81 protein-coding genes, 1 tRNA gene and 5 pseudogenes (2 of these 87 cut by a window edge) are annotated in these 115,343 nt (G+C 70.9%); 48 read left to right on the forward strand and 39 right to left on the reverse strand.

The window, feature by feature from the left end; all coding sequences use genetic code 11:
• Positions 1-48, forward strand: the final stretch of a protein-coding gene (locus O7611_RS17605; RefSeq protein WP_194802728.1) for a MarR family winged helix-turn-helix transcriptional regulator. 429 nt of this gene lie to the left of the window's left edge; the window shows 48 of its 477 coding nt (coding positions 430-477); the start codon falls outside the window, past its left edge; its stop codon occupies positions 46-48.
• On the opposite strand, the gene O7611_RS17610 is transcribed toward O7611_RS17605, so the two are convergent.
• The 8 genes from O7611_RS17610 to O7611_RS17645 form a co-directional block, all read right to left on the reverse strand.
• Entirely contained in the window at positions 35-772 is a 738-nt protein-coding gene (locus O7611_RS17610) for an urease accessory protein UreD (RefSeq protein WP_269697252.1), read from the reverse strand. The two genes, O7611_RS17605 and O7611_RS17610, sit on opposite strands and share 14 nt — an antisense overlap.
• Positions 772-1,530 (reverse strand): urease accessory protein UreG, encoded by a 759-nt coding sequence (ureG, locus tag O7611_RS17615; protein WP_332367422.1) that lies wholly within the window; start codon positions 1,528-1,530, stop codon positions 772-774. Before ureG ends, O7611_RS17610 begins: the two co-directional genes overlap by 1 nt.
• The gene (locus tag O7611_RS17620; protein ID WP_269697253.1) at positions 1,520-2,212 is read right to left on the reverse strand and encodes an urease accessory protein UreF; all 693 of its coding nucleotides are present in this window, start codon (positions 2,210-2,212) and stop codon (positions 1,520-1,522) included. Before O7611_RS17620 ends, ureG begins: the two co-directional genes overlap by 11 nt.
• Positions 2,212-3,915 (reverse strand): urease subunit alpha, encoded by a 1,704-nt coding sequence (locus O7611_RS17625; RefSeq protein ID WP_194802724.1) that lies wholly within the window; start codon positions 3,913-3,915, stop codon positions 2,212-2,214. Before O7611_RS17625 ends, O7611_RS17620 begins: the two co-directional genes overlap by 1 nt.
• The gene (locus O7611_RS17630) at positions 3,912-4,307 is read right to left on the reverse strand and encodes an urease subunit beta (RefSeq protein WP_194802723.1); all 396 of its coding nucleotides are present in this window, start codon (positions 4,305-4,307) and stop codon (positions 3,912-3,914) included. Before O7611_RS17630 ends, O7611_RS17625 begins: the two co-directional genes overlap by 4 nt.
• A complete protein-coding gene (locus O7611_RS17635) occupies positions 4,304-4,606 on the reverse strand; it encodes an urease subunit gamma (protein ID WP_073827834.1) in 303 nt (100 codons plus the stop codon). Before O7611_RS17635 ends, O7611_RS17630 begins: the two co-directional genes overlap by 4 nt.
• A gap of 939 nt (positions 4,607-5,545) precedes the next feature.
• Complete coding sequence (locus O7611_RS17640; RefSeq protein ID WP_194802716.1) at positions 5,546-6,109, reverse strand: dihydrofolate reductase family protein; 564 nt, start codon at positions 6,107-6,109, stop codon at positions 5,546-5,548.
• Between the two features lie 512 nt (positions 6,110-6,621).
• Positions 6,622-7,656: a DUF808 domain-containing protein gene (locus O7611_RS17645; RefSeq protein ID WP_194802714.1), complete on the reverse strand. Its 1,035-nt coding sequence runs from the start codon at positions 7,654-7,656 to the stop codon at positions 6,622-6,624.
• 317 nt (positions 7,657-7,973) lie between these two features.
• On the opposite strand from O7611_RS17645, the gene O7611_RS17650 reads away from it, so the two are divergent.
• Positions 7,974-8,501, forward strand: a complete 528-nt coding sequence (locus O7611_RS17650) for a DUF421 domain-containing protein (RefSeq protein WP_194802712.1) — start codon at positions 7,974-7,976, stop codon at positions 8,499-8,501.
• A gap of 92 nt (positions 8,502-8,593) precedes the next feature.
• Positions 8,594-8,776: pseudogene (locus O7611_RS17655) on the forward strand (NAD(P)/FAD-dependent oxidoreductase); the annotation flags it as partial.
• Between the two features lie 49 nt (positions 8,777-8,825).
• Here the strand turns inward: O7611_RS17655 and O7611_RS17660 are convergent.
• Positions 8,826-9,839, reverse strand: a complete 1,014-nt coding sequence (locus O7611_RS17660) for an SDR family oxidoreductase (RefSeq protein ID WP_269697254.1) — start codon at positions 9,837-9,839, stop codon at positions 8,826-8,828.
• A 150-nt stretch (positions 9,840-9,989) separates the two neighbouring features.
• Between O7611_RS17660 and O7611_RS17665 the strand changes: the two are divergent.
• The 3 pseudogenes from O7611_RS17665 to O7611_RS17675 form a co-directional block, all read left to right on the forward strand.
• A pseudogene (locus O7611_RS17665) lies at positions 9,990-10,997 on the forward strand (trehalase-like domain-containing protein); the annotation flags it as partial.
• Positions 10,993-12,027: pseudogene (locus O7611_RS17670) on the forward strand (IS256 family transposase); the annotation flags it as partial. The pseudogenes O7611_RS17665 and O7611_RS17670, both read left to right, overlap by 5 nt.
• 638 nt (positions 12,028-12,665) lie before the next feature.
• Positions 12,666-12,941: pseudogene (locus O7611_RS17675) on the forward strand (transposase); the annotation flags it as partial.
• 32 nt (positions 12,942-12,973) lie between these two features.
• Here O7611_RS17675 and O7611_RS17680 read toward each other — a convergent pair.
• The 7 genes from O7611_RS17680 to uraD all read right to left on the reverse strand — a co-directional run bounded on the left by O7611_RS17680 (position 12,974) and on the right by uraD (position 19,014).
• The gene (locus O7611_RS17680) at positions 12,974-13,564 is read right to left on the reverse strand and encodes a nucleotidyltransferase family protein (RefSeq protein ID WP_194803562.1); all 591 of its coding nucleotides are present in this window, start codon (positions 13,562-13,564) and stop codon (positions 12,974-12,976) included.
• A gap of 74 nt (positions 13,565-13,638) precedes the next feature.
• A complete protein-coding gene (locus tag O7611_RS17685; protein WP_194803568.1) occupies positions 13,639-14,271 on the reverse strand; it encodes an AMP-binding protein in 633 nt (210 codons plus the stop codon).
• Between the two features lie 302 nt (positions 14,272-14,573).
• Positions 14,574-15,920, reverse strand: a complete 1,347-nt coding sequence (gene allB / locus O7611_RS17690) for an allantoinase AllB (protein ID WP_269697256.1) — start codon at positions 15,918-15,920, stop codon at positions 14,574-14,576.
• Entirely contained in the window at positions 15,893-17,257 is a 1,365-nt protein-coding gene (locus O7611_RS17695; protein ID WP_269697257.1) for an 8-oxoguanine deaminase, read from the reverse strand. The genes allB and O7611_RS17695 overlap by 28 nt, the downstream gene beginning before the upstream one ends.
• Positions 17,254-18,156 (reverse strand): factor-independent urate hydroxylase, encoded by a 903-nt coding sequence (gene pucL, locus O7611_RS17700; protein ID WP_194803232.1) that lies wholly within the window; start codon positions 18,154-18,156, stop codon positions 17,254-17,256. Before pucL ends, O7611_RS17695 begins: the two co-directional genes overlap by 4 nt.
• A gap of 1 nt (position 18,157) precedes the next feature.
• Positions 18,158-18,523: a hydroxyisourate hydrolase gene (gene uraH / locus O7611_RS17705; protein WP_194803231.1), complete on the reverse strand. Its 366-nt coding sequence runs from the start codon at positions 18,521-18,523 to the stop codon at positions 18,158-18,160.
• A complete protein-coding gene (uraD, locus tag O7611_RS17710) occupies positions 18,523-19,014 on the reverse strand; it encodes a 2-oxo-4-hydroxy-4-carboxy-5-ureidoimidazoline decarboxylase (RefSeq protein ID WP_194803230.1) in 492 nt (163 codons plus the stop codon). Before uraD ends, uraH begins: the two co-directional genes overlap by 1 nt.
• A gap of 333 nt (positions 19,015-19,347) precedes the next feature.
• On the opposite strand from uraD, the gene O7611_RS17715 reads away from it, so the two are divergent.
• From O7611_RS17715 to O7611_RS17805, 19 genes are all read left to right on the forward strand, one after another.
• A complete protein-coding gene (locus O7611_RS17715; RefSeq protein ID WP_194803229.1) occupies positions 19,348-20,907 on the forward strand; it encodes an argininosuccinate lyase in 1,560 nt (519 codons plus the stop codon).
• Entirely contained in the window at positions 20,894-21,874 is a 981-nt protein-coding gene (locus tag O7611_RS17720) for a GHMP family kinase ATP-binding protein (protein ID WP_228532988.1), read from the forward strand. The genes O7611_RS17715 and O7611_RS17720 overlap by 14 nt, the downstream gene beginning before the upstream one ends.
• A complete protein-coding gene (locus O7611_RS17725) occupies positions 21,856-22,884 on the forward strand; it encodes a PLP-dependent cysteine synthase family protein (protein WP_269697258.1) in 1,029 nt (342 codons plus the stop codon). Before O7611_RS17720 ends, O7611_RS17725 begins: the two co-directional genes overlap by 19 nt.
• Positions 22,881-24,107, forward strand: coding sequence for an ATP-grasp domain-containing protein (locus O7611_RS17730; RefSeq protein WP_269697259.1), 1,227 nt, complete (start codon positions 22,881-22,883; stop codon positions 24,105-24,107). Before O7611_RS17725 ends, O7611_RS17730 begins: the two co-directional genes overlap by 4 nt.
• Positions 24,104-25,180: a GntG family PLP-dependent aldolase gene (locus O7611_RS17735; protein WP_194803228.1), complete on the forward strand. Its 1,077-nt coding sequence runs from the start codon at positions 24,104-24,106 to the stop codon at positions 25,178-25,180. The genes O7611_RS17730 and O7611_RS17735 overlap by 4 nt, the downstream gene beginning before the upstream one ends.
• A complete protein-coding gene (locus O7611_RS17740) occupies positions 25,181-25,840 on the forward strand; it encodes a TIGR00730 family Rossman fold protein (RefSeq protein ID WP_194803227.1) in 660 nt (219 codons plus the stop codon).
• Positions 25,841-25,859: 19 nt separating this feature from the next.
• Positions 25,860-27,128 carry a Zn-dependent hydrolase gene (locus tag O7611_RS17745; RefSeq protein ID WP_194803226.1) on the forward strand — a complete coding sequence of 423 codons (1,269 nt, stop codon included), beginning with the start codon at positions 25,860-25,862 and terminating at the stop codon, positions 27,126-27,128.
• Entirely contained in the window at positions 27,125-27,883 is a 759-nt protein-coding gene (locus tag O7611_RS17750; RefSeq protein WP_194803225.1) for a thioesterase II family protein, read from the forward strand. The genes O7611_RS17745 and O7611_RS17750 overlap by 4 nt, the downstream gene beginning before the upstream one ends.
• A gap of 104 nt (positions 27,884-27,987) precedes the next feature.
• Entirely contained in the window at positions 27,988-29,313 is a 1,326-nt protein-coding gene (locus O7611_RS17755; protein ID WP_194803224.1) for an MFS transporter, read from the forward strand.
• A 305-nt stretch (positions 29,314-29,618) separates the two neighbouring features.
• Positions 29,619-29,831, forward strand: a complete 213-nt coding sequence (locus O7611_RS17760; protein WP_194803211.1) for an MbtH family protein — start codon at positions 29,619-29,621, stop codon at positions 29,829-29,831.
• Between the two features lie 21 nt (positions 29,832-29,852).
• Complete coding sequence (locus O7611_RS17765) at positions 29,853-38,762, forward strand: non-ribosomal peptide synthetase (protein ID WP_269697260.1); 8,910 nt, start codon at positions 29,853-29,855, stop codon at positions 38,760-38,762.
• 77 nt (positions 38,763-38,839) lie between these two features.
• Positions 38,840-40,123, forward strand: a complete 1,284-nt coding sequence (locus O7611_RS17770) for an acyltransferase domain-containing protein (RefSeq protein WP_269697261.1) — start codon at positions 38,840-38,842, stop codon at positions 40,121-40,123.
• Positions 40,124-40,147: 24 nt separating this feature from the next.
• Positions 40,148-41,305, forward strand: a complete 1,158-nt coding sequence (locus O7611_RS17775; RefSeq protein ID WP_194803221.1) for an acyl-CoA dehydrogenase family protein — start codon at positions 40,148-40,150, stop codon at positions 41,303-41,305.
• 22 nt (positions 41,306-41,327) lie between these two features.
• Positions 41,328-42,521, forward strand: a complete 1,194-nt coding sequence (locus tag O7611_RS17780; RefSeq protein WP_269697262.1) for a hypothetical protein — start codon at positions 41,328-41,330, stop codon at positions 42,519-42,521.
• A 532-nt stretch (positions 42,522-43,053) separates the two neighbouring features.
• Positions 43,054-46,104 carry an AfsR/SARP family transcriptional regulator gene (locus O7611_RS17785; protein WP_194803219.1) on the forward strand — a complete coding sequence of 1,017 codons (3,051 nt, stop codon included), beginning with the start codon at positions 43,054-43,056 and terminating at the stop codon, positions 46,102-46,104.
• A gap of 505 nt (positions 46,105-46,609) precedes the next feature.
• Entirely contained in the window at positions 46,610-47,821 is a 1,212-nt protein-coding gene (locus tag O7611_RS17790) for an XdhC family protein (RefSeq protein WP_194803218.1), read from the forward strand.
• 13 nt (positions 47,822-47,834) lie between these two features.
• Complete coding sequence (locus O7611_RS17795) at positions 47,835-49,598, forward strand: non-ribosomal peptide synthetase (protein WP_194803217.1); 1,764 nt, start codon at positions 47,835-47,837, stop codon at positions 49,596-49,598.
• A gap of 337 nt (positions 49,599-49,935) precedes the next feature.
• Positions 49,936-53,061 carry a non-ribosomal peptide synthetase gene (locus O7611_RS17800; RefSeq protein ID WP_194803216.1) on the forward strand — a complete coding sequence of 1,042 codons (3,126 nt, stop codon included), beginning with the start codon at positions 49,936-49,938 and terminating at the stop codon, positions 53,059-53,061.
• Positions 53,054-54,463, forward strand: a complete 1,410-nt coding sequence (locus O7611_RS17805; RefSeq protein ID WP_194803215.1) for a condensation domain-containing protein — start codon at positions 53,054-53,056, stop codon at positions 54,461-54,463. The genes O7611_RS17800 and O7611_RS17805 overlap by 8 nt, the downstream gene beginning before the upstream one ends.
• A 42-nt stretch (positions 54,464-54,505) precedes the next feature.
• On the opposite strand, the gene O7611_RS17810 is transcribed toward O7611_RS17805, so the two are convergent.
• The 5 genes from O7611_RS17810 to O7611_RS17830 all read right to left on the reverse strand — a co-directional run bounded on the left by O7611_RS17810 (position 54,506) and on the right by O7611_RS17830 (position 63,828).
• The gene (locus tag O7611_RS17810) at positions 54,506-54,664 is read right to left on the reverse strand and encodes a hypothetical protein (protein WP_269697263.1); all 159 of its coding nucleotides are present in this window, start codon (positions 54,662-54,664) and stop codon (positions 54,506-54,508) included.
• A gap of 330 nt (positions 54,665-54,994) precedes the next feature.
• Positions 54,995-60,115, reverse strand: a complete 5,121-nt coding sequence (locus O7611_RS17815) for a non-ribosomal peptide synthetase (RefSeq protein ID WP_194803214.1) — start codon at positions 60,113-60,115, stop codon at positions 54,995-54,997.
• Positions 60,116-60,119: 4 nt separating this feature from the next.
• Positions 60,120-62,456, reverse strand: coding sequence for a molybdopterin cofactor-binding domain-containing protein (locus O7611_RS17820; RefSeq protein WP_194803213.1), 2,337 nt, complete (start codon positions 62,454-62,456; stop codon positions 60,120-60,122).
• Positions 62,453-62,926: a (2Fe-2S)-binding protein gene (locus O7611_RS17825; protein WP_194803212.1), complete on the reverse strand. Its 474-nt coding sequence runs from the start codon at positions 62,924-62,926 to the stop codon at positions 62,453-62,455. Before O7611_RS17825 ends, O7611_RS17820 begins: the two co-directional genes overlap by 4 nt.
• Positions 62,917-63,828 carry an FAD binding domain-containing protein gene (locus tag O7611_RS17830; RefSeq protein ID WP_269697264.1) on the reverse strand — a complete coding sequence of 304 codons (912 nt, stop codon included), beginning with the start codon at positions 63,826-63,828 and terminating at the stop codon, positions 62,917-62,919. Before O7611_RS17830 ends, O7611_RS17825 begins: the two co-directional genes overlap by 10 nt.
• A 266-nt stretch (positions 63,829-64,094) precedes the next feature.
• Between O7611_RS17830 and O7611_RS17835 the strand changes: the two genes are divergently transcribed.
• The 10 genes from O7611_RS17835 to O7611_RS17880 all read left to right on the forward strand — a co-directional run bounded on the left by O7611_RS17835 (position 64,095) and on the right by O7611_RS17880 (position 72,307).
• Positions 64,095-64,307 (forward strand): MbtH family protein, encoded by a 213-nt coding sequence (locus O7611_RS17835; RefSeq protein ID WP_194803211.1) that lies wholly within the window; start codon positions 64,095-64,097, stop codon positions 64,305-64,307.
• A gap of 161 nt (positions 64,308-64,468) precedes the next feature.
• Positions 64,469-65,317, forward strand: a complete 849-nt coding sequence (locus tag O7611_RS17840) for a 3-hydroxyacyl-CoA dehydrogenase family protein (RefSeq protein WP_194803210.1) — start codon at positions 64,469-64,471, stop codon at positions 65,315-65,317.
• A 14-nt stretch (positions 65,318-65,331) separates the two neighbouring features.
• Entirely contained in the window at positions 65,332-65,580 is a 249-nt protein-coding gene (locus O7611_RS17845; RefSeq protein WP_194803209.1) for an acyl carrier protein, read from the forward strand.
• 29 nt (positions 65,581-65,609) lie between these two features.
• The gene (locus O7611_RS17850) at positions 65,610-66,503 is read left to right on the forward strand and encodes an acetaldehyde dehydrogenase (acetylating) (protein WP_228532984.1); all 894 of its coding nucleotides are present in this window, start codon (positions 65,610-65,612) and stop codon (positions 66,501-66,503) included.
• Complete coding sequence (gene dmpG / locus O7611_RS17855) at positions 66,500-67,531, forward strand: 4-hydroxy-2-oxovalerate aldolase (protein WP_194803208.1); 1,032 nt, start codon at positions 66,500-66,502, stop codon at positions 67,529-67,531. Before O7611_RS17850 ends, dmpG begins: the two co-directional genes overlap by 4 nt.
• Positions 67,532-67,557: 26 nt before the next feature.
• Positions 67,558-68,532, forward strand: a complete 975-nt coding sequence (locus tag O7611_RS17860) for a methyltransferase (RefSeq protein WP_269697265.1) — start codon at positions 67,558-67,560, stop codon at positions 68,530-68,532.
• Between the two features lie 20 nt (positions 68,533-68,552).
• Positions 68,553-69,359: a 2-keto-4-pentenoate hydratase gene (locus O7611_RS17865; RefSeq protein ID WP_269697266.1), complete on the forward strand. Its 807-nt coding sequence runs from the start codon at positions 68,553-68,555 to the stop codon at positions 69,357-69,359.
• Between the two features lie 221 nt (positions 69,360-69,580).
• Positions 69,581-69,808: a hypothetical protein gene (locus O7611_RS17870; RefSeq protein WP_194803205.1), complete on the forward strand. Its 228-nt coding sequence runs from the start codon at positions 69,581-69,583 to the stop codon at positions 69,806-69,808.
• Between the two features lie 493 nt (positions 69,809-70,301).
• Entirely contained in the window at positions 70,302-71,318 is a 1,017-nt protein-coding gene (locus tag O7611_RS17875; RefSeq protein WP_269697267.1) for a TauD/TfdA family dioxygenase, read from the forward strand.
• Between the two features lie 350 nt (positions 71,319-71,668).
• A complete protein-coding gene (locus O7611_RS17880; protein WP_228532983.1) occupies positions 71,669-72,307 on the forward strand; it encodes a transposase in 639 nt (212 codons plus the stop codon).
• A gap of 661 nt (positions 72,308-72,968) precedes the next feature.
• Here O7611_RS17880 and O7611_RS17885 read toward each other — a convergent pair.
• The 5 genes from O7611_RS17885 to O7611_RS17905 all read right to left on the reverse strand — a co-directional run bounded on the left by O7611_RS17885 (position 72,969) and on the right by O7611_RS17905 (position 81,795).
• Entirely contained in the window at positions 72,969-74,201 is a 1,233-nt protein-coding gene (locus O7611_RS17885) for a Wadjet anti-phage system protein JetD domain-containing protein (protein WP_166456576.1), read from the reverse strand.
• The gene (locus O7611_RS17890) at positions 74,198-77,536 is read right to left on the reverse strand and encodes an ATP-binding protein (protein WP_228532989.1); all 3,339 of its coding nucleotides are present in this window, start codon (positions 77,534-77,536) and stop codon (positions 74,198-74,200) included. Before O7611_RS17890 ends, O7611_RS17885 begins: the two co-directional genes overlap by 4 nt.
• Positions 77,537-77,538: 2 nt before the next feature.
• Complete coding sequence (locus O7611_RS17895; RefSeq protein WP_166456578.1) at positions 77,539-78,210, reverse strand: DUF4194 domain-containing protein; 672 nt, start codon at positions 78,208-78,210, stop codon at positions 77,539-77,541.
• Positions 78,203-79,711 (reverse strand): DUF3375 domain-containing protein, encoded by a 1,509-nt coding sequence (locus O7611_RS17900; RefSeq protein WP_194803203.1) that lies wholly within the window; start codon positions 79,709-79,711, stop codon positions 78,203-78,205. The genes O7611_RS17895 and O7611_RS17900 overlap by 8 nt, the downstream gene beginning before the upstream one ends.
• Positions 79,712-79,794: 83 nt before the next feature.
• Entirely contained in the window at positions 79,795-81,795 is a 2,001-nt protein-coding gene (locus tag O7611_RS17905; RefSeq protein WP_166456580.1) for a hypothetical protein, read from the reverse strand.
• A 376-nt stretch (positions 81,796-82,171) separates the two neighbouring features.
• Between O7611_RS17905 and O7611_RS17910 the strand changes: the two genes are divergently transcribed.
• A complete protein-coding gene (locus O7611_RS17910; RefSeq protein ID WP_166456601.1) occupies positions 82,172-83,416 on the forward strand; it encodes an IS256 family transposase in 1,245 nt (414 codons plus the stop codon).
• Between the two features lie 135 nt (positions 83,417-83,551).
• On the opposite strand, the gene O7611_RS17915 is transcribed toward O7611_RS17910, so the two are convergent.
• From O7611_RS17915 to O7611_RS17925, 3 genes are read right to left on the reverse strand one after another with little or no spacing between them, the layout of a single operon-like run.
• Entirely contained in the window at positions 83,552-84,478 is a 927-nt protein-coding gene (locus tag O7611_RS17915) for an IS3 family transposase (RefSeq protein ID WP_194803492.1), read from the reverse strand.
• A complete protein-coding gene (locus O7611_RS17920) occupies positions 84,475-84,786 on the reverse strand; it encodes a transposase (RefSeq protein ID WP_194803493.1) in 312 nt (103 codons plus the stop codon). The genes O7611_RS17915 and O7611_RS17920 overlap by 4 nt, the downstream gene beginning before the upstream one ends.
• 34 nt (positions 84,787-84,820) lie before the next feature.
• The gene (locus O7611_RS17925; RefSeq protein WP_269697268.1) at positions 84,821-85,201 is read right to left on the reverse strand and encodes a hypothetical protein; all 381 of its coding nucleotides are present in this window, start codon (positions 85,199-85,201) and stop codon (positions 84,821-84,823) included.
• 277 nt (positions 85,202-85,478) lie between these two features.
• Between O7611_RS17925 and O7611_RS17930 the strand changes: the two genes are divergently transcribed.
• Entirely contained in the window at positions 85,479-87,401 is a 1,923-nt protein-coding gene (locus O7611_RS17930; RefSeq protein WP_269697269.1) for a hypothetical protein, read from the forward strand.
• Positions 87,402-88,090: 689 nt separating this feature from the next.
• The gene (locus tag O7611_RS17935; RefSeq protein ID WP_269697270.1) at positions 88,091-89,830 is read left to right on the forward strand and encodes a recombinase family protein; all 1,740 of its coding nucleotides are present in this window, start codon (positions 88,091-88,093) and stop codon (positions 89,828-89,830) included.
• Here the strand turns inward: O7611_RS17935 and O7611_RS17940 are convergent.
• Positions 89,809-89,895 (reverse strand) — tRNA-Leu (locus O7611_RS17940). The genes O7611_RS17935 and O7611_RS17940 overlap by 22 nt on opposite strands.
• Positions 89,896-90,095: 200 nt before the next feature.
• Here O7611_RS17940 and O7611_RS17945 point away from each other — a divergent pair.
• Positions 90,096-90,269 (forward strand): annotated as a pseudogene (locus O7611_RS17945) (hypothetical protein); the annotation flags it as partial.
• 641 nt (positions 90,270-90,910) lie between these two features.
• Here O7611_RS17945 and O7611_RS17950 read toward each other — a convergent pair.
• Both O7611_RS17950 and O7611_RS17955 read right to left on the reverse strand, forming a co-directional pair.
• Positions 90,911-91,120 carry a hypothetical protein gene (locus tag O7611_RS17950; protein ID WP_269698194.1) on the reverse strand — a complete coding sequence of 70 codons (210 nt, stop codon included), beginning with the start codon at positions 91,118-91,120 and terminating at the stop codon, positions 90,911-90,913.
• Positions 91,121-91,168: 48 nt separating this feature from the next.
• Entirely contained in the window at positions 91,169-92,293 is a 1,125-nt protein-coding gene (locus O7611_RS17955) for a hypothetical protein (RefSeq protein WP_269698196.1), read from the reverse strand.
• A 304-nt stretch (positions 92,294-92,597) separates the two neighbouring features.
• Here O7611_RS17955 and O7611_RS17960 point away from each other — a divergent pair, with 304 nt between their 5' ends.
• The 5 genes from O7611_RS17960 to O7611_RS17980 all read left to right on the forward strand — a co-directional run bounded on the left by O7611_RS17960 (position 92,598) and on the right by O7611_RS17980 (position 100,722).
• Positions 92,598-93,425 (forward strand): fibronectin type III domain-containing protein, encoded by an 828-nt coding sequence (locus O7611_RS17960; RefSeq protein WP_269698116.1) that lies wholly within the window; start codon positions 92,598-92,600, stop codon positions 93,423-93,425.
• Between the two features lie 207 nt (positions 93,426-93,632).
• A complete protein-coding gene (locus O7611_RS17965; RefSeq protein WP_269698117.1) occupies positions 93,633-96,200 on the forward strand; it encodes a fibronectin type III domain-containing protein in 2,568 nt (855 codons plus the stop codon).
• A gap of 21 nt (positions 96,201-96,221) precedes the next feature.
• Entirely contained in the window at positions 96,222-97,217 is a 996-nt protein-coding gene (locus O7611_RS17970) for an AAA family ATPase (protein ID WP_269697271.1), read from the forward strand.
• A gap of 2 nt (positions 97,218-97,219) precedes the next feature.
• Entirely contained in the window at positions 97,220-98,374 is a 1,155-nt protein-coding gene (locus O7611_RS17975) for a DUF58 domain-containing protein (protein WP_269697272.1), read from the forward strand.
• On the forward strand, positions 98,350-100,722 hold the full coding sequence (locus O7611_RS17980) for a transglutaminaseTgpA domain-containing protein (RefSeq protein WP_442929355.1): 2,373 nt from the start codon (positions 98,350-98,352) through the stop codon (positions 100,720-100,722). The genes O7611_RS17975 and O7611_RS17980 overlap by 25 nt, the downstream gene beginning before the upstream one ends.
• Positions 100,723-100,795: 73 nt before the next feature.
• On the opposite strand, the gene O7611_RS17985 is transcribed toward O7611_RS17980, so the two are convergent.
• Both O7611_RS17985 and O7611_RS17990 read right to left on the reverse strand, forming a co-directional pair.
• Positions 100,796-101,596 carry an SDR family oxidoreductase gene (locus O7611_RS17985; RefSeq protein ID WP_269697274.1) on the reverse strand — a complete coding sequence of 267 codons (801 nt, stop codon included), beginning with the start codon at positions 101,594-101,596 and terminating at the stop codon, positions 100,796-100,798.
• Position 101,597: 1 nt separating this feature from the next.
• The gene (locus tag O7611_RS17990) at positions 101,598-102,572 is read right to left on the reverse strand and encodes an LLM class F420-dependent oxidoreductase (RefSeq protein WP_269698118.1); all 975 of its coding nucleotides are present in this window, start codon (positions 102,570-102,572) and stop codon (positions 101,598-101,600) included.
• A gap of 144 nt (positions 102,573-102,716) precedes the next feature.
• Between O7611_RS17990 and O7611_RS17995 the strand changes: the two genes are divergently transcribed.
• Together O7611_RS17995 and O7611_RS18000 are read left to right on the forward strand one after the other, a co-directional pair.
• Positions 102,717-103,928: a low temperature requirement protein A gene (locus O7611_RS17995; protein WP_269697275.1), complete on the forward strand. Its 1,212-nt coding sequence runs from the start codon at positions 102,717-102,719 to the stop codon at positions 103,926-103,928.
• 46 nt (positions 103,929-103,974) lie between these two features.
• The gene (locus tag O7611_RS18000) at positions 103,975-104,814 is read left to right on the forward strand and encodes a DUF1028 domain-containing protein (RefSeq protein ID WP_121686561.1); all 840 of its coding nucleotides are present in this window, start codon (positions 103,975-103,977) and stop codon (positions 104,812-104,814) included.
• Between the two features lie 7 nt (positions 104,815-104,821).
• Here O7611_RS18000 and O7611_RS18005 read toward each other — a convergent pair whose 3' ends face one another.
• Positions 104,822-105,493 carry a maleylpyruvate isomerase N-terminal domain-containing protein gene (locus O7611_RS18005; protein WP_194803111.1) on the reverse strand — a complete coding sequence of 224 codons (672 nt, stop codon included), beginning with the start codon at positions 105,491-105,493 and terminating at the stop codon, positions 104,822-104,824.
• 6 nt (positions 105,494-105,499) lie between these two features.
• Complete coding sequence (locus tag O7611_RS18010) at positions 105,500-106,381, reverse strand: phosphatase PAP2 family protein (RefSeq protein WP_194803110.1); 882 nt, start codon at positions 106,379-106,381, stop codon at positions 105,500-105,502.
• Positions 106,382-106,474: 93 nt separating this feature from the next.
• Between O7611_RS18010 and O7611_RS18015 the strand changes: the two genes are divergently transcribed.
• Entirely contained in the window at positions 106,475-107,164 is a 690-nt protein-coding gene (locus O7611_RS18015) for a DUF3159 domain-containing protein (RefSeq protein WP_269697276.1), read from the forward strand.
• A gap of 288 nt (positions 107,165-107,452) precedes the next feature.
• On the opposite strand, the gene O7611_RS18020 is transcribed toward O7611_RS18015, so the two are convergent.
• Complete coding sequence (locus O7611_RS18020; RefSeq protein ID WP_194803124.1) at positions 107,453-110,350, reverse strand: glycoside hydrolase family 48 protein; 2,898 nt, start codon at positions 110,348-110,350, stop codon at positions 107,453-107,455.
• A gap of 855 nt (positions 110,351-111,205) precedes the next feature.
• Between O7611_RS18020 and O7611_RS18025 the strand changes: the two genes are divergently transcribed.
• A complete protein-coding gene (locus O7611_RS18025; RefSeq protein WP_269697277.1) occupies positions 111,206-112,699 on the forward strand; it encodes a GH1 family beta-glucosidase in 1,494 nt (497 codons plus the stop codon).
• Between the two features lie 54 nt (positions 112,700-112,753).
• On the opposite strand, the gene O7611_RS18030 is transcribed toward O7611_RS18025, so the two are convergent.
• Complete coding sequence (locus O7611_RS18030; RefSeq protein WP_013287300.1) at positions 112,754-113,176, reverse strand: roadblock/LC7 domain-containing protein; 423 nt, start codon at positions 113,174-113,176, stop codon at positions 112,754-112,756.
• Positions 113,173-115,343 carry the 3' portion of a sensor histidine kinase gene (locus O7611_RS18035; protein WP_269697278.1) on the reverse strand. Its footprint extends 400 nt past the window's final position, so only the last 2,171 of its 2,571 coding nucleotides appear in the window; its start codon lies beyond the right edge, outside the window — the gene reads right to left on this strand; the stop codon is at positions 113,173-113,175. The genes O7611_RS18030 and O7611_RS18035 overlap by 4 nt, the downstream gene beginning before the upstream one ends.

Here is a 115,343-nt window from a genome sequence, read left to right on the forward strand (position 1 = left end):
CGCGACAACGCCGAGGCGGCCGGCCTTCGCCTCCCTACACCTCGGTGAGCAGCGGCTCGCCTTCGAGGTGGGCGCGCAGCGTGTGCGCGTCGGCAGCGGTGGCGGTCCACAGTGTCGCCGGGCCACCCGCCAGGGGCAGCCGGGCGACTGTGCCCTCGACCGTCGCGGTCTCGTGGAGAAGCGACGGGTCCACCACCAGCAGCGACCCGGTGGCCGGTGCGCCGCCGAGCACCGCGGGGCCGGCCCAGCCGGGCGCACCCGGTCCCACGGCCAGCGACTGGCGCAGCAGCGGCCGGCCGTCGTAGTCGACCCGGGTGTGGACGACGGCGCCGCCCGGCGCCTCGCCGTACCGGCCGCAGATCACCTCGTCGCGCCAGGTCAGCCTCGCCCCGGCGGCCAGCTCCACCCGGGACTCGGCGAGATGCGCGCAGCCGGCCGCCGCGACCAGTTGCTCGGGCAGCCAGTGCAGTGCGCCGCCGTCGTGCACCACGGCGCGGACCGCCATCCGCGACACGACGCCGGGCCGGCCGGGCAGTGCGACCGAGGCGGCGACGGTGTGTATCCGCACCGCCGCCCCCGGTCCCACGTCGATGTCCAGCCGCAGGTCGTCGCCGGCGAGCGGGCCGGCCGCCCCGCCGACGACGTACACGGTCACGGCACGACCGGTGCCGGGGGTCTGTCGCAGCAGCAGCGGCGTCTCACCGCGCAGCTCGGCGAGTACCGTGCCGCCCCGGCCGTCGGCCCGGGCCGCCAGCCGGGCGTACGCGCGCATCAGGCCGGGCCGCCCCGCGCGGCGACCGGATGCACTGCCGCGTGGTGGGCCAGTTCGTGGCGGATCCAGTCGGCGACCGGCCCCGCCGCCGTGTCGCCGACGATCGACAGGAAAACGGTCGGCAGGTCGCCGCGCCGGGCCCGCGCGTCCCGGTCCATGACGGAAAGGTCCGCGCCCACCATCGGGGCCAGGTCGGTCTTGTTGATCACGAGCAGGTCGGCGGACGTCACACCGGGTCCGCCCTTGCGCGGCACCTTGTCCCCGCCGGCCACGTCGACCACGAATATCTGCCGGTCCACCAGGCCCCGGCTGAAGGTGGCGGTCAGGTTGTCCCCGCCGCTCTCGACAAGCACCAGGTCCAGCGGGCCGACCGCCTCGGCCAACTCGTCCACGGCGTCGAGGTTGGCCCCGATGTCGTCCCGGATGGCGGTGTGCGGGCAGCAACCGGTCTCCACGGCGCGGATCCGGGCCGGGTCCAGCACGCCGGCCCGCTTGAGGAAGTCGGCGTCCTCGGTCGTGTAGATGTCGTTTGTGACCACGCCGAGTCGCAGCTCCCCGGCGAACGCCCGGCACAGGGCCGCCACCAGGGCGGTCTTGCCGGACCCGACCGGTCCGCCGATGCCGACGCGCAGCGCCCGGCCGGGGAGTGTCAGCGGCGGATGCGGGTCCACGCCCGGTTCGGGGTGGGTGTGCGGAACAGTCTCGTCGTGCGGGGCGGGATTCCGGTCGGCCTCGGACGCAAGGGTGTCAGGACGCAAAGAGACGCACCTCCCAGGTGGCATGAGCTTCGGCATGGATGTCGGCGAGGGGCGCGGCCGCCGCGGGCAGCCACTCGGGTGGGTCGTCGGCGGCCCGGGCCGCCGCGGCGGCCGTGCCGTCGCACCGGCCGGCGAGACCCACAAGCAGGGCCTGGACCCGGTACGGGTCGAGGCCGAGCAGGCGAACGGCCGCACTGGCCGCACCGGTCACCGTCCCGTGGGCGGCGACCGTGGCGGTCTCGGCGCGGTTCAGACCGGCGGTGGCGCACAGCAGCCCGAGCACAAGCGGCTGGTGTGCCCCGCCAGGTGTGGCGGGCAGGTCGTCGAAGGGCGCCTCCGGCCAGATGGCCCGGCCCGCGCGCAGCAGAGCACGTCCCTGGCGACGGGACACCGTGCGCAGCGCCGGCGCCGCCGTCCGGGCGTCCAGCTCCGCGTCGAGCGACGCCAGCGTGGACCCGCGTACGGCGGGACCGGCCGAGGTCACCGCCCGGTGCGCCGCCGCCGCGAACGCCGCACCGACCAGCCCGGCGGTGGCCAGCCGGCCGGCCAGGAACGCCTCCAACGAGGCCAGGCCGGTGACCCGGCCGGCGGCGACGGCGGCCTCCAGGCCGCCGGAGTGGGCGTGCGCGCCGGCCGGGAAACGACCGTCGGCCAGCAGCAGGAGCAGGCTCGACGTGGCCATCAGAACAGGAAGTACCGCTGGGCCATCGGCAGGCGTGGCACCGGGTCCGGCTCCACCACCTGACCGTCGATCCGCACGGTGAAGGTGTCCGGGTCCACCTCGATCCGGGGCATCGCGTCGTTCTCCGGCAGGTCGGCCTTGCCCCGCGAGCGCACGTCCGCGACGGGCACCACCCTTCGCCGTACGTCCAGGCGCAGCCCGGCGTCGAGGGCGGCGGGCGCGACGAACGCCAGGCTGGTCGCAGACGCCGCGGCGCCGTACGCCCCGAACATCGGTCGCGGCAGCATCGGCTGCGGCGTCGGGATGGACGCGTTGGCGTCACCCATCTGGGCGTACGCGATCATGCCGCCCTTGAGCACCAGGTGCGGTCGTACGCCGAAGAACGCCGGATCCCACAGCACCAGGTCGGCCAGCTTGCCCGGCTCGACCGAGCCGATCTCCCGGTCCAGCCCGTTCGCCATCGCCGCGCAGATGGTGTACTTCGCCACGTACCGGCGGGCCCGGTGGTTGTCGGCCGCGCCGTCGCCGGGCAGCGCGCCGACCCGCTCCTTCATGACGTGGGCGCTCTGCCAGGTTCGCAGGATCACCTCGCCCACCCGGCCCATCGCCTGCGAGTCGGAGCCGATGATGGAGATCGCGCCGAGGTCGTGCAGCAGGTCCTCGGCGGCCATGGTGGACGGCCGGATACGGCTCTCGGCGAAGGCCAGGTCCTCCGGCACGGACGGGTTGAGATGGTGGCAGACCATCAGCATGTCCAGGTGCTCGGCGAGGGTGTTGGCGGTGTACGGCCGGGTCGGGTTGGTCGACGACGGCAGCACGTTGGGCTCGCCGGCCACCGTGATGATGTCCGGCGCGTGCCCGCCTCCCGCACCCTCGGTGTGGTACGAGTGGATGGCCCGGCCGGCGATAGCCTGCAGCGTGTCGGCCACGAAACCGGCCTCGTTGAGGGTGTCGGTGTGAATGGACACCTGCACCCCGGAGGCGTCCGCCACCCGCAGGCAGGCGTCGATCGCCGCCGGTGTGGTGCCCCAGTCCTCGTGCAGCTTGAAACCGCCCGCGCCGGCGCGCAACTGCTCCCACAGCGCCTCCGGCGAGACGGTGTTGCCCTTGCCGAGCAGCAGCACGTTGACCGGCAGCGTGTCCAGCGCCTCGTGCATGCGGGCCAGGTACCAGGCGTTCGGGGTGACAGTCGTGGCCCGGGTGCCCTCGGCGGGGCCGGTGCCGCCGCCGACGAGTGTGGTGATGCCGCTTGCGAGCGCCTCGGTGACGATCTCCGGGCAGATGAAGTGCACGTGGGTGTCGACGGCGCCGGCCGTGAGGATCCGGCCGTTCCCGGCGATGACCTCGGTAGCCGGGCCGATGACCAGCTGAGGGTGGACGCCGGGCATGGTGTCCGGATTGCCGGCCCGGCCCAGCGCGACGATCCGCCCGTCGCGCAGACCCACGTCGGCCTTGACCACGCCCCAGTGGTCGAGCACCACCGCGCCGGTGACGACGGTGTCGAGGGCGCCCTCGGCGCGGGTCGCCCGCGACTGGCCCATCGACTCGCGAATCACCTTCCCGCCGCCGAAGACCGCCTCGTCGCCGCCCACGCAGTGGTCGGTCTCCACCTCGATCAGCAGGCTCGTGTCGGCCAGCCGGATGCGGTCGCCGGTGGTCGGCCCGTACAGGTCGATGTAGCGGTCCCGCCGCACGGCGCTCACCGCGCCGGCCCGCCTGTTGTCGGCGCATTTGTTCCCGGCGCGGCTGTTCCCGGCGCGGCTGTTTCCGGCGCTGGCGGTGACGCCCCGTCCAGCGGTCCGGCGCACTCGCCGCGGAGGCCTGGTACGACGCGGGCGCCGCCGAGCGGGACCAGCTCGACGACGCGGCTCACGCCCGGCTCGAACCGGACCGAGGTACCCGCCGGAACGGCGAGACGCCGGCCCCAGGCGACGGCCCGGTCGAACGCCAGCGCCGGGTTGGCCTCGGCGAAGTGGTAGTGCGAGCCGACCTGCACCGGACGGTCGGCGGTGTTTACCACGACCACTGTGGTCACCGGCCGGCCCACGTTGATCTCGACCGGTCCGGCCGCCGGCAGGATCTCCCCGGGGATCACGGGATCGGGTGGTGCACCGTCACGAGCTTGGTACCGTCCGGGAACGTCGCCTCCACCTGCACCTCCCTCAGCATCTCGGGGATGCCGTCCTGGACGTCCTCGCGGCCGAGCACCGTCCGGCCGGCGGACATCAGGTCGACCACCGACCGTCCGTCGCGGGCCCCTTCGAGCAGGAAGGCGACGATGATCGCGACGGCTTCGGGATAGTTGAGTCGCAGGCCGCGCTCGCGGCGGCGGCGAGCGACGTCGGCCGCGACGTGGACGAGCAGGCGGTCCTGCTCGTGCGGGCTGAGGAACACGGGATTCTCCGGTGGGGATCGGCGTGGCCCGCTCGCCGTCGGCTCCGCGCGAAGCCGCGCCGGGCAGCACCACCCGGAGTACGAGCTGGAGTCACACGACCGCCGCGACGACCGCCGGCGGGGTGGCCCGGGACTCCACCATCCCGGCCCGCGCGACGGGCTCCCGGCGGTGTCGGTCGGATGCGGACCGCACCGCCCACCGCTTCAACCGACCGTAGAGGATCGCCGGCGGCGGGGGCAACAGTGTGCTCGGGATGAGGGATCGAACCGCGCCGGCGCCGGGTCGACTCGACGCCGGGCCGCCCCACGGTTGCTCCCCCGATTCCGGCTCGTGATCGGGCTGCCGCGGACGAGCTGGGATGAACGGTCGCGCAGGCTGCCGGACAACGGCTCGTCGCTCCTGGAGCCGGCGAAATCGGCTGACGGCGGCGTCCGGCCAGCGACTGCTGACCTGCATCTACCGACCGCACTCACGGGGCGGCACGCCTCGACAGCGGTGGATCCGGATGCCGCCGGTCAGACGACGGTCACGAGGACTTTCCCGAGGGCGCGGCCCTCTCCGATGTGCTCCGGGAGGTCACGCCGGATCGCTCGCCCACATCGCGGGGTGGCGCGGCCGTGCAGCATCGGCGGCACAGACCCATCGGCGCCGGGCGGGGCGCACCCGACGAAGCTGACCAGGCCGCGCGCCGCGCGTCCGGGGATCGCTGACGCCGACCACGACCCGGTCCTGGAGGCGGTCGACCAGCAGTCCACCTCGGCCGGTCGAGGCCCGCCCGGAGGCCAGGATCGCCACCGCCGTCCCGACGCGGCGCTTGACGCCCCCGCACACTGCAACGAGACGCAACCGGAGTTGGCGATGGTCGACCTCGTCCGGCCGGATCAGCCGTCAGCGCTGCGCCGTCGAGCAAGCGCTGGCGATCGGGGCGGGGCCGTCGTTCACTGCCCGAGAGGGCGGTAGCGGAGGCGTACGACGCCGTTTCGGAATCGGCGCTCATCGAGGAGTTCGAGGTCGACGCGCATGCCGGTCGGCAGGCCCGGCTTACCCCCGCCGACGACCACGGGCCAGACGAACAGCTGGCACTCGTCGACCAGCCCGGCCTCAAGAGCCTGCGCCGCGAGGTGTGCACCTCCAACGGTGAGATCGCTACTGGCCGTGGCCTTCAGTTCGCGTACCGCAGCGGGGTCGAAGCGGCGTTCGAGTCGGGTATCGGCGGTCGACACCGCGGCGAGGGTCGTGGAGTACACGACCTTTCCCGCTGCCTGCCAGGCGCTTGCGAAGTCGGCCATGAGGTCGGACTGCGCGGCCAGAGCGGCGTCGGTCTCCCAGACCGCCATCGCCTCGTACAGTCGCCGCCCATAGAGAAACGTGCCCACGGACCGCAGGAGATCGGTGTAGACAACGAACACCTCGTCGTCCATCGGCAACCAGGCGAACGCGCCGCTTTCGTCCTCCATGTAGCCGTCAAGCGACACGTTGTTCACATATATCAGCTTTGTCATGCCCCTACCTCTCAATGATCAACCGCAACAGCCTGGACACTCGTCAGCGTGGTGAACGCATGAAGCCGGGCCCGGCTCCTCCGGCACATCGAGTGCCCGGAGCCGGCATACAGAGCCCGGCCCGTGGTCGGCGCGCTGACCACGGCCCAGGCGGCAAGGTCGATCGGCCACCCGCACGTTGCCGACGACCGCGTGCATCCCTGCGCCGTCACCAGCCCCAGCAGCGCGGCCCGGCCCGCGAAGTAGCCGTCTCCGGTAATCGCACATGACGACGGCCAGGATGCCTCGTTCGGCGCCTCGGAGAAGGTCACGGTGGCAATGGGCCGACGAGATCGAACATGCGGCAGACCTCGACGCACGGGTGCATCACCCATCACCTCCTGTCACCGCGACAGCACGCTCGCAGGCTGCCCCTCACCCTGACTACGAACACCCCTGCCCGAATCCGACACCTTCGGTCGACATAGCAGCAATAGGCCACAGTTCGGTCTTTGAGTGCGATGATTTCGCGGTCAACCGCGCGGCGCGCGGTCCGCGGGAGCGTCGCGACGTTGAGCTGCACGGCTCGGCTGCGCGGGGACGGTGGCGTCAGTACGAGTCGTGGCCGCCGCCGCAGTCGCAGCCTTGGATTTGCGGCGGTGGAGCGTGAGAGTCATGACCAGCACGACCAGCGCTCCGACGATCAGCCCGAGGATCGCGCTGGCCACCGTGTTGACGAGCCAGCCGACGAGCCCGCCGAGAACACCCGTGGCGTCGTGGGCGGCGACCTCCACGTGGTGCACGGCCTCGTACAGGAAGTGCAGGTTCAGCTCGTTCGTGCCCAGCAGCAGGATGTGCCCGCCCACCCACAGCATCGCCGCGGTGCCGACTACCGTCAGCACGGTGAGGACTACCGGCATCGCCCTCACCAGACCGCGGCCGAACGTGGCGACGGCGCCGGAACGTTGCGACAGGCGCAGCCCGGCGTCGTCCATCTTTACGATCAGGGCCACCACGCCGTACACCAGAACGGTTATGACGACGGCGACGACAGCCAGGATCACCAGGCGGGACCAGAACGCCTCATCGATCACCTCGTTGAGGGCGATGACCATGATCTCCGCCGAGAGGATCAGGTCGGTTCGTACCGCCCCGGACACCAGTGTCGTCTCGTCCTGCACCTTTTCCTCGCCCGCGCCGTGGGCATCGTGATGGGCGATCTTGGCCCACACCTTCTCCGCGCCTTCGTAACAGAGGTAGGCGCCGCCGAGCATGAGGATCGGAGTGAGCAGCCAGGGCACGAACTGACTGAGCAGCAGCACCGCCGGCAGGATGATGAAGAACTTGTTGCGCAGCGACCCCAGGGCAATGCGCTTGATGATCGGCAACTCACGCTCGGCCGCCAGGCTCCGTACGTACTGCGGCGTGACGGCAGCATCGTCGACGACGACGCCCGCAGCCTTGGCGCCGGCCTTCGCGGCGGCCGCCCCGATGTCATCGATCGACGCGGCAGCGGCTCGGGCCAGCACCGCCACGTCATCAAGCAGGGCTACGAGTCCACCGGCCAAGGGAGGAGTCCTTCCAGGGTTGCGCAGAGTTCGAACTGGCCCATTCTCGCTCAGGTCCCCGTGCGCGGCACGCCACCGCCGGTCGCATGTCGGGCGAGAGCTCGAGGTGAGCGGCTATCGTTCCCAGCCGACGACCCGCCGCCAACGACGCCCCGTAGCCGACGCTGTATCGATGGTTCCCTTGCTGGCAGCGTGATGGCACCTGGGCCCGGATCCTGGCTGGGCTGCAAGCCGCCGCCGTGCCCGCCGTGACGGGCACCGGCAGAAAGAAACCACCGCGCTGGATAGGGACCGGACCTCGTGGGTAGCTCCCCGGCATGGTGTGGAAGAACCCCGCGGACCTGCTGCGTCTACTCGTCGTCGCGCTGCTCGTCTACCCGGCGCTGGTGGTGATCCTGCGGGTGTCCGGGAAGCGAACGCTGTCCAAGCTCAACGCGTTCGATTTCGTGGTCACGGTGGCACTGGGTTCGACGCTGGCGACAATCCTGCTGTCTCGGGACGTCTCCCTGGTCGAGGGGATCCTCGCGTTGGCGCTGCTGGTCGGCCTGCAGTACGGGGCCGCGCTGCTCGCGGTCCGTTGGCCGCCGTCGCAGCGGCTGCTCAAGGCACGCCCGACCCTGCTGCTGCGGGACGGACATCTCCGGTACGAAACCATGCGCAGCGTCCGGGTGGCGGAGAGCGAGATCCGGCAAGCCGCGCGTAGCCAGGGCACTGGCGATCTGGGTGACCTCGAGGCGGTGGTGCTGGAGACCGACGGGAGCCTCAGCGTCATCACCCGCGGCCGCCTCGGAGACGGCAGCAGTCTTGCCGACGTGCCCGACGCGGCGGCGCCGCCCGGTGGGTGACCGCTCGTTTCGGCGGTGGCGCCGGGGAACGCCAGGACGTGTCTGGACAGACAGGATTGGCCCGATGAGCACGGGCGGGTGCGACCGCCAACCTGCTGGTTGACGCCGGGTGGCACGTCCTCGTGCTGGAGGCGGACGACGTGCCGGGCTGGGCAGTGCGTTCCGCGGAGGTGCTGGGGCCCGGCTTCACCACCGATCTGTTCAGCGCGTTCTACCCGCCGGCAGCGGCTTCGCCGGCGCTACGCGCGCTCGACCTGGATCGGCACGGGCGGCGCCAACCGGGGTGGTGCGGTCGGTGGTCGCGGGACCACAGGCGAAGGGTGATCAGTTCCGGCGGCAGGCGAGGACGCCGGCCGCAGTCCCGAGCACGCCGACGGCCACCCCCACCCGGTGCCGGGAGAGCCATGCCTGCGGGCTGCGGCCGTGCGCCCGGGAGGAGAAGGCGCCCCGCGCGCCGTAGTCGTGACCGCCGGGCCCGTCGAGGGGGTGCCAGAGGTTGTTCGGCCGGTCGTGATCGGCGGGACGGCCGGTCTGCTGGGACTTGTAGCCGGTACGGGCCAGGTAGCGGTCCAGCAGCCCGGGTGCGACCCGGTTGCCGAGGATGGTCAGCACTGTGGAGGCGCCGACCCAGTACTCGCGGCGGCGCGGCCGGTCCGCGGCGGCGACTATCGCGCGGGCGGCCACCTCCGGCTCGTAGATGGGGGGTACCGGCTCGGCGTGCCGGGGCAGCCGGGACAGCAGCCAGTCGAACTGCGGGGTGTTCACCGCCGGCAGGTGCACCATGGTCACCTTGACCTTGCTGTGCTCGTGCAGCAGCTCGCAGCGCAGCGACTCGGTGAATCCGACGATGGCGTGCTTCGCCCCGCAGTAGGCCGCCTGCAGGGGGATGCCCCGGTAGGCCAGCGCGGAGCCGACCTGGACGATGGTGCCCCGGTTGCGGGGGGTCATGTGGGACAGGGCGACACGGGTGCCGTGCACGTAGCCGAGGTAGGTGACCTCCATGGCGCGGCGGAACTCCTCGGGGCGGGTCTGCTGGAACGGCGCGAACACGGAGCTGAACGCGTCGTTGATCCACAGATCGATGGGGCCCAGCTCCGTCTCGACGCGCCGGCCTGCGTCGACGACCTGGTCGTGGTCGGCCATGTCGACCTCGATCGGCAGGGCGCGACTGCCGGCGGCGCGTACCTCCTCGGCGGCGGCGTCGAGCCCGACGCGGCCGCGGGCCAGCATCGCGATGGCGATGCCGCGCCGGGCGAGCAGCCGTACGGTGGCGCGGCCCACGCCCGCGCTGGCTCCGGTCACCACCGCGACCTGGATGTCCTGCCGTCGCATGCCCATCTCGCCTCCCGTCGTCGTGTCCTGCTGCCCGCACTACCCGTCGCTGGTCGACCCAGTCACCGCGGCGCGCCGATTTGCGCCCCGGTCGCGTGTCAGCGCGGGACGGACGGGTACCGCACGGCACGAACACCGGGAGAAGGGGCGAAGGTCATGGCCGCAGCGGATGCCGCCCAGCCGGCCGGCGGTACCACCCCGGCGGTGCTGCGGGACTACGCGCTGATCGCCGACGGGCACCGGGGCGCGCTCGTCGGCCCGGGCGGGGACGTCGCGTGGCTGTGCGCGCCCGGGTGGTCCGATCCGGCGGTGTTCAGCGCACTGCTCGGTGGGGCCGGCCGGTTCCTGGTCGCACCGGCGGCCGACCGGTTCGTCTGGGGCGGTCACTACGAGCCGGGATCGCTGATCTGGCGCAGCCGGTGGGTCACCGGAGACGGCATCGTCGAGTCCCGCGAGGCGCTGGTCTTCCCCGGTGAAACGGGCCGGCTCGTCCTGTTGCGGCAGGTTCGCGCGCTCGATCGGCCGGCGCGAGTGCGGGTCGTGCTCGACCCGCGGGCCGGCTTCGGCCGGGAACCGGTTCGGAACGTGATCCGCGACGGCGAGAGGTGGCTGGCCCGTACGGGTGGGCTCCACCTGCGGTTGCAGGGCGGTGGCCGGCTGCGCCCGGACCGGCAGGGCTTCCTGGCCGGTGAGCTGACGGTCCCGGCGGGTGGCCGACACGATCTGGTGCTGGAGCTGGCCGCCGGGCGGCTGGACCAGCCGTGCGAGTCGCCCGGGGAACTGTGGCGCACCACTGAGCATCACTGGGCGTCGGTGGTCCCGTCGCTGGCCGGGCCGGCCGCCCGGGATGCCACGCTGGCCTACGCGGTGCTGCGCGGGATGACCCGCCCGGGTGGTGGCATGGTCGCCGCCGCCACCACCGCGCTGCCGGAGCGGGCGATGGCGGGGCGCAACTACGACTACCGGTACGCGTGGATCCGTGACCAGTCCTTCGCCGGTCAGGCCGCCGCGCTGGTCGGGAGTCACGACCTGCTCGACGATGCCGTCTCGTTCCTGACCGATCGGGTGCTGGCCGAGGGCGACGGGCTCGCGCCGGCGTACACGGTCGGCGGGGAGCCGGTGCCGCGGGAACAGCCGCTGGACGGCCTGCCCGGGTATCCGGGCGGGGACGATTGACCTGGCGATTCCCAAGCTTCGTCAGGGCAGCTACTTCCCCGACTGGCTGCTCACCCACCGGCGGCGGGCCGAGCAGGCCTTGGTCTCGGTCGTGGCCACGAGCTATCTGCTCGGGGTGTCGACGCGGCGGGTGGAGAAGCTGGTTGAGCAGCTCGGGATCCGGCAGTTGTCGAAGTCGCAGGTCTCGGAGATGGCCGCCCACCTCGACGCCCAGGTCGAGGCGTTCCGCAACCGGCCCCTCGACTCTGGGCATTACACGTTCGTGTGGATGGACGCGTTGACGATGAAGGTCCGCGAGGCCGGACGCACCGTCAATGTCCACGCCCTGATTGCGGTCGGGGTCAACGCCGACGGTCAACGGGAAGTCCTCGGCGTCGACGTCGCCTCGGACGAGGACGGCGCCGGCTGGCTGGCGTTCCTGCGATCGCTGACCGCCCGCGGACTGTCCGGCGTCCAGCTCGTCATCTCCGACGCCCACCGCGGCCTCGTCGCGGCGATCGGCGCGGCGTTGCCCGGCGCTACCTGGCAGCGGTGCCGCACCCATTACCTGCGCAACCTGCTCACGAAGGTGCCGAAGTCCGCGCAGCCGTGGATCGCCACCCTGGTCCGCACGATCTTCGACCAGCCTGATACCGACGCCGTCCACGCGCAGTTCCGGCGGGTCGTCGCCACGATTGAGGCGAAGTTCCCGGCCGCCGCTGAGCATCTCGACGCCGCCCGCGACGACCTCCTCGCGTTCACCAGTTTCCCGCGCGAGATCTGGCGTCAGATCTGGTCGAACAACCCGCAGGAACGCCTGAACAAGGAGATCCGCCGGCGCACCGATGTCGTCGGGATCTTCCCGAATCGGGCGGCGATCATCCGCCTCGTCGGCGCCGTCCTGGCCGAACAGACCGACGAATGGACCGAAGGACGCCGCTACATGGGCCTGGAACTCCTCGCCAAAGCCCGCCTGATCACCATCGACACCAGCCAACACGACACCGACCAACCCGACCCCACCCCGATCGCCGCATAGCATCAGACCGGATCACACGATGGCCGTCTCTTACACCACCAGCGCGGACGTGACCCCCACAGCCTTCGCACCCAACCGCCCATGCCGGCAGACACGTCGGGTGGTCTCTTGTTGCTGCACGATGATCGCGCCCCGGCGTGCCCCGTAGCACTCCGTGGTGATCACACCAGTACTCCTCCCCGCCGACTTCGTGCGACCTGGGCGCGGGTGACTGGCGTCGTACGGGCCGGCCGCAAGCAGGCAGGCTCGCGCCAGCGGCGGTCCGAGAGGTCGACGGCTCGGACGAAAGGTGGCGGCATAGCCGGTTGATGCCTAGCCGATAGCGGCGATCACCAAGCTCCACTTTGAGCCGCACGGGTCGTCGTAATCCCGTCTTGTACGGGCCAGCGTTGGCCATTCCGCTCGGCACCACTAGCACTTGTTTGCCCGTGGCAGGCAAGGTGCGCCACCTCAACCGAGGGTCGCCCCCGTGCTTTCGGTTGATTGGTGCGGGTGGTGTGCCGCGATCTTTGAAGCGGCACACCACCCCCAGTGCTCCATCCGGAACTGTTGGTCAGGGTCCGGCGGAGGGCTTGTCGGGCACAGTGGCTGGCTCTGGGCTCGGGCTTGGTGGCGCCATCTCCGGACCGGTCGTTGCCATGCCGACAGCGATCCCGCCGGAGTTCGGCCGTGACGTGGCTGCGGTTGCTCGCAAGGGTGAGGCGCCGATCGCACAGATTGCGAAGGACTTCGGGACCTCCGAGCGGTGCCTGCACCGTTGGTTGAAGTTCGCCTACGCCCGATGACGGGATCCGCTCCGGCACCACCAGTTCCGAGTCGGCGGAGCTGCGGGAGCTGCGGCGGCGTGACAAACTCCTGGAGCAGGAAACGAGATCCTGCGTCGGGCGGTGGCCAGTGACCTGTCAGGCTACCTGATCGGTACTGCGCAGGAGATCCCGACGGCGGTTCAATCGATCTTGGCCTGGCTGCCGAGCGGAACGTCGAGGTCGGTTCCGTCCGCGATGTCCTCACAGGGCACATGGGTCACCAGATCGGCATGCGCGGCGAGGTAGCGGCGCGCGCCTGCGTCGCCGACCGCCATCGCCGACACTGCCGGCCAGTGGTAGCGCCCAAGCAATACGGGATGCCCGGGCTGGCCGTGGTACGTGGCGACCGCCAGCCCGGTGGAGCCGCCGAGTCTACGCAAACGCCGGACCGCGGCTGCGGTGACGCCGGGTGTGTCGACCAGCAGCACGGCGACCGCCTCCACCGGGAATGCCGCCAGTGCGGCCAGCCCGGCCCGCAGCGAAGACCCCATGCCCGTGTGCCACTCGGGATTGTCCGTCACAGTCGCGCCGGACAGGTCGGTGCTGGAACGCACCTGCTGCGCCGCCGCGCCCAACACCACGACGATTGGATCGCAGGCCGCGTCGCGCAGCGTCGCGAGGCCGCGCTCGACCAGCCGGCGACCGTCGACAACGACCAGCGCCTTCGGCATCCCGTACCGGCGCCCCGCGCCGCCCGCCAGCAAGAGCCCAGCGACCCGAGGTTCGCTCACGCCACCGAGCCTAGGTGATGGGTCTCGTGGTGGATCCTTCCAGCCCTCAGCGGCAGCCTGCTACCGCTGCCGCCTCACCAGGCGGCGATGATCTGTGCGGCGATGCTGTCCTTTCCCAGGGGACCCCACCTAGGTCGGCGGCCCGACCTTCCTGCTCGTCGGAAGCGCACGGCGCCGTCGCGAGGCCTCCCCCAGGGTCGTCGGTTACGCCCACCACCGCCGAAGGTGCCGGGCGCTCGGCGAGATCGCCCGGTGCCACCGTCCCGGCCGGGCGGTGGTGGAGACGGCCGCCCGGCCTCGACCGCGGGCAGCACCTCGGAGGTCGACACCGTAGCCTCGGTCAGCTCGGCAACGGTCGGCGCGGGTGTTGTCGGGACCCTCGCCCCGGTCAGCGACGCGGAGGTGATGGTGTACCGGGTGCCGCTGACCGAGATCATCAAATCCCGCCGGTGGTCCGGGTACAACGTGTCCACCGGGACGTAGGCGCCGCCGGCCCGCAGAATGCCGAGGATGGCGACGATGACGTCGACGCCGCGCGGCAGGTTCACCGCGACCCGTTGCTCACCTCGGACTCCCCGGGCGCGCAGCGCCCGCGCGAGATGGCTCGCGGCGGCGTCGAGTTCGCGATAGGTCAACGTCCTGTTCTCCTCGCTGACGGCCGGGCGGTCGGGATGCCGCCGCACCGACGCGGCGAAGAGCGCCAGCACGCTCGCCGCATCCCCGGCGGATGGTGAGTCACTCGGCGACTCGCCCTTCCTGTTCGAGGACCAGTTGGTGACCCCGACCGCGTCGAGGCACTGCGGACGGCTGTCAGCCTGCCCGATGCCCTCACACCCTTCGGGACGGGGTCGATCGCTCAGCCGGGGTGCTGTGGTTCTCCTCGAGGCTACGCACGGCCATCGACAGGCGACCGTCGTCTAGCCCCGTGTCAGATCGTTCATGTGCTCTCTCATCTCGCACTGGTCTGAATCCCACGGCGTCGGGCCGACGTCCGTGGGCCGGTTGCAGGTCAAGCCGGAACGCCGGCCCGCGCTGTCAGCAGGCGCCCTCCGCCCGGGCCCGGAGCCGATCCCGCGAGCCACGTGCGCCGCACCAGCCCGGTCAAGGTCATCCCGGCGTACGGTGTGAGGGCGTGGCGCTGACGCAGTCGCCGCGGATCAACGGTGAAGCGTTCACGCGGCGTGAACCACACCAGGTCGGCCCGGTAACCCTCGGCGATGCGCCCTCGACCGGGGATACGGGCAATGCGCGCAGGCGCGTCGGCCATCCACCGCGCGACGTCGGCCAGGCCGAATCCGCGCCGCTGGGCCTGGGTCCACACCAACGCCAGGGTGAGTTCGAGTGAGGCGATACCTCCCCAGGCGGCGTTGAAGTTGCCCGTGTCGGTGTGTTTCATCGCCGGCGGACACGGCGAGTGGTCCGAGACGATGCAGTCGATGGTGCCGCGTGCCAGCGCCTCCCACAGGCCCTCCTGCTGGCGGGCGTCGCGGATCGGCGGGCAGCACTTGAACTCGGTCGCGCCGTCGGGGATCGTCTCGGCAGTGAGGGTCAGGTAGTGCGGGCAGGTCTCGACGGTCAGCGGGGCGCCGGCCCTCCTGGCCGATGCGATCGCCGGGACCGCGTCGGCAGCGGAGAGGTGCACGATGTGCGCCCGGGTGCCGAGCTGTACTGCCAGCCGGGCGACCAGCGCCACCGCGCGGACCTCGGCCGAGGCGGGGCGCGACGCGAGGAAGTCGGCGTACGAGGGGCCGTCGACCCCGGGACGCAGGGCACTGCTGTCCTCGGCGTGCACTAGCAGCAGGCTGTCCAGAGCTCGTACCTCACGCATGCAGGCGGCCAGTTCGCGCGGGGTGAGGGCGGGAAACTCCGGTACGCCGCTGTCGACCAGGAAACACTTCAGCCCGAACGCCCCGGCGTTGACCAGGTCGCTCAGCTTGCCGAGGTTCCCTGGAACGGCACCGCCCCAGAACCCGACGTCAATGGCGCACCGCTCTCGGGCGAGGGCCCGTTTGCGGTCCAGCGCAGCGGCCGTGGTGGTGGGCGGTAGGGCGTTCAGCGGCATGTCGAGCAGGGTCGTGATGCCGCCCGCCGCGGCGGCGGCAGTCGCGGTTTCGAAGCCCTCCCAGTGCGTACGCCCCGGTTCGTTGACGTGCACGTGCGAGTCGACCAGGCCGGGTAGCAGGGCATCCCGGCCGATGTCCACCTCGTCGATCGCCGCCAGGCGCGCGTTCCGGTCGGTGATGACCGCAATGGTGCCGCCGACGACCCCCACCGCGGCGGGTCGCTCTCCGGTCGGCGTCACGACGCGGTCGGACCGGACGACCAGGTCTAGTGGCTGGCTGCGAGGCGACGGCACGACTCCTCCAAGCCTCGGGTGAGTTCGGTGGTGTCCGCGGTCTGCAACTCGCCGTTGACCACGACCTCCCGCCCGTGCACGACCAGCCGGGCCAGCCCCGCAGGAGGGCCGAAGACGAGCGCGGCTACCGGATCGGCGATACCGGCGTGCCCCAGGGTGTCCAGCCGCCACAGGGCGATGTCCGCCAGCTTGCCGACCTCCAGCGAGCCGATCTCGTCCTGCCGCCCTAGGCAGCGGGCACCGCCGATGGTCCCCATCCGCAGCGCCTCCCGGGCGGACATCGCCGTGGGGCCGCCCGCCAGGCGTGCCGAGTACATGGCTTGACGCAGCTCGGCGACGAGAAGTCCGGATTCCTGGGATGCGGGACCGTCCACGCCCAGACCCACCGCGATACCGGCGTCCAGCATCCGACGCACCGGCGCGATGCCCGCGCCCAGCCGAGCGTTCGAGCTCGGGCAGTGCGCCACCGCCACCCCCTCCTTCGCCATCGTTTCGATCGCGTCGTCGGACAGATGCACGCCGTGGGCGAGCCACACGTCGTCGGCGAGCCACCCCAGGCGCTCCAGATAACGGACCGGCGTCACACCGAACTTGTCCCTGCAGTAGTGCTCCTCCTGGATGGTCTCGGCAAGGTGCGTGTGCAGCCGAACACCCATGGCCCGCGCCAGCGCCGCGCTCTCCGACATGAGCTGGGCGCTGACGGAGAAGGGCGAGCAGGGCGCGATCGCGACGCGCACCATCGCCCCGGGGCTGGGATCATGGAAGTCGGAGATGGCCTGCTCCATCGCGCTGAGGCAGGCGTGGCTGTTCTCGACGAGCTCGTCCGGCGGGAGCCCGCCCCGCGAGCGCCCGAGGTCTATCGCGCCGCGGCACACGTGCAGTCGCAGGCCGATCCGCCGGGCCTCGGCCACCTCGGCTGCCAGCAGGTCCCCGACGCGGTCCGGGAAGATGTAGGGGTGGTCGGCGGAGGTCGTGCAGCCCGACAGCGCCAGCCAGGCAAGGCCGGCCGCGGTCGTGTCACGGACGAGGTCGGCGTCGATGGCTGCCCACACCGGGTACAGCGACGTCAACCAGCCGAAGAGGTCGTGGTCCTGGGCCAATCCGCGCGTCGCCCACTGGTACAGGTGATGGTGAACGTTCACCAGGCCGGGGGTGGCCAAGCATCCTCGACCGTCGATCCGGGCGATGTCCGCCCGGGTCGGCGATGGTCCCGGGCCGATTGCGGCAATGCGGCCATGTTCGATGACCACGTGTCCGTACTCGTATTCGGTGCCGGACGCGTCCACCGTCGCGATCGCGCAGCCCTCGATCGCCAGTGGCCGGCTCGCCCCGGTCACCAGGGCCACCCCTCCGCGGCCGTCCAGGCGGGGTCGTCCGCCGCGAGGCCGTCGGTGTCGTTGCGAGTCATCGTTCCTTCGATGACCCCGTGGGGTTGCGCCGAGGCCACATACACCCGCTGGGCCTTCTCCTCGACGACGCCATGCAGTCCGTACAGGCTGAGCGCGGGCAGATGGTGCACGTTGCTGAGGGCCAGGTGGATGCGGGCGATGTCGGGGCGGTCCGCCAGCACGCGCTCACCCATCACCAACAACGTCTGCTGCAGCGAGGTGCTGTAGGTGTCGACGAAGGCGGCGGTCATCGACGCACGTGCGGTGGTGTACTCGTCGTCCCAGTCGACTTCGCCGAGTGACCGGCGTACCCAGCGGGCCCGGACCCGGCTGGCGAGGATGCGGTCACTGGCTTCCGGCAACGTGGTGTACCGGTCGCGTCGGAAGCCGCGGAACTCGGAGCCGGTGGTGTTCAGCAGCATGAGACCGTCGATCCCGGAGCAGACCGAGGCTCCGGACCGGGTGGCAGAAATAGTGGCCGTGCGCCGCGCGGAATCCGCGGCCGCGAACGAGTGACGTTCACCGAGGCGGTTCCAGGCGTGCTGGACGAGGTGGATCTGGGCGCACTCCACCTCCGGATTGCCTTCGAGGAAATGGCGCCCCAATGCCAGCCCGAACTCCTCGACCGGCTCGGGGCCACGCTCGGCGGCCAACGCGTAGACGGCGTTCTTCTGGCTGTCGGTGGGCAGCAGCGTCGTGTTTTCCCCGCTGCGATACGCCGCCTCGAATGCGCCGCTGAGGGCGACGTGGACGGTGAGATCGGTCAGCCGATGCTGGTCATCGCTGCGATCCACCGCGACGAGCCGAATCTCGGCCTTGCCGTACCGGTTCTGGGTGAGAATCGCCATGTCAGCTCCCTAGATACGTGGAGTAGGAGTAAGGGCTCAGCAGAATCGGCACGTGGTAGTGCGCCAGCGACTCCAGCCGTATCTGAATGTTGATCTCCGGATAGAACGTCGGGCGACTGGTCGCCTCAAAGTAGGCGCCGCTGTCGACCACCAGCCGGTAGGTGCCCGACCCCACGGGGGCCGACCAGGTGGTGATGCGGCCGTCGCTGCCCGTGAGGCCAGTGGAGACCAGGGACCAGCCGGGCGGATCATGCCGCTCCAGACGGATCGCCACGCCGACGGCGGGGCGGCCCAGGGCCAGGTCGAGTATGTGGGTGGTCAGTGAGATCGTCGGGCAAGCGATGGCCGCGAGGCGCGGCGAGTCCATCACGGCATCACCAGTTCGGTCAGCCGGCGCCTCATGATCTTGCTCAATTCCACTGCGACGATGCCTTGCTCGCGGTCCGGATCGTTGCGGAGCCGCTCCCTCAGCCGATCGAGGATCTCCTCGCCGGACAGGCCGGCCGCGCTGACGAGGAAGACATGCCCGAATCGGGCCTCGTACGCCTCGTTGGCCAACGTCATCGACGTGTCGCCCACCCCGGCCTGTTCGTCCCGTGACATGCGGTCGGCGTCGTCGTCGCCCTGGGGTGGGCTGCCGATGCGCGGGTGAGCCTGTAGCGCCTGGTGGATGTCGGGCCAGCCCAGCCCGGCCAGGATGGCCGACGCGGCGTCGGCCAGCTCCTCGACGGAGGTGAAGGGCCGACGACGGCAGACCTCAGCGTGCCAACGGGTGGTCTGACAGCACGTCTCCAGCAGCGCCGACGCAGCGTCGACAGGCATGGCGTTGAAGGTTGCCAGCGGCACCCGTGTCGTCATCGGAGCCATGGGTCGATTCCGTCCCTCCCCGGGGTGTCCCGCAGATCTCCGACGGGCGCGGCCTGCACTGGAGAGACCCGCGGGACACCCCTAGCCGATCGTTCGCGGGCAGTCTCTGCACCTCTGCTATCGCCCGGCTCTCGCCCCTCTGTTGCCGGTTGGAACGAACGCTGCGGTCCGCGGGGGGCGACCAGGCGAGCCGGACCGGGCGGGTGAGGTCGGTCCATCGCCCGTGATAGCGCGCCGAAGGGTGGCCGATACCGCCATGACGAACGGTCGGCCTGCAGGAGATCAGCGACAGACCGACGCGCTTCTCCAGAAGGGAGCTGAGGGGTGACATCCCAGCAGGCCGCGGCGATGACCGGCCGTGTCGCGCTCGGACCGAGCGCCATCGTGCATGAAGAAGTCCTCGACCCGCAGTTCCGCTACGACCTGGTCCATTACCTGCCGCACTACATATCGACCGAGAAGGTGCTCCTGCTGGAGTACCGCAGGCTGGGCATCCTCGACGCCGGGGTCTGCCGGGACATTGGCGCCGCGTTGAGCGCCGTCACCCCGGGTGACCTCGTCGCAGATCCCACAGCCAACCTCTCCGACCTGGCGTTCGCCATCGAACGGCGGGTGTCGGCGGTCGTCACCGGCAAGCAGGCCGCGGCCTGGCACGTCGACCGCAGCCGCAACGACCTTCAGGCCACCGCGCAGCTCCTCGCGGCTCGCGCCGAGATCGTCCGGTTGGTGCGATCCCTGCTGGACTGTGCCGCCGCCGCGACCCGCCTGGCCGCTCGGTACAGCGATGACCCGATGCCGGGCTACACGCACCTGCAACCGGCCCAGGTCATCACCGCCGGCTTCTACTTCGGTGCGCTCGCTGAGCACATCCTGTCCACGGTGCAGCTCCTTGAGCAGATCTACGAGCGGATCGACCAGTCCCCGCTCGGCAGCGGTGCGATGGCGGGCCAGGACCTGCCATGGGACCGCGCTCGGATGGCGAAGCTGCTCGGCCTGCGCGCACCGGTGCCGCACGCCCTCGTCGGCGTGGCCGGCCGTCTGTGGCAGTTGGAAGTGGCCGGTACCTGCTCGACGTTCGGCGTGGTACTCAGCCGCTTCGTCACCGACCTGATGACGTGGTGCGGCGCCGAGTACGGCTACTTCGAGCTGCCCGACGAACTCGCGGGGATCTCGTCTGCGATGCCGCAGAAGAAGAACTATCCGATCCTGGAGCGCATCCGGGGCCGCACGGCGCATCTCACCTCGTGGTACGTTGACGTCGCCCTGGCGCAGCGGTCCACCCCGTACAGCAACACCGTAGAGGTGTCCAAGGAGGCCGCCGCCGGCCAGGCTGTCGCCCTGTCCGGGTTGCGTGGCACCCTGCGGCTGCTCACAGCCGTACTGGACAACCTGCGCCTCGACCGGCAACGGGCGCTCGGGCGGAGCCGTGAGGAGCACCTGGGCGCCTTCGCCCTGGCCAACGACCTCACCCTTCACCACGGGGTACCGTGGCGCTCCGCTCAGGTCCTGACCGGCCGCTACATCAGCGCGTTGATCGCCGACGGCAGACCGCCGGGCGAGGCGGACGGAAGCCTGCTCCGGCGGCTCGCGGCCGAGGACGGCTATCACATTCCCGACGCCGACCAGATCCTGGCCGACGTGGCCGACCCCGTGGCCCTCCTCTGCCGCAAGTCGTCCACCGGCTCGGCCAATCCCCACCACGTCCGTGCCCTGCTGGACGGGCAACGCGGCCGGATGACCGACGTGACAAAGGCCTGGACGCAATACGAGGCCGCCGCAGCCATGGCGGTCGACAGCGTCGACTCCGAGCTCGGGCTGCCCACCGGCGAATCCCGCCCGTCCTACTTCAACGACCCATACCCGACCAGCCATGGTGAAGGGTGATGACGCGATGACCGAAAGTCCTCTCGCTCTCGCGCCGATCGCGTCGGGGCGCGCGCAACCGCAGGTCGGTACCGGCACCGCGCACGGCACCTTCGGCGAGTTGCTGCAGGGCGTTCTCCCCGACGACGTCGACTTCCTCGTCACGCTCCCTATCCAGCGCGGAGTGCGGGTACGCGTCATCCTCGACCCCGAAGCCACCGAGCTGACCGTCTCGCCGACGGGCAAGACCAAGTCCCTACTCCTGGCCCGCAGCCTGCTTCGGTCGCTGGGCCACCACGGCGGCGGCCATCTGATCATCTCCAGCGACCTCCCCGTCGGGAAAGGGCTGGCCAGTTCCTCGGCCGACCTGGTGGCGGTCGCCCGCGCGGTCGGTCAGGCGCTCGGCCAGCCCCTCGGGCCCCAGGACATCGAGGCGCTGCTGCGCGACATCGAACCCTCCGACGGAATCATGTACTCCGACGTGGTGGCGTTCCGTCACCGGGAGGTGCGGCTGCACCGTCGGCTGGGACCGTTGCCGCCACTGACCATCGTCGGCCTCGACGAGGGCGGCGAGATCGACACCGTTCAGTTCAACCGGCTGCCCAAGCCCTTCCAACCGCGCGACAAGCGCGAGTACGCGGAGCTTCTGGACCAGATCTCGCACGCCATGCTGCTCGGGGACGCCGCAGGAATCGGGCGGGTGGCCACCCGTAGCGCCGAGATGAACCAACGACTGCACCCCAAGAAGACGCTGCCGGCGATGGTCAGTCTGTGTGAAGCGGCCGATGGCCTCGGCGTGGTGGTGGCGCACAGTGGCACGGCCGTCGGGATCCTGCTCTCGCCCGACCAGCCGGACTACGACGAGCGTCTGCGGCTGGTACACCGCGGCTGCGCCGCGCTACGACCCACCGTGTGGATCGACCAGGTCCACGGTCCTCGCGAGCCCTACCAGATCATGGAGGAGGCGACATGGCCCCCACGGATGTGATCGACGCCATCGGCCACACGCCCCTGGTCAGACTGCGGCTGGGTGAGTCGTCCGGGGTGGCTGTCTACGCGAAGCTCGAGATGCAGAACCTCTTCGCGATGAAGGACCGGGTGGCACGCCGCATCATCCTCGCGGCGCGCGAGAGCGGGGAACTAAAGCCTGACGCGCCCATAGTCGAGAGCTCGTCGGGTTCGATGGCGTTGGGCGTCGCCCTGGTCGGCAGGGCGCTGGGCCACGAGGTGCACATCGTCACCGATCCACGGATCGACCAGATCACGCTGGCGAAGCTGCGCTCGCTCGGTTGCGAGGTGCACATCGTGCCGGCGATGACCAGCGGCGGCTGGCAGAGTGCGCGGCTGGAACTGCTCGACGACCTGCTCGCCCGGCTGCCCGGCGCGTTCTGGCCGCAGCAGTACAGCAATCCCGGCAATCCGCAGTCCTACACGGTGCTCGCCGCCGAACTGCTCGGCGAGCTCGACCACGTGGACATGCTCGTGGCGTCGGTCGGCAGCGGCGGCTCGTCCTGTGGGACGGTTCGCGCATTGCGGGAGGTCGGGGGAAACGTCCGCGCCGTCGGCGTCGACAGCGTCGGCAGCATGCTGTTCCACCAGCCCGACCGTGCCGGCCGCCTGCAGAGCGGGCTCGGCAACAGCCTGATGCCGGCCAACCTCGACCACTCCGTCTTCGACGAGGTGCACTGGCTCAACGACCACGAGGCGTTCTCCGCCACCCGGCGGTTGGCGCAGGAGCAGCAGATCTTCGCCGGGAACACGTCCGGGTCGGTGTACTGCGTCCTGCGTCACCTCGCCCGGACCGCCGAGCCCGGCAGCACCGTCCTCGGTGTGTTCCCCGACCGCGGCGACCGCTACTGGGAGAGCGTCTACAGCGACGAGTACTGGCGCCGTACCGGCCTGGACCGCCAGCCGATCGCCGAGGAGCCAGCCCGGGTTACCTACGGGACTCCCGTCCACTCCTGGTCGTGCAGCTACCCAGGGGGGAGGCTGGAGTGAGACGCGTCATCTTCATCGAGTCGAACACGACCGGCAGTGGCATGGTGGCGCTCCGGCGGGCCAACGAGCTCGGCTGGCTGCCGTGCTTCGTCACCCGATCGCCCGGCCGATACCCACAGCTCGCGGAGATCCCGCACGACCTGCTGATCTGCGACACGAACACGCCCAGCCAGCTCGCCGCGGCCATCGCCGGACGCTGGCCGGATCGGATCGCCGGGGTGACCACCACCAGCGAGTTCTACCTGCCCGCGGTGGCCCGGGTGGCGGCCGAGCTCGGCCTGCCGGGCAACCCGTGGGAGGTCATGGTCACCTGCCGGGACAAGGCCGCGGTCCGCCGCGTCCTCGACCACCATGGCGTCGGGCAGCCGGCATACGTCGTCGTCGGCTCGGCCGCCGAGGCCGGCCGGGCGGTGGCGCGACTGGGTCTGCCGTGCGTCGTGAAGCCGGTGGACGGCTCCGGATCGCAGGGCGTGCTGCTGTGCCACGACACCGGCGAGGTCCGCCATCAGGTGTCGGACATCCTGGCCAACAAGACCAATGTTCGCGGCCAGCCCGCGCCGCGCAGCGTGCTGCTGGAGCAGTACGTCACGGGGCCGGAATTCAGCGTCGAGACCTTCAGCGACGCCGGCACTGTCACCTGCGTCGGTATCACGGCGAAGACGGTGGGGTCACCGCCGTCATTCGTCGAGGCGCGCCACATCTATCCGGCACCACTGCCAGCCGGTGTCGCCGACGAGCTGGCCGCCACGGCCGAGCGCGCGCTCAAGGCGCTCGGCTTCGCGCAGGGCCCGGCACACACCGAGGTTCGCTGGACGGCGAGCGGTCCCGCGATCATCGAGGTCAACGCCCGCCTGGCCGGCGGGATGCTCCCGGAGCTGGTACGGCTCGCCACCGGCGTGGATCTGCTGACACAGCAACTGCACGTGGCCACCGGACGGCCGGTCGAGCTGACCGCCCGGCACCGCAGCGTCGCCGGCATCCACTTCATCACGGCGCCGGAGCGCGGCGTCCTGCTGTCAATCGACGGCCTGGACCGGGCGCGGAGCGTGCGCGGCGTGCAGCAGGTCCACCTGACCGTCGAGGCCGGCCAGGCGGTGGCGCCGCCGCGCGACGCGTACGGCCGTGTCGGCTTCGTCATCGCCAAGGGCAGATCGGCCGCGACAGTCGAGCGCATTCTCGACCGCGCCGTAGCCGAGATCGCGTGGGAGGTAGCGCCGGAATGATCGAGCTGCGAAGTGACACCTTCACCGTCCCGACCCGGAAGATGCGGGAGGCGATGGCGACCGCGCCGGTCGGCGACGACGTGTACGGCGAGGATCCGACCGTGCGCCGCCTCGAGGAGGTCGCCGCCGATCTGCTCGGCAAGGAGAGCGCCTGCCTGATGCCGAGCGGGACGATGGCCAACCTCGCCGCCCTCCTGGCGCAGGCGCCCCGCGGTTCCACGGCGATCGTCGGGGCGGAGTCGGACATCTACGTCTATGAGGCCGCCGGCGCCTCGGTGTGCGGCGGCATTGGGTACCTGCCCGTGGCCGTCGAAGCCGACGGATCGCTCCGGATGGCCGACCTGGTCGACGCGCTGTCGATCGATCCCGACGATCCCCAGTTCGCCCGCCCCGCCGTGATCTGTCTGGAGAACACCCAGAACCGCCGGTGCGGCGCCGTGGTGCCGCAGGATCACCTGGAAGCGGTGTACGCCGGGGCACGCCACCACGGCGTCGCGGTGCACCTGGACGGCGCCCGCCTGTTCAACGCCGCCGTGGCCGCCGGGCTGCCCGCCGCCGAGCTGGCTCGAGGAGCCGACACGGTGCAGGTGTGCCTGTCCAAGGGGCTGTCCGCGCCGATCGGCTCGGTGCTGGCCGGGCGGGCTGACGCCGTGGCCAACGCCCGCCGGGCCCGCAAGATGCTTGGCGGCGGCATGCGCCAGGCGGGCATCGTCGCCGCCGCCGGGCTGATCGCCCTGACGGAGATGACCGACCAGCTCGCCGACGACCACGCCTTGGCCCGCCGCCTGGCCGACGGACTGGCCACCGTGAGCGATCTCGTGGTGGAGAACCCGCGTCCGCAGACCAACATCGTGATGTTCCGCGCCGCCGACCCCGGTCTCCCCTGGCAGTCGATCGTGCGCGAGGCGGCGTCGTCAGGACTGCGGGTCGGGGAACTGGGCCACGGGCGCATCCGTGCCGTGACCCACCGATGCGTCACCGGTGAGCAGATCGACCGAGCTGTCGCGATCCTCTCTGATGCCGTCCGCCGGGCCCTCGTGGCGTCGGGTACCCGCCAACCGACAGGAGCGTGAATGACACACATGCAGCACTCGCCCACCCTCTCCGTCTGCGTCTTCTGCGGAGCCCGACCGGGCGTCAGCCCGGCCATGACCCGAGCGGCCGAGGAGGTCGGCCGCCTGATCGGCGAGCGGGGCCACCGGCTCGTCTACGGCGGCGGCGGTAGCGGGCTGATGGGCTCGGTGGCGTGGTCCGCGTTCCACGCGGGCGCGCCGATCGTCGGCGTGATCCCGGCGTTCCTCGCCGAACGCGAGCGGTCGATTGCGGCCCCACCCCAGTCGGTGGAGCTGACTCACACGATGAACGATCGCAAGCAGAGCATGCTCGGACACGCGGATGTGTTCCTCGCGCTGGCCGGCGGCTACGGCACCCTCGACGAGGTGCTCGACGTGCTGTCGCTGCGCTACCTCGGGATGCTCCGCAAGCCGGTCGTTCTCCTCGACGTCGAGGGCTGCTGGGACCAGCTCGAGAACATGGTCGCCGACGTACACCTGCGCGGCTACGCAGAGAACAGCCTCGAACCGCTCTACGCGGTCCGCACCACGCCGACCAGCGCGCTGTCCACCCTGGAGCAACATTGGTCGGCCACGTTCGCGACCCCGGCAGCCACCCGTACCGCACCCGTGGGTTCCCTCCACCCCGCCGGCCGCCACCTGGCGGTCGAGCCGCTGTGACCCACCGAAGGAGATCGCAATGACCGCAGCACTGACCAAGGAAGTCGCTCGGGTCGACGCCGAGCGGCTGCTGGCGACGATGGCGGAAATGTCCCGGTTCGGCGCGCAGCCCAACGGCGGCATCACCCGCCCCGGCTTCTCGGAGCCGGAGCGGAAGGCTCGCGACCACATCGCCCGGCGCGCCACCGAGCACGGCCTGCACAGCACGGTGGACGCGGCCGGCAACCTGATCATCCGGCGTCCCGGCGCCGATCCCACGAAGCCCACTCTCATGTTGGGCTCGCACCTCGACAGCGTGACCAACGGCGGTCAGTTCGACGGTACGTACGGCGTCGTGGCTGCCCTGGAGGTCCTGAGGCAACTCACCGCCCAAGGGCGCACCGGCTGGCTGGAGCCGGTCGTTGTCGCCTTCAGCAACGAGGAGGGCGCGAAGTTCCCGTACCCCTTCTTCGGCTCTCGGGCGGTGGTCGGCCAGTCGGCGCTGCCGGCCAATGTCACGCACGGCGCCCGCGAGGAGCTGGCGCTCGAGCTGCGGCGCAGCGGCGGCGACATCGACCGGCAGGAGTCCGCCCGCTGGCCCACGCCGATCGGGGCGTACCTCGAGGTACACATCGAGCAGGGGCCGACGCTGGAGCGCGCGGGGATACCGATCGGCGTCGTCGACACCATCAACGGACGTACTATCGTGGAGATCGAGATCCGCGGGCGGCAGGCGCACGCCGGCACCACCCCGATGAACCTGCGGGCGGACGCGCTCGCCACGGCGGCCCGGGTGATCCTCGTCATCGAGCGCGCCGCCCGCGAACAACGGCTGTGTTCGGTCTCCACGGTCGGCAACGCCATGGTCGCACCGGGAGAGGCCAACGTGGTCGCCGGCGAGGTCCACCTCACGGCGGAGATCCGCGACTCCAACCGTGGCCGACTGCGCCGCGCGGAGGCGGCGATCCGCGCCGAGCTGGACACGTTCCGGGTGAGCGAGGCGACCCTGGTCCACATCGACGTCACCATGCGCACCGATCCAGTGGCCGCCGACGCCACGGTCAGCTCGGTCATCCGGCAGGCCGCCAGCTCGCTCGAGCTTGAGCACCTGGTGCTGTCCAGCGGCGCCGGCCACGACGCCCAGATCATCGCCACGGAGGCCCCGATCGGCATGATCTTCGTGCCCAGCCGCGGCGGCGTCAGCCACGCGCCGGAGGAGTACACCGACGACGAGGACCTAGTGCACGGAGCCAATGTCCTGCTGCAGTCGGCCATCCTCCTCATGGAGCAGGAAGGACTGCAGGGATGAACGGCAGTGTCGCGACCACGAGTCCGTGGCTGGTCAACCGCAGGCCGGTCCCGCACGCCGAGGCGACCCTGATCTGCTTCCCGTTCGCGGGCGCGGGCGCCTCGGCGTACAGCGGCTGGCCCCGGCGGTTTCCGGATTCGGAGGTTCTGGCCGTGCAGCTGCCGGGGCGGGAGAACCGCCTGGGCGAGGACCCGCTGGACGACCTCGACGCGATCGTCGACGCCCTGGTGCCGGAGATCGCCCCGTACACGGACGGCCGTTACCTCCTGTTCGGCCACAGCATGGGTGCGCTCCTGGCGTACGAGGTGGCGCGCCGCTTGCGCGACATCGGCCGGCCCGAGCCGCAGGCGTTGATCGTCTCCGGACGACGGGCGCCGCACCTGCCCTCGGCCCTCCCGCCGATCCGGGGCCTGCCCATGGCGGAACTCATCGAGACGGTCCGCCGGTTCGACGGCACACCGCCGGCCGTCTTCGACGATCCAGAGCTGATCAAGCTGGTCCTGCCGGCGCTGCGGGCGGATTTCGCCGTCTCGGAGACGTACGCCCATGCCCGCAACGGTGGTCCGCTGACCGCGCCGATGGTGGCGATGTCGGGAGCCGCCGACACACTCTGCACCGTTGACGAGGTCGACCAGTGGCGGGAGCACACGACGGGCCCCTTCCGGCACCACACCTTCCCGGGCGGCCACTTCTTCGTCCGGGAACAGAGAAACGCTGTCCTGGAAACGGTCACACCACTGCTCGAACTCGGCTGAGCACTTGCAGTAAGGTGCCCCTTGATCGCAACCGCGAGAGCCTCGTTGTAGAAGATGCATTGGGATGCATACGTGCTCACCCTCTCAATCCCTGGAGGCGCCGCATGACGGCCCGCGGACTACTCGCCAACCGCGATGCCCGGCTCTACCTGATCGGCCAGACCCTGTCGCTGCTCGGCGACAGCGCCATGTGGCTGGCATGCGGCATCTGGGTCAAGACGTTGACAGGCAGTAGCGCTGCGGCCGGACTGACGTTCCTGTTCTTCAGCCTGCCGACGTTAATGGCCCCGCTGAGCGGTCTACTGGTCGACCGGGTGCGCCGCCGACCCCTGCTGGTGGTGGCAAACCTCGCCGGCGCCCTGGTCGTCGCGCCACTGTTGCTGGTGAACGACAGCGGCGACGTCTGGCTCATCTACGCCGTGATGCTGCTCTACGGCTGGCTCAACGTGCTGGTGGCACCCGCGCAGTCCGCGCTGTTGTCCACCCTGCTCCCCACCGAGTTGCGACCCAGCGCCAACGCCGCGCTGCGGACGGCCCAGGAGGGTCTTCGCATCGTCGCCCCGCTCGCTGGCGCCGGACTCTTCACGCTGGTGGGTGGACAGCTGGTCGTCGCACTGGACATGGTGACGTTCCTGGCCGCGGCGGCCTGTACCGCCGCGCTGTCGCTCCGTGAGGCCAAGCCCGTCCCCGCCGCCCACGAACCCGGGGGCGGCGCGGCCGGGGCCACGAAGGCGGGGCGGCTGACCGCGTTCGGCCGCGACCTCGGCGCGGGCTTCCACTTCCTGCTGGCGAACAAGACACTGCGTGGTGTCACGATCGGCACTGCGGTGGCCACCCTGGTCATCGGCTTCAGCGAATCGGCAAACTATGCCGTGGTCGACGGACTCCGCCAGTTGCCCGAGTTCCTCGGCGTGCTGCAGATGGTCCAAGGCGTCGGGGCCATCATCGGTGGGCTCACCGCGACCTGGGTTATGCGGCGGTTCGGCGAGATCAAGGTCGCCGCGGCAGGCATTGCGGTCTTCGCCCTCGGCCCGCTGTTCATGACCATTGCTTTCCTGCCCGCGGCTATCGCCGGCAAGTTGTTGGGTGGTGTCGGCCTGCCATGGATGGCAATCGCCATCCTGACCCTGTTCCAACGGGTCTCCCCCAACCACCTGCAAGGCCGCGTCTTCACCGCGCTGGAGGTGCTCACCTCCGCGCCAAACCTCATGTCGATCGGTGTCGGCGCGGCGCTCATCGCCGCCTTCGACTACCGGCTCGTACTCGGCGCGGAGGGCCTCGTCCTGCTGCTGTCAGGGTGGGTGCTGATCGGCCTGGCCCGCTCCGGGGACACCCTCGCGGCGCCGCCGGCCGATGAGCCGGGCCCGGCGGCACCCCAGCCACCCACGCAGGCGACTGCCGAGTCGGTGGTCGCCAAGGACCACGCCTAGGTGGGTCCTCCGTGCGGCGTTCCGGTCGGAGTGGGTTGATCCTGGACGGTGCGGCTGGTCGCCCGCCAGTACAGGTGAACGGTATGTGATCGCCGCCGCAGGCAGCTGTTGGGGCGCCACGCAAGAAGGGGCGGGAACGCGTCGCGGTCCCGCCCCTTCTGCGTGCGTGCGCGACAAGCCCTCAGCCCTCAGCCCTCAGCACCACGATGGCCACGGGGAAGGCGGTTGAAAGGCCCGCGAAAGCGCCGACCGCCAGCCTCGCAGACAACCGAGCAGGGCCGACTCGACGGCCCTCGGAGGCTGCGATGGGAGAAGACGTGTCCGAGCAGGAACAGCACTACACCGTCGTGGTCAACGACGAGGAACAGTACTCGATCTGGCCGACCGGCCGCACCGTACCGCCCGGCTGGTCACCCACCGGAGTGGAAGGCACCAAGCAGGTCTGCCTCGACCACATCGAGCAGGTGTGGACGGACATGCGACCCCTCAGCCTGCGCCAACAGATGACCGCAGCCTGAGCGGCCGGACCGGAGTCAACGATGGCCACGACGACCGACACCCGACGCACCACGGCGCTGTCCGAATCCAAGCGCGCCCTGCTGGCACGGCGCCTGCTCGGCCAGGCCGACCACACCGCGGCGCGCACCATCCCACCCCGACCGACCGGACCCATCCCCCTCTCCCCCGCACAGCGCGCGGTATGGCTGGCCGACCAGCTCTTCGACGGCGGCGCCGCGTACACGGTGCACCGGACAATGACGGTGCGTGGCGTGCTGGACCTCGGCGCGTTGCGGCAGGCCGCCGATCTGCTGGTCGCGCGGCACGAAATCCTGCGGACCACCATCTACAACAACCACCAGGTCGTGCACCCCGCCGCGCCAGCCTGCTTCACCGTCGTGTCTCCACCGGGGGCCACCGCGGGCCAGCGTCGCACGACCGCGCTACACGAGGCTCGGCTCGCGGTGGCCACCCCGTTCGACCTCGAAGCCGGCCCGCTGCTGCGATTCACCGTGTATCGCGTGGACGACGAGGAATTCCTCGTCGTGATCTCCCAGCACCACATCATCACCGATGGCTGGTCCTGTGCCCTGCTGGCCAAGGAACTCTGCGAGACCTACACGGCCGTGGTCACCGGCCGCCTGCACCAGGCGCCGCCCCCCGTGCAGTTCGGCGACATCGCTGCCTGGCAGGCCGCCGTGCCGCCCGAGCGGCTCCGCGAGGACCTGGACTACTGGGCCGACGCGCTCGCCGGCCTACCGGACGGCCTGCAGCTGCCCCTCGACCGGACCCGGCCGCCGCGCCGGTCCGACCGCGGTGAGACGTTCGTCGCCCTGCTGCCCGCCGCCCTGAGTACCCAGGTCCGCACGTTGGCCGGACAGCGCGGCAGCACGGTCCACAACGTGCTTCTGACGGCGTACGCGGCCCTGCTCGCCCGATACAGCACGCAGGAGCAGTTCGCCGTGGGCTCCCTGCTGTCCGGGCGCGGGGCGCCTGAGACCGAACACGCCCTGGGCCTGTTCGCCAACACCGTCGCGATACCGATGAACCTCGCCGGACGACCGACCTTCGCCGAGGCACTGGCCCGGACCAACCGCGCCGTCCGCGGCGCGCTTGACCATCAGGATGTCGCGTTCGACCAGATCGTGACGCGGGTGGGCGCGGTGCGCGACGCTTCGCGGAACCCCATCTTCCAGGTCATCTTCCAGTGCGTCGAGGCGGCCGAGGAGACCTGGCAGTTGCCTGAGGCCGTGGTCCAGCACGTCGATCTCGACAACGGCACCGCCAAGGTCGACCTCACGATGATCGCCGTCAACGGCGGGACCGGTGAGATTGGGCTGGAGCTCAGCTTCGCGACCGACCTCTTCGACCGGGCCACCATCGACCGCTTCGTCGCACATTTCGTCGCGCTGCTGGAGCAGGTCGTCGCGGAGCCGGACGCGCCGCTCGACTCGGTCGAGCTGGTGACCGGCGCCGAACGCGACACCATGCTGCGCGAGTGGAACGACACCGAGGTCACCTACCCGGACCTGTGCGTTCACGAACTCTTCGAACGTCAGGCCGCCGCCACACCGCTGGCCACCGCGATCATCGAACATGATGGGAAGGCGGTGACCTACGCCCAGCTCAACGCTCGGGCCAACCGCGTCGCGCACCTCCTGCGCGCACGGGGAGTGGGTGTCGAGGACGTGGTCGGGCTGTGCCTGCCGCAATCGACCGACCTGCACGCGACGCTCCTGGGTATCCTCAAGGCCGGTGGCTGCTACCTGCCACTCGACCCGGCGCACCCGGCGGAGCGCCAGCGCTACATGCTCTCGGACGCGGGCGCCCGGATCCTGATGACGGCCGCCGATACCCATGAGAGGTTCGCGGACTTCGACGGCGAGCGGATCTGTGTCCCCACCGAGGACCTGTCCGGGTACGCCGGGACCGATCCCGAGACGGTCACCACCCCGGACAACTTGATCTACGTCATGTACACCTCGGGCTCGACCGGCCGTCCCAAGGGAGTGCTGGTCACCCACCGCGGCGTGGCGAACTATCTACTCTGGTCGATCGACGGCTACGGCGTCCAGGGTGCGTCCGGCGCACCGATGGTGGGCTCGATCGCCTTCGACCTGTCCGTACCCAACTTCCTGCTCCCGCTGATCAGCGGGAGGGATGTCACGCTCCTGCCGGAGACAGACCAGGTCCAGACGCTGGCCAACCTGATCCAGCGCGACGGCGACTACAGTCTCCTGAAGATCACTCCGGGTCACCTCGACGCGTTGCGCCACCTCACGCCGGCCGGTTCCCGGGTGAACTCGGTGCGCACCTATGTCGTGGGGGCCGACGAGGTCCGGCCGGAAACCGTCACGGCCTGGCGCGAGATCGCCCCCCAGGGCCGGATCATCAACGAGTACGGCCCCACCGAGACGGTCGTCGGCTGTTCCGTCTACGAGATCGGCGACGATTTCGACCCGGCGTCGCCGATCTCGATCGGCCGGCCGATCGCCAACCTGCGGATGTACGTCCTCGACGCCCAGGGGCGGCTGGCCCCACCCGGAATCGTGGGCGAACTGTACATCGGCGGTGTCGGGGTGGCCCGCGGCTACGCCGGGCGCCCGGCGCTGACCGCGGAGCGGTTCGTGCCGGACCCGTACGACCCGCTGCCCGGTGCCCGGATGTACCGCACCGGCGACCTCGCCCGGTTCCACCTCGACGGCAACATCGGTTTCCTCGGTCGGATCGACCACCAGGTCAAGATCCGGGGGTACCGGGTGGAACTGGCCGAGGTCGAAGCACGTCTGCTGGCCCACCCGGAGGTCACCGAGGCGGTGGTTGTCTGCCGCGAGGCCGGCGGCCATCAGCGGCTGGCGGCGTACGTCGTCGGGACCGCCGGTGCGGCGGTCGAGGCCGACGGCGTCAAACGGTTCGTCGCGGCCGGGTTGCCGGAGTACATGGTGCCGTCGGTGGTGACCGTGCTCGACCAGCTGCCGCTCACCTCCGGCGGGAAGGTCGACCGGGCCGCCCTGCCCGACCCCGTCGAGCCCGTCGACACGGACAAGGTGACGCCCCGCACCGACATCGAGCGGCTGCTCGCCGGGATCTGGTCGCGCGTGCTCGGCGTGTCCGAGATTGGCATCCACGACAACTTTTTCGCGCTCGGCGGCGACTCGCTGCTGTCTATCCGGACAGTGGGCGAGGCGCGTGCGGAGGGACTCGACGTCACCCCGGCCCTGCTGTTCAGTCACCAGACCGTCGCCGAGCTGGCCGCCGCGGCGGCGACCCGGCCGATGAACGCGGTTTCCGCCGAACAGGCCGAGGTGAGCGGACCGGCCCCGCTCACCCCCATCGAACACTGGTTTACCGCTCAGGACCTGCACCACGACCATTACAACCAGGCGGTCCGCGTGGCATACCCGGACCGCGCCAATGTCCCCGCGCTGCGCGAGGCGATACGGACGCTGCTGCGCCACCACGACGGGCTGCGCGTGACGATGGCCCGCGACGAGGGCGGCTGGAGGAAGAGCTTCGCCGCGAAGGTCGGGTACGACCCGCTCATCGTCGTCGACCTGCCGGCCGACGAGCCCGAGGCGATGATGCACGAGATCGCCACCGGCGCGCACACCGGACTGAGCCTGACCGAGGGCCGCCTGCTCACGGCGGTCCTGTTCCGCCACGACGGATCCGACGAGCTGCTGCTCGCGGTACACCACACGGCGGTGGACCGGATCGGCTGGGAGGTCCTGCTGTCCGACCTCGACCGTGGATACCACGCACTGATCGCGGGCCGCCAGCCGGAGTTGCCCGCGAAGACCACCTCGGCCCGGCAGTGGGCGCAGCGCCTCGCCGGGTACGCGCACAGCGACGGGTTCCGGGACGAGGCGCAGTGGTGGCAGGGGTACGCGCGGGAGCTGGCCGAGCTGCCCGGGGTACCGCTGGACCGTCCCGGCGGCGCGAACCGCACCGCAGACGCGGCGACGGCGGTGTCCTCGCTCTCCGCCGAGCAGACCGAGGTGCTGCTGCGCCGGCTGCCTGGCGACTACCGGGCCAGTGTCGAGGAGATCCTGCTGACCGCGCTGGCCCGGGCGACCGGGGACGTCTGGAATCTGCCCGGCGTGGTGGTGGACCTGGAGACACACGGCCGCGAACCGCTCTTCGACGACGTGGACCTGAGCCGGACGGTGGGCTGGTTCACCGCTCTGCACCCGGTCGGACTGCACGCCTCGGGAGCCCGGCCGGCGGACTGGGTCCGGTCGGTCAAGGACACCGTGCGCAAGGTGCCTCACCGGGGCATCGGGTACGGCATCGCGCGGTACCTGGGAACGGGGCTGCCCGACGTCGGCGTGCCGATCTGCTTCAACTACCTGAGCACCATGGACGGCACCACGGCGGGTGGCCTCGGGGTCGAGCGCTCACTCGAGGGACGCCGGCCGTACCTCCTGGAGATCACCGCGTACGTAGCCGACGGCCGACTGTGGGTGGGCTGGACGTACGCCACCTCCTGCCATGCCCCGCAGACGGTCGCCCGCCTCACCGAGGCCTTCCACGCGGCCGTCGACGAGCTCGCCCGTGGCGCGGTGGTGGGGCTCGCCGCGGCATCGCCGTCGGACTTCCCGCTGGCCGACCTCGACCAGCGGCACCTGGACGAGCTCTCCGCGCAGGGTGCGCTGGCCGATGTCGAGGATGTGTACCGCCTCACCCCGCTGCAGATCGGCATGCTGTTCCAGAGCACGGCCGCCCCGAACCGGGGGGACTACGTCGAGGGATTCGTCTTCGCCATCGACGGCGACCTGGACGCCGCGGCGCTGCGGGGTGCGTGGCAGGCCGTCATCGCGCGGCACGCCGTGCTGCGGACCTCGTTCCGCTGGCGGGGACTGCCGCACCCGGTGCAGCTGGTACACCGAACGCCAGCGCTGCGTTGGCTGGAGATGGACTGGCAGAGCATGGCCGATCCCGAGCGCGCTGACGCCCTGGCGCGACTGCTGGCCGCCGACCGCAGGCACGGCTTCCGGCTCGACGCCGCGCCACCGCTGCGCTTCTACCTGATCCGTACCGGCCCGGCTGAGTACCGCCTCGTCTGGGTCTTCCACCACATCCTGCTGGACGGCTGGAGCACACCGCTGGTCCTGGCCGACGTGCTGGAGCACTACCGCGCCGGGACAGGCGACGGGCGGGTGGCGTTGGCGCCGGCGGTGCCGTTGCGGGACTACGTGGCCTGGCTCACCGAGCAGCCGGCCCAGGCGGCGGCCGACTACTGGCGGCAGGAGCTGGCTGGGGTCGGCGGGCCCACGCCGATCTCCGTCGTGGTACCCGACAACCAGGTCGGCGACGCCGAAGGCGCCGGAGTCTGCACCGCACGCGGCACGCTCACGGTGGCCGAGACGGCGGCGATCCGACGGTGCGCGCAGGAGCACCGGGTCACCCCGGGCACCCTGCTGCAGGCCGCCTGGGCGCTGTTGCTGGCGCGCGACAGCGGCCTCCCGGAGGTGGTTTTCGGAACCACGTCCGCCGGACGTTCGGGTTCCCTTGACGGCATCGACAGGGTGGTTGGCGTACTGATGAACACGCTGCCGACCCGGGTCACGGTGACGGACACAGACCTTGGCGAATGGCTGCGCGGGCTGCAGGCACAGCAAGTGGCGATGCGCGAGTACGAGTACTGCGCGCTCACCGACGTGCAGCGTGCCGCGGGAGTTCCCGCCGGCCGGCCGATGTTCGACAGCATCTTCGTCTACGAGAACTTCGCCGGCCCCGACGCTCCGGGGTGGGACAAGCTTTCCGTCCGCTTGGAGCAGGCACACGAGCAGACCGGGTACCCGCTCGTCCTCGGTGTGGGACTCCACGATCAGGTGATGCTACGGCTCAACGCCGACCGTACCCGGGTCGTCGACGAGCAGGCCGCGCCGGACACGCTCGCCGCCTACGTGGCGACCCTGCGGGAACTCGTCGAGCCCGGCGCTCGTCTGGTCGACCTTGCGCCGACCGTCGACCCCACCGCCGTCACCGCGAACGGCAGCCCCGCATCGGCCGCGACAGCGGTCCGGCGGGATGTCCCGCACGTGGCGCCCGAGGGCGAAACGGCGCGCGCCGTCGCGACGATCTGGGCCGAGGTGCTGCGGACCGACCGAGTCGGCATGCACGACGACTTCGTCGATTTGGGCGGCGACTCGGTCAAGGCGATGCAGATCGTGGGCCGGGCCCGGGACATCGGCCTGATCCGTCGGCCCCGAGACCTGTTCCGCCGGCCGACGCTCGCCGCGTTCCTCGCCGAGGACGGCAACTCGGTCCCGTCGACACCGTCGAGCACTGCGCCGACCGACGTGGCCTTTCCGCTCGCTGATCTCCCCGAACCCGAGCTGGCGGCACTACTGTCCAGGGTCGGCGCCGGTGAAGTGGAGGATGTCTACCCACTCGCCCCGCTGCAGGCCGGCATGGTCTTCCACCGGCTGACCGCGAGCAAGGACCTGTACCTCCTCCAGTTCGGCTCGGACTTGCACGGTGAGCTCGACATAGCCCAGTTCATCCGGGCCTGGCAACACGTGGTCGACCGCCATGCCGGGCTTCGTACCTTGTTCGCCTGGGATGGTCTGTCACATCCGGTACAGGTCGTTCTGCGGCACTTCCCGGTACCCGTGGAACAGCACGACTGGCGGGGCGTTCCCGCCGCCGAGCTGGACGATCGGCTGGACCGATTGGTGGCGTCGGAGCGTACCCGCGGCATGGACATCGAGGAACAGCCGCCGCTGCGCCTGGTGCTCGTGCGTATCGGCGAGGCCACCCATCGGTTGTTGTGGAACAGCCACCACGTGGCCATCGACGGGTGGAGTCAGCGCATCATCGTCCGTGAGGTGATCCAGATCTACCGGGCCCTGCGCACCAGCGAAGTCCCACCCGCGCAACCCGCCCCGCACCCGCGCGAGTACCTGAACTGGCTGCACCACCGGGACACGCAGCAGGACGAGGCGTACTGGCGGGAGACGCTGGACCGATTCCCGGGCGCGACGCCGCCGCCGTTGGCCAGCGCGCAACCCGCCAGCGGCGGCGGACGCATCGAGCGCCCGGCCCCCGACGGCATGCTGGCCGGCTTGCAGGCCCTCGCGAAGGCGCACCGGGTCACCCTCAACTCCATCCTGCACGCGGCCTGGGCCCTGCTGCTCGGCCGCCAGACCGGCTGCGACGACGTGGTGTTCGGGAGCACGATCGTCGGCCGCTCAGCAGACGTGCCCGGGATCCAGGGCATGGTCACCACGCTGATGAACTCGGTGCCGACCCGGATCCGGCTGGACGCACCAGCGTTCGGCGACTGGCTACGCCAGGTGCAGGGTGACCAGCTGACCCAGCACGAACACGGGCACTGCTCACTCGGACAGATCCGCCGCGCCGCCGGACTCGGCCGGGAGAGCCTGTTCCATTCGCTGCTGGTGTTCTACCACTTCAACGCCGACGAGATGGATTATGGCGACGAGTCACCGCCGTCTGATCTCGACCTCCGATCCGACGAGCCGCCCTACCCGCTGAAGGTCACCGCTGAGCTGAACGGGGCGCTGCGACTGGGTATGGAATTTCAGCGCGCGCACTACGACGACGAGACGGTGGGACGGCTGCTCGACGAGTACACCGCGGTGCTGCACACGTTCACCGCAACGGCGGCGGACACCCCGGTCGAAAAGATCAGCCCGGCGGACGACGCGGTCACCACCCTCTGCGGAATCTGGACCGCGCTGCTGCGCCTGACCGACGTGAAGCCCGACAGCGACTTCTTCGCCCTCGGCGGCGACTCGATCCTGGCCTTCGAGGCGGTCTCCCAGGCCCGGCGCGCTGGCCTGGACCTGAAGGTTCCGGACCTGCTGCGGCATCCCACCCCGGTCGCGCTGGCCGCACTCCTGCGCGGCGAACCGCCTCTGGCGGCACCGGAAGCGGTCCGTCCGGCCAGCGGCGTGGGCCGGCTCGCCCCAGGCGCGGAACTGGTGCGCTCCGCGATGGCCGAACACCACGTACCGGCGGTGAGCATCGCGGTCATCGAGGGCGGCGAGATCGTGCGTGCCTGGGGCGAGGGCGTGACGAAAGCCGGCGGTACCATCGCCGTCGGTGCGCGTACCGCCTTCCAGGTCTGCTCGGTCAGCAAGCATGTGACCGCGGCCGGGGTGCTGCGGCTGGTCCGCGACGGCGCTCTCGATCTCGACGAGGACGCGCGCGCCTACCTGCGGACGTGGCGGTTGCCCGACGCTCGGAGAGTCACCATAGGGCAACTGCTCAGCCATACGGCCGGCCTCACCCGCGTCCCGAATCCGGGGTATCCACCCGGCGAGGCGGTGCCGTCGCTGCCGGAGGTGCTCTCCGGCGCGGCCGGTTCCCGGCCGGTGAGGGTCGAGCTGGAGCCCGGCGCCGAGTTCCGCTACAGCGGTGCGCACTACTCCGCGTTGCAGCAGATCGTCACCGACGTCACCCGGATGCCGTATCCAGAGGCCATGCGGGATCTGGTGTTCACTCCGCTCGGCATGACCGACAGCGGCTTCGACCCCGAGTTCCCGCTGTGGTACCCGGACCGCGTCGCGCACGGGCACCTGGCCGGCGGCACACCGCTACCCGGCGGCTGGCGGACCTTTCCCGAGCTGGCGTCCACCGGGTTGTGGACAACCGCCACCGACCTCGCACGGCTCAGTTGCGCGTTGCGCGAAGCCGTCACCGGCGCCCGGCGAGATTTCCTCGACCAGAACTTGGCGACCAGGATGCTCACCCCGGCAAGCGCCGCGGCCTACGGCCTGGGCTGCATCGCCCTCGAGCGCGACGGACGCCGGTGGTACGGCCACTCCGGCGACGGAGATGCGTACCAGGCCCTGTCGCTGGGCGTCGTCGAGGACGGTACCGGCGTCATCGTCCTTGCAAACGTCGGCGGCGACCTACGGTTCGCCACCGACCTCCTCGCCGAGGTCCAGATCACGCTTCCCAGCGCGGAGGAGTCATGAACCAGACCACGCTCGCCGACCGAGCCCAGGCCGCCCGAGCCGGGTCCGGACCGGCCGAGACATGGCAGGTACTGTGCGTGTCTGCGGCTACGCCCGAGGGCCTGCGGGCGGCGGCCGATCAGCTCGCACGGGCCCTCGCCGAGCACCCGGAGGCCGCGCCACCTGCTCCGCCGGCCGGGGAGCGGCACCGGCTCGCCATCATCGCTCGGGACGCCGAACACGCTCGCGCCCTTCTCGCCAATCCCGCGCCGGCCCTGGTCGCCACCAGCGAAGTCACCGCCGCCGCGGCCGGATCGCTGGTCTTTCTCTTCCCCGGCGTCGGCGACCAACGGGCCGGGATGGCCCGCGCCGCGTACGACACCATGCCGGACTTCCGGTCCGCGCTCGACGAATGCGCCGAGCTGCTCATGCCCGACCTCGGGACGGACATCCGCGAGGCGCTGTTTTCCACGACAGATGCGGCGTCAGCCACCGACCTGATCCGCACCCGCATCGCCCAGCCACTCGTGTTCGCCGTCGAGTACGCGCTGGCGACTCTGCTGAGGCGGTGGGGGCTGCACCCGTCGGCGATGCTCGGGTACAGCGTCGGCGAGTATGCCGCCGCTTGCATCGCCGGCGTGTTGGACCTGCCGGACGCGCTGCACCTGCTGGCCCGTCGGGCGGAGCTGATCGAGGCCGCACCCCGCGGGTCGATGCTCCTGGTCCAGCTCGGCCCGGACGCGCTCAGTGGCTACCTGACCGACGGGGTGTCGCTGGCCGCGGTCAACGGGCCGTCGGTCTGCGTGGCCGCCGGTCCGACCGAAGCCGTCGAGCGGCTCGAACGCACGCTGCTGTCCCAAGCGGTACCGGCGATGCGGGTCAAGAGTGAGCACGCCTTCCACAGCCCGATGATGGCACCGATCGTGGCGCCGCTGCTCGCAGAGCTGGGTAAGGTGTCCCTGCGTCCGGCAGGTATTCCGTTCTTGTCCAACGTGAGCGGTGGCTGGATCGACGACGCGGCGACCACACCGACGTACTGGGCACAGCACCTGACTCAGCCGGTCCGCTTCACCGACAACGTGGCCCAGATGTGGCAGCTGCCGTCGGTCCTGGCGGTCGAGACGGGCCCCGGCCAGATGCTCTGCTCACTGGCGAACCTGCACCCCGACCGGCCGACGAACACCACCGCGCACGTAGTGCCGGCCCTGAGCCGGATGGCCAGCCCGCACGGCGAGGTCGTCGCGCTGCTGACGGTCGCGGCGCAGGCGTGGGTACGCGGATTCCCCGTCGACTGGCACGCGGTGTCCGCCCGCACGCCGGGACATCCGGGCTGGCCCGGCGCCGCGAAGCCGGTGCGCCGGACGTGGCCGCGGATCCGCTGACCACCCAACCGAACGGAGGATTCGATGGACTTCTCTCTCAGTCCCGATCAGCTGAGCCTGCGGGACAAGGTGATCGCATTCGCTCGCGCGGAGGTCGGCGCACACGCCGCCGAGCACGACCGGACAGCGACCTTCGACCGGGAGGGCTGGGCCAGGTGCGCCGAGTTCGGTGTGCTGGGCTGGACGGTCCCCCGCGCGTTCGGGGGCTCGGAGCTCGACCCGGTCAGCGCCATGGTCGCGCACGAGGCGTTCGCCTATGCCTGCCGGGACAACGGGCTGACTTTCGCGATCAACAATCACCTCTGGGCCTGCGTGATGTACATCGTGGAGCACGGCACGCCCGAGCAGTGCGCCCGCTATCTGCCGCCATTGGTGGACGGGTCGATGGTGGGTGCCCACGCGCTCACCGAACCGGCGGCCGGATCCGACATCTTGGCCATGACCACCCGCGCGAAGCGGGTCGGCGACACCTACGTGCTTAGCGGCACCAAGTGCTTCATCAGCAACGGACCGGTGGCGGACCTGTTCACGGTCATCGCCCGCACCGGGGACGGGCCGGGTCAGGGCGCGCTCACCCTGTTCATCGTCCCGGCCGACCTGCCGGGGGTCCAGGTCGTCCGGGACATCCCCAAGGCCGGGCTGCGCGGCACCCTGATGGGAGAGATCCGCTTCGACAACTGCGTCCTCTCGGCCGATCACATCCTCGGCGCCGAGGGCCGCGGCTACCAGATCTTCACCTCCACGATCGAGTGGGAGCGGAGCTTCATGTTCTCCGCGGCCATCGGCGCGATGCGTCGGGTCATGGACATGAGCGTCAAGCACGCGGCGACCCGGCGGCAGTTCGGCAAGCCGATCGGCGCGTTCCAGGCCGTCTCGCACAAGATCGCCGACATGCGGGTACGCCTGGAGGCGGCACGTCTGATGCTCTACCACGTCGCCTGGCTCAAGAGTCAAGGCCGAATGGCGCTACTCGAGTGCGCCATTCTGAAGGTCTTCGCCACCGAGGGTCTGATCCAGACGTGCCTGGACGCGCAGCAGCTACACGGCGCGCGCGGCTACGTCAGCGACCTGCCGATCGAGCGCGAACTTCGTGATGCCCTCGCCGGAACCATCTACGGCGGCACATCAGAAATCCAACGAAATGTCATTGCGAGCCTCGTCGGCGTGCCCGCGATGTCCTGAGCACCGACGAGAGGACGAGACCATGAGCACCCTGCACACGATCCAGTTGGAGCGCGCGCTGAACCGCACGCTGGCCGACGAGTTCGCCCGCCGCGTGTACTTCGCCTCCCGGAACATCGTCGACTTCCAGCTCGTCGTCGAGGACAGCGGCGTCACCGGCATCACCGTACGAACGGACACACCCGAGGCCACCGAGAACCTCGCCCGCAAGCTCAACGTCATCCTGCAGAACGACGTCCTCACCCAGCTCGGCCGCGACGCCAAGGTCATCTGGCGCTCGGCCGAAGACCGCGCCATCGCCCCCGGGACCTTCGAGGACCTCGTGGCGGCGGGAATCGCGTTCGAGGCCGGCGAGGGACAGATCGCCCTCGGCGAGCCGGTGCTGAGCCTCATGGACGACCTGGACCGTACGGTGCGGGACTTCGTCGTCCAAGAGATGCACGGACGGGAGTACCGCTACCCGACCCTGATCCCAGCCAGGACGCTGTACCGCTGCGGCTACCTCACGTCGTTCCCCCAGTACGTCATGTTCGTCACCCGACTGCACAGCGACATCGACGTGTACCAGGAATTTCTGGCCAAGACGAAGGCCACCGGCGGGCTGGACGCACAGCTGCTCGAATCCTGCCGTGCGGTGGACTACTGCCTGCCACCGACGATGTGCTACCACACGTTCCACCAGTTCGCCGACGGCTCACTGCCGGACGGGGTCTCCGTCGTCACGTCGCGCGGCAAGTCGTTCCGGCACGAGGAGAAGTACCGCAAAGGCCTGGAGCGCCTGTGGGACTTCACCATCCGCGAAGTGGTCTTCGTCGGCTCACGAGAGCAGGTGCTCGCCGACCGCGAGCGGCTGATGGACCGCCTGTTGGGCCTGGCCGACGAACTGGGCCTGGTCGGTCGGTGCGAGGTGGCCAACGACCCGTTCTTCGGCAACAGCGACGGGGCTCTGCGGTCCACCTCGCAACGGCTGCTCGAACTCAAGTACGAGCTGCGCCTCGACATCGGCGGTGGCGAGACCATCGCCGTCGGGTCGTTCAACTTCCACGAGCAGATGTTCGCTGACGCCTTCGCCCTCACGGGAACGGCGGGTGAGCCGGTCTACACCGCGTGCGCCGGCTTCGGCTTGGAGCGGTTCGCGTACGCCTTGGTCTGTCAGTACGGCGCCGATCCGCAGAAGTGGCCGGAGCGGGTCCACGCCGCTCTCGGCCGTTCCTGAGCGACGCGCGCATCGCCCGCAACCCCGACGAGGCGCGGAGGTGGCCGCCCACCGGTCGGCGGGACCCGATTCGGCCCGGCCCCCCGGTCTGGCGGGCAACTCGGTGCCACCAGGCGGATGCCTGACGCACCGCTGGGCCCCACCACCGGAGCAGCCACCATGGCCACCGAATCGGCAGTGGCCTGGCGTTCCGCGAGTCCGGCCGCCCAGGACCAGAGCGGCGAGGTCAGGCCGAAACTTCAGGAATGTCACGAACTTCGCGCTCCTCCCATGAATCCATTATTTCCTAGGGACTTCAATCCGGACGAAACACTTCAAGCCGGAGAGCGCCCCGGAACTGCGCATACACCGGCCTTGATCTGGTGCCTGCGCTGTCGTACTGTCCCCTCACCATTCCCGTCGGCTGGGCGAGGTCCGCGCTTTCGATCTCCAGACTATCGACGTTCACTAATACCGTCGCAGCCGCCCGCTCTGATAACCTCGCCGTGCGACGAAATCAATGCCAAACGGGGGCAACGTGTGGTTTCGCATATTGGGTCCGCTTGAGCTCATCGGCGCCACTGGGCCTGTCCCACTGACCGCGGCGCGGCAGAGCATCGTCCTGTCCACCCTCCTGCTGGAGAGCAGCAGGATCGTCTCGGTTGAGCGGTTGATCGACACGGTGTGGCCGGACAGGCCGCCAGCCACCGCCCGAGGCCAGATCCAGATCTGCGTATCGAGTCTGCGCAGCACCCTGACGATGCACGGTATCGGCGCGACCATCCACACCAAACAGCCGGGCTACCAGATAGAGGTCGATCCGACCAAGCTCGACCTGCTGATGTTCGAACGCGCCATCGCTGCCGGACGGCAGGCGGCCAGCGGCGGAAGGCTAGCAGACGCCGCACAGTCCTTCGCCGAGGCACTGTCACTCTGGCACGGCGAGCCATTCGCCGGGATTCCCAGCCCGATCCTACAGGCGGCGGCGGCCTCGCTGCTCGAACGCCGGATCACCGCGATCGAGGAGTACATCGACCTACGCATGCGGCTGCATCAGCACCAGGAGACCGTGGGCGAGCTGGTGGATCTCGTCGAGCGTTACCCGCTGCGCGAGCGGCTCCGCGCCCAGTTGATGCTAGCGCTCTTTCGCTGTGACCGCCGCGCCGACGCATTGGAGGTCTACCGCGTCGGCCGCCGCATCCTCATCGACGACCTAGGACTGGAACCAGGCGAGCAGCTGCGCCTGATGGAGAAGGGCATCCTCAGCGACGATCCCGACCTGCGGATCGGCACCGGCCTCAGCGGCGGTCCGCGCAGCGGCCCCGTACAGGTGCCGCGGATGTTGCCGATCGCCCAGTCGGACATGACCGGACACGCCGAGCTCATCGAAGCGATGCGTGAGCGGCTGCTCTCCGATGCCAACGCCACCGCCGTTCCGATGGTGGCGATCTCCGGCCGAGGCGGCGTGGGCAAGACGAGTCTCGCCACGCACGTGGCCCACGCACTGTCCGGCGCCTTCCCCGACGGGCAGTTGTTCGCCAACATGCACGGCGTCAACGCCGATCCCGCGGCACCCGCGGAGGTGATCGGCCGTTTCCTGCGGGCGATGGGAGTGCCCGCCACCAATCTGCCCGAGCAGCTCGACGAGCGAGCAGAGCTGTTTCGTACCTGCGTGGCCGACCGGCGAATCCTCGTCGTGCTCGACAACTGCGCGGACGAGAACCAGGTGCGGCCCATCATGCCGGCCACCGCCGGATGCGCCGTGATCCTCACCAGCCGGCACCGCCTCAGTGGGCTGTCCGGGGCGTACCCGGTCGAAGTGGACGTGTTGGGCCTCGATCACGCGCTTGAGCTGCTGGGCAAGATGCTCGGTCGGGAGCGCATCCACGCCGAGGAAAGCGCCGCCATCTCGCTGGTCCGATTCTGCGGTGGCCTTCCGTTGGCACTGCGGGTCGCCGGTGCGCGCCTGGTCGCCCGTCCGCACTGGGCGGTGAGCGATCTCGTGGATCGCCTCTCCGACGAGCGTCGGCGGCTGAGCGAGTTAGCGCACGGCGGGCTCGACGTTCGCGCCAACCTGGCACTGTCCTACCGGGCACTGAGCTCATCGGCACGGCGCCTGTTTCGGCTGCTCAGCCAGGCCAGCTCGGCTGACTTCGGTGGCTGGATCTGCGCGCCGCTGATGGACTGCGACCCGATGACCGCCGGTGATCTGCTCGACGAGTTGGTCGAGGCGCGCCTGGTCGAGGTGGAACACGGCCGGGGCAGCCGGGCCCGTTTCAGGCTGCACGACCTGGTCCGGACGTACGCCCGCGAGCAGCTGGAAGCAGATGAGACCGAGGCCGAGCGGCTGGCGACGGCGCGCCGGCTCGTGGGCGCCTGGCTGTTCCTGGCCGAACGCGCCCACCGCGCCGAATACGGCGGCGATCACACCATCATCCACGGAGAGGCACCGCGCTGGCAGCTGACCGAGTCCGTCGTGGACAAGGTGATCGCCGACTCGCTGGCCTGGTACGACACCGAGCGCCTCGGCCTGCTCGCAGCGGTACGCCTCGCGGCCGAGATGGGTATGGACGACGCGTGCTGGGACCTCGCCCTGGCATCGGTCACGTTGTTCGAGAACCGGCGCTATTTCGACGACTGGCGGACGACCCACGAACTGGCGCTGCAGGTCACCGCTCGCACCGGCAACCGACGCGGGCGGGCGGCGATGCTGAGCTCACTCGGTTCCCTGGCCGTGTTCGAGCAACGCCATGGCGACGCGCGACCGCTGCTTACCGAGGCCACGCGGCTGTTCGGTGAGATCGGGGAGGGCCATGGCTACGCCCTCGCGTTGCGCATGCTGGCCTTCCTCGACCGGATCACCGGGAAGGCGGATGCGGCGATACAGGGCTTCGAGGACGCGCTGGGCTGGCTACGTGACGCTGGCGATCACGTTGCCGAGGCGCACGTGATGAGCAACATGGCCCAGATCCATCTGGAGACCGGTGACTGCGAGGCGGCCGCGCATGACCTGAAGCTGGCTCTCGCGGCGGCCCAGAGGGCCAACGCCCGCCGGGTGCACGCCCAGGTGCTGTGCCGTCTTGGCGACCTGCACCTGACCCTCGGCGAGTTGAACGAGGCCGAGCGCGCGTTCCAGGACGCCCTGGATCTGGTGCTGGTGCTGCAGGACCGGGTGGGCGAGGCACATGCCAAGCACGGCCTGGCGATCGTGGCCCTGCGCCAGGATCGCCACGCGGAGGCGGAGACCATGCTCAGCGCGGCGGCGGCGCTCGCGGCCCAGCTGAACGACGACTTCATCGAGGCGCGCATCAGACTGACCATCGCCGAGTTCCGACAGAACCAGGGCCAGCGCGAACAGGCGCTGCGGGCAGCGTCCCGGGCGCGGGAGCTCTTCCGCGGGCTGCACGCCGACGCCTGGTACGAGCGGGCCGGAGTGCTGGTCCGCACCATCGAGCAGGCCGCACTGGAGGCGGCGCCTCCGCTCGCCGAGACCGGCCGGGACGCGCCGTCAGGCGGCGTTGGTCAGCACCACGGCGATCTGGTCGACCCGCCGGCTGACGAGGCGGGTGAGTTCCTGGCGGGGCACGCAGTGGCGAGGACGTAGCCGAGGCGCAGGCTGCGGAGCAGGCAGGGCATCACCGGTCGCGCGCTGGCCCGACGGTCGCCACCAGGACGGTGCTCGTGCCGCACAGCATGCCGACCCTCAGCAGGCCGATCCCCATTGGCACATCCAGAACCGTCAAAGCTCGGCTCCATCACGACTGTTCCGTCTCGGCCGAGGCGGACAGTAGCGAAACGATAGCACTGAGTTGAGGCAAGAAAAGCCTGCTCGGACAACCTTTCGGCATCGAGAGATCGCCTTCAAGAGGAGAATCTGAGATGTCGAACAGCATCGGCGACAACGGCCACGCCTTCGCTACCCGCCGTCGCGGCGACACGATCTGGGGCTGACGACCGCCCCGCCAAAGCCTGCACGAAAGAAGCCACCCGGAGCGGGTGGCTTCTTCTGCGTCACGCTTCGGCCGGGCGCCAGCTGAGATGGCCGACCTGGCAATCGCCTCGGCGGACACTTCCTGAGAAGTCGAGACGGCCGGTGGAAGGGAGCACACATGCGTGAGGTGTTGAAGGATCTGGAGCGCTGGTGGGCTGACGAGGTGCCGGTGGGAATGGCCACCGTGGTGGCGACACGGCACTCGGCACCGCGACCGGCGGGCGCGACGATGCTGGTCGCCGCGGACGGCACGGTGGTCGGCAGCGTCGCGGGCGGCTGCGTCGAGGGCGCTGTCTACGAGTTGGCCCAGGAGGTGGTCGAGTCCCGCGCGCCGGTGCTCCGACGTTACGGCGTCAGCGACTACGACGCCTTCACGGACGGTCTGACCTGCGGGGGGATCCTCGACGTGTTCGTGGAGCGGGTGGACCGGAAGTCCTATCCGCAGCTCGCGGCGGTGTCGTACGCAGTGCGGCACGGGATCCCCGTCGCGGTCGTCACCTGCGTCGCCACGAACGGCGAGGATCCAGCCTCGTGGCTGGGGCGGCGGCTCATCGTCTACGCGGACCAATCCGACGGCTCACTCGGCAGCGCCCGGCTGGACGCCGCGGTTGTCGAGGACGTACGCGCGATGTTGGCCGTCGGCAGCACCGGCCTACTCCACTACGGCTACGACGGCGAGCGCCGGCGCGACGAGCTGACCCTGTACGTGGCGTCCCATCAGGCACCACCCCGGATGCTCGTCTTCGGTGCCATCGACTTCGCCGCGGCCGTCGCCCGGATCGGCGCTTTCCTCGGTTACCGGGTAACCGTCTGCGACGCCCGTGCGGTATTCGCCACCGAGCGGCGTTTTCCGGCGGCGGATGAGGTTGTGATCGCCTGGCCCGACCGGTATCTGAAGGCCGAGGCGAACGCCGGCCGGGTGGACGAGCGTACGGTGGTGTGCGTCCTCACGCACGACCCCAAGTTCGACGCGCCGGTACTGGATGTGGCTCTGCGCCTGCCGCTGGCCTACGTGGGGGCGATGGGGTCGCGGCGAACCCACGACGACCGCCTCGACCGGTTGCGCGAGCTTGGCCTGAGCGAGGCGGAGTTGGCCACGTTGGCCTCCCCCATCGGGCTGGACCTCGGGGCGCGGACCCCGGAGGAGACCGCGGTGAGCATTGCCGCGGAGATCATCGCAAGACGGTGCAACGGCAGCGGCGAGAGCTTGACCTCGGGCACCGGGCGGATTCACCAAGATCGACAAGCTGACCGGCCTGCCCCGGACCCGGAGCGCACGTCGGACCGGTCCGGCGATAGGCCGCCAACAACGCGGCGAAAGGCCAGGTGACAATCCTGTTCGCATGTCAGACAACACATCCTCCGTGTCGGGCCTGTTCCATGCGCAGGCGGCCCGCACCCCGGGCCTGAAGGCGGTGGTCGACGGCAGGCGGGAGCTGACCTACCGGCAACTGTCCGCGTACGCCGCCCGGCTGTCGCGGCGGTTGCTGGCGCTCGGCATCGGTCGCGGTGATCTGGTCGGCCTGCGGGCCGGCCACTCCGCCGACACCATCGTCGCGATGCTGGGCATCCTCGGCGCGGGCGCGGCCTACGTTCCGCTCGAGGGGAGCCTGCCGGCGGAACGCGTGCGGCGCATGGCCGCGGACGCCCGGGTACGTGCCGTGCTCACGGTGCCTCCACTGGACTGGGGGCTGTCCGACCTCCCGACGCTGACCTACTCGCTCCGCGACCCGGACGCCACCGCCGGATCGGCGGTGCCGCCACCGGTGGAAGTGACCGGCGACGACCTGCTCTACGTCCCGTACACCTCAGGCTCCACCGGCCGGCCCAAGGGCGTGGAGGTGCCGCACCGCAGCATCCCGGGCTTCTACCTCGACGCGGGCTACGGTCCGTGGCGCCCGGGCCTGCGCGCGATGTGCCACTCGGCGATGTCCTGGGACGGCCACGTCTTTGAGATCTACCCGGTGCTGACCACGGGCGGAACCCTCGTCATCCACCGGGGCGACGACGGCAGCGACCCGTTGGCCGTCGCCGACGCCGCCCAGCGGGCCGGGGCGGACATGCTGATGCTGCCGACGCAGGCGTTCAACACCGTGGCTGCCGAACGGCCCGGGTTGCTGGCCGGGCTGCGGTGCCTGGTCATCGGGGGCGAGGCCGCCTCGCGCGACCACCTGGGCAAGGTGCTCGCGAACCAGCCCGATCTGACGATCGTGAACGTCTACGGTCCGGTGGAGTGCACCTGTCTCGCCACGGCCCACCGGATCACGGCCGCCGACCTGGCGCTGCCGGCGATACCGATCGGGAGGCAGATCGGCGATCGTGCGGTGCACCTGCTGGACGAGGAACACCGGCCGGTACCCGACGGCGTCGTCGGCGAGGTCTACATCGGCGGGCCGGCCGTCGCCCGCGGCTACCTGGGCCAGCCCGGGCTCACCGCCGAGCGGTTCGCGCCGGACCCGTTCGGGCCCGACGCCGGCGGCCGGCTGTACCGCACCGGGGACCTCGCCCGGCGGGTCGCCGGCGTGTACGACTTCGTCGGCCGCGCCGACGACCAGGTCAAGCTGCGCGGCTTCCGGGTCGAGCTCGGGGAGATTGACATCCAGCTCCGGACCCATCCGGCGGTCACCGACGCTGCCACGGTCGCGCTCGCCGAGGAGAACGGACTCCGGCTCGTCTCGTACGTCGTGCCCGACGGCCCGCACGTAGCCTCGCTGCGCGAGCACCTCAAGAGGGTCCTCCCGGAGGCGATGGTCCCGGCCGCCGTCGTGGGGCTGGACGCCTTCCCGCTCACCCACTCGGGCAAGCTGGACCGCCATGCCCTGCCGGTGCCGCTGGTCACCACCGCCGGTGGTGGTGACCAGCCCGTCACCGCAACCGAAAAGAGCCTTGCCGGCCTCTGGCAAGCCCTGCTCGGCCTCGACGAGGTCGCCCGGGAGGACGACTTCTTCACCCTCGGTGGGCACTCGCTGCTCGCCACCCGCTTGACGCTGCGGGTTCGAGAGGCCTTCGCGGCACCCATCACCGTACGCGACATATACGACCGGCCGCTGCTGCGCGACCTCGCGCTGCTGGTCGAGGAGCGGCGAGCAACCTGCGCGGCGGCCTGACCGCCGGCGCCACCGCCCGCCCATTGGGAAGCAGCCCGGACCGCCACCTTGGCGCGACGGTCGGGCCGCCGCATCGGTCACCCCGACGCGCCGGCCGCTGACAACAGCTTTGTCGCCGCTTCGGCCATCCCGACGCGCCGGCTTGGCTGGCAACAGCCGGGCCGGCGCATCGGTCATCCCGACGCGTCGGCCCGGCTGACCAACAGCCGGGCCGCAACAGGGCCCTGCCGCCCACCCATCCCCCCGTCCCGAAGAGGCGTCACCCATGACCATCTCTCAGTTCCAGCCAACCGGCTCGTACGTTCGAGGGCCGGTGGCAGACCTCCTTTCATCCGATGTGACCTCGACCGCCCCGTCACCGGCGCTACGCGAGGCCCCGGCCTGGCCGGCGTCCTACGCTCAGGAGCGGATGTGGGTGGCCGAGCAGCTCGCCAACGGGGCGCCCGCCTACAACCTTCAGATGGGCCTGCGCATACGTGGTCACCTCGACGTGGAGGCCCTGCGGCAGGCCCTGGACGAGTTGGCGGCCCGTCACGACGCGCTGCGCACCAGGTTCGTGGTCGATGGGGCCAGGCTCACCTGCGTGGTCACCCCGCCGGGCCGGGTGCCGTTGGCGATGGCTGACCTCTCGCGGCTCGGTGACCCGGCTGGCGCAGTCGCCGAACGGGCCGAGCGGGAGCTGGGCACCCGCTTCGAACCGGCCACCGGTGAGACCTACCGGGCGGTCCTGCTGACCACGGACGCCGCCGACCACACCCTGCTGCTCACCATGGACCACCTCATCGCGGACCCCTGGTCGGTGCAGGTCCTGCACGAGGACCTGACCCAGGCGTACGCCCGCTGGCACGCTGGTGAGCCGCCGACGGATCCTGTCCCGGCGCACACCTACGGCGACTTCGCCGCCTGGCAGCGGGACTGGCTGGCCGGACTCGAGTGCGCCCGGCAGCTGGCGTACTGGCGTGACATCCTGCCCACCGACCCGCCGCGGTTGTCCCTGCCGGTGCGGACCGCGGCCCGCGAGCGGCAGGACATGCGCCGGTTCGCGGCGATGCTGGAGGGCGAGTTGGTCGACTCGGCCAACGCTACCGCACGGTCGGCCCGGGCGACGCTGTTCACCGTGCTGTTCAGCGGATACGCCGCGCTGCTGGGCCGGTACGGGCAACACCAGGAGGTGCTCGTCGGGTCGCTGTGCACCGGACGCACCCAGCCAGAATCCGAACGGGTGGTCGGGTTCGTCGCGAACGCGGTCGCGCTGCGGGCCGACCTGTCCGGCCGGCCGAGCCTCCGCGATCTGGTCGGCCGGGCCCGGGAGATCGTCCTGGACGCGTACACCAACCAGGACGTGCCCTTCGACACCGTGGTCGAGACGGTGCGGCCGGACCGGGCCCAGGGACGCCGGCCGTTCTTCGACGTGATGTTCCAGCTGGCGGATCTGCAGCGGCAGCCACTGAGCCTGCCGGACGCCGTGCTGGAGCCACTGCCGAGCGCGAGCCGGATCGCCGGCGCGGACCTGGTGCTGACGATCGCCCGGGAGGGCGACGGGTACCACTGCTACTGGGACTACGACGCCGGGCTGCTGGACGCCGCAACGGTCGAGCGGATGCACGGACACTACGTACGGCTGCTGGACGCCGCCCTGGCCGAGCCGGACCGGCCGATGGCCGAGTTCGAGATCGTGACCGGGGCGGAAGGTGCCGCCATCGCGGCGTTCTCCAGCCCGGCCCGACCGGTCGACCCCGGCTGGACGCTGCCGTCCGCGTTCGAGGCGGTCGCGGACCGCCACCCGGACCGCCCGGCGCTCAGCGGCCGGGTCCGGGCCGATTACGCCGAGCTCAACGCCGACGCGAATCGGCTGGCCCATGCGCTGCAGGCCCGCGGAGTCGGCCCGGAAGTCGTCGTGGGGCTGTTCCTCGACGACCGCGCGGACGTCATACTGGGCGCCCTCGGCGTTCTCAAGGCCGGCGGCGCCTACCTCCCGCTGGATCCGGCCTACCCGGCCGCCCGGATCCAGTACATGGTGGACGACGCCCGGCCCGCCTTGGTCCTCACCCGCGGACCGCTGACGGCCCGGGTACCTGCCGGTAGCACCACGGTCGACCTCGACGACCTCGGCAGCGAGCTGGCCGCGGCGTCGCCCGCCAATCCTGCGAGGACCCTGGACCCAACCGGGCTGGCGTACGTCATTTACACCTCCGGCTCGACCGGGCGGCCGAAGGGCGTCGGCGTGGTACACCGCGGCCTCGCGACGGTCAGCGCGGCGCAACGGCATGCCTTCCCGCTCTCGCCGGCCGACCGCATGCTGCAGTTCGCGTCGCCGAACTTCGACGCGTCGGTGCTGGAGGCCCTGATGGGCTTCGGCGCCGGTGCGTCGCTCTACCTGCCCGACGTCGAGGCGACGGCGGACACCGATCTGGAGCGGATGCTGGGCGGTACCCGGGCAACCGCCACCCTGCTGCCCCCGTCGGCGCTGGCCGGGATCGTCGACGAGTCGGTCGTTCCCGAGACGATCACGGTCGCCGGCGAGGCGTGCCCCGTTCCGCTGGCCGAGAAATGGGCGGCGAGCCGGACTTTCATCAACCTCTACGGCCCCACCGAGGCGTCGATCGTCTCCACCAGCTACCGGGTCGAGGCCGGCGTGCCACAGGGAGCAAGCCTGCCCATCGGTCGCCCGCTCCCCGGTGTCCGGGCGTTCGTCGTCCAGCAGGACGGCCACACGCTTGCCCCGGTCGGCGTGCCGGGTGAACTGTTGCTCGGCGGCGATGTGCTGGCCCGCGGATACCTCAGGCGGCCCGGGCTGACCGCCGAGCGCTTCCTGCCCGACGGATTCGGCGGCAACCCCGGCGGCCGCCTGTACCGGACCGGCGACCTGGTGCGTTGGCGCTCGGACGGCGTGCTCGAGTATCTCGGTCGCCTGGACCACCAGGTGAAGATCCGCGGGTTCCGCATCGAACTCGGAGAGATCGAGAGCACCCTCGCCACCTGCCCCGCGGTCCGCGAGGCGGTGGTCGTCGCCCGCGACGGACGGCTCGTGGCGTACGTCGGCGTGGCCGACGCGGTCGTCCCCGAGGAAGCCCTGCGGGAACACTGCTCCCGCACCCTGCCCGACTACATGGTCCCGGCGCGGGTGAGCATCGGTGCCGCGCTGCCCAAGACACCCAACGGCAAGATCGACCGGGCCAGGCTGCCGGACCTCATCGCGGTCGACCCACAGGAGCGTGTGCCACCGCGGGACGAGCTGGAGCAGGCGTGCGCCGAGATCTGGCGCGGGGTGCTGAATCTCGACATGGTCGGCGCATTCGACGACTTCTTCGCGCTGGGTGGGCATTCACTGGCGGCGACGCGGGTCGTCGGTCACGTACGGCAGGCGTTCGGCGTCGACCTTCCGGTTCGGACGCTGTTCGAACACCCCGTTCTCGCCGACTTCACCGCTGCGCTGGTGCGTTGGGAGGAGGAGCATGGCTGAGCACAGCACGGCCGCGCCGCATCCGGCGACGCAGCGCCTGCTCGACCGGCGGGCCCGAATGGCGACCCGGTCGGTCCCGCCGGTCGTCGGCGAGGCGCCATTGTCCTTCGGCCAGGAGCGCCTCTGGATCATGTCGCAGATCCAGGGTGGTACCGGCGGAGGTGGCCTGGTCAACGTCTTCCGGCTCTGCGGGCGGCTGGATCGCACGCTCCTCGACCGGGCGCTGACCGAGCTGCACCTTCGCCACGACATCCTGCGCACCGTCATAGGCCGGCAGGGCGGCACCGCCGTACAGCGGGTCATCCCGCCGGCTCCGGTGACGGTGCCGGTCGTGGACGTGTCCGGCGAGACCGACCCGATGGCGGCGGCCCACCGGGCCACCCTCGACCTCGACGCCCGCCCGTACCGGCTGGACCTGGAGCCGGGCATCCGGTGGCTGCTGTGCCGCCTCGGACCGGACGACCACGTCCTCGCCCTCGTCGCGCACCACATCATCATCGACGGATGGTCGGAGCACATCCTGCGCGCCGACCTGTCGGCCCTGCTGGTCGCCGCCGGCGACAGCGGGCCGGCGCCGTCGCCCGCTCCCCGCCACCGGTACGCCGAGTACGCCGTCTGGCAACGGGCCCGGCTCGCCGGCGCGGAGCTCGACGGCGACCGTGCATTCTGGCGGCGCGAGCTCGCGGGAGCGCCGCCCGCCGTCGCCCTGCCGTTCGACCGCGATCCGGACACCGGTTCGGACTTCCGCGGCGGGGTCCTGCGGGATGAGGTCCCGGCCGATGTGGCCGGGGCACTGGCGGACCTCGCGGCGGCCTGCGGCGTCACGAGGTTCATGGCATTCCTCACCGCGTTCGCCGTGACGATCGGCCGCGCCGGCGGTCAGTCCGATTTTGTCGTCGGCGCGCCAGCGGCCGGCCGGACCCGACCCGAGTGGGAAGAGCTGGTGGGATTCTTCATCACCCCCGTACCCATCCGGATCGACCTGTCCGGCCCGCCCACCTTCCGCCAGCTGCTGGCCCGGGTACGGGAGCGCTGCCTGGCCGCCATGTCGCACCAGGAGCTGCCGCTGGAGCACATCGTCGCCGACCTCCGTCCGCGTCGCGTGCCGGGACGTCAGCCGATGATGCAGGTGATGTTCCAGGTGTACGAGATGGAGCCGATCCCGCTGCGGGTGCCGGGGGTCGAGGTGACCGAGGAGCAACTCTTCCGCGGCACCTCGTCACTGGACCTGTCGGTGTCTCTGGTCCGCTCGTCGGACGGGTTCAGCGGCTACTGGGAGTACCGCGGGGCGGTGTTCGACGCCGCCACCGTGGCACGGATGCGGACCGACTTCTACCAGTGCGTACGGCGGATGTGCGACCACCCGGACGAACCTGTTCCGGCCCGGGAGGCGTGTTCCTAGTCACGGCACAGCCGCCGTGCTGCGGTGCAGACGATTTCCGCTCTACCGCAGCACGGCGCCGCCCGTGCCGGGACGGGCAGATTTCCGCAACGCGCGCAGCTCGTCGGAGGGCAGCGCGAACCTACCGAGGGTGGCGTGGTCCAACATCGGGTCCACTCGTTCGACGTCCTCCCCGACCAGCCTGCTGCGGTAGGTACTCACCACCACCCACCGCCCGGAATGGGACACCGACACCTCCATCGGCGGGCCATGCGGGTGCGCCCGGCGGTCCAGCCGCACCTTGCCGTGCGGGCGGGGGCAGTCCGGGCAGGTCCGCGTGAGGCGAACACGGGCCGGCTGCACGCCCAGGTGACGGGCGAACAGCGGACGTACCAGTGTGGCGCCGGTCAGGAACCGGGCCCGGGTCGTCGGGCCGCCGGTAGGCGTCGACGCGGTCCCGCTCGCCCGGCTCCAGCAGCGGCAGCCAGGCCGGATCGGCCCGCCGGTGTTCCGCCCGCCAGACGTCGACGTCGCGTGCCTGCCCGGTTGACATCAGCTCGCCCGCCGAGTCGCCTCGTCCTCGGTCATCGCCTCGATCTCGGCGAGAATGGCCTCCTCGACCCAGGACGACGCCGAGGCCACCGTGGGGCGTTCGAACATCATGCCGATCGGCACGTGCAGCTCGAACGCGCCGCGCATCCGCATCACCGCCCGGGTCACCAGCAGCGAGTGCCCGCCCATGGCGAAGAAGTCGTCGTCGGGGCCGATCCGCTCGATCCCGAGCACCTCGGCCCAGATCCGGCCGACCACCTCCTGCGTCGGATTCGCGAGCGGGGCCGACTCGTCCGGCGTGAGGGGGCCGCCGGCCTGCGGAGGCGGCAGTTGCTGCCGGTCCAGCTTGCCGTTGCCGAGCCGAGGCAGCGCGGCAAGGACATGGATCGACGTGGGCACCGCGTACGGGGGCAGGACCGAGCAGAGCTGCTCGCGGATCATCGCCGCGGTGGGTGGCGCGTCCGGCCGCAGGACCACGTACGCCGCCAGCCGCTTGTCACCGGGAACAGCCTCCCAGGCGATCACCACGGCGTCGGCGACGCCGGCACAGCCCAGCAGCGCCGCCGTCACCTCACCAAGCTCGGTCCGTACGCCGCGGATCTTCACCTGGTCGTCGCGCCGCTCCAGGAACATCAGCTCATCGTCCGCGCGCCGACGGCCCCAGTCGCCCGTCCGGTACAGCCGTTCGCCCGGCCGGGTCGGGTGCGGCACGAATGCCGCAGCGGTCATGGCCGGGTTGTTGAGGTAGCCCCGGGCCAGGCCGAGGCCACCGATCCACAGCTCGCCGGGGGCGCCGTCCGGCACCGGCCGCAGGTTCTCGTCCAGCACCCACACTTCGTTGTGGTCGAACGGGGTGCCGATGGCGACCGATCCGGCGGTCCCGACGCCGTCCGCCGCCACGCAGACGTGGCAGGTCGAGTCGATCGAGACCTCGGTGGCCCCCCAGGTATTGTCGAGGGTGACCCGGTCGCCGAAGACCTCATGGAACCGCCGCACCAGTCGCGGGCGCAGGGCCTCGCCGCTGGACAGCACGGACCGCAGCCTGCACATGGCGGCGACGTCCTCGGGCGTGACCGCCTGCAGGAAGAGGTCGAGCACGCTGGGCACGAACTGCACGTGCACCGCCTCGCTCGCGATGACCGCGTCGATGATCGCCTGCGGATCCAGGTGCAGGCGCGGTGGCAGGAGCGCGACCCGGCCACCGGTCAGCAACGGCCAGAGGATCTCCACCGCAGCATCGTCGAAGGTCAGAGTGGTCTTGTGCAGGACGGCGTCACCCACGGCGAGCGGGTGGTGGCGTTGCATCCAGGCCATCCGGTTCAGCCAGCCGCGGTGGCTGCTCGCCACGCCCTTCGGTCGGCCGGTGGAGCCCGAGGTGTAGTACACCGAGCACAGGCCCAGGCTGCGCGCCTCGCCCAGGCTCCCCCGTTCGGCCGCTCCCGCCACCGCCGCCACCTCGTCGAGGTCGCCCAGCGGTTCCAGGGCGGCGGGTGACACCACCCCGCATCCGGTGCCGATGAAGGTGTCGGCGACCCCGGGGTCGACGACCGCTACCCGGGCACCGGAGTCCGCCACGATCTGGACGATCCGTGCCTTCGGGGTGTCGGTCTCGATCGGCAGGTAGGCGGCGCCCGCGTGGAGAATGCCCAGCAGTCCGGCCACCATGTCGACCGACCGGTCCATGCACAGCACCACCGGCTCGTCCCCGGCCACCCCGCTGTCGAGCAGGCGCGCGGCGACCAGGGCGGCGTGGCGGTCCAGTTCGGCGTAGCTGAGGGCCCGGTCGGGCCCGGAGACCGCGACGGCGTCGGGCGTACGCCGGGCCTGCGCCCGGATCCCCTCGTGCAGCAGGGTCGCCAGGTCTAGTGGCGCGTCAGGGCCACGGAGGCAGGGCTCGGCATCGCCGTAGGAGAGCATCGACAGGCGCACCCCCGGATCGGCGACGACCTGCTCGACCACAGCGCGCAACTGGGTCATGAACCGTTCGATCGTGGGGGCGTCGTACAGCGCCGTGTCGAACTGCACGCCGTATTCGAGGCCCTCGTCGGTCAGGTCGAAGTTCAGCATCAGGTCGTACTTGGAGACCTCGTCCGGGGTCGGCAACACCTCGACGCCGAGTCCGGGCAGCCGGGCCGGGACCGTGGGTGCGCTGTTGTACTTGACCAGGATGTTGAACAGTGGCGTCCGGGACAGGTCCCGCGTCGGCTCCATGATGCGCACCAGGTGGTCGAACGGCACGTCCTGATGGGCGTACGCCTCGACGGCCCGGTCGCGGGTGCGCTTTAGGAGGTCGGTGAAGGTCGGATCGCCGGACAGGTCGTTGCGCAGCACCAGGATGTTCACGAACAGCCCGATGAGGTCGGCCGTCTCCGGGCGGGCGCGCTCGGCGACGGTCGTGCCGACCGTGACGTCCGACTGGCCGCCGTAGCGGGCGAGCAGGGCCTGCGAGGCCGCCAACAGCAGCATGAACGGCGTTGCGCCGTGCCGGCGGGCCAGGGCCGTCATCCGGTCGGTGAGCTCCGCGGGGAGCTGCGCCAGCCGGGTGTCCCCGCAAGTCGACCGACGCGGCGGCCGCGGGTGGTCGGGCGGCACCTCAGTGGCCACCGAGCCGGCGAGCGACTGTCGCCAGAAGTCGATCTTGCGTTCGAGCGTCGCGCCGCTCAGCTGGGCATCCTGCCGCAGCGCGATCTCGGCGTACTGGCCGGGCAGGGCCGGCCAGCCGGGCGCGCGGCCGCTGGTGAACGCCTCGTACGCGCCCGCCAGTTCCTCCAGCAGGATCCGGTGCGACCAGCCGTCAAAGGCGATGTGGTGGGCGGTGAGACACAGGACGTGCAGTTGTGGACCGCAGGCCAGCAGCACCGCGCGCAGCGGAAGCTGCGCCTCCAGCGTGATGGGCCGTTCCGCCTCGGCGGCGACCTCGGCCGCAATGGCGTCTTCGGCCACCGTCCGGGCCTCGAGCCGGAAGTCGGCAGCCGGGCACAGCACCCGTGCGGGCACCGAGTCGCGTACCTCGAATCGGGTACGCAGCACCTCGTGTCGCTCGACCACCGCGGTGAGGGCGGCGCGGAGCGCCTCGACGTCCAGCGGACCGGTGATCCGCAGCGCCATCGGAATGAGGTACTCGGGGCTTCGCGGGTTGAGCTGGTCGAGGAACCACAGCCGCTCCTGGGCCAGCGGCAGCCGTGGCGACCCGTCGGTCGGGTCCCCGCCGTCGACCGTGCCGGTCGTCTCCGGCGCGGCGGCCGGCTGGTCCTGCGTCGCGACCTGTGCGAGGCCCTCGTCGAGCGTCGCCGCGAACCCGGCGACCGTCGGGTAGCGGAACATGTCCCGCAGCATGATGTGCTCGGGCAACTGTGGGAAGGCATCGGCGCAGGCCATCACGATCTGGCTGGCCAAGAGCGAATGTCCGCCGAGATCGAAGAAGTCGTCGTGAATGCCCACTGTGCGGACACCCAACGCGGTCGACCACAGGTCGGCGACGGTTCGCTCCGCAGCGGTACGAGGAGCGGTGTAGGACGGCTCCGCCGGCTCCGCCGGATCAGGCGGCTCGGGCAGCGCCCTGCGGTCGACCTTCCCGTTATGGTTCATCGGAACGTCGTCGATCGCCACGAACGCGCTCGGCACCATGTAGGTGGGCAGTCGCTCGGCGGCCCACAGGGCGAGATCGGCGGGCGTGGGTGGTTCGGTGCCCGGTGCCACCACGTGGTAGGCGACGATGGCCTTGTCGCGGTTGCGCTCGCGCATCACGGCGACCGCGTCGGCGACGGCCGGATGGGCCAGCAGGGCACTGCGGATGTCACCGAGCTCGATCCGGTATCCGCGGATCTTGACCTGTTCGTCGACCCGGTTCAGGAAGTCCAGGACGCCATCGGGCCTGCTGCGGGCGATGTCACCGGTGCGGTATAGGCGCGCGCCCGGCCGAGTGGCGAACGGGTCGGGCACGAAGCGCTCGGCGGTCAGGCCCGGCTGGTGCAGGTATCCGCGCGCCACTCCGGCCCCACCGAGGTACAGCTCGCCCGCCTCTCCCCGGGCGACCGGCTCCAGGTTGTCGGTGAGGACGTGGGCCGTGTAGTTCGCCAGTGGCCGACCGATCGGTACGAGCTCGCCCGGGTCGTCGACGGCGCTGACCACCGCGCCGACAACCGTCTCGGTGGGGCCGTACTCGTTGACGATCAAGGCGTGTGGCGCGAGTCGTCGCCAGTCGCGGACCGACTCCGGCGACAGCACCTCGCCGCCCACCACGAAGGAGCGGACCGAGTCGACCGGTCCCCGGCCCACGACACGCGGAAGCAGCGCCTCGAAGTGCGTCGGGGTCAGCTTGACCACCTGGAAATCGAGATCGGAGCGGACCAACAGGTCGGCCAGATGGTCCAGCGTGTTCTCCTCGGGCACCACCCACAGCGGGCGCCCGGTGGTCAGCGGCAGGAACAGGGCGGTGACGGTCAGGTCGAAGCTGAGTGGCGAGTGCAGGGGTGCACCATCCCGGCCGCCGGTGTCGCCCAGCACCGCACCGATCGCGGTGAGGTAGTTCGCGAGCCCGCCGTGCGTGATGGCCGCGCCCTTCGGCTGACCGGTCGAGCCGGAGGTGAAGATGACGTACGCCAGCGAGTCGGGGTGGTTGATCACGTCGAGGTGCCGGTCGTCGTAGGCGCCGGGGCCGAGGTCGGCCAGGGTGAGGACCGGTCGGCTGTCGGCGGACGGCAGGATCTGGTCCTCCTCGTCGAGGATCAACGCCGGTCGGGCGTCGTCGAGCATCTGCCGCAGCCGGAGGAGCGGCAGGTTCCGATCCAGCGGCACGTAGACGCCGCCCGCCTTGAGCACCGCCCACAGCGCGGTGATCAGCGGCACCCCACGGCGCAGCAGCAGCGCGACCCGGCTCTCCGGGCCGATCCCGCGGTCGGCCAGCGCGCGGGCCAGGCGGTTGGCGCGGGTGTTCAGTTCACCGTACGTCACCCGCTCGTCGCCATCGACGATCGCGAGGGCGTCCGGTTGCTCGGCGGCGAGGCGCTCGAACCGCTCCACCACGGTGGCCGGCACGGCACCGTCGCCGTGCTCGGGACGGTCGAGGTGGCGCGGAAACGGTGCCGACGGGAGATCGGCGCGCGGAAGGGTCTCGGTCACGATGTCACCTCTCGGTCATGTGTCGGTCGACTGCCGCCGCCTTGTCCGCGCCGGCGTCGGCGTCGGCCCACCAGCCCCATGTCTCCGGCGGGGGCGCTGTGGTGAGGTCCTGCGGGCGTACGGGCACGCGGTGGAGGTCGACGCCGGTGGCGTCGCGGACTGCCGCCACGATCGCCGGGGTGCTGGAAAGCGTGGGCGGCTCACCCGCGCCACGCAGACCGTAGGGCGCGTGCGGATCAGGGTGTTCGAGGATCGAAAGGGTCATCTCAGGCATGTCCAGCATGGTGGGGATCAGGTAGTCGGTGAAGGACGGGTTGCGGATGACGCCATCCACCACGACCGCCTCCTCGAGCAGCGCAAGCCCGAGGCCCTGGGCCGAGCCGCCGTGGATCTGGCCCGCCAGGGACACGGGATGCAGGATCCGGCCCACGTCCTGTGCCGCAGCCAGCTCGACCACCCGGACCAGGCCCAGGTCGACGTCGACGTCGACCACCGCCCGGTGGGCGCACACGGCGAACTGCACGTGCGACGCGCCCTGTCCATCGGCGTCCAGCGGCACGGTCGGCCGGTGGCGGAATTCGCGGGTCTCCTCGACCGGCCCGTCCCTCAGCAGCTCGGCCAGGGGAACGTCGGGTCGGCCCGGAAAGTGGCGTGCGGCGACGGCCGCCAGGCGGGCGCTGATCGCCCCGCAGGCCGCCTGCACCGCGCCGCCGGTCATGTACGACTGCCGCGAGGCCGAAGTGGATCCGGCGGACCCGACATCGGTGTCGGCGGGCAGGATCTCCACCCGGTCGACCGGCAGCTCGGTCGCGACGATCTGGGCCAGCACGGTCTGCAACCCCTGGCCGACCTCGGCGGCGGCGGTGTGCACGATCGCCGTCGGTCCGTCGTCGCGCAGCTCCAGCCGTAGCCGGGCGGTCGAGTGGTCGTCGAACCCCTCCGAGTAGCAGATGTTCTTGATGCCGATGCCGTATCCCACCCCGCGCCGCACGCCCTCACCGCCGGTGGTGGCCCCGATCCCGCCGGGCAGATCGCGCGGGTCGAGTGGGTCCACGGGTGGCGGCAGCGGCGTGGCGCGCACCGCGTCGAGGATCTCCGCGATCGGGATCGGGGCGTCCACCAGTTGCCCGGTGGCGATCCGGGACCCCTGGCGTACGGCGTTGCGCGCGCGCACCTCCAGCGGCTCCAGGCCGCACGCACGGGCGAGTCGGTCCATCTGCGACTCGTACGCGAAGCAGGTCTGCACGGCGCCGAAGCCGCGCATCGCGCCGCAGGGCGGATTGTTGGTGTAGACGCCATAGACGTCCACCAGGACGTTGGGCACCTCGTACGGGCCGACACCGAGCGAGGCGGCGTTGCCGACGACTGCGGCAGTCGACGACTGGTAGGCACCACCGTCGAGGATGACCTCGGCGCGAACGTAGACCAGCCGGCCGTCGTGGTCGGCGCCGTGCTCGTAGCGCAGGATGGCCGGGTGCCGGTGGACGTGGCCAACGAACGACTCCTCCCGTAGGTACGCCATCCGGACCGGCCGCCCGCATGTAAGAGCGAGCAGACAGGCGTGCGCCTGCATCGACAGGTCCTCTCGGGCGCCGAACGCCCCGCCGACGCCGGCCAGCGTCAGCCGCACCTTCTCCGGCGGCAGGCCCAGCACGGCCGCGAGCTGGTCGCGGTCGACGTGCAGCCACTGGGTCGCGACCAACAGCTCCACGCCGCCGTCGCCGGCGGGCAGTGCCAGCCCGGACTCGGGTCCGAGGAAGGCCTGGTCCTGCATGCCCACCCGGTACTCGCCGCGCACGACCACTGCGGCGGGAACCGTGACCTCGCCGCGCCTGATGCGCTGGTGGCGTACGACGTTGAGGTACTCGTCGTGCACCAGCGGGGCGTCCGGATCGAACGCCGAGCGCCACGGGTCGGTCAGCGGAGTCTCCACCGCGTACTCGACCTCGATGAGCGCGACAGCGCGCCGGGCCGTCGCGGCGTCCTCGGCCGCCACCAGCGCGACCGGTTCGCCCTGATATCGGACTCGGTCGCCGGCCAGGACCGGCTGATCGCGGCGGTCGAGACCGGTCGTGCGGGCGGCCGGCAGGTCGCCGTGCGTCAGCACGGCATGTACGCCCGCGAGCCGCCGGGCCGCCTCCGCGCGGATGCTCACGATGCGCGCCCGGGCGTGCGGGCTGCGCAGGGTCGCGCCAAACAGCGCCTGCGGGTGCCGCAGGTCGGAGGAGTACGCGAACTCCCCCCGGGCCTTCAGCATCCCGTCGGGCCGGCGCGGGCTGGCGCCGATGCCCGCCGAGCCGGCCACCGTCAGCGCGACCGGGCGGCCGGTGACCGCGCTCATCGCACCTCCCGACCCGCTCGCCAAGCGCAGCGCACCGCGTGGATGATGGTCACGTACCCGGTGCACCGGCAGAGGTTGCCGGCCAGTGCCTCCCGGATGTCGTTGTCGCTCGGCTCGGCACGCCGGCTCATCAGCTCCTGCGCCGCCACGAGCAGGCCGGGCGTGCAGAAGCCGCACTGGACGGCACCAGCCGCGAGGAACGCCTCCCGCAGGAGAACCACCGCCGGCACGTCGACGAGTCCTTCCACCGTCTCCACCGAGCCGCCGTCGGCCTGCCCGGCGGGTACCAGGCACGCGTTGACGCACCCGCCGTCCAGCAGCACCGTGCACGAGCCGCACTCGCCCTGCTCGCACGCGTCCTTGGTCCCGGTCAGGCCGAGGTCGTCGCGGAGCAGCCGGAGCAGGCTGCGTTCGGGCGCCACGCCGTCGGCGGCCACCGGCCGGCCGTTGACCTTCATCGTCAGTCGCATAGCATCTCCCGCCAGGCGCGGCACACCGCCCGCTCCGCGAGCACACCCAGTGCATGCCGGCGGTAGTCGGCGGTGGTGCGGATGTCGTCGATCGGGTCGGCCGCCCCTCGGACCAGCCGGACGAACTCGGCCACCAGCTCTGCCGGAGGGGTGTCACCGCCGGCATCACGCATCGCCTCGACGAGGAAGCGTTCGGCGGCCCAGGCGCGGCGCGCGGTGGGTGCGGCCGCGCCGAAGGCGACCCGCACCCGCGGCCCGTTCGAGTGAATGGAGAGGGCGAGCGAGCACAGCGCGATGGCCATGGCGGACCGGCGGCCCACCTTGGCGAACAGCTGCGGTCCGGGGTGCGGCTCGACAAGGACCGCGGTGATCAGCTCGTCCGGGGCGAGTACGGTGCGCTGCGGTCCGAGGAGGAAGTCGGCGAGTGGTACCAGCCGGGTGCCGCGCAGCGACCGCATTTCGACCTGGGCGTCCAGGGCAAGCAACGCGGGATGGCTGTCACCAGCCGGCGAACCGGTGGCCAGATTGCCGCCGAGCGTGGCTCGCTGGCGGATCTGGGCAGAGCCGACCGTCCGCGCCGCGAGGGCCAGGCCGGGCAGCCGGTGCGCATACTCGTGCAGGATCGTGCCGAAGGTGACGCCGGCGCCCAGCCGGATCAGATCGCCGGTGTCGTCCACCCGGCGCAGCTCCTCCACACGGCTGATGTCCAGCAGCGCCGCCGGCGCCCACCCGCGAAGGTTGGCAGCCACCATGAGGTCGGTGCCGCCCGCGACGATCACGGCATCGCGGGCCCGGGCAAGCAGCCGCAGCGCCTCGTCGAGGTCGGCAGGGCGAAGGTAGTCGCTCCGAGGCGCCGCCGAGACGGCGCCCGCTGGGCCGATGAGAGTCGATGTCGGGGTCACACCGCAGTGCTACGCCGCTGTTCTTTCGCCGGGCTGTCGACGTCCTATCTCCACCGCGCCGCCGGCGTGAGCGTGCGCCGAAGGGCCCCGGTCCGGCCGCCGTCGTGCGGGCGCGGGGGTGCGGAAGAGCAGGATGCCCCTCCCGCCTGCCGGGTGTCGCCGGTGGCGGCCGGGCGGAAAAGGCGGTTGAAAGGCCCGCGAAAGCGCCGACCGCCAGCCTCGCAGACAACCGAGCAGGGCCGACTCGACGGCCCTCGGAGGCTGCGATGGGAGAAGACGTGTCCGAGCAGGAACAGCACTACACCGTCGTGGTCAACGACGAGGAACAGTACTCGATCTGGCCGACCGGCCGCACCGTACCGCCCGGCTGGTCACCCACCGGAGTGGAAGGCACCAAGCAGGTCTGCCTCGACCACATCGAGCAGGTGTGGACGGACATGCGACCCCTCAGCCTGCGCCAACAGATGACCGCAGCCTGAGCGGCCGGACCGGAGCCAGCGATGGCCACGACCATCCCACCCCGACCGACAGGACCCTGTCAATCCGGCGCCAACCCTCGGAATCGGCTGGAGCGGGGCCACCAGGCCCTCAGCCGATCCGCCGACGGCGCAACCCGTTCCCCACAGAGAGGCACGCGCAAGTGAAGAACATCGGCGTGGTCGGTGCCGGAACCATGGGCATCGGAGTGTCCCATCTGTTCGCCGCGGGCGGCTTGCCGGTCGTCCTGGTCGACGTCGACGAGGCGACGCTGGATCGCGCGGCCCGGCTCATCGAGCGCAATGTCCGGCTCTACCGAATGCTCGACCCAGCTTCGCATGCGCAGCCAGCCGAGGTGCTGTCCCGCATCGAGTTCACCACGGATCTCAAGAGGCTCGCCGACGTGGACTTCGTCGTCGAGAACGTCACCGAGGACTGGGCGGTGAAGGGGCCGCTCTACGTCGAGATGGACAGGATCTGCCCGGAGCACTGCGTCTTCGGCGTCAACACCTCGGCCATCCCCATCACCAAGGTAGCCGGCCATGCCGGCCGGGCCGACCGGGTGATCGGCACCCACTTCATGAACCCCGCGCCGATCAAGCCTCTCGTCGAGGTCATTCGCGGCTTCCACACCTCGGACGCGACCGTAGCGGGCACCCGTGACGTGATCTCACGCGCCGGCAAGGACAGCGTCGTCGTCAACGATTCACCGGGGTTCGTCACCAACCGGGTGGCCATGATGACGGTCAACGAGGCCATCTGCCTGCTGGACGAGGGCGTCTCCACCGCGGCCGACATCGACCGCCTCTTCGTCGAATGCTTCGGCCACAAGATGGGTCCGCTGGCCACGGCAGACCTCATCGGCCTGGACACCGTCCTGTACTCGCTCGAGGTCCTGCAGGACCATTTCCGCGATCAGAAGTTCCGGCCCAGCCAGTTGCTCTGCAAGCTCGTATACGCCGGTCAACACGGCGTGAAGACCGGTCGCGGCTTTTTCACCTACAACATCTAAAGGAGCAGAGGATCATGAACGAGCGTCTCGGCATCATTCGCGATTTCGTCGAGAGCCACATCAATGGCCTCGCCGTTGACGACGACGAGGACATCTTCGCGACCGGCTACGTGAACTCCCTGTTTGCGGTCCAGCTCGTGATGTTCGTGGAGAACACCTTCGGTGTCACCGCGAACGGAGATGACCTCGATATCGGCAACTTCCGGACAATCAATGTCATCGATGCCTTTGTGACCAGCAAACTCGCGGTGCCGGCCGCCTGAGAACTCCCACCACAGCAAAGGAGACCGCCATGGCTGCGCTGATGGCGTCAACCACGGACCCGCTTCGCGTGGCGATCGTCGGCACCGGGAACATCGGAACCGATCTACTCCTGAAGGTCATCGACTCCCCCGCGCTGCGCTGCGAGATGTTCGCGGGGCGCCGTGCCGGATCACCCGGCATCGCGCTGGCCGACTCGCACGGCGTTCCCACCAGCGTGGCGGGCATCGATGCGATCGTCGACATCGCCGATCGCATCGACATCGTCTTCGACGCGACATCGGCCAGGGACGCGGCTCGGCACTGGTCGATCATCGAGCCGCTCGGCCCGTCATTCATCGACCTGACACCGGCCAACCTCGGGAAGTTCTGCGTACCGGCGCTGAACCTCGACGAATGCCTGAACGAGCGGTATCTCGGCATGGTCACCTGTGGCGGACAGGCAGCGGTTCCCATGGCGGTCTGTGTCGCTGAGGCGACGGACGGCCTCGGCTACGTGGAGATCGTGTCGGCGAGCTCTTCGGCAAGCGTGGGCCCGGCCTCCCGAGCGAACCTCGATGAGTACGTCGTCACCACGCAGAAGGCCACCCACCAGTTCTGTGACGTCGACCGCGCCAAGACCGTTCTGATCATCAATCCCGCCGAGCCCGGGATCGTCATGCGCAACTCCATCACCGCCCTGGCGTCGGAGCGCATCGACATGGATGCCCTTCGGGCCGCGGTGGACATCATGGAGAAGCAGATCCGCACCTACGTTCCCGGGTACCGCGTCGTCGTCCCGCCGGTCAGGGACTCCAACCGAATCATGATCACCGTCGAGGTCGAGGGTCGCGGTGACTGGCTGCCGCGCTCGGCCGGAAACCTGGACGTCATCACGTGCGCGGCCGTGGCGGCGGCCGAGGCGCGAGCGGGGAGATCAGTATGAGGACCACCGAAAGTCGTCTTTCTCTCTGCGACACGACGCTACGGGACGGCAACCACGCGGTCTCGCACCAGCTCGGTGAGGCCGACATCCGCGCCTACGCGAGGGCCGCCGAGCTCGCGGGCGCGGACGTCGTGGAGGTCGGCCACGGCAACGGCCTGGGCGCCTCCACGATCCAGGTCGGCCTGGCCGCGCTCAGCGACACGGAGATGCTGACGACGGCCAAGGCGGAACTGCGAAACGCGCGTCTCGGTGTGCTGTCGATCCCCGGGTTCGCGACTGTCGAGGGGCATCTCAAGCCAGCCCTCCACTGTGGAGTCGATGAGGTCCGGGTCGGCGCCCACTGCACGGAGGCGGACGTGACGCGGCAGCAGATCACCATGCTCCGGGCGATGGGGATCACGGTCAAGGGCATGCTCCTGATGAGCCACATGGCACCTGCGGCGAAACTGGCCGAACAGGCCAGGATGATGCAGGACTTCGGGGCCGAGGCCGTGGTGCTGATGGACTCGGCCGGCGCCTACACCCCGCGGGACGTCACCGAGAAGGTCAGGACCGTCGTCGAACACCTGGACATCGACGTCGGCTTCCACGCGCACAACAACCTCGGGCTGGCCGTGGCCAACAGCATGGCCGCCATCGCGGCGGGCGCGACGATCGTCGACGTCACCTCCCGGGGATTCGGCGCCGGGGCCGGAAACGCGCCGCTGGAGCTGATCGCGGCGAACCTGCATGTGCGGGAGATCGCATCCGGGGTGGACCTCTTCGGCGCCCTGGACGCGGCCGATCTGGCCGAGGATCGGTTCGTCAAGCATGTCCCCACCAACGACAGCATCACCATCACCAGCGGCATCGCCGGAGTCTTCTCCGGGTTCGCCAAGCCGGTCCGTCAAGCCGCGGACCAGTTCGGGGTGGACCCCCGCGAAATCCTGATGGAGCTCGGCCGCCGACGGGTCGTGGCCGGCCAGGAGGACACGATCATCGAAGTGGCAATGGCGCTGACCGCCGACGACAAGCCGGGTCCGATGTGAGACTGCCAACGCTTTGGAGGCACCGAGTGAAGAATCAGTCCGCAGCCGACCTCGCCGCGGCCGCGACGCTGCTGCAGATCGGCGCTGAGCTGGGACTAGACCACGTGCTGGAGCCCGGTAACCCGTTCACGATCGCCTCCGCCGCCGAGACCGCGGGGATCCCGCGGTCGGGTGTCGCCGCGTACGTGGAGACCCTCGCCGCTGCGGGCCTGGTGGTCCCGACGGCCGACCCCGGTGTGTTCTGCGCAGCGCCGGACTTCGCCGAGCGCAGGCATGAGGCCGGCTACCTCGCCTGGTCGCTCACCGCCAACAGCCCTTTCGTCGAGAACGCGCGGGAGTTCCTGATCGATCGGGAAACATCCGCGCAGGCGCACCAACGCAACGGGCGCCGGGTCGCGGTCAGCTCACGCTGGATTGGTGAGCGAACCTTCTACCCCGCGGTGCTCAACCGGACCCGGGCGTCCGGCGCCTCGCGAATCGTGGACCTCGGCGCGGGTGCCGGCGGACTGCTCATCCAAGCGCTGCAACAGGATTCGTCCCGCACCGGCGTGGCGGTCGACATCAGCGCCTCCGCCTGTTCCTCCGCTCGGACGGCCGCAATTCGGGCCGGCGTGGCCGAGCGCATGGAGGTGGTGGAACGGCCGATCGAATCGCTCATCGACGACCCCGGTCCCATCAAGGGCGCCGACGTCATCACGGCCTGCTTCGTCCTGCACGACATCGTCCAAGACGACGCGCTGTGTGAAGCCGTGCTACGTCAGTGCCGCGACGCGCTCCCCCCGGGCGGGGCCATGGTCGTCGCCGACGCCGTCTCGTTCGCCGCTGGCGAGGAGGAGCGCAGGTTCAGCGCTCTCTTCACGTACCTGCACGCCACCTTCATGGAGGTCTTCCTGCCCAGCGAGAAGGAGTGGCTGGAGAAGTTCCGGGCCGCCGGTTTCCGGCACGTCGAGAGCCACGCAGAGATCCTGCCCGGTGGCCGACTCTTCGTGGCGGTCAGGTAGTGAGCCCGGGGACATCCGGCATGACACCGCAGCGGGTGGTTGCCGACGAGCTCTGGACCGCAGCCCGGCATCGCCTCCCGGTCCCACGCATCTCCCAGCGGCATCCGGAGTTCACGCTGAACGACGCGTACGCCGTCCAGCGGAGGGTGCGCGACGCGGAGCTGACCGACGGAGCTCGTCTGGTGGGCAGCAAGATCGGCGCCACCAGCGCGGCGATCCAGAAAATGTTCAACATCGACCATCCGGACTTCGGCTTCTTGACCGACCGGATGCTGCTGCCCGACGGCATCCATCTGGACACGGGACGGTTCATCCACCCGAAGGTGGAGGGCGAAGTCGCCTTCGAGCTGGGTGAGGACCTGACCGGCACCGAGGTGACGGCGCAGGACGTCCTCGACGCGACGTCCGCGGTGATCCCGGTGCTCGAGGTGCTCGACAGCCGGTTTGACAGTTGGGACATCACCCTCGTCGACACGGTCGCCGACAACGCGTCGTCCGCGATGGCGGTGCTCGGCACCCCGACCCCGCTTGGCAACCTCGACCTCGCGGCTCAGCGTATGGTCTTCGAGGTGCGGGAGCGGGACGGCACGGTCCGCAGCCGCCTCACTGCGACCGGTGCTGCCGTAATGGGGCATCCTGCTGAGTCCGTGGCCTGCCTGGTCCGCATCCTGGCCAGCTACGGCGACGGCATCCGAGCCGGCGACATCGTGCTCGCCGGGTCCTGGGCCGGCGCCGTGGACCTGGTGCCCGGCCGAGATGTGCGGGCCTCGTTCGGTGTTCTCGGCTCGGTCTCGCTGGTCGCGGTCGGGCCACGGGCGAACGAGTAAGGGCTCATGGGGCCGAGGAGGCGCCGAACGCCTGGGCCGGGCATCGTCGTCCGGCTCCGCGCCTAGGCGGGGCCCGGCACGGGCCAAGGGCGCCTCCCGGACAGCAACATAGTGGGAACTCCCGGACCGCACCGGCGTCCTGAGACGCGGACCCTTTGCTCCTTGCGTCCGGGCTGCATGAAATCAACGAAGTAACGGACCGGAGGTAAACAATGCTGTCTTTGCGTATCAGGCAGGCGATGGTGATCGGTGCCGTCGTCGCGGGCTTCACCGCACTCACCCCAAACCTTGCATCCGCCGGTATCTACACCTGGAAGTACTATGCAACCTACTCGACGGCGGCCGAGTGCCAGCAGGCCGGCGTCTCTTTGATCAGCAGCGGCCAGGCCGAAAACTACCGCTGCGAGGGCACCTCCGGCGCTGACCTCTACCTGGCTCACAACTGGTGACACGCAATTGTCACGCCCAGAGTCAGTATCGGATTGAAGCTTCTCACAGTCAAAACGTGACTGGAGGCTGAACCGTGAGGCCCCCGACAGGTGCGGGAATAACAAGCCGCACTACGTCGGGGGCTCATGCCTTGCCTGAACTGTGCCTGACCCGCTCAAGGCAGTGGCCTGGGTTGCTGAAGATCGCGCGGGGCGGTCCGGTGATACTCGTTGACCACCACCGAGCCGGGTCGGCGCCTGGCATCCCAGCGCAACCTCCGACTCGGGCGGAACAGCCGAACCACCCGGTCGCGTCGGAGATGCTGAAGTAGCCGCCGGGGGGCACCGTAACCGCCTGGCCGACCGCCTTCGTCGAAATCCGCGGCGGCGTCAGTTGGCGCGGATTTCTGATGTACGGCTTCCTGCGAAATGCCCCCGATAGGTGCGCGATAGCCTGGACAGCAATTCTTGGTCGTGTCAGCCATGCCGTTGGCCGAAGTCGAAAGGAATCGCAGTGACTTTACTGCAGAACGCCGTAATCAGCGCGGGGTGTTCGTGCCGGCTGCAGCCGCCGAACGTCGCTACGGGTTACATCGAACTCGACCCCTGTGAACGACAGTTGGTCAGCGGCATTGCGACCGAGCTTGCGGCAGCACCACACAGCTCCATTCAGGAGTTGCCCTGGATCGATCTGGTACGACGGAATTGGGAGCGTATGCCGGAAAGGGTGCGGCAGTTCGTCCGAGCGTTCCGCCGGTACGGCAACGACGACGGCTACCTGCTCGTACGAGGCCTTCCGGCCGAAGCCGGCCCGCTGGAGTACACCCCCAACGGTCCAGCATCGGTACGCCGGGAGCCGTCGGTGCCGGCTGCGGTGCTGATGCTCTTCGCGACCGGTCTCGGTGATCCGGTGGCATACCAGCCGGAGAAGTCGGGCGGTCTGGTGCAGGACGTCGTTCCGGTGCCCGGGATGGAGACCTTCCAAGGCAATGCCGGCTCCACCGCAGTGCTCTCGTTCCACGTCGAGAACGCCTTCCACGAGCACCGCCCGGAGTACATCACGCTGCTCTGCCTTCGGGCCGACCATGAGGGCGAGGCGGGTCTGCGGATCGCGTCGATCCGCCGGGCGTTGCGCCATCTGGACGGCGGAACGGTTGACGTGCTTTCCGCGGCCGAGTTCCGGACCGCTGCCCCGCCGTCGTTCGGGCACCGTGATCGCAGCGTGCCGCACGCCATCTTGACCGGGGAGGCGGACCTTAGGGTGGACCTGAGCGCCACGACTGCTACGACGGAGCGGGCTGCGGCGGCGGTACGCGCACTAACTCGGGCTCTTGAGGCCGTGGCGGTCACGATCCACCTCGAGCCGGGCGACTGGGCCATCGTCGATAACCGGACGGCCGTGCACGGACGCTCTCCGTTCACCCCCCGTTATGACGGCTACGACAGGTGGTTGCAGCGCACCTACATCGCGACGGACCTGCGCCGCTCCCGCAGCCTCCGCCCCGGTGACGGTCACGTCATCGTCGGGTGAGCTCAACAACGTCCACTATCCGTTAGCGAACTGGTCCAGGCTGTCGCGGTGCTCGCCCCTGCTCATCAGGACGCCACATGGCGGCGGACCCGCGCGTCCAATGAGCTGCGGTCGCTGCTGCGAGAGTACTTCGCCGGCTTCCTCAACGCGTTCGCAGGCAGGAAAGGGCATCTGACCAGCCCGGACGCCCGCGCTGTGTTGGCCATTGCGGCGACGCCGGCAACAGCGGCCAAGCTGTCCCGCACCCGGATCGCGGCGGCGCTGCGCCGCGGATTCGTCAACGCGGCGTCGATGAACTTGCCGCTGAGTTGCATGAAGCCCTGCGCCGTCCGCAGCTGCGGCAGCTGCCGATGGTCGAGGCCGCGATGGGCGCGCAGTCCCTCGCTCTGCTGGCCGCACTAAACGTCGAGTGCGCCAGCGTCGACCAGCTCGCAGAAGCCGCGAGCGAAGCGTTTCGCCAGCATCGCGACCACGAGATCGTCACGAGTTTTCCCGGCCTGGCCGACGTCACCGGCGCCCGGGTCCTCGCCGAGATCGGCGACGACCGTACCCGCTTCGCCTACGCCCGCGCGTCAAAGGCATACGCCGGGTCCGCACCCGTCACCCGCGCTTCTGGACGAAGCATCTCCATCACCCACCGCAAGGTCAAGAACGACCGCCTCGCGGCCGCCGGCTATATCTGGTCCTTCGTCGCGGCTACCCACGCCGAACCCGCCAAGCAGCACTACCAACGCCGCCGCAACCACGGTGACCGGCATCCCGCGGCACTGCGGAACCTTTTCAACAAACTCCTCGGCTGCCTGCACCATTGCCTGAGCACCGGCCAGCTCTACGACCCGGTCAAGGCATTCACACTGTCTCGGCCTGCATACGCCCGCCGAACCGAGTTCATGCGTCCAGTGCTGCTGCCGCCCGTTGAAGATCGGCACGGCCCAGCAGCGCCCGCAATCCAATGTTCTCGGCCGCCAACGTCATCTTGTGCACAATGAATCGTACTGGTGTCCGATGATCGACACGAACCGATGCCCACCTCGGATTGCGCGTTGTTGGTGCCATCCCGATCGGTTGACGGTCAGCCTACCCGGACCGTACGGGTCCCCGCGTTACCAACAGGGAGCCGAGCGGCACACCGTCGAGGGGGTTGACCCGAGGTTAGGGTCAGCCCCCTCGACGCCGAGTCGGGACAATAGATTCGAACCGACAACCCCTTGTTACCGTCCGTAGCTACCCCGACCTTGTCATTGGCCGTCAGAAATAAGCGCTGAGCTGCACAGACACGGTCAGAGACCGATCGCCCCTTGTCACTGGTTGTCAACTGCAGGTGGGGGTTTTCGGGGGGTAAACGGGGGGGCAGACCGACAGGACGTCGCCAGGGTCCGACCGCGCCCGCCGCCCTACCATCGAGGTCTCCCGTCGCCAAGAGAACGACGATCCCCCATCCATCGGGACCCGCCTGCCGCAGGCATGGGGGTACATGTCGGTTGATTGACATGAGTCGATACCTAACTCGGGCTGCGCATCGTCGGCGTCATTTCGATCGTTGGGTAGCAATCCCACCCGCGCTGTGGGCTCGGGGCTGTCACGGGCCGCAGCCACCCGAAGCTTGCCATGACCGCCCTCGACGGCCGGCAGGCGAGAATCGTGGGCGCTTCACCGGCGTTCTTCCAAGATCTGCAGCAGTCGGGCAGCGGCGTGGGTGAGGGGAATGGCTTCTTGCTCGATCCGGCGGAACGGGGTGGGGCCCGCGGTTGCGATGGTGTTGTAGGCGGTGGTTTCGGCGTCGGTCAGGTGCGGCAAAGGCTCGGGTGAGGGCTTGATGGGGCGGCCAGCCTTGTCATGGTTGACGCCATGTTGGGAGTAGCGGTGGAGGTCGGTCGCTTCCATGAGGATGGACGTGACGCGTTTTGCTGGTGCACCGTCTGGTGCCGGCTGTGCGAGGGTGGCGCGGAACTGGTCGAGGATCGCGTACCCGTCCGCGTCGATGTCGCCCCAGTAGATGACGTGATCTGCGGCGCGGATCCAGGGCACGTTCGCTAGTAAGGCTGCTGCGGCCTTGCCGCCGCCCTCGACGACGATCGTGTCGCTGACGGGCGGGAACCAGAGGCGGGAATCGCGGTTTTCTACGACGAGGACGACACGCGGCTGGTAGGCGATCTCGTGCACGTCGCCGGTAGTCCAGGCGTCGTGCCGGCGTCGGCCCGATGCGGCGTGGTGAGGGTCGACGTAGGTGAGGTGCATGACGGTGAGCCGGGGCCGAACTTCGTCGCGGACATCGCGTCCGGCGACGTCGCGCAGCAGGGCGCCGTGGGTGCCGAGCCATTTGGTGTGCATACCGGGCACCGGTAGTTGCCGTAGGGTCCAGGTGCTGGCGTCGGGGTGCTGGTGTAGCCAGGTCACCGCGTTGATCAGCACCTCGACGTCGGCGTCTTGGAGACGGTAGACGGCTCGGAGGGTAGCCGGGGTGAGGGTCGCGCCGGCTGATCGCAGCGCCCGAGCGAGCGCGCGGGCGCGGCCGAGGTCGACGCTCGGTGATTCAGCACCGGTGTGGGTGTCGGTGGTGAGCCTGTTGGCGCCGTCCAGGTCGGCGACGAGCGTGGCGGGGAAGTCGCCGGCGACTCCTCGGATCGTCACCGGTTTGCGAACGAGCCCCACGCCGGTGGGCAGTTGGTCGGAGAAGTCACGCCACTGCATGTGCCACTGGTGCCAGGCTGCGTGCCCGAGCTGCTCGACGGCCTTGCCGGACGTCACGCCGGGGCGCAGCGGAACGGAGAAGACGACGTGGTCGCCGACGCCGAGCTCCGCGCCTACGGCTTCGGGCCACTTCTGATCAATCTTGCGGCGCATGGCCGCGATGGCGTCCTGCGGGATGACGAGTGCGCTCATGCGTCCGGAACACCGACCAGTGGCTTCGCCCAAGATCGGCCCTGAGAGTTTTTGAGGATCAGGTACTCCGCGTCGACGTGTGGTTCGATCGCGCTGTGCTTGTCATTGGGGGCGCCGATGATGAGTTGGAAGCCCAGGCCGCGCCAGGCGCCGATGGCCCGGCCGGTGAAGTGCGCGTCCGCCTTGATCAGTGCCTCGTCGAGGAAGACGGGGGCGTAGCGGGGGCGGGCGGCGCCCGCGTCGCCGAGCTGGTACCGCAAGGCGGCCCCGACGATGAACGCGACCAGCTCTTGCGACTCGCCGCCGGACTTCTCGCCGATGTGGTCGTACACGGCGACATGCCTACCCTCGAGGTCGCACTTCTCGGCGCTGATCCGAACGTGATTGCGTACGTCGACGAGGTCGGCGAAATCGGGCGCGGTGCGCCGGATGCGGTCGATCACCTTGGCCATCCGGTGATAGGCGCGTTCCCGGTCGTCGTCGGTTGCCGCCTGGTCGATGAAGGCGCGTACGTCGCGCAGCTCTTTGCGGAACCGGGCGCGCACCGCGGAGTGGCTCTCCTGCGGGTCGATACGCAGCCGGTGTTCGTCGTCGGAGAACGGCAGTTCGGCGAGGATGTGGTTGACTGGGTCGATCCGGTCGCGGATCTCGCGGATCGCGGCGGCCAGTTCGCTGTCCAGGCCAGTCAGGTCGTTACCGGACAGCTTGAGCAGACTGTCGCGCCACTCGGTCTCCAGTTCGTGCAGGCCACTGGTCTCTAGGTCGGTGAGCAGACGGTCGAAGTCGCGATAGGAGCCGTCCGGGTCGATGCCGAGGTTCGGGTTCGGCCAGCGTTCGAGGAACGTCGAGAACGTGTCGAGCAGCGCCTTCCGTGATCGCCCGATCGTCTCCGTTGCCGACTGTCGGTCGGCGCGGATCCGTTCTGTGGCCCGTTTCATCGCGGCGTCGAACTCGGCAAGCGCCCCGTCCGGGGTGGTGGCGGTTGCTTCGCTGCCGAACAGCGTCTCCAGGTACTCCCGGTGTTCCTCAGGGACATCGACGCCTGATTCCGTGGCCGTGTCGAGCGCGAGCTGGGCGCGGTCCACCTCGTCGACGGTCGACCTCCACGACTCCCCGAGCTTCTTCAAGTTCTCCTTTTGCCGGCCGACGCGTTCGGTCAGTTCCCTGACCCGCTCCTTGAGGCCGTCGACCTGGCGCTGGAGCTGATCGATCCGTGGGTTGCCCGCCCGGATTTCGTCGGCGACGCGGTTCCAGCGGTCCTGTTCCGCTCGGACCGCATCGAGGTCCACCTGGTCCCAGGACAACTCGGTCAGAGTCTGGTAGTTCGTGCGTCTGGCTTCGAATGAGTTGAGATTTTCCTCCTGCCTGAATGCTCGGTCAAGAGCATCGTCGAGGCGTTTCTGGACAAAGCCGATGCGGTGCTCGAGGTCGGCAAGCAGCCTGCTGTTCGTAAAACCGAGAACGTTGGCCCGGCCGTGACCGCCGTGCGCGCCCCGCCCGCCTTCCGAGGTTTGGCCGGTGATCGTAAGGGCCTTGGGGTACTGCGGGAGCAGCCTGGGCGTCTCGACGCAGACGAAGTCGAACCGGCGGGCGATCTCGCTCTTGAGCCAGGCGGTGAACGGCGAGGGTCGGTAGTCGAGTCTGCCGGGCAGTGTCTTTGCGTCCAGCCCGACCTCATCACGCAACCCGGTACGCACGCCCTCGAACTGAAGCCGTCGAGCGGTTGGCACCGCGTTGATCGCCTCGCGGAACGAGTTCAATCTGCCGATGTCGATCAGCATCCGCGTAGCGAATCCGCCGAGCGCCAGGTTGAACGCCTCGCGCCACGGCTCGAACTCCGTCCGCACCTCGATCAGCTCGCCGACGAACGGCAGGTCATCTGGTTTGAGTCCGGCCGCCTCGGCCAACAGCGCGCGAGCCGCGTGCAGCTCAGTCGGGATATTGCCCCGACGGGTCTTGACCGCCTTGTGCTCGGAGCGCAGCGTGGTCAGCTCTCGTTCGGCGTCCTTCTTCTCCGCCACCGCCTCAGCGAACTGGTTCTGCGCCGTCTTCCGGGCGTCATTGTCGGCGAGAAACCGATACGCCGTCTCGACCAGTGCCGCGAAGTCCTCACCGGTCGACACGGTGACGCCGATGACGGCAAGCGCCCGGTCCAGGCGCTCCCGTGACCGTTCAACATCGCCCAGCCGCTGCTCCACGGCGCGGATCTCCCGCAGCGCCGTCTCGAGGCGGTCACCACCGGAGGCACGAAGGGTTTCCACCAGCCCATCTCGCTGCACTTCGGCCGCGGCGACCAGGGCGCTGGTCTCGGACACTTCCTCCTGGGCTCGGCGGTGCCGCTGAGCCAGATCATGCTCAGCCGAGCGCAACAGGTCCAGCCGGCGTTGATGACGCCACAATGCGGCAGGGGTCGACGCCTCGGTGAACGATCCGACCTCGTCGATCAGGCGCAGCTGGTTCACCGCGTTCTCGATGGTGGCCCGGTGGTCGCGGATCGGAGTCAATGCCTTCACCTGCTGTCGGGCTATGATCATCCGCGCCCGGGTGCCGGAAAGTTCATCGAACTGCTGTACCACCGCATCAGCAGTGGCCAGCGTGGACGGCTCCTCAAGCACCATCGTCTTGTAAAGGGCATCGACCGTCGTGATCTGTTGGCCAGCCTGAATCCGTCCTAGCAGCGCGACCGCCTTGTGCCCGTCGCCGGCGGCGCCGATACCGAGGGTAGTGTGCAGACGCGCGGTGAAATCCCGGTCAGTGTCACACCAGCTCAAGCCAGTGGCCACGACCTCGGCGCGGGCGAGCTGTTTGCTCGCCGGGCCTTCCAGCATGCGTAGTTGATAACCGTGGTCACACATGGCGCGTACCGCCACGACGTCGTCCAAGCTCCGAGCGGAAGACGGCACATACCAGGCCCGCAGCGCGGTGAACTCGGCACCGGTGTGGTCGACCCACGTCATCGCGATGGCGGACCACGTATCCCGGCCGTCGCCGCGCAGCACCCGCACCTTCGTCTCGCCGTCGGTCCGGGACTCGTCGAGCTTACCGCGCGCGTAGGAGAGGATATTGCGCTGGTCCCTGCCCCGGGGTCTACCGACCACTCCACCGTTGGACGCCCCGTTGAACGGAGTCGTATGCGGCATGAGCAACGCGATGTACGAGTCCATCAGTGTCGACTTACCCGACCCGGAACCTCCACTGAGCAAGGTAGCGCCAGGCGCGATTCGCAGGTGGTGATATCCGTCGTAACCGCCCCAGTTGACCAATTGCAGGTCACGCGCCACCCACTGCTGACCCCGCGAGGCTGCCGGGATCAACCCGAACAGCGTGTCGATCATGCTCACGCTGTGGCCTCATTCCGTTCGCGTAGCCACTGGTCCAGTTCGGCGAGCTTTTCCGTGCTCAGCACAACCTCCACCAGCGGGGTGATCCGATACCGGCCTGCGGACTCCTCCGCGAGCAACCCTTCGGGGACCAACCGCTGCACGGCGTTGCGCACCTCCTGTTGGCGCCGGGCCAAGTTATGGTCGTGCGGATCGAAGTAGGTCAGCACGGTCTGCTCAAGTTCCTCGATGTCCACCCTCGCGGACATCTCGCCCGTACCGCGTTCCCGCTGGAAGACGGTCCGCAGGTGGATCAGGACCAGAGTCTCGGCCCGGGTGTAGGGGTCGTCCTTGAGGAGGATCGGCACGTCAAGCTCGACTGAGCGCACCTGCTGCTTGTACGCCACGCCTCGGTCGTGGTCGACCACGAGGCGAACGAACAGGTCATGCATGCGCGATTCGATGATCTGTTGGTTCTCCAGCAACGTGCGCCATTGCGCGGGATTCTTTTCGGCAAGCAGGAACTTGCGCCGCAATAATTGGACCAGCACACGGCGCACCTCTGCGTCCAACGTTCCCGCATCGCCAGCGAACAGCTCGGTCGGATCTTCCTCCATCGAAACGGGGTCGATGAACCCGGCCACCGTGCCCATCGGCCAGCCGTCGTCGACGCCGTCCGGGTCACTCATCACCACCGCTCCCCTCTACGCCCGCCGGGTTCGCCGCCACCACACTGCCGAGGGCGAACCGTCGCCGGGTCTGGTCGGGCCGGACCGTGTCAACCACCGCCATCTCGGATGTCTCGGTCATCCCGGCGTCATGTGCAATCTCCAGTAGGCCTAGCAAATCGACCGGCCGCTGGAGATCCTCGGCCGCTGCCCGGAATGCCGCCAGCACATCCACGTTCGCCGCACCGCCCGCGAACGCTGCCAGGTGCGCCCGCAACTCGGTGTACCGAGGGCCACCCCATGCCCGAGTGTCCGCCGCCGGTAAGTCCTCGGCCTCCTCCTCGGCCCAGTCCCGCAACGGCGCAGGTGGCTCCGGTGGTCGCGGATCACTCATCCGCTGACGCAAGTGCCCGACATCGGCCACCGGCAGGCGACGCAACGGCTCGACGACCTCTCCACGGCGTGAACTGGGAACCCACTTGTGCAGGCCCGACATCACATCCCTCAACAGTTCATCCACCTGACGGTCGCGCATCGGGTCGTGGTTGCGGACCTGCGTGGTGATCACATGAGATGCCTGCCGTTGGGCGGCCAGCACCTCCTTGACGCCCTGCTCGATGCGCCGCGAAATCTCGGCGAGCTCCCGCCGCTGTTGCTCCGGCAACAGCTCAGTGAACCGGTGCCTCAGCACCCTCCGCAACTGGCCCCACAGGTCATCGATCTGCGCCGGGTCGCCGATCAGGCGCAACGCCCCCGCGAACGCGCGGCCTTCCGGTGTCGCATCCAAGATCCGTTGGCCGCGGGCCAGGTACTCACGCAGCACCTCCCCGGTCGGCCGCACATCGTGCCGCAATTCGGCGACCACGTCACGCTGGATAGCTTTGATCGACTCTGCCACGCGGGCAAAGTCCGCAGGCAGCTCCCGCGCCAAGTGCAGCACATTCTCGGCGGCCTCAAGCAGCTGCTCGTCCTCGACTGTCTCGACGGCACCACCCTTTTCGAGTCGAGCCAGCTCCTTCTGCCGCTGCTGGATCTCCTCGTGCAAGCGCGCCAGCCGGGTCATCAGGTCCGGATCGGCTTCCTGCGCAAGCCGCTCGATCGCCTCCAACAGCGTCCTGACCCGCGACTGCGACACCCTGGTCCGCGCCCCGCCGACACGCCCAGCGATCTCCAGTGCACCGACACCGTACGCCGACAGTCGGTACACCTCGACACCGGCGTCGGACACCTGCCGCACCAACCACCCCGCCTGCACCCACTGCCTGCACAAGTCCCGCGAATTTCCACTAGGCAGCGGCTGGTTATCCTCGTCGCCATAGCCGGCAGCCCGTAGCTGGTCAAGGGCGTCGTTGATCTCCGCATGCGCATCCGCCACCGCAACCGTCGGCCGCTCCGCCGTGAAGACCATCGCCAACACCGTCACCACGAACGGCGCGTGCGTCTGATGAAGCAAGGCAAGCATCGGATTCTGGAACGCCCGGAGCGCACCTTGGTAAGCACCTTCTACACCTCGCATAACCATCGACACGAAGCGTACGAGGCGGGTACGACACAGTCAGCCCCTCGCGATCGATAGCCTACGACCTTCGTGGTACGCCCTGGTCTCTACAAGATCCGGGGCGGTTCATCAGCGGGGTTGCCGGCTGACTGGGTGACCAGGAGTCCGCCAGCGACCAAGGCGGCGGTCAGGTCCTGCTCGACGGTGGTGGCATCCGTCAGGCGCAGCATCCTCCAGCCGCTGGCCACCGCCCAGTCGTCCTTGATCCGGTCCCGACGCAGTACGCCATCGAACAGCGCGACGGCCTCCGCCTGCGACATCGAGCCCCAGCGGACCGGCTGGCGGTGCTGCGGCCCATCGAACTCAATCAACATACGGTGTCCGATGAGCGCGAAATCGAAGGCGAGGACTCTCAAGTCCCGGCAGTCGTGGTCCCGCCACTGGTGCTCGTACTCCAGCCCTAGTCTGGTGAGGAGGCGAGCGACTGCGATCTCACCCTTCGAGGTCGAGCATCGGCGGCAACCACTCCCACCCAAATGCACAGGTGGGATCTGCGTGAACGGGCCGTGCCGACGGCAGATGATGACGACCGGTGTCATCGCGTTGCGGTACTCGACGCCGGAGTAGTCGTACGTGTCGCCGTGAACGAACTCGGCACGGGCGACGAACAGGTCAGACGTGCCAGCGATCGCGATTCGGCGCGCTTCGGTGGCGCAGGACGGGCAGCCACTCCCGTTGAGGTGGCTGGCCGGCGTCTGCCTGAACTCGCCGTGGTCGCGGCACAGGATCGCCACCTTGATGTGCGAGCCGGCGAACGTGACCCGTGAGTAGTCGAACCGGCTGCCATGGACGACAAAGGCCCTGTCGAGGAACGAGTCGAGGTTCCCGGCCCGCGCCAGCGAGATGCTCCGGAGACCGCACTCGGGGCAGCCCCGACCGCTCAGATGCGAGTTGGGCACCTGGCGGAACGGACCGTGCTCAGGGCAGACGATCGTGACCTCCACCTGGCTGCGCACGTATTCGACCTGGGTGTAGTCGTACCTTTCACCGTGGACACGCTGCGCCTTCTCGACGAAGGATGCCGTCGTGTCCGCGTTTGCCGTTCCAACCGCCCGGTGCGCGCACCTCGGGCAACCGGAGCCGATCAGATGGCTTGAGGGGACTTGTGGGAACGGACCATGCTCGCGACAGCGGATCGTGACCTTGATCTGGCTGTGCAGATACTCGACCTGCGAGTAGTCATACCGCTCTCCGTGTACATGAAGCGCCTTCTTTATGAAGGACTCGGCGGTGTCGGTCTGCGCGCGGGTGATGGCCTCCTGCGCGCAGCTGGGGCAACCACCGCCACTGAGGTGACTGTTCGGGGTCTGTTGAAAATCACCGTGGGCTGGACAGCCGATCGTGACCTTGAGCCGCGCCTTGACGTACTCGACCCGCGAGTAGTCGTAGGCTTCGCCGTGGACTGCCCGTGCCTTCAGAACGAACTCCTCCGTCGAGCTGGTGAGCCGCTGGGCTCGCTGCACGGTGCCGCACGCCGGACAGCCGACACCGCGGAGATGGCTGCCGGGCAACTGCTCGAACGGGCCATGCTCAGCGCAGATGATCGTTACCTTGGTCTCGCTGTTGACGTATCGCACCTCGGTGTACCCGTACCGGTCGCCGTGCACCTCAGCGGCCGCGGCGAGGAAGGCAGCCGTCGTGCCTGTTCGGGCCAGGCCACGTTCCCGGTCGGCACATCGCGGGCAACCCCCGCCGGCCATGTGAGCTTCTGGTCGCTGCTGAAATCGCCCATGATCGCCGCAGAAGATCGTCACTGGGTTGCGATTGTTGACGTACTCGGCCAGTGAGTAGTCGTACCGATCGCCGTGAGCCCGGCGAGACCTGTTAATGAAGCGCTGGGTGGTCAGCCGGACCCGGCCTCCGCAGGAGCCGCACCCCTGCCCGTGAAGATGCTTCGCCGGCGCCTGTTGGAACTCGCCGTGCTCCTGGCAGATAATCGTCACCTTGGCTTGGCTGTTGACGTACTGGACGAACGAGTAGTCGTACCTGTCGCCGTGCTTTTCGCGGGCTCGGGCGATGAACTCAGCGCCGGTGAGTCGTTCTGCCACGGGCCTACCGTAGCCACAACACCCGGACTCGCCCCGTCCGCGTGCGGGCCAGCGGTATACGACCACCCACCTGACATGCCCGCAGAGATGCACGATTCCCGCGACGGCAAGGCCGTGAACTGGACTTCTCGAGGCGCTCGTGCTCCTACTGTTCAGGTGCCCCGACCACCGGTCCCTGCACGCCTTACCGCATGCGTACGGACCGCACCTGCGGCAGCCCATCCTCGGTCAGCACAATTGTCATCGGAATCCGGCAGTTGCGTCCAGCAGAGTGGTGTGCGGCAGGCCCGTTGAGGCGGGCATGGCGTAGACGTGAGGTGGCCACCGCGTGATTCTTCGATCTGAGTTCCCGCTCAAGTTCGAGGAGTTCCACGCGATGGCCAATCCCAGTATCGACCCTGCCCGCTTCCTGCACGACCACCTCGCCGCGGCGTCACCGGACCTGCTGCGCTCGTTGTTGACCACGTTCGTCGACACGTTGATGTCCGCCGAAGCCGACGCGATCTGCGGCGCGGACTACGGCACCAGCTCCCCCGACCGGGTCAACACCCGCAACGGCTACCGGCACCGCGACTTCGACACCCGCGCCGGCACCCTCGATATCGCGATCCCGAAGCTGCGCTCAGGCTCGTACTTCCCGGATTGGCTCCTGGAGCGCCGCAAGCGGGCCGAGGCGGCACTGACGTCGGTCGTGGCGACGTGTTACCTGCTCGGCGTGTCCACGCGGCGCATGGACAAGCTGGTCGAATCATTGGGCATCACCCGCCTGTCGAAGTCGCAGGTCAGCGTCATGGCCCGCGACCTCGACGAACACGTCGCATCGTTCCGTAGCCGCCCGCTCGACCAAGGCCCGTACACGTTCGTCGCCGCGGACGCCCTCGTGCTCAAGGTCCGCGAGGGCGGCCGGGTCGTCAACGTCCACGCCCTGCTCGCCACCGGCGTGAACGCCGACGGACATAGGGAGATCCTCGGCCTGCAGGTCACCAGCGCCGAAGACGGCGCCGGCTGGCTCGCGTTCTTCCGGGACCTGACCGCCCGGGGCCTGTCCGGGGTGCGCCTGGTGACCTCCGACGCACACCGCGGCCTGGTCGACGCGATCGGCGCGACCCTGCCCGGCGCGACGTGGCAGCGCTGCCGCACCCACTACGCGGCGAACCTGATGTCGGCCACCCCGAAAGCGTCCTGGCCGTGGGTCAAAACGTTGCTGCACAGCGTCTACGACCAACCCGACGCCGCGTCCGTGCACGCCCAGTACGACCGCCTCATCGACACCGTCGCCGGCAAACTGCCCGCCGTCGCCGACCACCTGGAGGCCGCCCGTGACGACGTTCTGGCGTTCACCGGCTTCCCGAAAGAGATCTGGCGGCAGATCTGGTCGAACAACCCGCAGGAACGCCTCAACCGCGAGATCCGCCGCCGCACCGACGTCGTCGGGATCCTCCCCGACCGCCACGCCCTGATCCGCCTCGTCGGCGCCGTCCTGGCCGAACAGCACGACGAATGGACCGAAGGCCGCCGCTACCTCGGCCTCGACATCCTCGCCAAATCCCGCCTCACCCTCATCACCACCGACACGAAGGAGGACACCGACACCAACGACCTACCAGCGCTCAGCGCCTAACAACAACGAAGAATCACGCCCAACCGCAAAACACCACTCCCCGGGACTTGACCCCGGGCGAACCGGCCGCACCCAACGAACAGGTCGTGCAGTGCGGTCCCGCTCTGAGTTCCCCCCGCTTTGATGGAGCGGTGGTTACCTGCTGCCGGCTGGCGCAGGGGTGGCGATAGGTGGCTCGGCTGGTTGCGGCTGGCGGGTGTGCCAGGCGGTCTCGTACTCGTTCGGGCTGAGGTAGCCCAGTTCCTTCTGTATGCGGCGGGTGTTGTACCAGCCGTCGATGTAGGCGAAGATCGCGTTCTCGGCCTCGTCGCGGGTCCGCCAGGACGTGCGGTAGACGAGTTCGATCTTCAGCGTGGACCAGAAGTTCTCCATCAGGGCGTTGTCGTACGAGTCGCCGACGGAGCCCATCGACGGCAGGATCCCGTTGTCCTGCAAGCGTTCCGCGAAGCGGAACGACGTGTAGTTCGACCCGCGGTCGCTGTGGTGGATCAACTGGCCGTCGCGGACGTCGCGCGACCAGATGCCGTATTCGAGGGCGGCGAGGATCAGGTCGGTGTCGCAGCGGTCAGACGTCTTCCACCCGACGATCCGGCGGGAAAACGCGTCGCGGACCGCAGCCAACCAGAACACACCCTCACCGCACGGGATGCGGGTGGCGTCGGCAACCCAGAGCCGGTTCGGCCCGTCGGCGGTGAACTGCCGATTGACCAGATCCGGCGCCGGCGTGTGCCGGGGATCCTGCTTCGTGGAGCCACCACGCCAGCCTCGACGCAGGAACGCCCCCTGCCAGCCCTGCTCGGCCATCAGCCGCTCGACGCGCTTGCGGCCCACGCGGATGCCGTCACGGCGCAGCTGCCGGTGGACCCGGTCAGCGCCGTAGGTGCGCCCGGAGGTCTCCCAGATCTCGTGGATGTTGGAGATCAGCCCCAGGTCGACGACGTCCCGGTCGCAGGGCTGCTCGGCCTGCTTGACCCACGCGTAGTAGGTTGAAGCGCCGATGTTGAGGACCCGTAGCAGGAGCGCGACCGCGAACTGGTCACGGTGTTCGTGAATGAACCTCATGACCGTCGCCGGGTCGGGTCGAGCTCCGCCGCGAAATACGCACTCGCGGCCTTCAGAATCTCGTTCGCCCGCCGCAACTCGGCAACTTCCTTGCGCAGCCGCCGGTTCTCGTCCGCCATCTCGCTGGTCGGCCGGTCGTGACGCTCACCCGTGTCGGCCTCGGCCTGGCGGATCCAGTTCCGCAACGCCTCGTGATGCACGCCGAGTTGCTCGGCCAGGCGCCGGATCACCGGCTTCGGGTCCGACTCGCGATACAGGCGCACGGCGCGCTGACGTAGCTCGTCGGGGTACTTCTTCGGTGCTGCCACGGACGACTTCCTCCCCACGGCCATAAGACCATGATCAAGAAGCTCCATGAAAGCGGGGGTGGCTCAGTTGGCCGACGGAGGTGACGGCGATCGCCGCGGTGCCAGCCAGGCCGAACACGAGCCGGTGCAGTGGTGCGGGAAGCCGTAGCACCGGGATCCGCCATCGGGTCGCCAGCGCGATCAGCTCGGCGATCAGCAGCAGCGCGAGCACGGCCCACAACAGCCACACCGCCCACACAGCCGCGCCGGCCAGGACGGTCGAGGTGAACCGTTCGTTCGGCTGATCGAACCATGCCACCACCTGCGTCCACGACGGCCACCTCCTCAGCGGGTTCCCGTCAAGGGACACAAGCAGCGCCGGTACCCCGGCCAGGAACACGACCGTGGCTACGGTGGCCCGGACCGGTCGGATCACGGAGGACACCCGCCCCGCCGTGTGGCGCGGCGGTGTCGACGCGGGCGGGACATACACCGTGGGACGCGCGTATTCGGCTAGCCGGTTGCCGCTGTCCGGGGATTGCTGCGACATCCTGTCCGTCCCCCCGCTTGGTAGATCCCTCTCCTCTCGCATACACGGCGATACCCATCGAGGGCCATCTCCTCAGGAAGGATTCTCACCATGCGCGCACAATCGATCACGGGACGAGAACGTGGTTGACGATCCACTCCCCGGTCGGGAGACACTGCCTCGCATGCCAAGCGGGGGCACGCGACTATCGATCGATCTCACGTCGTCGGCAATCGCCGCCACCGTCGACCGCGATGGCACCCGGATCCCCGTCCTGCTCAACGGCCGCATCGTCATGCCGCACAGCATCGTGATCGACCCCGCCGGTCAACTACACCCCGGCGTCAACGGGCTGCCGGAGCCCTCGCTAGGTCACCGATTCATCCGCGACCCGGTGGACCTCCTGCACGCGGCTGACGCCGAGCCGCCGGTGGACGCCGTACAGCTGCTCGCCGGGCAGCTGTGGTACATCGCCGACCAGGCAGTCCGCCAAGTCGCCGTACCGGTCGCTGCCCTGACCGTGACCATCCCATCGGCCTGGGGACCACGCCGACGGGGGCATCTCACCGACGCGGCAGCCCGGGCGGGCCTCCCCGCACCGGCCATGGTCACCGCGCCAGCAGCACTCGCCGCTTACGCGACCGCCGGCCACGTCCCGAATGGCACATGTCTGCTGATCTGCGACGCCGAGCGGCGTCCAATCACGCTGACCGTCCTGCAAGCCAGCCCCGACGGGTACCAGGAACTCGCCACCCGCCAGGTGAGCCCGAGCCGCGACCTGGACCGAGACCTCGCGCAGCACCTCTTGACCCGCAGCATCGCAGACGACCCCGCACAACGAACCGAAATAGAGGCCATACCCGAGCCAGCCGACGCGGTACTGCTGGAGTCCATCCGCCAGGCCAGGACCGCCCTCTCAACTCAGGAACGCGCACCCGTTCTCCTGCCCTCGCCCCGCCCACCGGCCGTTCTGACCCGCGACGACGTCACCGCCGCAGCGCAGCCCCTCCTCGACGAGACCGCCAATGCCGTCCAAGGCATCCTCGACGCCGCCGACATCAGCCAGCAGCACCTCAGCCACGTGATCCACCGGGAAACCAAAGCAATCCCGGGCCTTCAGGAACGCCTCGTGGCCGTCACCGGGCACACTCCGATCGCCCTCGACGGTCACTCCCACGCCCTCGCTGACGGCGCCCTCGCGCTCACCGCAGCCCATCACCAGACAGCAACTACCGCCAACGACACCGCACTGCCACGAGTTCGGCTCCGCGTCCGTGACCTGACCAGCGCCATCATCCTCGGCGTCTGCTCGCTCACCGTGCTCCTACAGACCATCCTCACCGCGGACATCGTCACGACCTACTCCGTCCAGGTCGTCGGCGTCCGCCTCTCCCTGCCTCAACTGGGCATCGCCGGTGCCCTCACCATGCTCACCGCATTCGCCGTGGCGCACCTCGCCCCCACCACCTGGCTCGCCGGCACCCCCAACGCATCCACCTCCGAACCCACCACCGGCCACCTCATCAGACGCGGATACCTCGCCGCCGCCGTCGGCGGATCAACCGCCGCCGCCCTCTACGGCCTCGCCACCGGCACCTCCGTCCAGTTCGGCTACGAGCCATACCTGAAATGGACCCTCGGCTCCGCGCTCCCCCTCGCCGCCTGCGCGGCGATCATCGCCGCCACCGCTCCCCGCATCGCGGCTCCGCAACTGTCCAACTGGCTCGCGCGCACCCGACCGGCAGCCCTGCCCGCCGCCATCGCAACCACCGGCATCTGCCTCATGCGCGCGGCGATCACCCTCACCCCACCGGTCGACCTGACCGGCATGCCCGGCCTCATCGGCAGCGCCGGAGCAGCACTGCTCGGCATCGCCACCGCCCTGACCACCAGCCGAAGCCGCACCACCCGCACCATCACGGCCCCCGGCCTCGCCATCGGCTACGCCATCGTCTTCACCAGCGACACCAGCAGCGCCCTGCTGGTCGGTTACCTCGTCGCCCTCACCTGGTGGGCCATCCAACTCACCGCCCACACCCTGCGGCTCGCCTACCCCGGCACCGGGCAGGCGCTACGCCGCTTAGCGGGCAGTAACCCAACAGGCTGACAACCAGCCGAGCAGCCCAGGCCTCAAAGTCTTGTTTCGAGTCGGCGACCCCACCGATGCCCGTTCAACGATGCCGCTGCCGGCTTTGAGTGCCAACGAGCACTGCTAGTCCTGAACGCCGACAAGCTCAGCCGCAGACAAGATAAATAGGTTCCTGGGAACATCGACCGCCAGGAACCAGGAACAGCGATATGCCGTCGAGTAGCACTCGACGGCATATCGCTGTTCCTGAACCCACTGCAGCTCTGAATTACTCGCGGACGCCTCGAGCCCTTGCCGGACGAGCAAATCACCGCGCCTCGGACCACTCACTTTGCCCTGCTCCAAGGAGCAATCGAGCGGCTATCGACGCCGTGACGCAATTTCAGCGACACGAACCACGGGTCACCCCAACAGGGAAGGAGAACCACGCCATGGACACCCCTGAGCGCCACAAGAAAGCAATGCCAACCCAGTGGGGGAAACAGCTTGCCGAAATCCCGGTCAGAATTTTCGGAACAGCCAGAACAGGACTACAATATTAATTGCGGTCCGAATGTCGCCGATGCGGCATCGTCCGCTGGAATTCAGGTAATCGCACCCCTGGAACCGCCACAATTCGGGCCGGCCGCCGCGCGCGCGCTCCTACGGCTCCTCGTCGAGGTGCACCGTGCCCACTGCGCCGCTGTTGAAGACCTCACGGAGGAAACATGACCGTTGACCATGACCGCCTGAGACGAGACCTCACGAAGATGAGCTTCGAAGCCCCGACGCTCTCCTTCGCCTTCTACGGCCGGGTCTCCACCGAGGACAACCAGGATCCGGAGTCGTCCCGACGCTGGCAACTATCACTCGCCCGGACGTTGATCACCCCTCGGGGCGGCGTGATCAACGAGGAGTTCTTCGATGTTGGCCACAGCCGGTCCTTGCCGTGGCAACGTCGTCCGGAAGCCAGCCGGCTGCTCGCTGCCCTGCGCAACCCTCAGCGCGGCTTCACCGCTGTCGTCATCGGTGAGCCGCACCGCGCCTTCTACGGCAACCAGTTCGGTCTGACCATGCCGCTGTTCACGCACTACGGCGTCCAGTTGTGGGTGCCGGAGGTCGGCGGGTTGATCGATCCGGACAACGAGGCGCATGACCTGGTCATGTCCGTCTTCGGCGGCATGAGCAAGGGCGAGCGGAACCGGGTGAAGGTCCGGGTCCGCACCGCCATGGCCTCCCAGACTCAACTGGAGGGCCGCTTCCTCGGCGGACGGCCACCGTACGGCTACACGCTCAAGGACCTCGGACCGCACCCGAACCCGGCAAAGGCCGCCGACGGCAAACGCCTCCGCGGCCTGACCCCCGACCCGCAGACCGCACCCGTCGTCCAGCGCATCTTCGGCATGTACCTGGCCGGATACGGAATGTTCGCCATCGCCGAGGCGCTCACCCGCGACGACATCCTCTGCCCCTCCGCGTACGACCGTGCCCGCAACCCCCACCGAGACGGGCTCGCCTGGTCCAAGACCGCCGTACGGACGATCCTGACCAACCCCCGTTACACCGGCCGCCAGGTCTGGAACAAGCAACGCACCGACGAAGTGCTGCTCGACGTCGACGACGTCGCCCTCGGCCATACCCCGGTCATGCGGTGGAACCAGCGCGACCGCTGGGTCACCTCCAACGAACTGGTCCACGAGCCCCTGGTCGAGCAGGCAGACTTCGACCGCGTTCAGGACATGCTCGGCCTTCGAGCCCGCACCGCCACCTCACCGAGACGGGCACACCGATCCCGCCACCCCTACGTCTTCAAGAGCCTGGTCCACTGCGGCATCTGCGGCCGCAAGATGCAAGGCCAGCACTCCCACGGCGTCGCCTACTACCGCTGCCGCTTCCCGCAGGAGTACGCCCTCGCCAACAGAGTCGACCACCCCCGAAATGTGATCATGCGGGAAGACGTGCTGATCACACCGCTGGACACCTGGCTCATACAAGGCTTCGGGCCACTGCACCGGCGGAACACCATCACCACACTCCTCGACCAGGCCCACACCGGCACGCCCACCGCCGCCCCGACGGCGCTCGAAGGAACCACAATCGCCGAGTGCGACGCCAAACTGGCCCGCTACCGGGCGGCACTCGACGCCGGCGCCGACCCAGGCGTCGTTGCCGGCTGGATCGCCGAGACCCAAGCAGAACGCGAACACGCCGAACGGCACCAGCACACGCCAGTCGAAGAGAAGACCAACGTCCCTGCCCGCTACAGCGAGGAGCAGATCATCGCCGTCGTCGAGGAACTCGGAGACCTCGTGGCCGCCCTACGGAACGCAAAGCCGGAACACAAACTGGAGGTCTACCGCAGCCTCGGGCTGCACCTGTCGTACGACCCGGAAACACAAACGGTGCGGGCAAGTGTTGACCTTGCCGCGCACCGTTGGGATTCAGTTGGTGTCCGAGGGGGGACTTGAACCCCCACGCCCTATACGGGCACTAGCACCTCAAGCTAGCGCGTCTGCCATTCCGCCACCCGGACCTGCACGTACCAGCCTACCCGGTCGACCAATGTGAGCTACTCACCGCATCGGTCGGCCTGGCGGGCCGCACGGGGCATTACTGTACACGGCCCATAACGATCATGCACATCAGCTCCATCGCGGCGCGTTTGCGCAGGTCAGCGGCCACATAGATCGGGTGGGTAGCGCGCAACAGGCGATTCCGGGCAGCATTGCTCCCGTGTCCCACCCCTCCCCGTTGATCGCCACTCAACACCAGGCCCTCGCACTGCGCGCCGCGGGTGACCTGACAAGCGCCCGCCGCCTGCTCGCCGACGCGATCGTCGCGGCCCGCCCGGCGTACGGCGAGGACCACCAGGACGTCCTGGCCACCGGTCACCTGCTGGCCCGGCTGCACCGCGAGGCCGACGACCCGGCCTCCGCCCGGCGCGTACTCGAAGAGGCCTACGCGGCCGGCGAGCGCCGCCGCGGCGAGGCCGACCCGCTGATGCTCGCGCTCAGCTTCGACCTCGCCGGGGTGTCCGAGGAACTGGGCAACCGGCACGAGGCCCGCCGCAACTACAGCCGCGTGGCGACCGCCGGGTCCGCCGTGCTCGGTCCGGACCACCCCGCGGTACGCGCAGCCCGCCAGTACCTCGGCGGCTCCGCCGCCGCTCCCGCAGGCTATGGCCCCTCCCCCGGCGGCTCCGCCGCCGCTGCCGGACCGCTCCCCGCTCCACCCCCGCCCGGCTACCCGAATCCGGGCCGCCCCGGGTACGCCAATTCGCCCCTGCCCGGACACGTCGATCCAGCGCCGCCGGGCATCCCCGGGCCGGTCCGGCCCGATCCCGGACACCCCGGTCCCGGACACCCCGGGCACGGGGTGCCCGAGCCCACCGTCTCGTTGCGGCCCGTCCCACCGCCGCACCCGCACGCTCCGGCACCGCCAGGTCCCGTCGCCCCGGGTGCGCCCGTCGCGAATCCGCCGGCACCCGGCTCACAGTGGGCGCCCCGCCCGGGCCCGGCACCGCAGGCGCCCCGCCCCGGGCAGCCACCTCAGCCCGCACCGATCGTTCCTTCACCACCGGTGGCGCCTGCCCCGCCGCACCCTCCCGGCGCCGGGCCGAACGGACCCGCCAGTCCGTGGGCGCCGCCCTCGCCGCCCGCCGCGGAGCCGACGACCCGGTTCGCGCCCATCACCGAGGAGGCGACCTCCCGGTTCCCGGTGGTGCCCATCGAAACCACCGCCCCGGCGACGCCGCCCACTGCCGGGAGGGTCCCGCATAATCCCGGTGTCCGGCCGGTGCCCCCGGCTCAGGGCGTCATCCCGGTGCCACCGGCCCGGCGCGCCTCCCAGGCTCCGCCGGCAACGTACGGTCGACCGGCCGCCGCTTCCGGTGTGACCCCGGTGCCGCCCCGTGCCCCCGCCGCATCCCCGCACCCGTCAACCGCCGGCACATCGATGCCCGGTCCGGCACCAGTATCACCCGCTGCGACGCCTGGAACGCCGACGGCAGAACCCACCGCCGGGACGCGCGCGCTGCCGCCGCCACAGACGCCGGGCATCGCCCGTGCGCCGTCGCTCCCGCCCCCGCCGGTCATTCCGCCGCCGCCCGCACCGCCGGTCGCCGAGTCGCCTCCCGCCGGAATCGCCCCGCCACCGTCGCGGATGCCCTCGGCGGGACTCGTGCCGCCGCCTCCGTCCGTCCTCCCGCCGGCGCCGCGCGTGCCGGCTCCGGCGAACAGCCCCCTACCGTCACCGCCGGCCGTTCCGGTTGTCCCGCCGGTGTCGGCCCAGCCCCTCCCCCCACCGGTCACCCCTCCGGCCTCGGCCACGCCACCGGCACCCGCCTCCCAGCCGGTCGCCGAATCGGCGCCGGCCGCTGCCACCGCAGCGACGCCGGTCCCTGCGCCGCCCGCGCCGCCGCAACCCGCGCCCGCCCAGCAGGCGCCGTCGACGGCCGAGGCAACCGCTCCTCCGCGTCCCGCCGTCGACCGGGTGGCCGGCATCGACACGAGCGATGCGGGACGGGGTACGACACCGCCGATCCCCGGTGGACCGGGCTGGGACAAGCCGACGATCCAGGTGCAGCAGATCGGCCCGCTGCTGGAGGAGGAGGCGGCGCGCAACGCCGCGACGGCGGCCCCCGACGCCCCGGTCAAGCCCGCGACAGCCGGTGCCGTCGGCGAAACCCCGGCCGGCGCACGGCCGGTCAGCGGACCGCCGGTCAGCGGACCGCCCGCCGGCTCACCGCCCGTCAGCACACCTCCGGTCGACCCGGTCCAGGCCGGCTCGTCCGGAACGCCCGTGGTGAGCGCACCGCCGTCGAGCGCATCCCCGGTCGACGGATCGTCGGTGAGCCCTTCGGCCACGGGTGAAGGCGCCGCTGCCGCGAGCATGAGGCAGCCGCACACGCCCGAGGCCGGCGCACCGGCCACCGGTGCTCCGGCAGCAGACGTAGCGCCACCGCCCGCCGCGCCCCAGGCCGGCGCTCCACCCACCAGCGCTGCACCGGTCATCCCTCCACCCACCAGCGCACCGCCGATCGGATCGCCCTCGACGTCTCCGGTCAGCGCGCCCCCTGTGAACCCGGTCAGCGGGCCCTTCGGGCAGTCGGTCAGCGGTCCTCCGGGGCCGCCGATCAGCGCGCCACCCGGACCCGGCTACCCACTGCCGGTCAGCGCGCCGCCCGGACTTGGGTACCCGCCACCGGTCAGCGCGCCGCCCGCCGGACACCCACCGGTGAGCGCTCCCCCCGGCACCTATCCGCCGCCCGTCAGCGGACCACCCGCCGCACCGGTCAGCGGTTCCTCCGTACCGCCGTGGGGCATGGTCGCGCCACCGTGGAGCAGCGTCGCCCCGTCCCAGCCGGTCGACCGGCAGGCCCGGCCCGAGCCGGAAGAGGACGAGCCGGCACCCGTCGAGACGGCAGCCGAACCGGACGCGGACGCGCCGGAGCCGAACCGGCAGATGACGATCTACGAGGACCTGCTGGACTTCCCCGAGTCCACGCGACCGGAGCCGCCGGCCCAGCCGGAGCAGGGCGCCTGGCCGGCGACCCCGCCGATGTTCCACCAGCCGCCGCCGGTCCCGCCGCGGGACGCGTACCCGATGGAGCCGGAACGGCCGGGCCGCAACCGGACGGTGCTGGCCCTTGTGGTCGGGGGTGCGGTGCTCGCGGTGGTCGCGGCGGTCGGTGTCGGCGCGGTGTTGCTGAACCGGGAGGCGGCGCCGCCGCCGGCTCCCGTGCCCGCGTCCGGCGCCGCGTCGCCGAAGGTGACCGGGCCGCCGCCGGGAGACCTGAAGCTGCGCGACGACACCACCACCGTCACGGTGACCTGGACCGATCCGACGAACGGCGGGGTGCCGTTCGTGGTGGCGGGCGGCCGGGCCGGGCAGAAGCTCGGCGTGATGGCGACTGTGGACGCCGGGCAGACCCGCTACACGGTGAACGGGCTGAGCGCGAAGCTGGACTACTGCTTCACGGTGCTGGCTGTCTACTCGACCGATTCGTACGCCACCTCGGGTCAGGTCTGCACGGACCGGGAGGGCGGCCCCACGCCGAACTGAGCGTCCACGGACGACACGCTCGGTGTCCACAGGGGGACGGTGCGGGTTTCACCGGCTCCGGGCGGCACCTATGATGGCTCCCGGCTCTGGGGAGGGTCGGCCGTGCTCGGCGTCGCTCCCCGCACCGACACGGGGAGGCAGCCGGCAGTGACCACCATCGAGGACGTCACGGGCACCGCGCCGGAGCAGGCTCGTCCACGGTCGCGGATGCGGGGCGGGCTGGTCACCATCGGCACGGTGGCCGCGCTGCTGGCCGCGATGGGCCTGACTGTGCTCGGGCTGGGCGCGGCCGACAACGCGGTGGCGAGCTTCGACGCGTCGTCCTGGTTGTGGAGCACCACCCGCAGCGAGCTGGCCCGGGTCAACGGCGTCACCGCGCGGGTGGACACCCGGATGGAGGTGCCGGGTGGGCGGCGGCACCAGGTGCAGGTGGCGCAGACCGACCGGCTGCTGATCCTGCGCGACCTCAACACCGGGCAGGTCAGCTCGCTGGACCTGGCGACGTTGCAGATCACCGCGACGACGCCGACCGCGCCGGGGTTCGGGGTGAGCGTGGCGCTGCACGAGGACGCGGCGTTCGTGGTGGACGCGGTGCAGGGCATCGTCCGGCAGCTGGACCCGCGGGCGTTGACGCCGGTGGGTGAGCCGGTGCGCTACCCGCCGGGTATCACCGGTGGCACGTTCGACGGCGCCGGCAAGCTGTGGGTGGCGGTGCCGAGCGAGGGCACCGTCTCGGCGGTGACCGCCGCCGAGCTGCCGGAGACGCCGGGTGACGCGCCGTCCGCGGGGCTCAGCCCGGAGCGGGTCGAGACGTACGACGTGGCCGAGCCGGCGCACGAGCTGGTGGTGTCCACGCTGGACGAGGGTGTCGCGGTGCTGGACCGGACCTCGGCGTCGCTGGTGACCGTGGTCGGCGGGCAGACGCAGCGGGCGGAGCTGAGCATGAGCGCGCCGGGCAACCTGCCGACGCGGACCAGCGGGCCGCAGGTGCCGGTCACGGTCCCCGGTGACAGGTCGGTGCACGTGGTGCGGGACAGCCGCGAGGTGAAGCGGTTCACGGTTCCCGGCGCCGGTGCCCGGTTGAGCCCGGCGGTGGCGTGGGCGGGCCGGTTCTACTGCGCCGACGAGACCACCGGCACGGTGTACGCCTTCGACGGCGAGGGTCAGCTCGTGCAGACCGTCAAGGGCTCCGGCCGGCCCGGCCCGGTCGAGCTGGAGGTCCGGGAGAACCACCTGTTCATCAACCCGCCGGACTCGTCCACCGCGCAGGTGGTTGACGACCGCAACCAGGTGCGTGAGGTCGACAAGTACGCAAACGACGTGCTGGGCGGCGACCCGCCGCCGGTGGCCCCGCCGCCGCCCCCGCCGAAGAAGCCGAAGGTGTCCAAGCCGGGTGCGCCGAAGTCGGTCACCGCCGCCGCGGGTGACGCGTCGGCGCGGGTGAGCTGGCAGGCCGCCCCGTCGAACGGCGCCGAGATCATCCGGTACGTGGTGGAGGGCGCCGGTCAGACCCACCAGGTCGGCGCGAACCAGCGCGCGCTGGAGATCACCGGTCTGACAAACGGTGAGACGTACACGTTCTCGGTGCACGCGGTGAACGCCAAGGGTGAGGGGCCGGCGCGGCGCAGCAACCCGGTGGTGCCGACCGCCGAGGTGCCGGACCCGCCGGCGTCGGTGACCGCCGAGGCGCGGCCGGACGGCACGGTGCGGGTGAGCTGGCCCGAGGCCGACGGTCAGGGCAACACGATCGCGAGGTACGCGGTGACGGCGACCTCGGCGGGTGCGAGCGCCCCGGCCGGTGAGTCGGCGAAGACGGAGTTGGTGGTGCCGGCCGGGCAACTGGAGTACGGCACGCAGTACGCGTTCACGGTGACCGCGGTCAGCGAGAAGGGCGCCGGGTCGAAGGCGTCGCCGGTGAGCAACACGGTGGTGCCGTTCACCGTGCCGAAGGCGCCGACGGAGCTGCGCGCGTCCACAGTCGCCGACCAGCCGGGCACGATCGCGGTGCAGTGGTCCCCGGCGGTGGACAACGGCCGCCCGGTGACGAAGTACGTGGTGGAGGCTGCCGGGAAGTCCGTCGAGGTGACAGACGTGCAGGCCACCGTGGGCGGACTGGGCAACGGGCAGAACGTGACGGTGAAGGTCAAGGCCGTGAACGAGGCCGGGCCGGGACCGGAGGCGAGCACCACCGCGCGGACGGTGGCCGAGCCCCGGATCACGGTGACCGGCTCGTCGGCGGACGCCACGTCGGTGACTGTGACGTTCACTGTGGACGCGGGCGGCGGGCGCGCCTCCTGCACGGCGGCAACGGGCGGGAAGACGGCGAGCGGGAGCTGTTCCAGCCTGCGGGTGACCGGGCTGACGCCGGGGACGGCGTACACGGTGACGCTGACCGCGAGCAACGCCGCCGGTAAGGGCACCGCTTCGCGTGCGCAGACCACCGACCCGGTGTACGGCGTCGCCACGTGCAAGAACGGTCCGGACGGCGACCAGCGGACGTACTGCGATCGGGAGATCCCCGGCGAGCGCAACGGCAACGAGATCTTCGAGGTGCCGAGGCAGGACAACGACCGGCAGGCCGGCTGGGTGCCGGACGGCCACCGGCTGCGCACGTACTGCAAGGTGAAGGGCGAAGACGTCAACGCCTGGATCTACAACAACAACAAGCAGAGCACCTGGTGGGTCCAGGTGGACTACAAGGGCAAGACCTACATCCCGTGGGCCTGGCTCAACCTGGAGGGCGGCGACGACCTCGGCGTCCTGCCCGCCTGCTGACCGCACCCGAGAGGCGCATCCGTGAACACGCACGAACCGCTGAGCCAGCCGGAGGTGCAGGGCTTCGCCGCTCTGGCCGCCCGGCTGGCCGACAACGTCAACGCGGTCGTGCTGGGCAAGCCGCAGGTGGTGCGGCTGGCGCTGACCGCGCTGTTCGCGCAGGGACACGTGCTGCTGGAGGACGTACCGGGCGTCGGCAAGACCACGCTGGCGCGGGCGATCGCGGCGACGGTGAAGGGGCAGTGGCGGCGCATCCAGTTCACGCCGGACCTGCTCCCCTCCGACGTGTCGGGGGTGACCATCTTCAACCAGGCCAGCCGGGGCTTCGAGTTCCACCCGGGGCCGGTGTTCGCCAACATCGTGATCGCCGACGAGATCAACCGGGCGTCGCCGAAGACGCAGTCGGCGCTGCTGGAGGTGATGGAGGAGCGGACCGTCACGGTCGACGGCGTCCGGCATCCGGTGCCGCAGCCGTTCCTGGTGGTGGCCACGCAGAACCCGGTGGAGATGGACGGCACGTACCGGCTCCCCGAGGCCCAGCTCGACCGGTTCCTGGTGAAGCTGTCGGTCGGCTACCCGGACGAGGCGGTCGAGGTGGAGGTGCTGCGCGGCGCCACGGTCCGCTCCCCCGACTCGCTGACCGCCGTCACCGACACCGCCACGGTGGGCGAGATGGTGAAGATGGCCCGGCGGGTGCACATCGCCGAGCCGCTCTACGCGTACGCGGTGCGGCTGGCCGCGGCGACGCGTACCCATTCGCAGGTGCGGGTCGGGGTGAGCCCGCGCGGGGTGATCGCGCTGACCCGGGCGGCGTGCGCGTACGCGCTGATCGACGGCCGGGGCTGGATCATGCCGGAGGACCTGAAGGCGCTCGTCGAGCCGGTGTTCGCGCACCGGCTGCTGCTCACCCCTGATGCGCAGGTACGGGGTGTCACGCCGGCCGAGGTGCTGCGCCAGGCGGTCGCGTCGGTGCCGGTGCCGCTGCCGTCGGGCCAGGCCGCAACGGTGCACGGCTGAGCGTGGGGATCACCGCCCGTGGCATCGGGCTGCTCGTCGCCGCCCTGGTGCTGCTCGGCGTGGGGTTCCGGTACGCGTACCCGGAACTGACGGTGCTCGGTGCGGCGGCCGTGGTGGCGGTCGGCTACGCCGTGGTGAACGCGGCCTGGCGGCCCCGGCTGAGCGTGGCGCGGCGGGCCGACCCGGACCGGGTGGCCCGGGGTGAGCCGGCGGCGATGGAGCTGACGGTGCGCAACACCGGCCGGTTGCGGGCGGCGAACCTGGTGGCCGAGGATCGCTGCGCCGGCGCGCTGGTGCCGGTGCCGCTGCTGCGGTTGCGGCCGGGCGCGGACACTGTGGTGCGGTACGAGGTGCCGACGCACCGGCGCGGGGTGGTGCCGGTCGGGCCGCTGCGGGTGGTGCGCCGGGATCCGCTGGGGCTGGTGGCGCTGGCGCGCGGCTACGGGGGCACGGTGCCGGTGTGGGTGTATCCGCGCATCCACCCGCTGTCGGCGGTGCCGACGGGTGCGGGGCGCAGCCTGGACGGTCGTACCGACAGCGTGCCGCACGGGTCGATCACGTTCGACTCGTTGCGGGAGTACGTGGTGGGTGACGAGTTGCGCCGCGTGCACTGGCGCACCAGCGCCCGGGTGGGTGAGCTGATGGTGCGGGAGAACGTGGACACGAGCCTGCCGCGCCTGGCGGTGGTGCTGGACAACCGGGCGTCGGCGCATCCGGGCCGGGCCGGCGGAGTCGCGGAGTCGTTCGAGTCGGCGTGCGAGGCTGCCGCGTCGGTGGTGGCCGCCGCGGTGCGGGAGGACCTGCCGGTGCAGCTGCTGCTCGTCGTACCGGCCGAGGTGGAGCCCGCCGGGGCGGCCGGGCCGCTGGACCGGCTGGCCGCCGTGGAGCTGACGGACGCCGGGCCGGACGTGCTGCCCGCCGCGACCGGGCGGCTGCGCCGGGACCGGCTCGGCGACACGCTCGTCTTCCTGACCGGGCCGGGGGGCCGCGACGACCTGGGGCACGTCGGCGCGCTGCGCGGCGCGTACCCGTCGGTGGTGGTCGGGATGTTCGGCGCGGACGGGCCGACGGCGGCCGGCGCGGCGGGCCTCACGGTCCTGGACGCCGCGGACGGCGCGGCGTTCGCCGCCGAGTGGGACGGGGTCCGCCGGTGGTGACGCCGCCGGGGACCGGGACGGTGGCGGAGCGGGCGGTCCGGGCGTTGCGGGCCGTGCCGGTGCCGGCCGCGCTGATCGTGCTTGTCGCGCTGTCCGGCGTGGTGCTGGGCCGGGTGTACGCGGACCCGCTGCTGACGCGGCTCATGGCCGGTGCGGCCGTCGGCTCGGTGCTGGTCGGCGTGGCCGCGCGGCGGCTGCCGTCCTGGCTGGTGGCGCCGCTGTCGGTGGCCGCGATGACCGGGTGGACGCTGCTGTCGCTACGGCTGGCCGCCGCGCACGCGGCGCTGCCCGGCGGGCTCGGCGGGGTGGCCGCCGACGCCGCCCGCAACGCGATCCCCCGGCTGCTCACCGCGATGATCCCGGTCGAGCCGGCCCCGGACACGGTGCTGGTCCCCGTGGTCGCGGCGTGGCTGGCCGGGCTGACCGCCGCTGAGGTGGCGCTGCGCGCCGGGCGGGTGCTGCTGGGCTACCTGCCGCCCGCGCTGCTCTACGCCGGCGCGCTCTACGTGGTCGGGCCGAACGCGGATCCGGCGATCGGCCCGACGGTGCTGTTCGCCGCGGTCGCGGCGGCCGGCCTGGCGACGCCCGGGCGCCGCGACGGCCCGGCGCCCGATCCGGTCGCCGGCCTCACTCCCGCGGTACGCGCGGCGGTGCGGCTGCGGCTGGTGGCGGCGAGCGCGGCCGGGCTGGCGGTGGTGGTGGCGCTGGCGGCGCTGCTCGCCCCGGTGGTGGCCGCCCAGGTCGACGAGCGGCCCGTCGACCCGCGCCGCTACGTGGAGCCGCCCCGGGTGGAGTCGCTGGACGAGAACCCGCTGATCCGGATCTCCGGGTGGGCGCTGAACCCGGACCAGCGGCTGCTCGACGTGCGCACCGTCGCGGGCGCGGGCGGGGACGGGTCGCCGCGAATCCGGCTGGCGGTGCTCAGCGACTACGACGGGGTGACCTGGCGGGTCGGCGCCACGTACCGCAACGCGGGGCGGATCCTGCCCGCCGCCGAGCCCGCCCCGGACGCGGCCACCGACGAGGTCCGCCAGGAGATCACCGTCGGCGACCTGACCGGGCGGCTGCTGCCGGCGGTGCCCACGCCGCGCGAGGTGACGGGCGCGCGGGTGGCGTACGACCCGGGGACCGGGACGCTGATCCGCCCGGAAGGGCTCGCGCCGGGCCTGCGGTACGAGGTGTCGTCGGTGCGGGAGCGCCCGGACGCGAACCTGCTGCCCACGGCGAACGTGCCCGCCGGAGACGAGGTGGCCCGGGTACTGCGGGTGGCCGACGGTGCACCCGAACCGGTGCGCCGGCTCGCCACCCAGCTCGCCGAGTCGAACGGCGCCCCGTACGCGCGCGCCGACGCGATCGCCACGTTCCTGGCCGAGCACTACCGGGTGACGGCCGACGCGCCCAGCGGGCACGCGTACCCGAACCTGGCGTTCTTCCTGTTCGGACCGCGTAACGGCGGCGGGCAGCGGGGCACCTCGGAGCAGTTCGCCGCCGCGTTCGCGGTGCTCGGCCGCCTCGCCGGCCTGCCGACCCGGGTGGTGGTCGGGTTCGAGCCGAAGGGCGACGGTCCGGTGCGGGCGGCCGACGCGTACGCCTGGCCGGAGGTGCTGTTCGACGGCGTCGGCTGGGTGCCGTTCGACCCGATGCCGCAGCCGAACGAGGAGCCCCGCCCGGTGGAGGAGGACTTCCGGCCGCAGCCGGAGGACCCGCCGCCGTCGGAGGTGCCGGCGCCCACGGAGGAGCCGAGCGCCACTCCCCCGGCCGCCGCGCCCGCGCCAGGCCGGGCCGAGGGCGGGCTCGGGACGCCGGTGCTGGTCGGTGGTGGTGTCGGCGGGCTGGCGTTGCTGGTCGGCGCGGTGCTGGCCGCCCTGTACGCGGCGCGCCGCCGGCTGACCCGCTCCCGTCTGGACGCCGCCGACCCGGGCGAGCGGGTCGTGGGCGCGTGGCGGGAGCTGACCGACGCGTTGCGGCTGGCCGGGCAGCCGGCCGGGCCGGACCTGGCGGCGGCGGAGGTGGCCGAGCGGGCCCACCGGACGCTCGCCGAGGCCCGCGCGGCGCGGCCCGGAGCGGGCGCGGCCGGACCCACGGACCGGACCGGGGAGGGCGCGGCCGGACCCACGGACCGGACCGGCGAGGGCGCGGCGGCCGGCGGCCCGGACGAGGCAGCGGTCGACGAGCTGGCCGCCCTGCTCAACCAGGCGGGATTCGCGCCGGGCAGTGTCACACCGGAACAGGCGGAGCGGGCCGCACGGCTGAGTCAGGGCTTCGGCGACGCGCTGCGCGCGGCCCGCTCCCGGTGGGGCCGGTTGTGGTGGACGGTCCACCCGGGGCCGCTGCGGTGGCGCCGCTGACCGGACCGGCCGGGCGGCGGCGCGCGGTCCGCTGCCGGCCAGGTTCGGAGGACGCTGCCGCGACGCGCCGGGCTCAGCGGTCGGCGGCGCGCAGCTTCCGGACGAGCTTGCGCAGCCCGGCCTGCCAGCCGTCCGGGTCCTCGGCGCGGCGGCGGGCGTAGTCGGCGACCTCCGGGTGCGGCAGGATCAGGAACCGCTCCTCGGCCAGCCCGGCGACGACCGCGTCGGCGACCTGGTCCGGGGTGAGGATCGTCCCGGACGCGGCGATCACCCGGGCGCCCAGGTGTCCCTCGGCGAGGCCGTCGGCGAGCATCGGGGTGTCCACGCCCTGCGGGCACAGCGCGCTGACCCGGATGCCGGCGTCCCGGTAGGTGATCGCCAGCCACTCGGCGAGTCCCACGGCGGCGTGCTTGGTGGCGGTGTACGGGGCGTCGCCGACCGCCGTGAGCACACCCGCCGCCGAGCAGGTGAGCAGCAGGTGTCCCTGGCCCCGGCGGAGCATTCCCGGCAGCGCCGCGCGGGCGCTGTGCAGGTGCCCGAGCACGTTGACCCGCCAGGCCCGGTCCCATTCCGCGTCGGGCGCGTCGATGCCGCCGCCGGTGGCGACGCCGGCGTTGGCGCAGAACAGGTCGATCCGGCCGTGGCGGCGCTCGGTCTCCTCGACGAGCGCGCGTACCGCCGCCTCGTCGGTGACGTCGAGCCCGACGCCGCTGGCCACCGGGCCGATCGCGTCGGCTGCGGCACGGGCCGCGTCGGCGGCCAGGTCGGCCAGGACGATCGCGGCGGCGCCTTCGGCGGCGAACCGGCGGCCCAGCGCCGCCCCGATCCCGCCGGCCCCGCCGGTGATCACCACCACCCGGTCGGTCAGGTTCATCTCAGGCCACCTTTCCGGGGCCGAGCCGGGGCAGCAGGTCCATCCAGGCCGCCGCGCCACCCTCGGCGATCTCCGGCGTGGGCAGCACCGCGATGACCGGTACGTCGACGCCGTTGTCGGCGTACCGGCGGACGGCCGCCACGCACTGCTCGGGCGAGCCGTGCAGCACCAGCGCGTCGACCACCTCGTCCGGTACGGCGGCGGAGGCGCCCCGCCGGTCCCCCGCGGCCCACGCCTCCCACATGGGGCCGAGCGAGTCCTCGCGGCCCAGCCACCTGTGGAAGGCGGCGTACGCGGGCACCGTCAGGTAGCCGGTGATCATGCGGCGGCCCAGCGCGCGGGCGTACGCGGTGTCCTCGGTGGGGCAGACGAAGATGCGGGCGGCCACGTCGAGGCCGGGCCGCCGCTCGCCCACCTCGGCCAGCGCGGTCGGCACGTCGTCGGCGGCCAGCCAGTTGAGGATCACCCCGTCGGCCTCGGCGGCGGCCAGGCGCAGCATCCCGGGGCGCAGCGCGGCCAGCAGGACCGGCGGCGGCACGCTTGGCGGCCGTTCCAGCGCGAACCGTCGTACGGCGAACGTGTCGAACGCGCCGTCGACGGTCTCCCCACGCAACGCGGCCCGCAGGAACCGCAGCACGTCCCGGGTCCGCTTGAACGGCTCGTCGAACCCGATCGCGTTCCAGTCCCGCACCAGCACCGGCGACGAGGCGCCGACGCCGAGCGCGAACCGGCCCGGCGCCGCCTCGGCCAGCGCGGCCGCGCTCATCGCGAGCAGTCCCGGCCCTCTGGTGAACACCGGCGTGATCGCGGTGCCCAGCCGCAGCCGCGGCGACCAGGCGGCGGCCAGGGCCAGCGGGGTGAACGCGTCGGTGCCGGCCACCTCCGACGACCACACGTCGGTGAACCCGGCGTCGTCCAGGGCCGCGTAGACCGCGGCGTGGTCGGCGAGCGGGATACCGCCCAGCGGCACGGTCATGCCCCATCGGTTCGTCACCCGTCGATGGTGCCCGTCCGGCACCGCCCGGAGCAAGATCCAGGCGGATATGGGTGATCCGCACCGGAGCGCTGGGAAAGAGTGTTACGACTGCCGCATGAGTCGCACCGGGGACGGGGCCCGGCGGTGAGGACCGCCGAGCCGGCCGCGCTGCGCTCGTCCGGCGGCGGGCCCGACCGGGCCACGTTCCTGGAGCTCTTCTTCGACCTGGTGTACGTGTTCGCGCTGACCCGGATCTCGGCGCGCGCCTTCGAGGACCTGGTGCTGGAGGGCGGGCAGACCGGTTGGTCGGCGGTGACCGGCGGCGGCAAGACGCTGCTGTTGCTGCTCGCGCTCTGGGCCGTGTGGCAGGGCACGGCGTGGACCACCAGCCGCTACGACCCGCACCACCTGTGGTTGCAGGTCATCGTGATCACCGCGTTGATCTCGGCGATGGTGATGGGGGTGGCGATCCCCCGCGCGTTCAGCCACAGCGGCCTGATGTTCGCCACCGCGTACGTGGTGGCCCAGGTGAGCCGGCCGGCGATCCTCGTGCTGGTGCTGCACAAGCAGCAGTACCGGCGGCTCAAGCTGCGCATGCTGATCACGTTCTGCGCCACGGGTGTGCTCTGGCTGGCCGGCGCGCTGCTGCCGGGCAGCGCCCGGGTGGTGCTCTGGACCACGGCACTGCTGCTGGAGTACCTCGCCGCCCGGTTCGGCTGGCCGATGCCCGGCCTGGGCCGCTCGACGGTGTCCCGGTGGGACATCCACGGTGAGCACCTGGCCGAGCGCTATCAGCAGATCTTCCTGGTCGCGCTCGGTGAGACGATCCTGCTCGCCGGCCTGGCCTTCACCCGCTCCTCCACCAGCCCGGGCATGGTCGCCGCGTTCGCCGTCGCGCTCGCGACCTCGGTGCTGCTGTGGCGGATCTACGTGCAGCGGGCCGGGCAGATCCTGGGCGAGGCGGTGACCCGCGCCGCGCACCCGGCCACGATCGGCCGGTCCGCCGCCGACACCCACCTGGTCATGGTGATCGGGGTGGTCGCCACCGCGATCGGCTACGAGCTGGTCATCGAGCACCCGGCCGGGCACAACGAACTGCCCTGGCTGGCCATGATCCTCGGCGGGCCGGCCGTGTTCCTGGCCGGCCGGGCCCGCTTCGAGTACGAGGTGTTCGGCCGCGTCTCCCCGTCCCGGCTGGTGGGGATCGCCGCGCTGCTGCTGCCCGCGCCGCTGCTGGTGCGCCTCGCGCCGCTCGTCGCGGCGATCCTCGCCGCGCTGGTCCTCACGGCGGTGGCGGTGGCCGACGCGCGCCGCGCCTGGGGCCGCCCGCCGGAGGAGGCGGCGACGCCGTTCTGAGCGGCGACGCCGGTGCGGCACACCGCTACCGGGCTACGATCCGCGCGTGACCTTCTCGCTCGTCGCCCGCTCCGCCGACGGGCACCTGTACGGCGTGGCGGTGGCCAGCCGCTTCCTCGCCGCCGGGGCGCTCGTGCCGGCCGCCGAGGCACTGGTGGGCGCGGTCGCCACCCAGGCGCACGCCAACCTCGCCTACCGGGCACAGGCGCTCGCGTTGCTGCGTACCGGCGTCAGCGCCACCGACGCGGTGGCCGGGCTGGTCGCCGCCGACCCCGGCCGCGACGACCGGCAGCTCGCCGTGGTGGGGGCGACCGGCGACGGGGCCACCTGGACCGGACCGCGCTGCCACCCCTGGGCGGGCGGGCAGGCCGGCGACGGCTGGGCCGCGCAGGGCAACATCCTGACCGGCCCGCAGGTGATCGACGCGCTGCGCGACGCCTGGCTGGCCCGCGACGACCTGCCGTTCCCGCAGCGCATGCTGGCGGCGCTCACCGCCGGTGACGCGGCCGGCGGTGACCGGCGCGGCAGGCAGAGCGCCGCGATACTCGTGGTGCAGCGCCACGGCGGCTACGCCGGCACCGGCGACGAGCTGGTGGACCTGCGCGTGGACGACCACGACGACCCGGTCGCCGAGCTGCGCCGCCTGCTCGGCATCCACCACATGCTGTTCGGCCGCCCCGACCCGGCCACGCTTCGGGATCTCACCGGTCCGCTCGCGGCAGAGGTGGCGGAGCTGCTCGCCGCCACCGGTCACCCGGTCGGCCCGGCCGGCCTGGACGACGCGCTGGCGGCCTGGACCGGCCTGGAGAACCTGGAGGAACGCTTCGTGCCCGGCCGGATCGACCCGATCGTGCTGGAGCACCTGCGGCGGTGTGCCGGGCGCTGAGCGGAGATCAGCCGCCGAACGCGAGCCGGCCGATGCCGGCACGGGCCAGCTCGGCCTGCTCGTCGCCGGTCAGCGGCAGCCGCCCGGTGGCCTTGCGCAGCACGGTGAGCGCGTCCCAGCGCAGGCCCGGCGGCACCGGCGCGCCGCCGGTGAGCACGCCGGCCACCACGGCCGCCGCGGGCGGGGTCAGCCACGGCGGCCGGTCCAGCGCGTCGGCCAGGTCCAGGCCGTGCACCGCGACCTCCACCACGCGGGTACGCAGGAACTCCGGCAGCGCCATCGCGTCACCGTGCCGGGTGCGCACCACCCGGCCGGGCGGCGCGGCGGCGACCGCCTCGTCGGTGGCGCGCCAGGCCCGGCCGAACTCCCCCGCCACCTCGGCCGCGCCCGGGTGCTCCCGGGCAGCCCGGCGTGCCGAGTCGACGCGGTCCCGGTCGACCGGCGGGCTGAACTTGGCCGCGCCGAAGTAGGCGGCGGCGTCGACCTCGGCCCGGGGCGGCGCGGGTTCGGCGAGCATCAGGGCCAGGCGCCCGGCTCCGGTGCTCACGTGCGCGATCAGGTCGCGTACCTGCCAGGGCGGGCACGGGGTGGGCCGGTCCAGCGCCGCGTCGTCCAGGTCGCGCAGCACCCGTTCCAGGCGTTCGCACTCGGCCCGGAACGCCGCCCGTACGGTCTGCACCTGCGGTCAGCCCTTCCAGCGGGGCACCAGCCGGTGCACCACGACCAGCACCAGCGCGGCCACCACGGCGATCGTGCCGGCGATGCCGGCCGCGCTGCCCGCGTACCCGATGAACAGCGGACGGCGGCCGAGCGCCTCGACGGGGACTGTGGAACGGTCGACGAGCCAGGACAGCGCCACCGCGGAGGCCAGCAGGGCCACCACGCCGGCGCCGCCGAGCACGGCGCCGGCAACCCGGTGCGCGTCGCCCGGCTCCACCACCGCCTGCTCGCGCTGGAAGAACAGCAGCACCAGCCCGGCGACCGCGGCCCACGCGCCGACCACCAGGTACGCGGCGACCGCGTCGCTGGGCCGGTGCCAGCCGGCGGAGAGCGTGGCGACGCCCGCGGCGGCGGCGTACCCGGCGCCGAGGAACGCCCCGGCGACCCGCAGCTTGCGCGGCAGCACCAGGATCAGCGCGACCGCGACCGAGGCGGCCACCGTGGTGTGCCCGCTGGGCAGGCTGTTGCCGGCGGCGGCCCGTTCCGGGTCGATGCCGAAGTCGGGCCGGGCCAGGTAGTGCTTGAGCAGCTGCGTGGTCACGTTGGCCCCGGCGATCAGCAGCGTCGCGGTGACGGCGAGCGCCTTGCGTCCCCGGATCAGCGCGATGAAGCCGATCACGGCGGTCGCGGCCAGCAGCGACACCACCGACATGGCGTTGAGGAGTGTGTTCACCGGATCGTCGATGCGGTCCTGGCCGATCCGGTTGCCGGTGAGCGCCACCGTGTCCAGCCACTGGCCCAGTTCGGTGTGCACGGCGAAGCGCCACACCAGCCCGAACGCGGCTGTCTGGATCAGGGCCAGTACGACCAACCAGACCGCCGTCCAACCCCTCGCCGTCTCCCGCACCCGGACAACTTAACGGTAGGCACGCTCCGGCGCGCGGCGGAGCGCCAGCGGCGGCGGCGTACGGTGAGGCGGGCGATTTCGAGGAGGTGGCGCGTGACCGGCACGCCACAGCGGCAACCGGACGAGGGGCCGCGGCCGGAGTCGCTGGCCGACCTGCTCGGCGGCCGGCGCGGGGCGGTGGACGCGACCCTTCCCCCACTGGCGTTCGGGCTCGGCTGGGTGCTCGGCGGTCTCGGTGGCGGCGTGCTCGCGGCGGTACTGACCGGCACGGCGGTGGCCGGCTGGCGGTGGCGGCGCGGCGACCGTCCCCGTTCGGTGCTGGTCGGTCTGCTCGCGGTCTGCGTGGCGGCGCTCATCGCGTTGCGCACCGGCCGGGGCGCCGACTTCTTCCTGCTCCAGATCGCCGCCAACGCGGCGAGCGCGCTGGCCTGGGCGGTGAGCATCGTGGTGCGCTGGCCGCTGCTGGGTGTGGTGGTCGGCACGGCGCTGGGCCAGCGGACCCGGTGGCGGCGCGACCCGGCGCTGCTGCGGGCGTACGGCCGGGCCAGCTGGGTGTGGGCGGCCACCTATGTGCTGCGGGTCGCGGTGTTCGTGCCGCTGTGGTTGTACGGGCACGTGGTCGCGCTCACCGTGGCGCGGGCGGCGCTGACCTGGCCGCTGATCGCGGCGGCGCTGGCGGGCAGTTGGGTGGTGATCCGGCGCTCGCTGCCGGCCGGGCATCCGGGGCTGCGGCACCCGGTGGACCCGGCGGGCACCGACGGTGTGGCGACACGCACAGAATAATGGAGAGGCCGCCACGGGGGGAGCGGCCTCTCCGTCAAATACGTTACTCCGTCCACGGCCCGGATGTGATCCCGTGGACCGCTGATTTTTCCGTGCCTTTTCGCGCCAGGGGTCGTCGCCGGGCGGAGTGGTGGGCCGGCCGGTCCGCTGCGTCGGCCGGACGGCCGGCCCACCCGGCCTGACCGTGGGCGTCAGGCCGTTCGCCGACCCGGCCGCTCCGTTCCCCCATCGGCCGGGTCGGCCTCCTCCGCGGGCGGGTTCGCACCCGCCCGCGGAGGAGGGGTCACCTCACCCTTGCGGGAAGTAGGTGCCGTAGTCGGCGTACGCCATGGCGATGTCCGCCTGCGCCCAGAACCGGTGGTAGTTGAAGACCGGCTCGGGACCGCCGTCCAGGTACGCCTGCACCTTCGGCCAGTCCGGGTCGTTCTTGTAGAACGAGCGGATGTCCAGGAAGCTCTTGCCCGGGGCGATCGCGTCGCCGTTGGGCATCTTCCCGGTCCAGCCGTTGGGGACGTAGAGACCCTGGCCGTCGGCGGCGTTGTAGACGTCGTCGAAGCGCTTGTAGTCGCCGCGCTTCTCCGGCGTCGAGACGCCCTTGCTGTCGGCGGACGCCGAGAGCGCGTCCAGCAGGCCCTTGGCGGTGTTCTTCGCCGCGGTGTTGCCGGACTTGGCCGCGTACGCGATGAGCGTGCGGGCGTAGGCGCCGGCGACGCCGACGTCCTGACCCTTGACCGTCACCTCGACGTGCAGGTTGGTGTTCGGCTGCGGGCTGCTCGGGTTCCAGTTGGCCGGCTGGCCGGTCCACTTCATGTCCGACGGGATCGACCAGTTGGTGCCGACCGTGGTGTTGGCGATGGCCCACGGCACCCACTTGTCCAGCAGCGCCTTCGCCTTCGCGTTGCCGGTCTCCAGGTACAGCTCGGCGATGCGCTGCATCGACCAGGCCTGCATGCCGAACCACTGGTTCGACGGCGGGTCGTTGTAGACCGGGTCGACGTCGTAGTACATGCCGTAGAAGGTGGCGGTGCCGGTCGGCGGCTGGGCGTAGCTGCCGTCCCAGCTGTTGGTGGCGCCACCGGCGATGCCGCCCTCGGCGGACTGGAGCCAGGTGTAGAACTCCAGCTGCCGGTCGAGGCTCTTCTGCCAGTCGGAGACCGCGGTCGGCGACTTCGGCTTCAGCTCCGCGACGTTGGTCATGGCCCAGGCCGCGAACGGGTTCTGGTAGCCGAAGTGGCTGTGGCTGGAGCCGATCCGCCACGACCAGTTCTGCGAGGCGTCGTACGCGCCGCCCCAGGCGTAGTACCAGGACAGCAGGTAGTGCGCCGAGTCACGGCCGCTGGCGGCCGGGCAGGTGCTCGCGCCGACGCAGTTGCCGATCTTCTTGAAGTACTTGTCGAACAGCGCGTAGCGCAGGTAGTCGCCCATCTTGGCGGCCTTGGCCACGGTGGCCGCCACGTCGGCCTGCTTGCCCTGCGCCTTGGCCCAGGTCAGCGCCCAGTAGGCGGCCTGGACGGCACGCGCGTCGGCGTCCGGGGCGTTCGTGTACTTCCACTGCTTGGCCGGGGCGCTGGACTCCTTGACGAACAGGTCCAGGTAGCCGTTCGGGCCGCCGTGCTTGAACGTGTCGCAGGACGGCTGCGGCACGGTCTCCCACACCGACTCCTGGGTGCCCCGCTGGAAGGTGTTGATGTACGCGGGCCGGGTGGTGCCGTCGCCGCAGCGGCCGAAGCCGTAGGTGTTGTCCACGTCGAGCAGCCAGTGCATGCCGTAGATGTCACCGGTGCCGTAGGTGGACTGCAGCTCCGAGCGCAGCGGGTCCTGGCCGACCGGGACGTTGGCGTCCAGCGCCGACGGGTACTGGCTGGGCAGGTTGTGCTCGGCGGCGTACTGCGGGGTGCCGGGCGAGCCGGCGGTGGCCTGGTCTGAATGATTCGGAATGATATATTTTTCCATCACTGTCCAGGCGTTGTTGAACGGGGCCCAGTTCTGGGTGACCCGGCCGTACTGCGCCTCCAGCCAGAGCCAGAAGCTGAACGCCTCCGAGGTGGTCTCGTGGCCGTGGTCGGGCGCCTCGACGATCAGCGTCTCGATCGAGTGGTACGGCACGCCCTCGGGGCTGAAGTAACCCGAGTTCTTGATCTTGCCGTACTGGTCGAGGAACTTCTTGATGTAGTCGTTGTCGCCGCCGGGGGTGTCGTTGTCCGCCTCGGTGGCGACGACGGAGATCGGGGCGTAGCCGGTGGCCGACGCGGTGATCGTCGCGGTGCCGCCGACCGTGTCGGAGTCCTCCGCGGCGGAGACGGTGGCGGTGACGCCGGTGCTCCAGTTGCTCGACGTGAGCGTCAGCGTGGACGGCGAGACCGTGATGTCGCTGTCACCGGTGACGGCGAGGGTCACCGGCACGTTGGCCGTGGGCGCCGCGCTGAGCGTGTACCGGACCGTGGCGCTGTCGCCCTCGGCCACGGTGACCGCCGACGGGTTGGCGACCAGCTTCGGCCCGCTCGCCGCGGTGACGGTGAACGACTTCTCCGAGACGGCGCTGCCGCCCGCGTTGTCGTACGCCTTGGCCTGCACGGTGTAGCTGCCCGCCGGCAGGTCGAGCAGGTCGTAGCCGTACGGCGCGGTGGTGTCGGTGTTGACGAGCAGGCCGTTGCGGTAGAACTCGACCTTGCTGATGGTGCCGTCGCTGTCGCTCGCGGTCGCGGTCAGCGGGACGTCGGCCGGCGCCTCGAACGGGCCGGACGGCACGCTCAGGGAGACCGTCGGCGGCTGGTTGGTCTGCGCGCCGTTGCAGGCGACCCCGTTGAGGGTGAACGCGGTGGGCTTCGGGTTGCTGCCGCTGTAGCTGCCGTTGAAGCCGATGCTGGTGGACGCGCCGGTGGGCAGGCTGCCGTTCCACGACTCGTTCGTCGCGGTGACCTCGCTGCCGGACTGGCTCCACTTGGCCGACCAGCCCTGGGTCACGCGCTGGCTGCTGTTCGGGAACGCGAACTTCAGCGACCAGTTGTTCAGCGCGTCGCCCAGGTTCTTGATGGTGACGGTGGCGGTGAACCCGTTGTTCCAGTCGCTCGTCGCATAGGTCACGTCGCAGGCGGGCGCGGCCTGGGCGGCGCCCGCGGGCAGGGCCACCCCGCCTATGACGAGGGCGGTGGCGGCGACCATCGCCGTACGGCGACGTCTGGCCAGAAGTCTCATGTGGGCGGTGTCTCCTCGGACCGGGCCGGGACCGTGGGCCCCGGCGGGGCGCCTCCACGCGTCGACGGGGCGTACGCGGGGGGACGGAGGCGTCCGGAAAGGTGGTCGTCCCGGCCGTGCCGGGGATCGGGGCGCCGCACCGGTTGTTCACCGGGTGCCCTCGGCGGCCCGCGCTCGCGTTCACTGGCTCCGCGTGGCGTGACGAGAGTGTGACATGGAAGCGCTCCCACCACAACGGCCAGCGCAGATACGCGCTTCCATGTTTCGATCTCGTTTAGGGGCTTTTCCAAACCCGTGACGGGCGTTACAGTCGCAGCATCGCCGATGGGAGCGCTTCCATCGACGGTGATACAAGTACTGGATCGCCGGGTACACCCGTGCCCGGCGCGTCGGCCCAGAGGCCGACGGCGGACCAGCCCGGACGCCGCCGCCGGCCGTCACCCGCCAGACGGAGGGAGGTGGAACCAGAGCCACTCGCGTGGCCCGGCTCCCGCGCGACGCGCACGACGGACGCCAATTCCACTTCGTGCGTGTGTGCACCATCGGTGGGGACGGGGGTTGCCCTCCCCCGTCCCCACACTAAACCCCCGTTGTCGACGGCAAAAGAGGCCGACGGGACAGGCGTGACACGCCACCCGGACGGCCTTTCTCGCTATCCACCCCACCCCTCGCCGCTCACGCCGCCGCGAGCGACGTTCCCGAGCGACGCCCCCGCCCACCCACTTTCCGGCCGCCCGCCGGCCGCGCCGCACCTCGCCGCGACCGCCGGATCGGGGCCGGCCGCTCCCTGGCTAAGATGGGAGCGCTCCCGGCCCAGGGCGGCCCGTCACTCCGAGGAGAAACCTCATGTCGTTACTCACCCGACGGCGCCTGCTCCGCCGCGCCGCCCTGTCCGCGACCGCGGCCGGCGCGGCCCGGACCGGGCTCGCCGGCGCCACCGCGGCCGGGATCGCCGCGTCGACAGTCGCGCTCGGCGGCTGCGACAGCCCGCCCGAGCGCACCACCGACCCGGAGCCGGACCGCGGGCTGCGCTTCCCCGACGGCTTCGCCTGGGGCGCGGCGACCTCGGCGTACCAGATCGAGGGGGCCGCCAAGGAGGACGGGCGGGGTGAGTCCGTCTGGGACACCTTCAGCCACACGCCGGGCCGGATCCGCAACGGCGACACCGGCGACGTCGCGGCCGACCACTACCACCGGTACGCGCAGGATCTGGACCTGATGCGCGACCTGGGACTGCGCAGCTACCGGTTCTCCATCTCCTGGCCCCGCATCCAGGCCGACGGCTCCGGCCGCCCCAACCAGCGCGGCCTCGACTTCTACCGCCGGCTGGTGGACGGGCTGCACGAGCGCGACATCGCGCCGATGGCCACGCTGTTCCACTGGGATCTCCCCCAGGCGCTGCAGGACACCGGCGGCTGGGAGAACCGGGACACCGCCGAGCGCTTCGCCGAGTACGCCGACGTGGTGTTCCGCGCCCTCGGCGACCGGGTGCCGGTCTGGCTGACCGTCAACGAGCCGAAGACGGTGGTGCAGAACGGATACATCTGGGGCCACCACGCGCCGGGCATCCGCGACGAGGACGCGGCGTACCTGGTCGCCCACCACCTCCAGCTCGCCCACGGCCTCGCCGTGCAGGCGCTGCGTGCCTCCGGTCCCACCGGCCGGATCGGCCCGGCGCTCAACCTGCACCCCTGCTACCCGGCCGACGACTCCGCCGAGTCGGCCGCCGCGACCCGGCTCCACGACGGCTACGAGAACCGCCTCTACCTCGACTCGATCTTCAAGGGGGCGTACCCGCAGGACGTCCTGGACGACCTCGGCCCGGACAGCCGGATGGTCCGCGGCGTCCGCGACGGCGACCTGAAGATCATCTCCAGCCCGGTCGACCTGCTCGCCGTGCAGTACTACACGCCGCTCTACGTCACCGGCACCCGCGACACGGTCCGCAAGTGGCCCACCTCCGAGGCGGAGTGGCAGCAGATCTACCCGGAGGGCATGTACGACATCCTGACCCGGGTCACCCGCGACTACGGCCGGGTGCCGATCACCATCACCGAGAACGGCCTTCCCTGCCCCGACGTGCCCGGCCCGGACGGCACCGTCGACGACGCCGGGCGGGTCGCCTTCCTGCGCGACCACTTCGCCGCCGCCCACCGGGCCGTCGGCGACGGGGTGCCGCTGGAGAGCTACCACGTCTGGTCGCTGCTGGACAACTTCGAGTGGGCCGAGGGGTACGAGCAGCGCTGGGGCCTGGTCTACGTGGACTACGCGAGCCAGCGGCGGGTGCTCAAGCGCAGCGCCCACTGGTACCGCGACGTGATCCGCCGCAACGGCCTGTGAACGGCGCGCGTCCGGCCGGCGGTGTGCCGGCCGGACGCACGCGCCGGCTGCGGATCAGCGCGGCAGCGCCTGCTGGAGTTCGGCGCGCAGCGCCGGGGTGAGCATCTCGCCCGCCTGCTTGGCCAGCCGCGCCATCTCGTAGCCGACCACGCCGATGTCCGCGTCCGCCCCGGCCAGCGTGGCCAGGATCGAGCCGTCCCGGATCTGCATCACCAGGAAGTAGCCGCGCCCCATCTCGACCACCGTCTGCTTGACGACGTCACCGTCGAACATCTGGGCCGCACCGGCGGTGATGCTCATCAGGCCGGAGGTCACCGCGGCGAGCTTGTCCGCGTGGTCGCGCGGCAGGTGCGCCGAGATCGCCACCAGGAGCCCGTCGGAGGACACCACCACCGCGTGCGCCACCCCGGGAACGCGCTCCGCGAACGCGTTCACCAGCCAGCTCAGGTCGCGTGCCTCCTGGCTCAACGTCGTCACTGTCGTCGTCCTCCTTCATCGCGCGGCAGGTACATCTCGGTGGTCTCCTCGGCCTCGGCCCGCCGTACCCCGCTGTAGAGGCGCGACAGCATGCCGCCGACCGCCTCCGGGTCCGGCTCGTGCCGCACCACCTGACGGTCGGCCGGGGCGGCCGAGGTGAGCTGGGCCATCGGCACGCGTACCGGCAGGCCCCGCTCGTTCGTCCCTCCGGTCACCGGCGTCGCCGCCGGCGCCGGCGTCACACCCAGCGTGGACGAGGCCGGGCCCTGCCGGCTGAACCACCCGCCGCCCGCCGCGCCGGCGTCCGGGGTCAGCACGTCCTCGGCCCGTCCCGGGCGGGGACGCGGCGCGGGCACCGGCGCGGCGGCCGCCGGCGGGGTGGCGGCCGCGGCGTCCGTGCCGTCGCCGAGCGGCCGGCCGGTCAGCGGGGACACCGGCAGCGCGGCGGGCCGGCCCGGCGCCGGACGCCAGCCGGCCACCGGCAGTTCGGCGGTGGCCGCGGCGAGCGCGCCGGACGCGGCGACCGGACCGGTGAGCATCTGCGGCTCCGGCCCGCGTCCGAGCCGGCCCGGCGCCGGGTGGCCCGCCTCCGGCGCGGGCGCCTCGGCCAGCAGCTCGACCGGGATCCGCACCCGCGCCACCAGGCCCTCCCGGCCGGCGCTCAACCGCACCCGGACGCCGTGCCGGGCGCTGAGGTGGCTCACCACGAACAGGCCCATCCGCTCCGAGGCCGACACGTCGGCGGCCGGTGGCTCGGCGAGGACCGCGTTCGCCTCGGCCAGCGCCGACGGGCTCATGCCCAGCCCTTCGTCGACGATCTGCACGAGCGCGCCCCGGCCGTCCGGCTCGACCACCACCCGCACCGCGGTGTCCGGGCGGGAGAAGGCGGTGGCGTTCTCCAGCAGCTCCGCGAACAGGTGCACCAGGTCGCCCACCGCGTGCCCGACGACGTGCAGGTCGGTCCGGTTCTCGTGGCGCACCCGCTGGTACTGCTCGATCTCCGCGCTCGCGGCCAGCAGCACCGCGCCCAGGCCCACCGGACGGTTCCACCGCCGGGTCGACTCGGTGCCGGCGAGCACCAGCAGGCTCTCGTCGTTACGGCGCATGCGGGCGGCGAGGTGGTCGAGCTTGAACAGGTTCTCCAGCTGGTCCGGGTCGCTCTCCTCGCGTTCGAGGTCGTCGAGCAGCTCCAGCTGCCGCTCGACGAGGACCTGGCTGCGCCGGGCCAGGTTGACGAACATGGCGTTGACGTTGCGCCGCATCATCGCCTGTTCGACGGCGACGTCGACGGCGCTGCGGTGCACCGCCACGAACGCCTCCGCCAGCTCGCCGATCTCGTCCTGCGAGTCGATCACCGCAGGCGGTACGTCGATCGTGCCGATCGGCCGGTCCACAGTGCGCAGCCGTTGCAGTGTCAGCGGCAGGTCCACCTGCGCGATCCGCAGCGCCTGGCCGCGCAGCTGCCGCATGCCGCGCGCCACCGACCGGCCGACCAGCAGCGAGATCAGCACCGCGGACAGGAGCACCGTGGCGATCGCGCCGGCCACCAGCAGCGTGTCGCGCAGCTGGCGGGCGCTGGCGTCGTCGGCCTGGCGTACCGCGTCGGCGACGATGTCGCTCTCCAACTGGCGGAACAGTTCCTGCCGCTGCTCGCTGGCCGCCCACCACTGGGGCGCGTCGAGCAGGGCCGGCTTCGCGTCGCCGCCGCCGGGCAGCGTGCGCTCCTCCATCCGGGTGGCCGCGACGAACGCCGGGTCGACCGAGGTGCGGTCGTAGCGGCGGATCTGGTCGGCGGTCGCCGCGACCCGGAACGCGCCCAGCGCGGTGAGCTGCTGGGCCCGCAGGTCGCTGAGCGTCACCGGGTCGTCGGCCTCGTACCGGCCGGACCGGGCGGCCGCGTAGAGCTCCGCGCGGATGCGCGAGGAGAGCTCCTTGACCCGGGAGATCTGCACGTACCGCAGCACCGCCTCGGTCAGCTCCTGCCGGCCGCTGCCGGGCGTCGGCTCGGCCAGCAGGTTCAGCAGCGCCGCGACGGACCTGTGGTAGTTGCTCAGCACGGTGTCGCTGGACAGCACGGCCGGCGCCACCGCCGCGCGGATGTTCACCACCTGGTCGTACGCCTCCAGCGCCTCGGAGTAGGAGACCCGCCAGGCGGCGTCGGCGTCGG

It is taken from the genome of Micromonospora sp. WMMC273, from assembly GCF_027460285.1.
GTDB lineage: Bacteria > Actinomycetota > Actinomycetes > Mycobacteriales > Micromonosporaceae > Micromonospora > Micromonospora aurantiaca.

What these genes read in the sequence shown, in the direction of transcription:
- O7611_RS17780 (WP_269697262.1), top strand. Translation starts at nt 41,328, where the DNA reads ATGAGCACCCTGCACACGATCCAGTTGGAGCGCGCGCTGAACCGCACG.
- O7611_RS17885 (WP_166456576.1), bottom strand. Translation starts at nt 74,201, where the DNA reads ATGAGCGCACTCGTCATCCCGCAGGACGCCATCGCGGCCATGCGCCGC.
- O7611_RS17910 (WP_166456601.1), top strand. Translation starts at nt 82,172, where the DNA reads ATGGCCAATCCCAGTATCGACCCTGCCCGCTTCCTGCACGACCACCTC.
- O7611_RS17990 (WP_269698118.1), bottom strand. Translation starts at nt 102,572, where the DNA reads ATGACCGTGCCGCTGGGCGGTATCCCGCTCGCCGACCACGCCGCGGTC.
- O7611_RS17735 (WP_194803228.1), top strand. Translation starts at nt 24,104, where the DNA reads ATGATCGAGCTGCGAAGTGACACCTTCACCGTCCCGACCCGGAAGATG.
- O7611_RS17880 (WP_228532983.1), top strand. Translation starts at nt 71,669, where the DNA reads ATGGTCGAGGCCGCGATGGGCGCGCAGTCCCTCGCTCTGCTGGCCGCA.
- O7611_RS17650 (WP_194802712.1), top strand. Translation starts at nt 7,974, where the DNA reads ATGGTGTGGAAGAACCCCGCGGACCTGCTGCGTCTACTCGTCGTCGCG.
- O7611_RS17620 (WP_269697253.1), bottom strand. Translation starts at nt 2,212, where the DNA reads ATGGCCACGTCGAGCCTGCTCCTGCTGCTGGCCGACGGTCGTTTCCCG.
- O7611_RS17850 (WP_228532984.1), top strand. Translation starts at nt 65,610, where the DNA reads ATGGCTGCGCTGATGGCGTCAACCACGGACCCGCTTCGCGTGGCGATC.
- O7611_RS17640 (WP_194802716.1), bottom strand. Translation starts at nt 6,109, where the DNA reads ATGACAAAGCTGATATATGTGAACAACGTGTCGCTTGACGGCTACATG.
- O7611_RS17935 (WP_269697270.1), top strand. Translation starts at nt 88,091, where the DNA reads ATGACCGTTGACCATGACCGCCTGAGACGAGACCTCACGAAGATGAGC.
- O7611_RS17820 (WP_194803213.1), bottom strand. Translation starts at nt 62,456, where the DNA reads ATGAGCGCGGTCACCGGCCGCCCGGTCGCGCTGACGGTGGCCGGCTCG.
- uraD (WP_194803230.1), bottom strand. Translation starts at nt 19,014, where the DNA reads ATGACGACACGGGTGCCGCTGGCAACCTTCAACGCCATGCCTGTCGAC.
- O7611_RS17660 (WP_269697254.1), bottom strand. Translation starts at nt 9,839, where the DNA reads ATGGGCATGCGACGGCAGGACATCCAGGTCGCGGTGGTGACCGGAGCC.
- O7611_RS17985 (WP_269697274.1), bottom strand. Translation starts at nt 101,596, where the DNA reads ATGAACCTGACCGACCGGGTGGTGGTGATCACCGGCGGGGCCGGCGGG.
- O7611_RS17760 (WP_194803211.1), top strand. Translation starts at nt 29,619, where the DNA reads ATGGGAGAAGACGTGTCCGAGCAGGAACAGCACTACACCGTCGTGGTC.
- O7611_RS17790 (WP_194803218.1), top strand. Translation starts at nt 46,610, where the DNA reads ATGCGTGAGGTGTTGAAGGATCTGGAGCGCTGGTGGGCTGACGAGGTG.
- O7611_RS17720 (WP_228532988.1), top strand. Translation starts at nt 20,894, where the DNA reads ATGGTGAAGGGTGATGACGCGATGACCGAAAGTCCTCTCGCTCTCGCG.
- O7611_RS17795 (WP_194803217.1), top strand. Translation starts at nt 47,835, where the DNA reads ATGTCAGACAACACATCCTCCGTGTCGGGCCTGTTCCATGCGCAGGCG.
- O7611_RS17610 (WP_269697252.1), bottom strand. Translation starts at nt 772, where the DNA reads ATGCGCGCGTACGCCCGGCTGGCGGCCCGGGCCGACGGCCGGGGCGGC.
- O7611_RS18025 (WP_269697277.1), top strand. Translation starts at nt 111,206, where the DNA reads ATGTCGTTACTCACCCGACGGCGCCTGCTCCGCCGCGCCGCCCTGTCC.
- O7611_RS17835 (WP_194803211.1), top strand. Translation starts at nt 64,095, where the DNA reads ATGGGAGAAGACGTGTCCGAGCAGGAACAGCACTACACCGTCGTGGTC.
- pucL (WP_194803232.1), bottom strand. Translation starts at nt 18,156, where the DNA reads ATGGCGATTCTCACCCAGAACCGGTACGGCAAGGCCGAGATTCGGCTC.
- O7611_RS17745 (WP_194803226.1), top strand. Translation starts at nt 25,860, where the DNA reads ATGACCGCAGCACTGACCAAGGAAGTCGCTCGGGTCGACGCCGAGCGG.
- O7611_RS17725 (WP_269697258.1), top strand. Translation starts at nt 21,856, where the DNA reads ATGGCCCCCACGGATGTGATCGACGCCATCGGCCACACGCCCCTGGTC.
- O7611_RS17865 (WP_269697266.1), top strand. Translation starts at nt 68,553, where the DNA reads ATGACACCGCAGCGGGTGGTTGCCGACGAGCTCTGGACCGCAGCCCGG.
- O7611_RS17740 (WP_194803227.1), top strand. Translation starts at nt 25,181, where the DNA reads ATGACACACATGCAGCACTCGCCCACCCTCTCCGTCTGCGTCTTCTGC.
- O7611_RS17775 (WP_194803221.1), top strand. Translation starts at nt 40,148, where the DNA reads ATGGACTTCTCTCTCAGTCCCGATCAGCTGAGCCTGCGGGACAAGGTG.
- O7611_RS17765 (WP_269697260.1), top strand. Translation starts at nt 29,853, where the DNA reads ATGGCCACGACGACCGACACCCGACGCACCACGGCGCTGTCCGAATCC.
- O7611_RS17750 (WP_194803225.1), top strand. Translation starts at nt 27,125, where the DNA reads ATGAACGGCAGTGTCGCGACCACGAGTCCGTGGCTGGTCAACCGCAGG.
- O7611_RS17895 (WP_166456578.1), bottom strand. Translation starts at nt 78,210, where the DNA reads ATGAGTGACCCGGACGGCGTCGACGACGGCTGGCCGATGGGCACGGTG.
- uraH (WP_194803231.1), bottom strand. Translation starts at nt 18,523, where the DNA reads ATGGACTCGCCGCGCCTCGCGGCCATCGCTTGCCCGACGATCTCACTG.
- O7611_RS17755 (WP_194803224.1), top strand. Translation starts at nt 27,988, where the DNA reads ATGACGGCCCGCGGACTACTCGCCAACCGCGATGCCCGGCTCTACCTG.
- dmpG (WP_194803208.1), top strand. Translation starts at nt 66,500, where the DNA reads ATGAGGACCACCGAAAGTCGTCTTTCTCTCTGCGACACGACGCTACGG.
- O7611_RS17900 (WP_194803203.1), bottom strand. Translation starts at nt 79,711, where the DNA reads ATGGTTATGCGAGGTGTAGAAGGTGCTTACCAAGGTGCGCTCCGGGCG.
- O7611_RS17825 (WP_194803212.1), bottom strand. Translation starts at nt 62,926, where the DNA reads ATGCGACTGACGATGAAGGTCAACGGCCGGCCGGTGGCCGCCGACGGC.
- O7611_RS17915 (WP_194803492.1), bottom strand. Translation starts at nt 84,478, where the DNA reads ATGAGGTTCATTCACGAACACCGTGACCAGTTCGCGGTCGCGCTCCTG.
- O7611_RS17805 (WP_194803215.1), top strand. Translation starts at nt 53,054, where the DNA reads ATGGCTGAGCACAGCACGGCCGCGCCGCATCCGGCGACGCAGCGCCTG.
- O7611_RS17845 (WP_194803209.1), top strand. Translation starts at nt 65,332, where the DNA reads ATGAACGAGCGTCTCGGCATCATTCGCGATTTCGTCGAGAGCCACATC.
- O7611_RS17890 (WP_228532989.1), bottom strand. Translation starts at nt 77,536, where the DNA reads ATGATCGACACGCTGTTCGGGTTGATCCCGGCAGCCTCGCGGGGTCAG.
- O7611_RS17965 (WP_269698117.1), top strand. Translation starts at nt 93,633, where the DNA reads ATGCGGGGCGGGCTGGTCACCATCGGCACGGTGGCCGCGCTGCTGGCC.
- O7611_RS17930 (WP_269697269.1), top strand. Translation starts at nt 85,479, where the DNA reads ATGCCAAGCGGGGGCACGCGACTATCGATCGATCTCACGTCGTCGGCA.